Origin of the sequence: Pseudomonas sp. XWY-1, from assembly GCF_002953115.1 — a bacterium.
GTDB lineage: Bacteria > Pseudomonadota > Gammaproteobacteria > Pseudomonadales > Pseudomonadaceae > Aquipseudomonas > Aquipseudomonas alloputida.
Genome location: NZ_CP026332.1, coordinates 3,416,096 through 3,529,227, shown reverse-complemented (window position 1 = coordinate 3,529,227; position 113,132 = coordinate 3,416,096). Strand labels below are relative to the sequence as shown.

Annotated in this window: 112 protein-coding genes and 2 pseudogenes (2 of these 114 running past the window's edge); 67 read left to right on the top strand and 47 right to left on the bottom strand. The window is 62.3% G+C overall.

Annotated elements, in window-relative coordinates; translation table 11 throughout:
* From pstA to PRJ_RS16395, 7 genes are all read left to right on the top strand, one after another.
* Positions 1-572 carry the 3' portion of a phosphate ABC transporter permease PstA gene (gene pstA, locus PRJ_RS16425; protein WP_003254119.1) on the top strand. 322 nt of this gene lie to the left of the window's left edge, so 572 of the gene's 894 nt are visible here — the last part of the coding sequence; the start codon falls outside the window, past its left edge; its stop codon occupies positions 570-572.
* Positions 573-622: 50 nt separating this feature from the next.
* Entirely contained in the window at positions 623-1,408 is a 786-nt protein-coding gene (gene pstB, locus PRJ_RS16420; protein ID WP_003254117.1) for a phosphate ABC transporter ATP-binding protein PstB, read from the top strand.
* 94 nt (positions 1,409-1,502) lie between these two features.
* Positions 1,503-2,201, top strand: coding sequence for a hypothetical protein (locus PRJ_RS16415; protein WP_104961972.1), 699 nt, complete (start codon positions 1,503-1,505; stop codon positions 2,199-2,201).
* Positions 2,201-2,800 (top strand): hypothetical protein, encoded by a 600-nt coding sequence (locus tag PRJ_RS16410; RefSeq protein WP_104961971.1) that lies wholly within the window; start codon positions 2,201-2,203, stop codon positions 2,798-2,800. Before PRJ_RS16415 ends, PRJ_RS16410 begins: the two co-directional genes overlap by 1 nt.
* Positions 2,801-3,143: 343 nt before the next feature.
* A complete protein-coding gene (locus PRJ_RS16405; RefSeq protein ID WP_010953581.1) occupies positions 3,144-4,331 on the top strand; it encodes a porin in 1,188 nt (395 codons plus the stop codon).
* A gap of 140 nt (positions 4,332-4,471) precedes the next feature.
* Entirely contained in the window at positions 4,472-5,635 is a 1,164-nt protein-coding gene (nosP, locus tag PRJ_RS16400) for a nitric oxide-sensing protein NosP (RefSeq protein WP_014591394.1), read from the top strand.
* Complete coding sequence (locus PRJ_RS16395; RefSeq protein WP_104961970.1) at positions 5,604-7,502, top strand: NahK/ErcS family hybrid sensor histidine kinase/response regulator; 1,899 nt, start codon at positions 5,604-5,606, stop codon at positions 7,500-7,502. The genes nosP and PRJ_RS16395 overlap by 32 nt, the downstream gene beginning before the upstream one ends.
* 45 nt (positions 7,503-7,547) lie before the next feature.
* On the opposite strand, the gene PRJ_RS16390 is transcribed toward PRJ_RS16395, so the two are convergent.
* From PRJ_RS16390 to PRJ_RS16365, 6 genes are all read right to left on the bottom strand, one after another.
* On the bottom strand, positions 7,548-8,213 hold the full coding sequence (locus PRJ_RS16390; RefSeq protein WP_003254108.1) for a response regulator transcription factor: 666 nt from the start codon (positions 8,211-8,213) through the stop codon (positions 7,548-7,550).
* Between the two features lie 54 nt (positions 8,214-8,267).
* Entirely contained in the window at positions 8,268-8,828 is a 561-nt protein-coding gene (locus PRJ_RS16385; RefSeq protein WP_020193874.1) for a PQQ-dependent catabolism-associated CXXCW motif protein, read from the bottom strand.
* Positions 8,829-9,141: 313 nt separating this feature from the next.
* Complete coding sequence (locus tag PRJ_RS16380) at positions 9,142-9,933, bottom strand: ABC transporter permease (RefSeq protein ID WP_010953586.1); 792 nt, start codon at positions 9,931-9,933, stop codon at positions 9,142-9,144.
* A complete protein-coding gene (locus PRJ_RS16375) occupies positions 9,930-10,670 on the bottom strand; it encodes an ABC transporter ATP-binding protein (protein ID WP_003254104.1) in 741 nt (246 codons plus the stop codon). The genes PRJ_RS16380 and PRJ_RS16375 overlap by 4 nt, the downstream gene beginning before the upstream one ends.
* Complete coding sequence (locus PRJ_RS16370) at positions 10,667-11,656, bottom strand: YVTN family beta-propeller repeat protein (RefSeq protein ID WP_104961969.1); 990 nt, start codon at positions 11,654-11,656, stop codon at positions 10,667-10,669. The genes PRJ_RS16375 and PRJ_RS16370 overlap by 4 nt, the downstream gene beginning before the upstream one ends.
* Before the next feature lie 30 nt (positions 11,657-11,686).
* Positions 11,687-12,880 (bottom strand): ABC transporter substrate-binding protein, encoded by a 1,194-nt coding sequence (locus tag PRJ_RS16365; protein ID WP_104961968.1) that lies wholly within the window; start codon positions 12,878-12,880, stop codon positions 11,687-11,689.
* 150 nt (positions 12,881-13,030) lie between these two features.
* Between PRJ_RS16365 and PRJ_RS16360 the strand changes: the two genes are divergently transcribed.
* The gene (locus tag PRJ_RS16360; protein ID WP_104961967.1) at positions 13,031-14,305 is read left to right on the top strand and encodes a histidine kinase; all 1,275 of its coding nucleotides are present in this window, start codon (positions 13,031-13,033) and stop codon (positions 14,303-14,305) included.
* Positions 14,305-14,943, top strand: a complete 639-nt coding sequence (locus PRJ_RS16355; RefSeq protein ID WP_003254098.1) for a response regulator transcription factor — start codon at positions 14,305-14,307, stop codon at positions 14,941-14,943. Before PRJ_RS16360 ends, PRJ_RS16355 begins: the two co-directional genes overlap by 1 nt.
* 823 nt (positions 14,944-15,766) lie before the next feature.
* On the opposite strand, the gene PRJ_RS16345 is transcribed toward PRJ_RS16355, so the two are convergent.
* Both PRJ_RS16345 and exaA read right to left on the bottom strand, forming a co-directional pair.
* Positions 15,767-16,426 carry a pentapeptide repeat-containing protein gene (locus tag PRJ_RS16345; protein WP_104961966.1) on the bottom strand — a complete coding sequence of 220 codons (660 nt, stop codon included), beginning with the start codon at positions 16,424-16,426 and terminating at the stop codon, positions 15,767-15,769.
* Positions 16,427-16,492: 66 nt separating this feature from the next.
* Entirely contained in the window at positions 16,493-18,388 is a 1,896-nt protein-coding gene (exaA, locus tag PRJ_RS16340; RefSeq protein WP_104961965.1) for a quinoprotein ethanol dehydrogenase, read from the bottom strand.
* Positions 18,389-18,642: 254 nt separating this feature from the next.
* Here exaA and pedF point away from each other — a divergent pair, with 254 nt between their 5' ends.
* The 11 genes from pedF to PRJ_RS16285 all read left to right on the top strand — a co-directional run bounded on the left by pedF (position 18,643) and on the right by PRJ_RS16285 (position 30,142).
* Positions 18,643-19,104: a cytochrome c-550 PedF gene (gene pedF, locus PRJ_RS16335; RefSeq protein ID WP_010953594.1), complete on the top strand. Its 462-nt coding sequence runs from the start codon at positions 18,643-18,645 to the stop codon at positions 19,102-19,104.
* 5 nt (positions 19,105-19,109) lie between these two features.
* Positions 19,110-19,985 carry an ABC transporter substrate-binding protein gene (locus PRJ_RS16330; protein WP_012052781.1) on the top strand — a complete coding sequence of 292 codons (876 nt, stop codon included), beginning with the start codon at positions 19,110-19,112 and terminating at the stop codon, positions 19,983-19,985.
* Between the two features lie 8 nt (positions 19,986-19,993).
* Positions 19,994-20,755, top strand: coding sequence for a quinoprotein dehydrogenase-associated SoxYZ-like carrier (locus PRJ_RS16325; protein WP_019436701.1), 762 nt, complete (start codon positions 19,994-19,996; stop codon positions 20,753-20,755).
* A 38-nt stretch (positions 20,756-20,793) separates the two neighbouring features.
* Complete coding sequence (locus tag PRJ_RS16320; protein ID WP_104961964.1) at positions 20,794-21,717, top strand: quinoprotein relay system zinc metallohydrolase 1; 924 nt, start codon at positions 20,794-20,796, stop codon at positions 21,715-21,717.
* Between the two features lie 171 nt (positions 21,718-21,888).
* Positions 21,889-23,676, top strand: a complete 1,788-nt coding sequence (pedH, locus tag PRJ_RS16315) for a PQQ-dependent alcohol dehydrogenase PedH (protein ID WP_003254089.1) — start codon at positions 21,889-21,891, stop codon at positions 23,674-23,676.
* Between the two features lie 163 nt (positions 23,677-23,839).
* A complete protein-coding gene (locus tag PRJ_RS16310) occupies positions 23,840-25,360 on the top strand; it encodes an aldehyde dehydrogenase family protein (protein ID WP_003254088.1) in 1,521 nt (506 codons plus the stop codon).
* A gap of 230 nt (positions 25,361-25,590) precedes the next feature.
* Entirely contained in the window at positions 25,591-25,662 is a 72-nt protein-coding gene (gene pqqA, locus PRJ_RS16305; RefSeq protein ID WP_003243383.1) for a pyrroloquinoline quinone precursor peptide PqqA, read from the top strand.
* A 51-nt stretch (positions 25,663-25,713) separates the two neighbouring features.
* Positions 25,714-25,986 (top strand): pyrroloquinoline quinone biosynthesis peptide chaperone PqqD, encoded by a 273-nt coding sequence (gene pqqD / locus PRJ_RS16300; RefSeq protein WP_064490943.1) that lies wholly within the window; start codon positions 25,714-25,716, stop codon positions 25,984-25,986.
* Positions 25,987-26,075: 89 nt separating this feature from the next.
* Positions 26,076-27,239, top strand: a complete 1,164-nt coding sequence (gene ercA, locus PRJ_RS16295; protein WP_004576476.1) for an alcohol dehydrogenase-like regulatory protein ErcA — start codon at positions 26,076-26,078, stop codon at positions 27,237-27,239.
* Positions 27,223-28,893 (top strand): NahK/ErcS family hybrid sensor histidine kinase/response regulator, encoded by a 1,671-nt coding sequence (locus PRJ_RS16290; protein ID WP_104961963.1) that lies wholly within the window; start codon positions 27,223-27,225, stop codon positions 28,891-28,893. Before ercA ends, PRJ_RS16290 begins: the two co-directional genes overlap by 17 nt.
* A gap of 634 nt (positions 28,894-29,527) precedes the next feature.
* Complete coding sequence (locus tag PRJ_RS16285) at positions 29,528-30,142, top strand: hypothetical protein (protein WP_064490945.1); 615 nt, start codon at positions 29,528-29,530, stop codon at positions 30,140-30,142.
* A gap of 43 nt (positions 30,143-30,185) precedes the next feature.
* On the opposite strand, the gene PRJ_RS16280 is transcribed toward PRJ_RS16285, so the two are convergent.
* From PRJ_RS16280 to PRJ_RS16230, 11 genes are all read right to left on the bottom strand, one after another.
* Positions 30,186-31,535, bottom strand: a complete 1,350-nt coding sequence (locus tag PRJ_RS16280) for a D-serine ammonia-lyase (protein ID WP_020189940.1) — start codon at positions 31,533-31,535, stop codon at positions 30,186-30,188.
* A 248-nt stretch (positions 31,536-31,783) separates the two neighbouring features.
* Positions 31,784-32,506 carry a proteasome-type protease gene (locus PRJ_RS16275; protein WP_014756324.1) on the bottom strand — a complete coding sequence of 241 codons (723 nt, stop codon included), beginning with the start codon at positions 32,504-32,506 and terminating at the stop codon, positions 31,784-31,786.
* A gap of 73 nt (positions 32,507-32,579) precedes the next feature.
* The gene (locus PRJ_RS16270) at positions 32,580-33,359 is read right to left on the bottom strand and encodes a transglutaminase family protein (protein WP_020189941.1); all 780 of its coding nucleotides are present in this window, start codon (positions 33,357-33,359) and stop codon (positions 32,580-32,582) included.
* A complete protein-coding gene (locus PRJ_RS16265; protein WP_012052764.1) occupies positions 33,356-34,306 on the bottom strand; it encodes an alpha-E domain-containing protein in 951 nt (316 codons plus the stop codon). The genes PRJ_RS16270 and PRJ_RS16265 overlap by 4 nt, the downstream gene beginning before the upstream one ends.
* A 3-nt stretch (positions 34,307-34,309) precedes the next feature.
* Positions 34,310-35,719 carry a circularly permuted type 2 ATP-grasp protein gene (locus PRJ_RS16260; RefSeq protein ID WP_104961962.1) on the bottom strand — a complete coding sequence of 470 codons (1,410 nt, stop codon included), beginning with the start codon at positions 35,717-35,719 and terminating at the stop codon, positions 34,310-34,312.
* 432 nt (positions 35,720-36,151) lie between these two features.
* Positions 36,152-36,523 (bottom strand): RidA family protein, encoded by a 372-nt coding sequence (locus PRJ_RS16255; protein ID WP_003254071.1) that lies wholly within the window; start codon positions 36,521-36,523, stop codon positions 36,152-36,154.
* Between the two features lie 27 nt (positions 36,524-36,550).
* Positions 36,551-37,246, bottom strand: coding sequence for a DUF3726 domain-containing protein (locus tag PRJ_RS16250; protein WP_104961961.1), 696 nt, complete (start codon positions 37,244-37,246; stop codon positions 36,551-36,553).
* Between the two features lie 2 nt (positions 37,247-37,248).
* Positions 37,249-38,943, bottom strand: a complete 1,695-nt coding sequence (locus PRJ_RS16245) for a hypothetical protein (protein WP_104961960.1) — start codon at positions 38,941-38,943, stop codon at positions 37,249-37,251.
* A gap of 26 nt (positions 38,944-38,969) precedes the next feature.
* The gene (locus tag PRJ_RS16240) at positions 38,970-40,520 is read right to left on the bottom strand and encodes a BCCT family transporter (RefSeq protein WP_021782247.1); all 1,551 of its coding nucleotides are present in this window, start codon (positions 40,518-40,520) and stop codon (positions 38,970-38,972) included.
* 55 nt (positions 40,521-40,575) lie between these two features.
* On the bottom strand, positions 40,576-41,562 hold the full coding sequence (locus PRJ_RS16235) for a dipeptidase (RefSeq protein WP_019436691.1): 987 nt from the start codon (positions 41,560-41,562) through the stop codon (positions 40,576-40,578).
* A 13-nt stretch (positions 41,563-41,575) separates the two neighbouring features.
* Positions 41,576-43,018, bottom strand: a complete 1,443-nt coding sequence (locus PRJ_RS16230; protein ID WP_104961959.1) for an aldehyde dehydrogenase family protein — start codon at positions 43,016-43,018, stop codon at positions 41,576-41,578.
* A gap of 95 nt (positions 43,019-43,113) precedes the next feature.
* On the opposite strand from PRJ_RS16230, the gene PRJ_RS16225 reads away from it, so the two are divergent.
* Entirely contained in the window at positions 43,114-44,001 is an 888-nt protein-coding gene (locus PRJ_RS16225; protein ID WP_104961958.1) for a LysR family transcriptional regulator, read from the top strand.
* 66 nt (positions 44,002-44,067) lie between these two features.
* Here PRJ_RS16225 and PRJ_RS16220 read toward each other — a convergent pair whose 3' ends face one another.
* From PRJ_RS16220 to PRJ_RS16205, 4 genes are all read right to left on the bottom strand, one after another.
* Complete coding sequence (locus tag PRJ_RS16220; RefSeq protein WP_104961957.1) at positions 44,068-44,997, bottom strand: LysR family transcriptional regulator; 930 nt, start codon at positions 44,995-44,997, stop codon at positions 44,068-44,070.
* Positions 44,998-45,095: 98 nt separating this feature from the next.
* On the bottom strand, positions 45,096-45,605 hold the full coding sequence (locus tag PRJ_RS16215) for a flavin reductase family protein (RefSeq protein ID WP_104961956.1): 510 nt from the start codon (positions 45,603-45,605) through the stop codon (positions 45,096-45,098).
* Positions 45,606-45,630: 25 nt separating this feature from the next.
* Complete coding sequence (locus PRJ_RS16210) at positions 45,631-46,665, bottom strand: methionine synthase (protein WP_104961955.1); 1,035 nt, start codon at positions 46,663-46,665, stop codon at positions 45,631-45,633.
* 26 nt (positions 46,666-46,691) lie between these two features.
* A complete protein-coding gene (locus PRJ_RS16205) occupies positions 46,692-47,675 on the bottom strand; it encodes a DUF1852 domain-containing protein (protein ID WP_104961954.1) in 984 nt (327 codons plus the stop codon).
* Between the two features lie 231 nt (positions 47,676-47,906).
* Between PRJ_RS16205 and PRJ_RS16200 the strand changes: the two genes are divergently transcribed.
* Both PRJ_RS16200 and PRJ_RS16195 read left to right on the top strand, forming a co-directional pair.
* On the top strand, positions 47,907-48,407 hold the full coding sequence (locus PRJ_RS16200) for a peroxiredoxin (RefSeq protein WP_104961953.1): 501 nt from the start codon (positions 47,907-47,909) through the stop codon (positions 48,405-48,407).
* Positions 48,408-48,493: 86 nt separating this feature from the next.
* A complete protein-coding gene (locus PRJ_RS16195) occupies positions 48,494-49,432 on the top strand; it encodes a LysR family transcriptional regulator (RefSeq protein ID WP_010953617.1) in 939 nt (312 codons plus the stop codon).
* Here PRJ_RS16195 and PRJ_RS16190 read toward each other — a convergent pair.
* Positions 49,409-50,539 (bottom strand): porin, encoded by a 1,131-nt coding sequence (locus PRJ_RS16190; RefSeq protein ID WP_104961952.1) that lies wholly within the window; start codon positions 50,537-50,539, stop codon positions 49,409-49,411. The two genes, PRJ_RS16195 and PRJ_RS16190, sit on opposite strands and share 24 nt — an antisense overlap.
* Positions 50,540-50,912: 373 nt before the next feature.
* Between PRJ_RS16190 and PRJ_RS16185 the strand changes: the two genes are divergently transcribed.
* The 12 genes from PRJ_RS16185 (at position 50,913) to PRJ_RS16130 (ending at position 61,291) form a co-directional block, all read left to right on the top strand.
* Positions 50,913-52,214: an MFS transporter gene (locus tag PRJ_RS16185; protein ID WP_104961951.1), complete on the top strand. Its 1,302-nt coding sequence runs from the start codon at positions 50,913-50,915 to the stop codon at positions 52,212-52,214.
* Position 52,215: 1 nt separating this feature from the next.
* Entirely contained in the window at positions 52,216-53,400 is a 1,185-nt protein-coding gene (locus PRJ_RS16180) for a M20 aminoacylase family protein (protein ID WP_104961950.1), read from the top strand.
* Positions 53,401-53,528: 128 nt separating this feature from the next.
* Complete coding sequence (locus tag PRJ_RS16175) at positions 53,529-53,786, top strand: hypothetical protein (protein ID WP_003254043.1); 258 nt, start codon at positions 53,529-53,531, stop codon at positions 53,784-53,786.
* A 65-nt stretch (positions 53,787-53,851) separates the two neighbouring features.
* Positions 53,852-54,094: a hypothetical protein gene (locus PRJ_RS16170; protein WP_010953622.1), complete on the top strand. Its 243-nt coding sequence runs from the start codon at positions 53,852-53,854 to the stop codon at positions 54,092-54,094.
* Entirely contained in the window at positions 54,091-54,888 is a 798-nt protein-coding gene (gene xth / locus PRJ_RS16165) for an exodeoxyribonuclease III (protein ID WP_104961949.1), read from the top strand. The genes PRJ_RS16170 and xth overlap by 4 nt, the downstream gene beginning before the upstream one ends.
* Before the next feature lie 117 nt (positions 54,889-55,005).
* Positions 55,006-55,686 carry a thermostable hemolysin gene (locus PRJ_RS16160; RefSeq protein ID WP_104961948.1) on the top strand — a complete coding sequence of 227 codons (681 nt, stop codon included), beginning with the start codon at positions 55,006-55,008 and terminating at the stop codon, positions 55,684-55,686.
* Positions 55,676-57,145, top strand: coding sequence for an AMP-binding protein (locus PRJ_RS16155; RefSeq protein WP_104961947.1), 1,470 nt, complete (start codon positions 55,676-55,678; stop codon positions 57,143-57,145). The genes PRJ_RS16160 and PRJ_RS16155 overlap by 11 nt, the downstream gene beginning before the upstream one ends.
* A gap of 8 nt (positions 57,146-57,153) precedes the next feature.
* Positions 57,154-57,834 carry a TenA family transcriptional regulator gene (locus PRJ_RS16150; RefSeq protein ID WP_010953626.1) on the top strand — a complete coding sequence of 227 codons (681 nt, stop codon included), beginning with the start codon at positions 57,154-57,156 and terminating at the stop codon, positions 57,832-57,834.
* Positions 57,821-58,627: an SDR family oxidoreductase gene (locus PRJ_RS16145; RefSeq protein WP_104961946.1), complete on the top strand. Its 807-nt coding sequence runs from the start codon at positions 57,821-57,823 to the stop codon at positions 58,625-58,627. The genes PRJ_RS16150 and PRJ_RS16145 overlap by 14 nt, the downstream gene beginning before the upstream one ends.
* Entirely contained in the window at positions 58,624-59,265 is a 642-nt protein-coding gene (locus PRJ_RS16140) for a hypothetical protein (RefSeq protein ID WP_104961945.1), read from the top strand. Before PRJ_RS16145 ends, PRJ_RS16140 begins: the two co-directional genes overlap by 4 nt.
* Before the next feature lie 2 nt (positions 59,266-59,267).
* On the top strand, positions 59,268-59,930 hold the full coding sequence (locus PRJ_RS16135; RefSeq protein ID WP_010953629.1) for a response regulator: 663 nt from the start codon (positions 59,268-59,270) through the stop codon (positions 59,928-59,930).
* Positions 59,927-61,291 carry a HAMP domain-containing sensor histidine kinase gene (locus PRJ_RS16130; RefSeq protein WP_064493332.1) on the top strand — a complete coding sequence of 455 codons (1,365 nt, stop codon included), beginning with the start codon at positions 59,927-59,929 and terminating at the stop codon, positions 61,289-61,291. Before PRJ_RS16135 ends, PRJ_RS16130 begins: the two co-directional genes overlap by 4 nt.
* Before the next feature lie 12 nt (positions 61,292-61,303).
* Here PRJ_RS16130 and arsH read toward each other — a convergent pair whose 3' ends face one another.
* Genes arsH through PRJ_RS16110 form a run of 4 tightly spaced genes read right to left on the bottom strand, consistent with a single transcriptional unit; the run spans position 61,304 to position 64,170 of the window.
* Positions 61,304-62,005, bottom strand: coding sequence for an arsenical resistance protein ArsH (gene arsH / locus PRJ_RS16125; protein WP_010953631.1), 702 nt, complete (start codon positions 62,003-62,005; stop codon positions 61,304-61,306).
* A gap of 13 nt (positions 62,006-62,018) precedes the next feature.
* Positions 62,019-62,489, bottom strand: coding sequence for an arsenate reductase ArsC (locus PRJ_RS16120; RefSeq protein WP_070383850.1), 471 nt, complete (start codon positions 62,487-62,489; stop codon positions 62,019-62,021).
* Between the two features lie 28 nt (positions 62,490-62,517).
* Positions 62,518-63,801 (bottom strand): arsenic transporter, encoded by a 1,284-nt coding sequence (locus PRJ_RS16115; RefSeq protein ID WP_070383851.1) that lies wholly within the window; start codon positions 63,799-63,801, stop codon positions 62,518-62,520.
* A 21-nt stretch (positions 63,802-63,822) separates the two neighbouring features.
* Positions 63,823-64,170, bottom strand: coding sequence for a metalloregulator ArsR/SmtB family transcription factor (locus tag PRJ_RS16110; RefSeq protein ID WP_010953634.1), 348 nt, complete (start codon positions 64,168-64,170; stop codon positions 63,823-63,825).
* Between the two features lie 212 nt (positions 64,171-64,382).
* Here PRJ_RS16110 and PRJ_RS29860 point away from each other — a divergent pair, with 212 nt between their 5' ends.
* Positions 64,383-64,556: a hypothetical protein gene (locus tag PRJ_RS29860; RefSeq protein ID WP_017147688.1), complete on the top strand. Its 174-nt coding sequence runs from the start codon at positions 64,383-64,385 to the stop codon at positions 64,554-64,556.
* Between the two features lie 288 nt (positions 64,557-64,844).
* Here the strand turns inward: PRJ_RS29860 and PRJ_RS16100 are convergent.
* From PRJ_RS16100 to PRJ_RS16090, 3 genes and pseudogenes are all read right to left on the bottom strand, one after another.
* Positions 64,845-65,069, bottom strand: a pseudogene (locus PRJ_RS16100) (hypothetical protein); the annotation flags it as partial.
* Positions 65,070-65,144: 75 nt separating this feature from the next.
* Positions 65,145-65,609 (bottom strand): hemerythrin domain-containing protein, encoded by a 465-nt coding sequence (locus PRJ_RS16095; protein ID WP_010953638.1) that lies wholly within the window; start codon positions 65,607-65,609, stop codon positions 65,145-65,147.
* A gap of 169 nt (positions 65,610-65,778) precedes the next feature.
* Complete coding sequence (locus PRJ_RS16090; protein WP_104961943.1) at positions 65,779-66,636, bottom strand: glucose 1-dehydrogenase; 858 nt, start codon at positions 66,634-66,636, stop codon at positions 65,779-65,781.
* 194 nt (positions 66,637-66,830) lie between these two features.
* Here PRJ_RS16090 and PRJ_RS16085 point away from each other — a divergent pair, with 194 nt between their 5' ends.
* Positions 66,831-67,355 carry a hypothetical protein gene (locus tag PRJ_RS16085; protein WP_010953640.1) on the top strand — a complete coding sequence of 175 codons (525 nt, stop codon included), beginning with the start codon at positions 66,831-66,833 and terminating at the stop codon, positions 67,353-67,355.
* 71 nt (positions 67,356-67,426) lie between these two features.
* Here PRJ_RS16085 and PRJ_RS30430 read toward each other — a convergent pair.
* From PRJ_RS30430 to PRJ_RS16065, 4 genes and pseudogenes are all read right to left on the bottom strand, one after another.
* Positions 67,427-67,551: pseudogene (locus PRJ_RS30430) on the bottom strand (protease); the annotation flags it as partial.
* Positions 67,552-67,644: 93 nt separating this feature from the next.
* Positions 67,645-68,337, bottom strand: a complete 693-nt coding sequence (locus PRJ_RS16075; RefSeq protein ID WP_104961942.1) for a DUF421 domain-containing protein — start codon at positions 68,335-68,337, stop codon at positions 67,645-67,647.
* A gap of 95 nt (positions 68,338-68,432) precedes the next feature.
* Positions 68,433-69,203 (bottom strand): SDR family NAD(P)-dependent oxidoreductase, encoded by a 771-nt coding sequence (locus PRJ_RS16070; RefSeq protein WP_104961941.1) that lies wholly within the window; start codon positions 69,201-69,203, stop codon positions 68,433-68,435.
* A gap of 78 nt (positions 69,204-69,281) precedes the next feature.
* Complete coding sequence (locus PRJ_RS16065; RefSeq protein WP_104961940.1) at positions 69,282-69,773, bottom strand: DUF1543 domain-containing protein; 492 nt, start codon at positions 69,771-69,773, stop codon at positions 69,282-69,284.
* A gap of 159 nt (positions 69,774-69,932) precedes the next feature.
* Between PRJ_RS16065 and PRJ_RS16060 the strand changes: the two genes are divergently transcribed.
* From PRJ_RS16060 to PRJ_RS16040, 5 genes are read left to right on the top strand one after another with little or no spacing between them, the layout of a single operon-like run.
* Positions 69,933-70,469, top strand: coding sequence for a chalcone isomerase family protein (locus PRJ_RS16060; protein ID WP_104961939.1), 537 nt, complete (start codon positions 69,933-69,935; stop codon positions 70,467-70,469).
* Positions 70,470-70,471: 2 nt separating this feature from the next.
* A complete protein-coding gene (locus tag PRJ_RS16055; protein ID WP_003254010.1) occupies positions 70,472-71,008 on the top strand; it encodes a DUF3833 domain-containing protein in 537 nt (178 codons plus the stop codon).
* Positions 71,005-71,310 (top strand): DUF6482 family protein, encoded by a 306-nt coding sequence (locus PRJ_RS16050; protein WP_003254009.1) that lies wholly within the window; start codon positions 71,005-71,007, stop codon positions 71,308-71,310. Before PRJ_RS16055 ends, PRJ_RS16050 begins: the two co-directional genes overlap by 4 nt.
* A gap of 8 nt (positions 71,311-71,318) precedes the next feature.
* Positions 71,319-72,845: a cryptochrome/photolyase family protein gene (locus PRJ_RS16045; RefSeq protein ID WP_104961938.1), complete on the top strand. Its 1,527-nt coding sequence runs from the start codon at positions 71,319-71,321 to the stop codon at positions 72,843-72,845.
* A complete protein-coding gene (locus tag PRJ_RS16040) occupies positions 72,842-73,024 on the top strand; it encodes a DUF2256 domain-containing protein (RefSeq protein ID WP_080574912.1) in 183 nt (60 codons plus the stop codon). The genes PRJ_RS16045 and PRJ_RS16040 overlap by 4 nt, the downstream gene beginning before the upstream one ends.
* Here PRJ_RS16040 and PRJ_RS16035 read toward each other — a convergent pair.
* The 7 genes from PRJ_RS16035 to PRJ_RS16005 all read right to left on the bottom strand — a co-directional run bounded on the left by PRJ_RS16035 (position 72,962) and on the right by PRJ_RS16005 (position 78,468).
* Positions 72,962-73,450, bottom strand: coding sequence for a DUF2878 domain-containing protein (locus PRJ_RS16035; protein ID WP_104961937.1), 489 nt, complete (start codon positions 73,448-73,450; stop codon positions 72,962-72,964). The genes PRJ_RS16040 and PRJ_RS16035 overlap by 63 nt on opposite strands.
* Entirely contained in the window at positions 73,450-74,712 is a 1,263-nt protein-coding gene (locus tag PRJ_RS16030) for a cyclopropane-fatty-acyl-phospholipid synthase family protein (RefSeq protein WP_104961936.1), read from the bottom strand. Before PRJ_RS16030 ends, PRJ_RS16035 begins: the two co-directional genes overlap by 1 nt.
* Complete coding sequence (locus PRJ_RS16025) at positions 74,687-75,496, bottom strand: DUF1365 domain-containing protein (protein WP_104961935.1); 810 nt, start codon at positions 75,494-75,496, stop codon at positions 74,687-74,689. Before PRJ_RS16025 ends, PRJ_RS16030 begins: the two co-directional genes overlap by 26 nt.
* A complete protein-coding gene (locus tag PRJ_RS16020; protein WP_104961934.1) occupies positions 75,493-76,740 on the bottom strand; it encodes an NAD(P)/FAD-dependent oxidoreductase in 1,248 nt (415 codons plus the stop codon). The genes PRJ_RS16025 and PRJ_RS16020 overlap by 4 nt, the downstream gene beginning before the upstream one ends.
* A gap of 6 nt (positions 76,741-76,746) precedes the next feature.
* The gene (locus tag PRJ_RS16015) at positions 76,747-77,499 is read right to left on the bottom strand and encodes an SDR family oxidoreductase (RefSeq protein WP_104961933.1); all 753 of its coding nucleotides are present in this window, start codon (positions 77,497-77,499) and stop codon (positions 76,747-76,749) included.
* Positions 77,496-77,918, bottom strand: coding sequence for a nuclear transport factor 2 family protein (locus PRJ_RS16010; protein WP_104961932.1), 423 nt, complete (start codon positions 77,916-77,918; stop codon positions 77,496-77,498). The genes PRJ_RS16015 and PRJ_RS16010 overlap by 4 nt, the downstream gene beginning before the upstream one ends.
* A 103-nt stretch (positions 77,919-78,021) precedes the next feature.
* Entirely contained in the window at positions 78,022-78,468 is a 447-nt protein-coding gene (locus PRJ_RS16005) for a PAS domain S-box protein (RefSeq protein WP_029615462.1), read from the bottom strand.
* Between the two features lie 153 nt (positions 78,469-78,621).
* Between PRJ_RS16005 and PRJ_RS16000 the strand changes: the two genes are divergently transcribed.
* From PRJ_RS16000 to PRJ_RS15925, 16 genes are all read left to right on the top strand, one after another.
* Positions 78,622-79,509 (top strand): MerR family transcriptional regulator, encoded by an 888-nt coding sequence (locus PRJ_RS16000; protein WP_010953653.1) that lies wholly within the window; start codon positions 78,622-78,624, stop codon positions 79,507-79,509.
* Positions 79,510-79,630: 121 nt separating this feature from the next.
* A complete protein-coding gene (locus PRJ_RS15995) occupies positions 79,631-80,950 on the top strand; it encodes an OmpP1/FadL family transporter (protein WP_104961931.1) in 1,320 nt (439 codons plus the stop codon).
* A 47-nt stretch (positions 80,951-80,997) separates the two neighbouring features.
* Positions 80,998-81,666: a DUF3313 domain-containing protein gene (locus PRJ_RS15990; RefSeq protein WP_104961930.1), complete on the top strand. Its 669-nt coding sequence runs from the start codon at positions 80,998-81,000 to the stop codon at positions 81,664-81,666.
* Positions 81,667-81,717: 51 nt separating this feature from the next.
* Positions 81,718-82,278 carry a hypothetical protein gene (locus tag PRJ_RS15985; RefSeq protein WP_256597846.1) on the top strand — a complete coding sequence of 187 codons (561 nt, stop codon included), beginning with the start codon at positions 81,718-81,720 and terminating at the stop codon, positions 82,276-82,278.
* Between the two features lie 53 nt (positions 82,279-82,331).
* Positions 82,332-83,159: a hypothetical protein gene (locus PRJ_RS15980; RefSeq protein ID WP_104961929.1), complete on the top strand. Its 828-nt coding sequence runs from the start codon at positions 82,332-82,334 to the stop codon at positions 83,157-83,159.
* A 41-nt stretch (positions 83,160-83,200) separates the two neighbouring features.
* Positions 83,201-84,351, top strand: a protein-coding gene (locus PRJ_RS15975; protein ID WP_104960814.1) for an IS3 family transposase whose coding sequence is annotated in 2 segments (ribosomal slippage) — positions 83,201-83,435 and positions 83,435-84,351 — 1,152 coding nt in all. Because the reading frame shifts where the segments join, the coding sequence is not laid out codon by codon here.
* Between the two features lie 308 nt (positions 84,352-84,659).
* Positions 84,660-87,014, top strand: coding sequence for a tetratricopeptide repeat protein (locus PRJ_RS15970; protein ID WP_104961928.1), 2,355 nt, complete (start codon positions 84,660-84,662; stop codon positions 87,012-87,014).
* Positions 87,015-87,120: 106 nt separating this feature from the next.
* Positions 87,121-88,095: a MoxR family ATPase gene (locus tag PRJ_RS15965; protein WP_104961927.1), complete on the top strand. Its 975-nt coding sequence runs from the start codon at positions 87,121-87,123 to the stop codon at positions 88,093-88,095.
* A gap of 13 nt (positions 88,096-88,108) precedes the next feature.
* Positions 88,109-89,050: a DUF58 domain-containing protein gene (locus tag PRJ_RS15960; RefSeq protein ID WP_104961926.1), complete on the top strand. Its 942-nt coding sequence runs from the start codon at positions 88,109-88,111 to the stop codon at positions 89,048-89,050.
* Positions 89,047-89,556 (top strand): DUF4381 domain-containing protein, encoded by a 510-nt coding sequence (locus tag PRJ_RS15955; protein ID WP_104961925.1) that lies wholly within the window; start codon positions 89,047-89,049, stop codon positions 89,554-89,556. The genes PRJ_RS15960 and PRJ_RS15955 overlap by 4 nt, the downstream gene beginning before the upstream one ends.
* Entirely contained in the window at positions 89,543-90,535 is a 993-nt protein-coding gene (locus PRJ_RS15950) for a VWA domain-containing protein (protein WP_104961924.1), read from the top strand. The genes PRJ_RS15955 and PRJ_RS15950 overlap by 14 nt, the downstream gene beginning before the upstream one ends.
* Positions 90,536-92,131, top strand: a complete 1,596-nt coding sequence (locus PRJ_RS15945; protein WP_104961923.1) for a VWA domain-containing protein — start codon at positions 90,536-90,538, stop codon at positions 92,129-92,131.
* Positions 92,128-93,432: a BatD family protein gene (locus PRJ_RS15940; RefSeq protein ID WP_104961922.1), complete on the top strand. Its 1,305-nt coding sequence runs from the start codon at positions 92,128-92,130 to the stop codon at positions 93,430-93,432. The genes PRJ_RS15945 and PRJ_RS15940 overlap by 4 nt, the downstream gene beginning before the upstream one ends.
* Positions 93,433-93,476: 44 nt before the next feature.
* Positions 93,477-94,478, top strand: coding sequence for an HAD family phosphatase (locus tag PRJ_RS15935; protein WP_104961921.1), 1,002 nt, complete (start codon positions 93,477-93,479; stop codon positions 94,476-94,478).
* A 98-nt stretch (positions 94,479-94,576) separates the two neighbouring features.
* Complete coding sequence (locus tag PRJ_RS15930; RefSeq protein ID WP_104961920.1) at positions 94,577-96,142, top strand: arylsulfatase; 1,566 nt, start codon at positions 94,577-94,579, stop codon at positions 96,140-96,142.
* An 84-nt stretch (positions 96,143-96,226) separates the two neighbouring features.
* Positions 96,227-98,755, top strand: coding sequence for a fused MFS/spermidine synthase (locus PRJ_RS15925; protein ID WP_104961919.1), 2,529 nt, complete (start codon positions 96,227-96,229; stop codon positions 98,753-98,755).
* Between the two features lie 103 nt (positions 98,756-98,858).
* Here PRJ_RS15925 and PRJ_RS15920 read toward each other — a convergent pair whose 3' ends face one another.
* The 5 genes from PRJ_RS15920 to PRJ_RS15900 all read right to left on the bottom strand — a co-directional run bounded on the left by PRJ_RS15920 (position 98,859) and on the right by PRJ_RS15900 (position 103,752).
* On the bottom strand, positions 98,859-100,496 hold the full coding sequence (locus tag PRJ_RS15920) for a mechanosensitive ion channel family protein (protein WP_104961918.1): 1,638 nt from the start codon (positions 100,494-100,496) through the stop codon (positions 98,859-98,861).
* 67 nt (positions 100,497-100,563) lie between these two features.
* Positions 100,564-100,923, bottom strand: coding sequence for a cupin domain-containing protein (locus PRJ_RS15915; protein WP_003253997.1), 360 nt, complete (start codon positions 100,921-100,923; stop codon positions 100,564-100,566).
* The gene (locus PRJ_RS15910) at positions 100,920-101,528 is read right to left on the bottom strand and encodes a GNAT family N-acetyltransferase (RefSeq protein ID WP_104962888.1); all 609 of its coding nucleotides are present in this window, start codon (positions 101,526-101,528) and stop codon (positions 100,920-100,922) included. Before PRJ_RS15910 ends, PRJ_RS15915 begins: the two co-directional genes overlap by 4 nt.
* Before the next feature lie 179 nt (positions 101,529-101,707).
* Positions 101,708-102,667 carry a ribose-phosphate pyrophosphokinase gene (locus tag PRJ_RS15905; protein ID WP_104961917.1) on the bottom strand — a complete coding sequence of 320 codons (960 nt, stop codon included), beginning with the start codon at positions 102,665-102,667 and terminating at the stop codon, positions 101,708-101,710.
* Between the two features lie 95 nt (positions 102,668-102,762).
* Positions 102,763-103,752, bottom strand: coding sequence for a universal stress protein (locus PRJ_RS15900; protein WP_104961916.1), 990 nt, complete (start codon positions 103,750-103,752; stop codon positions 102,763-102,765).
* 243 nt (positions 103,753-103,995) lie between these two features.
* Between PRJ_RS15900 and PRJ_RS15895 the strand changes: the two genes are divergently transcribed.
* The 9 genes from PRJ_RS15895 to PRJ_RS15855 all read left to right on the top strand — a co-directional run.
* Complete coding sequence (locus PRJ_RS15895) at positions 103,996-105,405, top strand: LLM class flavin-dependent oxidoreductase (RefSeq protein ID WP_104961915.1); 1,410 nt, start codon at positions 103,996-103,998, stop codon at positions 105,403-105,405.
* A gap of 20 nt (positions 105,406-105,425) precedes the next feature.
* Complete coding sequence (locus tag PRJ_RS15890; protein ID WP_104961914.1) at positions 105,426-106,397, top strand: AMP-binding protein; 972 nt, start codon at positions 105,426-105,428, stop codon at positions 106,395-106,397.
* Positions 106,394-107,164: an ABC transporter ATP-binding protein gene (locus tag PRJ_RS15885; protein ID WP_104961913.1), complete on the top strand. Its 771-nt coding sequence runs from the start codon at positions 106,394-106,396 to the stop codon at positions 107,162-107,164. Before PRJ_RS15890 ends, PRJ_RS15885 begins: the two co-directional genes overlap by 4 nt.
* Entirely contained in the window at positions 107,161-108,042 is an 882-nt protein-coding gene (locus PRJ_RS15880; protein WP_003253990.1) for a branched-chain amino acid ABC transporter permease, read from the top strand. Before PRJ_RS15885 ends, PRJ_RS15880 begins: the two co-directional genes overlap by 4 nt.
* A gap of 4 nt (positions 108,043-108,046) precedes the next feature.
* The gene (locus PRJ_RS15875) at positions 108,047-109,111 is read left to right on the top strand and encodes a branched-chain amino acid ABC transporter permease (RefSeq protein ID WP_003253989.1); all 1,065 of its coding nucleotides are present in this window, start codon (positions 108,047-108,049) and stop codon (positions 109,109-109,111) included.
* A gap of 78 nt (positions 109,112-109,189) precedes the next feature.
* Positions 109,190-110,530: an ABC transporter substrate-binding protein gene (locus PRJ_RS15870; RefSeq protein ID WP_104961912.1), complete on the top strand. Its 1,341-nt coding sequence runs from the start codon at positions 109,190-109,192 to the stop codon at positions 110,528-110,530.
* A gap of 59 nt (positions 110,531-110,589) precedes the next feature.
* Positions 110,590-111,924 carry an ABC transporter substrate-binding protein gene (locus PRJ_RS15865; RefSeq protein WP_003253987.1) on the top strand — a complete coding sequence of 445 codons (1,335 nt, stop codon included), beginning with the start codon at positions 110,590-110,592 and terminating at the stop codon, positions 111,922-111,924.
* Between the two features lie 116 nt (positions 111,925-112,040).
* Positions 112,041-112,817 carry an ABC transporter ATP-binding protein gene (locus tag PRJ_RS15860; RefSeq protein ID WP_003253986.1) on the top strand — a complete coding sequence of 259 codons (777 nt, stop codon included), beginning with the start codon at positions 112,041-112,043 and terminating at the stop codon, positions 112,815-112,817.
* Positions 112,818-113,099: 282 nt separating this feature from the next.
* A protein-coding gene (locus PRJ_RS15855) for an OprD family porin (RefSeq protein WP_104961911.1) crosses the window boundary here: on the top strand, positions 113,100-113,132 show its start. Its footprint extends 1,317 nt past the window's final position; the window shows 33 of its 1,350 coding nt (coding positions 1-33); it begins with the start codon at positions 113,100-113,102; the stop codon falls past the right edge of the window.

Sequence of the window (113,132 nt, the reverse complement as noted above, 5' to 3'; positions counted from 1 at the left end):
AGCTCGGCCCGGACAGCAAGCTGGCCAATGCCGCGCGCTTTGCCGCCAAGATGCTCACTGGCCTGCCATCGATCCTGGCCGGGGTGTTTGCCTACGCCCTGGTGGTGATGACCACCGGTACCTACTCGGCACCGGCAGGCGGCGTGGCGCTGGCGGTGCTGATGCTGCCGATCGTGGTGCTGACTGCCGAAGAGTCGATGAAGATGGTGCCCAAGATCATGAAGGATGCTGCCTACGGCATGGGCTGCACCCGTGCCCAGGTGATCTGGAAGATCGTCCTGCCCACCGGCCTGCCGGCCATCCTTACCGGGGTGATGCTGGCCGTGGCCCGCGCGGCTGGCGAAACCGCGCCACTGCTGTTCACCGCATTGTTCAGCAACTACTGGATCTACCACGACGGCGACCTGGCGGTGATGAACCCCACAGCCTCGCTTGCGGTACTGATCTACAACTTCTCCGGCATGCCGTTCGACAACCAGCTGGAGCTCGCCTGGGCGGCCTCGCTGGTACTGGTAATGATCGTGCTGGTCATCAACATTTTGAGCCGAGTCTTCGGCAAGCCCAAGTATTGAGAAAGGGAGCATCCAACTTGAACGTATCCACTGCGCAAAGAGCCGCTCCCATGGTCAGCGAAGCCCCCATCGTCATGGACTGCAAGCTCGACAAGATTTTCTACGGTAACTTCATGGCCGTGCGTGACAGCCATGTGCCGATCAGGAAAAACGAGATCACCGGTTTCATCGGCCCTTCGGGCTGCGGCAAGAGTACCGTGCTGCGTAGCTTGAACCGTATGAATGACCTGGTGAAGGGCTTCCGTTTCGAAGGCCATGTGCACTTTCTTGGGCAGGATGTCTACGGCAAGGGCGTCGACCCTGTTGTAGTGCGCCGCTATATCGGCATGGTGTTCCAGCAGCCCAACCCGTTCTCGATGAGCATCTTCGACAATGTGGCCTTCGGCCTGCGCCTGAACCGCTACAAAGGCGACTTGGGCGATCGCGTGAAGCACGCCTTGCAAGGCGCCGCGCTGTGGGACGAAGTGAAGGACAAGCTCAAGGTCAGCGGGCTGTCGCTGTCCGGTGGCCAGCAGCAGCGCCTGTGCATCGCCCGTGCCATCGCCACCGAGCCGGAAGTGCTGTTGCTGGACGAGCCCTGCTCGGCACTCGACCCGATTGCCACCCGCCGCGTGGAGGAGCTGATGGTCGAGCTGAAAAAGGACTACACCATCGCCCTGGTGACCCATAACATGCAGCAGGCGATTCGTGTGGCCGACACCACCGCTTTCTTCTCGGTGGATATTTCCCAGGGCACCCGCACCGGCTACCTGGTCGAGATGGGCCCGACCGCGCAGATTTTCCAGAACCCGCGCGAGCAGCTGACCAGCGACTACATCAGCGGCAAGTTCAGCTAAACCCTGCAAGCTCAAGGTGGGCGGGTGTTGCAGCCAGGAAGGTTGCAACACCCGGCCGCGTTACCTTCCGTTAAAGTGTTACCCGGGATTACCAATGCGAGCGATGCGTCGTCTTGATCTGTCAGCGGTAGAGCGCGCACTGCGCGAGGTGCAGGGCCGTTTTGCCGAACTCAGCCAGCATTTCACCGAACCGCGGGACCCGTTTACCGACGAGGTGCTGCTGAATGTGGTTGAAGGCTATGCGCTGATTGACGACTATGTCGCTCGCGGTATCGACCTGTTCGACCTGCAACAGCTGAACCTGATGCTGGAAATCAATGCCACCGTGCTATGCGGCAGCGATCCGGCCCGTCGCCTGGAATTCGCCCCGCACCTTGCGGCAACCGAAGCGCACTTTTTCAACAACGTGGAAGGTGGCATCAAGGATTTGTACAACTGGTACTGCGCGTACCGCAGCGATTCCATCTGGAAGCGGGCAGCGGGTGTGTATGTACGGATCCTCAGCAAGCCGCAGCTGTTCATCGAAGGCAACAACCGCACGGGTTCGCTTATTGTCAGCTATTTGCTGATGCGTGCCGGGCTGCCGCCATTCGTGCTGTCGCTGGACAACGCCGAGGGTTACTTCAACCCGTCCTCGGTCATACGCAACTCCGCCAAACACGGTGTCAAGGCTTTGTACGAACTCCCCAAGATCAAGAAAAAGTACGCCGCTTTCCTGGAAGCGAAAGCACCTGAGCCCGGCAAGTTCTTCCTGAACGGCGCGCCCGTGCCTGCCTGCGAGGGGAGCCGCTGATGCAAGGTTCATCCCTGTTCGCACGAGGGCGGCAAGCCATCGAACGCAAGCTCAAGCGTGGCCAGGTACGCATTTCGTTCGATATCGACGACACGCTGGCCTGCCTGCCCGAACACGCCGCCGTCGAGGACAGCAAGCTGCCGGGTTTCGTCCATCGCTGGCTGGGTGAGCCCCTGCGCAGCGGCACCCGCGAACTGATCCGCGACCTGCGCCGCCAGGGCTGCAGCATCTGGATCTACACCTCCTCGGGGCGTACCCCGGCTTACATCCGCCGGTGGCTGATGCTTTACGGCATTCATGTCGATGGTGTGGTCAACAGCGGTCGGCACCAGCACATCCTGGCCCAGCGCGGGCTGGAAAACTCACCCTCCAAGCTGCCTTCGGCTTTTGATATCGACCTGCACGTGGATGATTCCGAAGGTGTGCGCCTGGAAGGTGTCGACCACGGTTTCCGCGTGGTGGTGGTGTGCCCGAAGGATGAGCACTGGGCGCAGAAGGTGAAGGATGCGGTGGTGGATGTGCAGGCACGGCTGGCCTGGCAGCAACCGCACCGCTATGAGATGCCCGCTTGCCAGCGTCCGCAGGCACTGGCTTCCTGAAGCCAGGAGATTCCGCTCAGACAATGTAATGGGGGCTGCTTTGCAGCCCTTCGCGGGCTCGCCCGCTCCCACAGGGGTCGTGGATATCCTGAAATTGGGAGCGGGCGAGCCCGCGAAGGGCCGCAAGGCGGCCCCGGTTCATTCAATCGTATTGATACCCGCCTACCACTCCTACCTGAGCCATAAGTCTCGAACCAGGACCCAAGCAGGTACCGGGACCAAATCACCGGGCCGCACCCTCCCGCCCCAAAGCACTCGCCACCCCACGCCAAAGCAGCGTTCCTGGCAATTTGCCGCCTTCTGATAATCGCCTCCGACATCCCGTCCCCGTTTGGAGCGCGCCATGCACAACAACAATAAGCACCTGCCGCCTCGTTTTCTCGCAGCCGCCATCGCCAGCTTTTCTGCGCTTGGCCTGAGCAGCGTCGCCGAAGCCGAGATCATGCTGTACGACAAGGACCAGACGACGTTTTCCACCGATGGCTATATCAACGCCTTCTACGTCAACAGCGAGGTCGACCGTGAGGGCGAGCAGTTTGACCGCCGCCAGTCGCGGGTGAAGATGGGCTTCTTGCCCAACTACCTCGGCTTCAACATGGGCAAGCAGGTGGATGACCTGAAGCTCGGCGCCCGTGCCTCGTTCTGGGTAACCATCAACGACAGTGAAACCAACGGCACTGACACCGCCATCGACGTGCGCCAGTTCTATGGCACGGTGGCCAACCCCGAGTGGGGCGAGGTGCTGATCGGCAAGGACTTCGGGCTGTTCGCCCGTTCCAACATCCTGCTCGACGAACTGCTGGCCGGCTATGGCCAGGTCAGCGACACCCTGGGGCTGGTGGACGGCGGCGGGGTGTCGTTCGGCAACATTGGCAGCGGTTACCCATACCCGTTCCCTACCTCGCAGATCACCTACCGTACGCCAGTGATGGAGGGCTTGCGGGTGGCGGTGGGCATCATGGACCCGGTCGACACCAACGACAGCAGCCCGACCGGAAAGGCCTACCAGGAAAACCCACGCACCGAGAGCGAGATCACCTACCAGTTCGACTTGGGTGGGGCGCAGATCTACAGCTGGGTCAACGGCAGTTACCAGACCTCGGACAATACTGACTCCACAGTAGAAACGATCACTTCCAAGGGGGTGGGTTACGGGGTGCAGGCAAAGATGGGCGGCTGGTCGCTGACCGGCTCGGGGTTCCAGGCCAAGGGCATCAACCCGTTCTTCACCAACAATGCCGGCGAACCGGTTTTGCGCAACGTCGACAGTGATGGCTACCTGCTGCAGGGCTCGTACAAGTTCGGCAAGAACCGCGTGGCGCTGTCCTATGGCAAGACCAAGGACGATGGCAACGGTGCGGTTGGCAGCGGCGCGGACTACGAGACACGGGGTGTGGCGCTGTTCCATGACATCAACGACAACCTGAAACTGGTGGCCGAGTACAACCAGTTTTCCATCGACGGGCATGACACCAGTGCGCAGAACGAAGACACCGATACCTTTGCGGTGGGCGCGGTGTTGACCTGGTAAGCGGCCGGGGCCGCAAGGCGGCCCCGAATGACACGGTCTTTTACGCCCATGGAACCGCCCACCCGCTACCCAAGTAGCATTCGTCACCCACCACCCGCTCCTTAAACTGATCACTCAGCCACCCCGTGCCGGAGACCACGATGCAGCAGGCTCATAACGACGGTGTGGTCAGTGCCATGTCTCAGGCTACCGACGCACGGCTGGCCGCTCAGGACCTGGCGCGGCAGTTGCTGCACCCGCACCTGGGTTTCGTGTTGTTCTTCTGCTCCGCCGAATACGACTTGCAGGCTTTGGGCGAAGCATTGGAACAGGACTTTGGCGGCATACGCCTGGTCGGCTGCACCAGCGCCGGTGAAATCACCCCGCTGGGCTACGGCCGCAATTGCGTGACGGCGGTGGGCTTCGATCACCGGCACTTTTCGATCGCCACCGCGTTGATCGATGAAATGGAGCGCTTCAGCCTGATCGACGCGCAGCAGATGGTCGAGCGGTTGGTCGGCACCTGCCGCAGCAATACCCTGGCGCCAATCAAGGGCCACAGCTTTGCACTCACGCTGCTCGATGGCTTGTCCAGCCGCGAGGAGATGGTGCTTGCCGCACTCAGCGCAGCCCTGGGGGATATCCCGCACTTCGGCGGCTCGGCCGGTGACGACAACTACCTGAACCGCACCCATGTGTATTACGGCGGTGCATTCCACAACGGCGCAGCCGTGGTGGTGCTGGTCAACACCTGGCTCGACTTCGAAGTGTTCACCACGCATCACATCCTGCCGCGCCAGGAAAAGCTGGTGGTAACCGGCGCCGACAGCGCCCAGCGCCGGGTTTTCGAACTGAATGCCGAGCCGGCGGCCGAGGAATATGCCCGCCACATCGGTGTGCCCGTGGCTGCGCTCGATCACCGGGTGTTCGCCGCCCACCCGCTGGCCGTGCGCATTCATGATCAGTACTACGTGCGGGCGATCCAGCAAATGCATCCTGACCTCAGCTTGAGCTTCTACTGCGCGGTGGAGAACGGCATCGTGCTCACGGCCATGACCCCGGGCCCGCTGTTGCCGAACCTGCACCAGCTGTTCGATGGCCTGCACCAGCGTCTCGGACCGTTGCTGCTGACCATCGGTTGTGATTGTTTCCTGCGGCGGCTGGAACTGGAGGCCCACCACGGCCTGGAGCCGGTCGGCGCGTTCCTGCGCGAGCAACGGGTGATTGGCTTCAACACCTACGGAGAACAGTTCAATGGCATGCACATCAACCAGACCTTCACCGGGGTCGCCATTGCCCGCAACCGGCCTCCTGTCGGTCGCTGAACTGCAGGCCGAGCTGACCCGGCTGCAGCATCAGAACCACAAGCTGCAGCGCATCAATGACGCACTGATCGAGCGCATCGAGTCGGGCGTGACCCGGGGCAACGACCCATACGCCGCGTTCCAGCATTCGGTGGTGCTGGCCGAGCAGGTGCGCGAACGCACCGATGCGTTGAACCAGGCCATGGCCGAGCTCAAGGCCGTCAACCGCCTGCTCAGCGAGGCCCGGCAGCGGGCCGAGACGGCCCACCAGCACCAGATTCGCCTGATTACCGACAACGTACCGGCACTGATCGCCTACCTGAACGCCGATCTGGTCTACGAATTCACCAACAAGGTTTACGAAGAGTGGTATTGCTGGCCGCATGGCGTGATGCTGGGCCAGAGCCTGCGCGAGGCCCACAGCGAGCAGCACTACCAGCGCCTGGAAGGCTATGTGGCGCGGGCGCTGGCGGGGGAGAGCGTGACGTTCGAGTTCGCCGAGACCAATATCAACGGGCAGGAACGCTACATGCTGCGTTCTTACGTACCGAACCGCCTGGCCAGTGGCGAAGTGGTGGGCATCTTCGTGCTGATCCGCGACATCACCGAGCGCCGCAATACCGCACAGGCGTTGCACCAGGCGTATCAGCACCTGGAGCAACGGGTGCGCGAGCGCACTGCCGAACTGACCAGCCTCAACGACCAGTTGCTGCGCGAAATCGAAGAGCGCAGCCAGGCCGAGTCGCGTCTGCGCGAGGCCAAGCGCGAGGCCGAGCAGGCCAACCTGTCGAAAACCAAGTTCCTTGCTGCGGTCAGCCATGACCTGCTGCAACCGCTGAACGCGGCGCGGCTGTTCACCAGCGCGTTGCTCGAGCGCGACGCGCCGCAAAACGCTGCCCAACTGGTGCGTAATGTCAGCAATTCGCTGGAGGATGTAGAAAACCTGTTAGGCACGCTGGTGGATATTTCCAAGCTCGATGCTGGCGTGATCAAGGCCGATGTCGCCCCGTTCGCCCTCCACGAACTGATGGAAAACCTGGCTGCCGAATACGCCCAGGTGGCGCGTAGCGAAGGGTTAGAGCTGCATTTTGTGGGGTGTTCTGCCGTCGTGCGCAGTGACATCCAGCTGCTGGCGCGCATCTTGCGCAACCTGCTCAGCAATGCCATCCGCTACACCCGCAGCGGGCGCGTGGTGCTGGGGTGTCGGCGCCTGCGCGGTGGCGTGCGGATTGAAGTTTGGGACAGCGGCATCGGCATTGCCGAAGAACACCTGGAAGACATGTTCCTGGAGTTCAAGCGGGGTGATGTGCAGCGCCCGGACCAGGACCGTGGCCTGGGCCTGGGCCTGGCAATCGTGGAGAAGATCGCCGGCATCCTCGGCCACCGGATCCGCGTGCGTTCATGGCTGGGCAAAGGCTCGGTGTTCGCTGTCGAGGTGCCGCTGAGCGCCACTGCACCCAAGGCCCAGCCGAGCCAGGCGATCTGCGAGCCAATGCTCGAACGCCTGCGCGGGGCGCGGGTGTGGGTGCTGGATAACGATGCGGCGATTTGCGCGGGCATGCGCACCTTGCTGGAAGGTTGGGGCTGCTGGGTGGTCACTGCGCTGTCGGAGGAAGACCTGGCGCGCCAGGTGGACAACTACCACGCCGAGGCCGACCTGCTGATTGCCGACTACCACCTGGACAATGACTGCAATGGTGTCGACGCCGTAGCGCGGATCAATGCCCGCCGTGCCCAGCCGCTACCGGCGCTGATGATCACTGCCAACTACAGCAACGATCTCAAGCAGCAGATCCGCGAGCTGGGTCACACGCTGATGCACAAGCCCGTACGGCCAATGAAGCTCAAGACGGCGATGAGCCATCTGCTGGCCAGTGGCGTGGCATAGCGGTTGGCCGCTTCGCGGGTTTACCCGCGAAGCGGCCGGAACAGGTCAACGGCGCAGATAATCAGCAAAATCGATATCGCCAGCACTGAGGATGGCTTGTACCCGGTTGTGCACATTGAGTTTGCGCAAGATCGCCGAAACGTGGGCCTTGACTGTGGTTTCGGCGATGTCCAGCGTGTAGGCGATCTGCTTGTTCGATTCGCCTTTGGTCATGCGCTCGAGCACCAGCAGTTGCTTGCGGGTCAGGGCCTGGAGCATTTCCGGCGGGAAGCTCGGGGCATCGTTATGGCGCCGGCTGGTACTGCTTTTTTGCGCGCGGATGATGTCTGGCGGCAGGTAGACGTTGCCATTGAGGATCTGCTCGATCGCTTCGATCATCTGTGAGCGTGGCGACGACTTGGTGATGAAGCCCACGGCACCGTAGGTAATGGCCTGCAGCACGATCTGCTTTTCCTGCTCGGCCGAAACGATGACCACCGGCGTGGTCGGCGCCTCGTTGCGCAGGGTGATCAGGCCGTTGAGGCCGTGCATGCCGGGCATGTTCAGGTCGAGCAGGATCAGGTCGAGGTCGTCATGCGCCTGGGTCAGGGCCAGGGCGCTTTCAAGGTCGGCGGTCTCCATGACCTCGCTGCCCTGGAAACCATCGCTGATGACATTGTGGATGGCTTCGCGAAACAGGGGGTGATCGTCGGCAATCAGAATTTTGTACATGGCCTTTTCACCTTGTTTTTATTGGATGGAGCGGGGCACGCATACGCAGGCATCTCAGGGGAACGGCACCGGTTGTGCCGGCTGCAATGGCAGGTTGGCTTGCTGCCAGGCATCCAGGCCGTCGCGGTACCAATACAGGTTGTTATAGCCCAAGGCTTTCGCGCGTTTTACCGCGTTCCAGCTTAACCAGCAATCGGAGCGGCAGTAAAAGACCAGTGGTTGGTCCGGGTGCCCGGCCGTGGCTTTTTGCAGGTTACGCACGAAGTAGTCCTGCCATGCCGGGCTCAGTGCGCCGTCGCCGGTGTTGGCCAGCCATAGGCTGCCGGGGAGGTTGCTGTGCGGTTCGTCTTCGATGAAGCGACCTTGCAGCCATTGACGGCGATAGACGTCGATCAGCACCGGCCGGGGCGTCTGGCCCAGCAGGCCTTGCAATGTGGCGGTGTCGACGACCTGGCCGCCTTCGACCTGTTGCGGGGTCGGGCTGCGATAGTGCGTGGTGCGATAGCCGTCGGCGGAGAACAGCGGCGCCGTGTCAGCCTGGGCTATACCTAGCGTCAGGCTCAGCGAAAGTACCGCCAGCAAAGGGCGTGGCAGCCGGGGCAGGGCACGTGGCATGGCGGTTTTTCCTTTTTGTTATGGACTCATTACATGCCAGTGGCGGTGCTTTGTGAATGCGACGATAGACAGTAAATGCAGTACTAAAGTAGTAGATGGCCGGGCGCCTGAAGGCATGGAGACGCCCAAGGTGCGGGGGCAACTGTCTTGCTCAATTTCTGAAAGCTGGCGCGATCCGTGTGGGAGCGGCCTTGTGTCGCGAAAGGGCCGCAAAGCGGCCCCCGATTTCAGCTGCACCGCACACATGGTCGGGGCCGCTTTGCGGCCCAATCGCGACACAAGGCCGCTCCCACACGCGTTGCACGCCAGGTTTTCAGCGCGGCTTGCGCAGCGCTGCATGCTGGGGGTTGAAGGTGAGGATCGCCAGCAGGGTGAACAATGCGGTCAAGCCCAGGCACACCGCCAGCGCCAGCAGGTTCAACCGCTCATACAGTGCAAACCGCACCAGCTCTACGGCATGGGTGAACGGGTTCACAGCACACAGCCAGTACAACCACTGGCTGGCCTCGCGCATTTTCCACAACGGGTACAGCGCCGACGACAGGAAGAACAGCGGGAAGATCACGAAGTTCATCACCCCGGCGAAGTTCTCCAGCTGGCGGATGGCGTTCGACAGCAATAGCCCCAGGGCACTGAGCATGAAGGCCACCAGCAGCAACGCTGGCAGCGCCATCAGCAAGCCCGCTGCCGGTGGTTGTACCCCGTATAACCAGGCGATGGCGAGGAATGCATAGACTTGCAGCAGGGAAATCAATGAAGTTGCCAGCAGTTTGCTGCCCAGCAGGAACGGGCGTGGCAGCGGGCTGGTCAGCAACACGCGCATGCTGCCCATCTCGCGGTCGTAGACCATCGACAGCGAGCCCTGCATGCCGTTGAACAGCAGAATCATGCAGGCCAGGCCGGGGATGATGTACACCTCGTAGGGGATGTAGGTGTCGTAGGGCTCGATGATGGCAATGCCCAGCGCTGCGCGAAACCCGGCAGCGAATACCAGCAACCACAGTAGCGGGCGCACCAGCGCGCTGAGCAGGCGTGTACGCTGCAGCACGAAGCGCAGCCATTCGCGCAGCATGATGCCGTTGAAACATTGCCAGTAAGCGTTCATCGGGCGTTGGCTCCTGAGGGGGCGTTGGTCAGGCGGGCAAAGGCGTGATCGAGGTCACCGCCGTGCTCAAGGCTCAGCGCATCGGCGGTGCCACTGGCCACCAGGCGCCCCTGATGCAGAATCAACAGGTCATCGCTGGGCTGCACTTCGTCCAGCAGGTGAGTGGCCCACAGCACACTGAGCTGCTGCTCGCGGCACAGCCGGCGCAGGTGCTGGTTAAGCGCCAGGCGGCTGGCCGGATCGAGGCCGACGCTGGCTTCGTCCAGCAGCAGCAGGCGCGGTTCATGCAGCAGCGCGCGGGCAATTTCCACCCGCCGCCGATGGCCGATGTTCAGCTCACGCACACGATCGCGCCGGCGTTCGCCAAGGCCTTGGCGGGCAAGTTCGGCCTCGACCCGCAGGTGGCTCTGACGCCGCGACAGGCCATGCAAGGCGGCGTGGTAGCGCAGGTTCTGCTCAACGCTCAGGTCCAGGTCCAGGGTGCTTTGCTGAAACACCACACCCAGCTGGCGCAAGGCCGGGCGTGCAGCGTTGCGCAGCGAGCAGCCGCACACGCGGATGTCGCCATGCTGCAGGTCGTACAAGCGTGTGAGCAGGGCGATCAAGGTCGACTTGCCGGCACCATTGGGGCCCAGCAATGCCGCGAAGCGCCCGGGTGCCAGGCTGAAACCGACCTGCCGGAGTGCCTCGCGCTGGCCATAGGCAAAGCTCACGTCACTGACGTCGAGGGCGTTCATGGTGTCACCACCACGCCCCAGGGGTAGCGCCCGACCTTCACCGACTTGAGCACTTTGAGCTGCTTCGCATCGATGACCGAAACGTCACCGCTGACACCGTTGGTGGCCAGCAACTGGCTCTGATCCGGGGTGAATGCCAGCTGCCAGACCCGCCGCCCGACCAGCAGGTAGTCGAGCACATCAAAGGTCTTGGCATCGATCACCGCCACGTGGTTGGCCGGGCCCAGGGCGACGAAGGCGTACTTGCCATCGGCGCTGAGCTTGATGCCCACTGGCTGGACTTTGTCCGGGTGCACGCCCTTGATCTGGAAGTTCAGGGTTTTCAGCACCTGGCGCGTGGCCACGTCGAGTATGGTCACCGTGCCGCCGATTTCTGCCGAGGCCCACAGGCGCGAACCGTCTTTGCTGAACTCGACGAAGCGCGGGCGCTGGTCGACCAGCGTGCTGTCGGCCAGGGTCTGGGTGCTGGTGTCGATCCAGTGCAGCATGTTGGTGGTTTCGCTGGTGTTGACCGCCCACTTGCCGTCGGGGCTGACCGCCATGCCTTCGGGTTCGATGCCGACTTCGATCTGCCCGAGCACCTTGTCGGTGACGGTGTCGATCACCGTCACCAGCGCATCGTCCTCGTTTGATACATACAGCCAGCGGTCGTTGGGGTGCAGGGCGAACTGCTCGGGGTCCTTGCCGGAAGGCAGCTCCTTGATGATCTTGCGGGTGGCCACGTCCATCACCTGCACCCGGTCCGAGTCGCTGGCGCAGATGTACAGCAGCTTGCTGTCGTGTGACAGCAGCAAGCCACGCGGGCGCTGGCCCACCGGCAGGGTTTCGGTGACTTCCAGCGTTTGCAGGTCGATCAGGCTGAGGCTGTTGTCCTTCTCGTTGGAGACCCAGGCGGTGGCAGCCATGGCGTGACTGCTGGCCAGCGCCAGGGCGCCCGACAGCAGGCTGGGGTAAAGCAGGGCCCGGTGGAAGAGGGGGCGGCGCATGGCGGATTCCTTATTGTTGTGGTTGTCGGGTCAGGGGTAGCTACACGTCACTTCGGGCTTGTCATAGCCCAGGCTGTCCATTTCGTTGAAGGGATGCAGGAAGCCCTCCTGCGGCGAGGTGCTGACCAGGGCGCGGGGCTGAACCAACGGGATCGGCTGGCGCAGTTCGCCGTTCCACGGGCGGTAACTGAGCTTGCGCCCCTTGAAGCCGTCCAGCGGCAACTGCTCGCTGAGCAGCAGTTGCTGAACCGCGCGAGGTTCGGCCAGGCGCAGCTTGCTGGCCGCACTGGCGACACTGCGTACAGCCATCCAGGCGGCGAAGTCACGGTCATTCATCCAGCGCCCGGCCTGGGCCTCGAAGCGTTTTTGCAACTGCGCCGCCCCGAAGGTTTCCACGGTCTTGTGCCAGCCCGTGGGGGTCAGGCCCTGGGTACCGGCCACCGGGCGTGGATACCACGTCTGGTAGGGCAGGTACTCGCCGAAGTCACCGCGCTCGTCTGCCACCAGTACCACGTCGTATTCGGCAGTCTGGGTGAACAGCGGCATGTCGGCCTGGGCGCTGCGGCGCTGGTCGTTGTCGAAGGTCCAGGTTTTTTCCGCGACCAGTTGCACGCCAAAACGCTTCACCGACCGCCGCAGGGCAGCGGCGTACGCCTGATCGTCCGGGGTCTGGCCGACCACCAGCAATGCCCGTTGCCATTTGCGCAGTACCAGGAACTGCGCCAAGGCATCGGCCAGCATGGCCCGGCTCGGCAGGCTGTGCAGGACATTGCCCAGGCACTGGCTGCTGCGCAGGCTGTCGTCGGGGCTGCCGGCGTTGAACAGCAGGCTGTCGGGCAGGGCGGTAGACAGCGCGCGCAGGCTGGCGGCCGGGGCATTTACCACGAACAGGCGCAGGCCTTGTTCATGTTGGGCCCTGGCGGCTCGCAGCAGGGCCTCGGGGCTGTCGACATTGGCGCTGGTCAGCTGAAATTGCTGCTTCAGGAAGCGCCCGGTGCTGTTGCTGTCGACAATGGCCAGTTCGGCACCTTGGAGCCCGGCATCGCCGGGTTCGGGGATGACGTTGGACAGCAGCGGGCCAGCGGCGGGGCGATAGCCCAGGTAGCCGATGCGTATGTGCAGCGGGGCTGCGGCCTGGCCCTGAGCAGCGGGCGCCAGGGGCGTAGCCAGCGTTGCGGCCAAGGCCAGCAGGCAGGTCAAGGCAAGGTGGGCAGGCTGGCGCATAACACACTCCACGGCAGATGGCGCCAGCATAGGAAGCCCGCCGGGAGGGGGGAATATGCAGAAAGTAGCGCTCGGCCGGTACCAAGGTAGTAATTCAGTGCGCAGGCTGCAGTTTTACGATGGTCCACAACAGCCTGAGGAGAACCGCTTGTGCGCCTTGTCAACTTGTCGGCCCTGTGGCGAGTCAACCTCTGGGTCACGTTGTGCTTCGCCTTGGTGACGCTGGCTTGTGCCGGGGTGCTGTTGCACCAGGCGGTGGCCGACGTCGAGCGTGAGTTGCAGTCAGCCGAAGCCGTGGTGGCATACCTGGGCGACACCGCCGAACGCGACCCGGCAAACCTGCAGCCCGGCTTGACCAAGAGCCTGCGTCATGTGCGGGTGCACTGGCTGGCAGCGGGTGAAGTGCCAAGGCTGCCGCAAGAGGCCGGTATGGATGCCTGGCTTGGCCGCCAGTTGTTCGGCGAGCGCTACCACAGCAGCCGGCTGCTGGACTTGAGTGATGGCCGCCGCGTGTTGATTGCCGTGGATGCGCGGGATGAAATCGATGAAGTCTGGGACTCCCTGCAACAACTGCTTGGCGTTTGTGGCCTGGCGTTGTTGCTTAGCCTGTTGACCATCCGCTGGGCGGTACGGCGGGCCATGGGCCTGCTGGATGAGCTGCTGGGCGCCTTGCACCAGGTCTCAGGCGGGCAATTGACGGCACGCCTGCGCGAAGCCGGCCTGCCGGAAGCGCGCCAGCTGGCCAAACATTTCAACCGCATGGCCGCAGCCCTGGAGCAGGCCCAGGCCGACAATACCCAGCTGACCCAGGCCCTGCTGGCAGTGCAGGAGCAGGAGCGTACCCAGCTTGCGCAGACCCTGCACGATGATCTGGGGCAATACCTGGCAGGCATGCGTGCCCAGCTATGCCTGCTGCGTATGGTGGCCGAACAGCCTGAAGTGGTGACGCAGACGGCGCAGGCCCTTGAATTCAATTGCGAGCGCCTGCAGCAAGGTTTTCGCGCGCTGGTGCACAACCTGTATCCGGTGGCGCTGCACTACATGCCGCTGGCCGAGGCCTTCGGGCTGTTGGTGAGCCAGTGGCAGGCCAGCCAGGGCATCGAATGCCGGCTGCGGGTTGGCGAGCACTTGCCGGCGCTGACTGGGCCGAGCAGAACGCATTTGTACCGCTTGCTGCAGGAGGCGTTGACCAACGTCGCCCGGCATGCCGGTGCCAGCCAGGTGCGGGTACGCCTGCAGCGCAGTCGCAAGGGCTTGCGCCTGTTCATTCGCGACAACGGCTGCGGCGCCCACCAGCCCCAGCGCCCAGGGGTAGGCCTGCACTCGATGGCCGAGCGCGCCCGCAGCCTTGGGGGGGAGTTACGCATTTTCAGCCGCCCGGGGGGTGGCTGGGCGCTGGCCCTTAACATTCCCCAGGAGGTGTGATGAATATCGTGTTGGTCGATGACCACGCCGTGGTCCGCCAGGGCTACGCCAGCTTGCTGCGGGCGGTGCTGCCATTGGTGCAGGTGCGTGAGGCCGCCAGTGGTGAAGAGGCGCTGGCCAGGGTACAGGAGCAGGTGCCCAACCTGGTGATCATGGATTTTGGCCTGCCCGGTATCAGTGGCCTGGAAACCACCCGCCGTCTGCGCCAGCGCCTGCCGCAGTTGCGGGTGCTGTTTTTCAGCATGCACGACGAGCTGCCGCTGGTGCGCCAGGCGTTGGATGCGGGGGCTTCGGGCTACCTGACCAAAAACTCGGCGCCCGAGGTGCTGATCGAGGCGGTGCAGCGGGTGTTGGCCGGGCATGCCTACATCGAGCAGCCCCTGGCCACCCAGCTGGCTTGCCTGTCACAGCAAAGCACCAGTGACCCGCGGTTGCAGCGCATGACCCAGCGCGAACTGGAGATATTCACGATGCTGGCCAAGGGTACCCCGGCGCGGGTGATTGCCGAGCAGTTGTGTATCAGTGCCAAGACCGTGTCCAACCACCTGACCTTGCTCAAGAGCAAGTTGCAGGTGAGCTCGCATGCCGAACTGGTGCATCTGGGGATTGATCTGGGGGTGGTGCGGGTGGCGGGGTGAGGTATTTCCTTGCACCTGTTGGGGCAGCGTCGCAGCCCACCGCGCACCACGGAATGTGTCCAGCCCCCGACATGTGTCTACCACCGATCTGTGTGTGTAGGAGCGGGTTTACCCGCGAATACGGTAGCGGCGGCAACAGTGAACGGCGGGTGGGGATTGGCCAGCAGGGCCGGCCCATTCGCGGGTAAACCCGCTCCTACACGACGGGCTGTGTCCAACCCTCGATGCGTGTCCACCACCGATCTGTGTGTGTAGGAGCGGGTTTACCCGCGAATACGGTAGCGGCGGCAACAGTGAACGGCAGGTGGAAATTGGCCAGCAGGGCCGGCCCTTTCGCGGGTAAACCCGCTCCTACGACGGCCTGCGCCCAACCACCGAGGTGTGTCCACCACCAATCTGTGTGTGTAGGAGCGGGTTTACCCGCGAATACGGTAGCGGCGGCAACAGTGAACGGCAGGTGGAAATTGGCCAGCAGGGCCGGCCCTTTCGCGGGTGAACCCGCTCCTACACGACGGGCTGTGTCCAACCCTCGATGCGTGTCCACCACCGATCTGTGTGTAGGAGCGGGTTTACCCGCGAATACGGTAGCGGCGGCAACGGTGAACGGCGGGTGGAGATTGGCCAGCAGGCCCGGCCCTTTCGCGGGTGAACCCGCTCCTACACGACGGGCTGTGTCCAACCCTCGAGGTGTGTCCACCACCGATCTGTGTGTGTAGGAGCGGGTTTACCCGCGAATACGGAGGCGGCGGCAACGGTGAACGGCTGGTGGGGATTGGCCAGCAGGGCCGGCCCTTTCGCGGGTAAACCCGCTCCTACAGGCCCCTCATTTGTCCCAGGTCTCAGGGCACCCCTTGCACCCCTCCATGTTGGCCTCCTGAAAATTCCCGTAATGCTGCCGCGCCCCGCGCAAATCGGCGCGTGCCAGGTTGCTTTGGCCAAACTTGGCTTCCTGCAGGTTGGCATCGCCCAGGTTGGCCTCTTGCAGGTCAGCCTTGCTCAACCAGGCCATCTCCAGGTCCGCCGCCTGCAAGTTGGCCTGCTGCAGCTTTGCCCCGGACAGCCTGGCGAATTGCAGGTAGGCTGCGCGCAGGTCCGCCTTTTCAAACTGTGCGCCCTGGGCGAACAAGCCCCAGCCCTGAATGGCCACCAGCTTGCTGTTGCTCAGGTCGGCCAGGCGCAGATTGCTCTGTTGCAGGCTGGCGCGGGTCAGGTTGGCACCTTGCAGGCGGGCTTTTTCCAGATTTGCCAGGTCCAGCTGGGCGTGACGCAGGTCGGCATCGCGCAGGTCGGCACCGGCCAGGTTCATCTTGCGCAGGTCCTGGTTGGCCAGGTTGGCGCCGCGCAGGTTGACGCCCGGGCACTGGCTGGCTTCGGCAATCACGCAGCCGTTGATGGTCAAGGGGGTATCGTTGCCGGCGTCGTCGGCGTTCACTGCCAGGGCAGGGGATAGCGCCAGCAGCAAGGTCAAGGGCAGGTAATTCATGGCAAAAGCCTCCGGTCAGGAGAAGGGCAGAAACGGGGAGGGGCGCAGGCCGCTCCCCGCTGCAGGTCAACGCTGTGCAGTCTTGTTGTCCCAGCTCGGGATCTTGAACACCCAGAACGAGCCACCCTGAGCCACCGGTTTGGTCAGCTCGGCCATGTCGCCACCCCACAGCGGTACCGCACCGCCGTAGCCCACGGTTACGCCGATGTACTGCTCGCCGTCCTGTTCCCAGGTGATGGGCGGCGAGACGATGCCGCTGCCGGTCTGGAACTTCCACAGCTCTTTGCCCGTCTTGGCGTCGAAGGCCTTGAAGAAGCCGTCGCCCGTGCCGGTGAACACCAGGTTGCCCTTGGTCGCCAACACCCCGGCCCACAGCGGCAGGTGTTCCTTGTGTTCCCACACCAGCTTGCCGGTGGTCGGGTCCATGGCGCGCAACGTGCCGACATGGTCGTCGTACATGCGCTTGATACGGAAGCCCATGCCCAGATAAGCCGAGCCCTTCTTGTAGTTCACTTCCTCGGTCCAGTATTCCTCTTTCCACTGGTTGCCGGGGATGTAGAACAGCCCGGTGTCCTGGCTGTAGGCCATGGGGTTCCAGTTCTTGCCGCCCAGGAACGGTGGCGAGACTTCCACCGGCTTGCCCTTGGTTTCACCCGGCAGCGGCTTGGCCGGGCGTTGGCCGGGGTTTTCCACCGGGCGCCCGGTCTTCAGGTCGATATGGCTGGCCCAGGTGATGTTGTCGACGAAGGGGAAGGCGTTCTGCAGCTTGCCGTTGTTGCGGTCTACCACATAGAAGAAACCGTTGCGGTCGGCGTGGGCGGTGGCCTTGACCACGTTGCCGTTCTTGTCCTTGTAGTCGAACAGCACCAGCTCGTTGTTGCCGGAGAAGTCCCAGGCATCGTTGGGGGTGTGCTGGTAGAACCACTTGACCTCGCCGGTGCTCGGGTCGACGCCGACCTGGCCGGAGGTGTACAGGCTGTCGAAGTCATGCGGGTTGCCGTCCTTCGACGTGCGCGCCCAGGTATTCCAAGGGCCGGGGTTGCCAGCGCCGACAATGATGGTGTTGGTTTCGGGGTCGAAGCTCGCGCTTTGCCAAGGGGCTCCGCCGCCGTGGCTCCAGGCTTCGACCTTGCCGGTTTCGGTGGTAGGGTCGTCTGGCCAGGACGGCGCCTTGACGTCACCGGTCGGGGTGCTGTCCTTGCCGTTCAGGCGGCCCATGTGGCCCTCGACGAAGGGCCGCATCCACACTTCTTCGCCGGTGTCCGGGTCGCGTGCGAACAGCTGGCCGACCACGCCGAATTCATCGCCGGAGCTGCCGTGGATCAGCAGCACCTTGCCGCTGGTCTTGTCCTTGATCAGCACTGGCGCACCGGTCATGGTGTAGCCGGCGCTGTGGTCGCCGAACTTCTTGTTCCACACCACTTTGCCGGTGCGCTTGTCGAGGGCGATGACACGCGCATCGAGGGTGCCAAAGTAGATCTTGTCGCCGTAGATCGCCGCCCCGCGGTTGACCACGTCACAGCAGGGACGAATGTTGTCGGGCAGGCGGTGGTTGTAGGTCCACAGGCGTTTGCCGGTCTTGGCATCGAGGGCGAATACCCGTGAGTACGAGCCGGTGACGTAGACCACGCCATCGCTGACGATGGCCTGGGATTCCTGGCCGCGCTGCTTCTCGTCGCCGAAGGAGTAGGACCAGGCCGGGGTCAGCTTGAACACGTTCTTGTCATTGACCTGGGCCAGCGGGCTCCAGCGCTGGGCATTGGTGCCCATGCCGTACTGCAGCACGTCCCGGGTGGTCAGGTGGTCATTGGCGATGTCTTCCCAGGTGACGTTCTTGCCGGCAGGTGCAGCGGGTGTGCTGGCCGCTGTTGCCACATTGCCCAGGGCCAGGCTACCGGCTATCAGCAGGACGCGCACGCTCAGGGCCAGCGGGGAAAGGGAGGGTAGCGATCTTATTGTCATGGTTGCAGTTCCCAGTGGAGGTTTTGGCCTGCACAGGGTGGGGCGCAGCAGCTGTCGCGGGATACGGAAAAAGTCCCGCCCTTGCCGGGAATAGTTCCCGCACGGCACCTCAATTGGCCCTTCGCCACAAGCCCTACTACCAAGGGATTAAGGCCCGGCCACCAAAGCAGCATTCGGCCGCCCGCGGGCTGTTTCTAAGATGGCGGCACGGCCTCTGTGGTTGAGGCTTTGTGTGCAATGGTGAGGGCATAACAATGACAACAAAATGCAATGTGTTGCTTGCTGCTGGGTTGCTGGCCGCAGCCGTGCTGACCGGTACAGCCTGGGCCCATGGCAACGTGGTGCCCCAAGCAGTGGAGACCAAGGGCCTGACTCCGATCAAGGACACTGGCGTGAGCCTGGACGGCGACGGCTGGGCCGCGGTCAACCCGTACCGCAGCTCGCCCGAGCACGACAAGGCCGTGGAAATCGGCGCCTCGGCCTACAACCAGAACTGCGCTGCCTGTCATGGCCTGGAGGCCAAGTCGGGTGGTATCGCGCCTGACTTGCGCATGCTCGACGCGGGTGATGCCGGCGATGAATGGTTCGTCGAGCGGGTACGCCACGGCGCGGTTCGCGACGGCCGCGTGTACATGCCGAAGATGGCCGATTACCTCAGCCAGGAAGCCCTGTGGGCGGTGCGCACCTACCTGGACAGCGTGCACGTCGAGGAGTGACGGCCATGCGTCTGTGGGCGGTGCTGTTGAGTGGCCTGCTGCTGTGTTGCGCGGCGGCCCAGGCGCAGGTGCGCAACTATGACGCGATCATCGCCGCCGGCGAGCTCAAGGTGGCGGTGTACAAGGATTTCGCCCCCTACAGTTTTCAGGACCACGGCCAGCCGCGTGGTGTCGATGTGGAGCTGGCGCAGGCCCTGGCCACGGCCTTGGGGGTACGCCTGCAACTGATCTGGGCGCCACCCGGAGAAAAGCTCGACGATGACCTGCGCGACTACATCTGGCGTGGCAGCCCGCTGCGTCATCAGCAATTGGCCGACCTGATGATGCGGGTGCCTTACGATCGCGCCTACGCGCAGCGGCGCAACGAGCTGGGGGAGCTGGAAAACGCCCAGGTGGTGATGTTCGGCCCCTATCAGCAGGAGCGTTGGCAGGTGGCCTACGATCGCCGTCGCCTGGCCTCAGTGGCCAGTGTCGCGGTATTCCAGCAGCATCCTATCGGGGTCGAGGTGGACAGCGTGCCGTCGTTTTACCTGACGTCGGTGTTCAACGGCATGCTCAGCGCCAGGACCCATCATTACCCCAGCGTGCAGCAGGCTTTTGCTGCGATGCAGGCCGGCCAGGTAGACGCAGTGATGGCGATGCGCGGCGAGGTTGACTGGCAGCTGCACCAGGCCGCCGACCCACAACTGGCCTTGGCAGAGAACGCCTACCCGAACCTCGGCAAACAGGCCTGGGAAATCGGCATGGCCGTGCATGAAAGCAACCGGCAGTTGGCCTACGCGGTGGAGGAGGCCATGGAAGCGATGATTCGCGATGGCCGGCTCAAGGCGATGTATGCCGCATACGGCCTGCGTTACGAGGTCCCGGAGATGTATCAATAGGAGTGGCCATGAACTGGCGAGCAACTTTCCTGCTGGCCTGCTGGATGCCCTGGGCCGCCCAGGCTGCGACACAAGGCACCCACACAGACCCGGTGCCTTCCGTGATGTGGGACTTCTACCACAAGCAGTTGCTGGGGCAGGCGGCGTTCGTGTTCGATGACCGTGTGAAGCTTCTGGCGCCGCCCTTTGCCGAGGATGCACGGCAGGTACCGCTGGAGATCGACGCCCGGGCGTTCACGGGCGATGTGGTGCGGATTATCGCCTGGGCAGAACTGAACCCTCTGCCGCGCATCGTCGACTTTCAGCCCGGCGAGCGCGTGTTGCCCTGGTTGTCGATCCGCATCCGCATCGAACAGGCCACACCGTTGCGCGCCGCCGTACTGACACGCGATGGCCTGTGGCACGTTGGTTCGACCCTGATCGATGCTGCCGGCGGCGGTTGTACTGCACCCAGCGTGGTGCGCACCCAGCCCGGCTGGGAGGAGCACCTCGGGGAGGTGCTGGGCGGGCGCTACCCGCGTGGCGACAGCAGCCGCCTGCGCCTGCAGGTGGCCCACCCCATGGATAACGGCCTGGTCAGCGGCATTCCTGAGTTCTTTCTCAACCATGCCGAGTTGCAAGGTGCAGATGGCCAGCGCCTGGCCAGCCTGGAGCTGTACCCGGCGGTCAGCGAAAACCCCAACCTGGGCTTTGACATTCAGGGCCCCGGGCCAACACGGCTGCTGTTGCGGGACAACAGCGGCAACCAGTTCGAGGCGGCGCTGCCCTGAGCGCGTTGTCTGATTTCACCCTGACCCGAGGCACCATCATGCGTTGGATCCTGTTGTTGCTGCTGTGCCTGGGGCTGCCGGCCCAGGCTGATCTGGCGTACCGGCTCACACCCCGGCAGATCGCCGAGGGCACCTGGTTGCTGGAAGGCAGCACCGACAATTTCGCCAAGGCCAATGGCGGCAATGTGGTCAACACTGCGTTCATCGTCACCGACAGCGGTGTGGTGGTGATCGACAGCGGGCTGTCGAAAGGCTATGGCGAGGCATTGCGCAAGGCAATTGCCACCCTCACCGACAAGCCGGTAGTGGAAGTGCTGTTGACCCATCATCATCCGGACCATGTGCTGGGCAACCAGGCCTTTGCCGATGTGCCGATCGGTGCCCTGGCCGGCACCCGCGACCTGCTGCGCCAGCAAGGCGATGCCATGGCCGAGAACATGTATCGCCTGGTCGGCGACTGGATGCGCGGTACCGAGGTGGTGCTGCCGACCCGGGTGCTGCAGCCGGGGGTGCATGAGGTGGGCGGGCACCGCCTGAGGTTGCTGGGGCTGGGCGGGCATACGGGGGCCGACCTGGCGATTTTCGATGAAAAGACCGGCGTGCTGTTTGCCGGCGACCTGGTGTTCTACGACCGCGCCCTGACCACGCCCAACAGCCCGGGGCTGGACGTGTGGCTCAAGGACCTGGATACCCTGCAGGCACTGCCCTGGAAACAGCTTGTACCCGGGCATGGCCCGTTGGCCAGTGATGCGCAGCCGTTCGTGCAGATGCGTGACTACCTGGGCTGGCTCGATGGCCTGATGCGTGATGGCGCGGCGCGCGGTGACGACATGGCCGAGATGATCCGCAGCCCCATTCCCGAACGGTTTGCCGGGATCAGCCTGACGCGTTATGAGCTGATCCGCAGTGTCAGCCACCTGTACCCGCGTTACGAGCGCCAGCAGTTGCAGCGCTTGCCATGACATTTTTTGTGCCTGTCAGCCCCCGTGCCGCCCACCCATCGCTCAGGCCCCTACCAAGGAACTAGAAAACTCCGCACTGCGAGCAATTGTTGGCAATCGGGTCGGGACCAAGAATTCCCGACACACCGGGAAATTTTCCCGGGCACAACAAAAAAACCAAAGGTAGCCGTCATGACCCGATCCCCACGTCGCCCCTTGTTCGCCGTGAGCCTGGTGCTCAGCGCCATGCTGCTTGCCGGCGCGGCTCACGCCGCTGTCAGCAATGAAGAAATCCTCCAGGATCCGAAGAACCCGCAGCAGATCGTGACCAATGGCCTGGGCGTGCAGGGCCAGCGCTACAGCCCGCTGGACCTGCTCAACGTCAATAATGTCAAGGAGCTGCGCCCGGTCTGGGCGTTCTCCTTCGGTGGGGAGAAGCAGCGCGGCCAGCAGGCCCAGCCGCTGATCAAGGACGGGGTGATGTACCTGACCGGCTCCTACTCGCGGGTGTTCGCCGTGGATGCCCGCACCGGCAAGAAACTGTGGCAATACGATGCACGTCTGCCGGATGACATCCGCCCCTGCTGCGACGTGATCAACCGCGGCGTCGCGCTGTACGGCAACCTGGTGTTCTTCGGCACGCTGGACGCCAAGCTGGTGGCCCTGAACAAGGACACCGGCAAGGTGGTCTGGAGCAAGAAGGTCGCCGACCACAAAGAAGGCTACTCCATCAGCGCCGCGCCGATGATCGTCAATGGCAAGCTGATCACAGGCGTTGCCGGCGGCGAGTTCGGCGTGGTGGGCAAGATCCAGGCCTACAACCCGGAAAACGGCGAGCTGCTGTGGATGCGCCCCACCGTGGAAGGGCACATGGGCTATGTGTACAAGGATGGCAAGGCGATCGAGAACGGTATTTCCGGCGGTGAGGCGGGCAAGACCTGGCCTGGCGACCTGTGGAAGACCGGCGGCGCCGCGCCGTGGCTGGGCGGTTACTACGACCCTGAAACCAACCTGATCCTGTTTGGTACCGGTAACCCGGCGCCGTGGAACTCGCACCTGCGCCCCGGTGACAACCTGTACTCCTCCTCACGCCTGGCACTGAACCCGGACGACGGCACCATCAAGTGGCACTTCCAGAGCACGCCGCATGACGGCTGGGACTTCGACGGCGTCAACGAGCTGATCTCGTTCAACTACAAGGACGGCGGCAAGGAGGTCAAGGCTGCCGCTACGGCCGACCGCAACGGTTTCTTCTACGTGCTCGACCGCACCAACGGCAAGTTCATCCGCGGCTTCCCCTTCGTGGACAAGATCACCTGGGCCACTGGCCTGGACAAGGACGGCCGGCCGATCTACAACGACGCCAGCCGCCCGGGCGCACCCGGCAGCGAGGCCAAGGGCAGCTCGGTGTTCGTCGCGCCGGCCTTCCTCGGCGCCAAGAACTGGATGCCGATGGCCTACAACAAGGACACAGGGCTGTTCTACGTGCCGTCCAACGAGTGGGGCATGGACATCTGGAACGAAGGCATCGCCTACAAGAAAGGTGCGGCGTTCCTCGGCGCCGGTTTCACCATCAAGCCGCTCAATGAAGACTACATCGGCGTGCTGCGCGCCATCGACCCGATCAGCGGCAAGGAAGTGTGGCGCCACAAGAACTACGCGCCGCTGTGGGGCGGTGTGCTGACCACCAAGGGCAACCTGGTGTTCACGGGCACGCCAGAGGGCTTCCTGCAGGCATTCAACGCCAAGACCGGCGACAAGGTCTGGGAATTCCAGACTGGCTCAGGCGTGCTTGGCTCGCCCGTCACCTGGGAAATGGACGGCGAGCAATACGTTTCGGTGGTCTCCGGCTGGGGCGGCGCGGTGCCGCTGTGGGGCGGCGAAGTGGCCAAACGGGTCAAGGACTTCAACCAGGGCGGCATGCTCTGGACCTTCAAGTTGCCCAAGCAGTTGCAGCAAACGGCAAGCGCCAAGCCATAACGCCTGCCTACTGCCGCTTGCTGCCGCTGATCTGCTGGCAAGCGGCCCTACTACCAAATGACGAGAGCCCCGCTGCCAACGATGCATTCGCCCGGCACGCGGGGCTTCTTACCATCGGTGCATCGCCTGTCGTGGGACAGGCACCGACCCGCAGAGGCTCAGCATGATCTACGCACAACCCGGAACTCCAGGCGCCGTCGTATCCTTCAAACCCCGTTATGGCAACTTCATCGGTGGCGAGTTCGTGCAGCCGTTGGCTGGCCAGTACTTCACCAACAGCTCGCCGGTCAATGGCCAGCCGATTGCCGAATTCCCGCGCTCCACGGCCCAGGACGTTGAGCGCGCCCTGGACGCCGCGCATGCCGCCGCCGAAGCCTGGGGCAAGACCTCGGTGCAAGACCGTGCGCGGGTACTGCTGAAAATTGCCGACCGCATCGAACAGAACCTGGAAGTGCTGGCGGTTACCGAAAGCTGGGACAACGGCAAGGCCATACGCGAAACCTTGAATGCCGACGTGCCGCTGGCAGCGGACCACTTCCGCTATTTTGCCGGTTGCATCCGCGCCCAGGAGGGTGGCGTAGGCGAGATCAACGAAGGCACCGTGGCTTATCACATCCACGAGCCGCTGGGTGTGGTGGGGCAGATCATCCCATGGAACTTCCCGCTGCTGATGGCCGCCTGGAAGCTCGCCCCGGCCTTGGCCGCTGGCAACTGCGTGGTGCTCAAGCCCGCAGAGCAGACGCCGCTGTCGATTACCGTCTTTGCCGAACTGATCGCCGACCTGTTGCCGGCAGGCGTACTGAACATCGTCCAGGGCTTTGGCCGTGAGGCCGGCGAGGCGCTGGCCACCAGCAAGCGCATTGCCAAGATCGCTTTCACCGGGTCCACCCCGGTGGGCTCGCACATCATGAAGTGCGCGGCCGAGAACATCATCCCGTCCACCGTCGAACTGGGTGGCAAGTCGCCGAACATTTTCTTCGAAGACATCATGCAGGCCGAGCCGGCGTTTATCGAGAAGGCTGCCGAAGGCCTGGTGCTGGCGTTCTTCAACCAGGGCGAGGTGTGCACCTGCCCGTCACGGGCGCTGATCCAGGAGTCGATCTACGAACCGTTCATGGCCGAGGTGATGAAGAAGATCGCCAAGATCACCCGCGGCAACCCGCTGGATACCGAAACCATGGTGGGGGCCCAGGCGTCCGAGCAACAGTACGACAAGATCCTTTCGTACCTGGAGATTGCCCGGGAGGAGGGCGCGCAGCTGCTCACCGGCGGTGGTGCCGAGCGGCTGCAGGGTGACCTGGCCAGCGGTTACTACATTCAGCCAACCCTGCTCAAGGGCAACAACAAGATGCGCGTGTTCCAGGAAGAAATCTTCGGGCCGGTGGTGGGCGTGACCACCTTCAAGGACGAAGCCGAAGCGCTGGCGATCGCCAACGACAGTGAATTCGGCCTGGGCGCCGGCCTGTGGACCCGCGACATCAACCGTGCCTACCGCATGGGCCGCGGGATCAAGGCCGGGCGAGTGTGGACCAACTGCTACCACCTGTACCCGGCGCATGCGGCGTTCGGGGGGTACAAGAAGTCCGGTGTTGGCCGTGAGACCCACAAGATGATGCTTGACCATTATCAGCAGACCAAGAACCTGCTGGTGAGCTACGACATCAATCCGCTGGGCTTCTTCTAGGCCGCGTCGCGGCCTTTGCGGGCTCGCCCGCTCCCACAGGTTCACCGTTGGTTCCAGAACCGGTGAAGAACCTGTGGGGGCGGGCGAGCCCGCAAAAGGGCCGGCACATGCATGGCCTACCCGTACCAACGCACCCCGCAAGCTCGTTCCAAAGTAGCATTCGGTCCAGTCCGCCCCCGTGCATTAATGCTTCTACCGGAATCCTCCGGCACAAGAAGAGGACTTGCCCTATGTGGACTAAACCCGCCTATACCGACCTGCGCATTGGCTTCGAAGTGACGATGTATTTCGCCAACCGTTGATGACGGCCCGGCCATCGCCACGGTGGCCGGACCCTCCTGGAGCATGTGCCTGTGAACCTGATTGATCGCCAGCAGGCCCTTGCCTTGGGGCGAGGCTTGCGCTTGGGCTGGGAGCCACAGAAGGCTTGCCACGTGCTGTTGTACGCCGGGGGCATCATCGAGCTCAATGCCAGTGCCGGCTGGGTCCTGGAGCTGCTGGACGGCCACAGTACCGTGGCAACGGTCATCGACCGCCTGGCACAACGCTTCCCCGATGTACCGGGGCTCGAAGAGGACGTACTGGCGTTTCTGGAGGTGGCCCGCGCCAAATCCTGGATAGAATGACCGGTAGCCCCGCTTTGGTCTGGTTGCTTTCGTGGTGGGATGCTTTACGCTGGCGGTTATCTTCCAGAACAATAAGAACAGGCTTACCGATGAGCCAGAGTTTCAGCCCCCTTCGCAAGTTCGTATCGCCTGAAATCATCTTTGGTGCCGGCTGCCGGCACAATGTGGCCAATTACGCCAAAACCTTCGGTGCGCGCAAGGTACTGGTGGTCAGCGACCCTGGCGTGATCGCCGCCGGCTGGGTGGCGGATGTGGAGGCCAGCCTGCAGGCCCAGGGTATCGACTACTGCCTGTACACAGCGGTGTCACCCAACCCGCGGGTCGAGGAGGTGATGCTCGGCGCCGAGATCTATCGGCAGAACCACTGTGACGTGATCGTCGCCGTCGGTGGCGGCAGCCCGATGGATTGCGGCAAGGCCATCGGTATCGTGGTGGCCCATGGGCGCAGCATCCTCGAATTCGAAGGCGTGGACATGATCCGCGTGCCCAGCCCGCCGCTGATCCTGATCCCGACCACCGCCGGCACCTCGGCGGACGTGTCGCAGTTCGTGATCATTTCCAACCAGCAGGAGCGCATGAAGTTCTCCATCGTCAGCAAGGCGGTGGTGCCGGACGTGTCGCTGATCGACCCGCAGACCACCCTGAGCATGGACCCGTTCCTGTCGGCCTGCACCGGCATCGATGCGTTGGTGCATGCCATCGAGGCCTTCGTGTCTACCGGCCACGGGCCGCTGACCGACCCCCATGCGCTGGAAGCCATGCGCCTGATCAATGGCAACCTGGTGGAGATGATCGCCAACCCTACTGATATTGCGCTGCGCGAGAAGATCATGCTCGGCAGCATGCAGGCGGGCCTGGCGTTCTCCAATGCGATCCTGGGCGCAGTGCACGCCATGTCGCACAGCCTGGGCGGCTTCCTCGACTTGCCCCATGGCTTGTGCAATGCGGTGCTGGTGGAGCACGTGGTGGCGTTCAACTACAGCTCGGCGCCGGAGCGTTTCAAGGTGATCGCCGAGGTGTTCGGTATCGACTGCCGCGGTCTCAATCACCGGCAGATCTGCGGGCGGCTGGTGGAGCACCTGATTGCCCTGAAGCGTGCCATCGGCTTCCATGAAACCCTGGGCCTGCACGGGGTGCGCACGTCCGATATCCCGTTCCTGTCGCAACACGCGATGGACGACCCGTGCATCCTCACCAACCCCCGTGCGTCCAGCCAGCGTGATGTCGAGGTGGTCTATGGCGAGGCCCTCTGACGAGCAGCAGCGGGCGTTGGCCGGGCTGCTGGGGCTGGGTGACCACTCGGCGCGCAAAAGCCATTACCCGGAGCTGTCCGCCCGCCTGGACGAACTGGAAGCCGAACGCAACCGTTACAAATGGCTGTTCGAAAACGCCGTGCACGGTATTTTCCAGGCCAGCCTTCAGGACGGCATGCGTGCCGCCAACCCGGCGCTGGCCCGCATGCTTGGCTACGACGACCCGCAAGCGGTGCTTTTTTCCCTGACTGACCTGGCCGCCAACCTGTTTGATGGCGGTGCCGAGGAGTTGCAGGCCATTACCGCGGTGCTCGCCCGTGAGCACAGCCTGCACGGCTACGAAACCCGTCTGCGGCGCAAGGACGGCAGCCATCTCGATGTACTGATGAACCTGCTGCTCAAACCCGGCCATGAAGGGCTGGTGGAGGGATTCGTTGCCGACATTACCGAACGCAAGCTGGCCCAGCAGCGCCTGCAACAACTCAATGACGAACTGGAGCAACGGGTCGCAGCGCGTACCGATGAGTTGCTGGAGGCGCGCGATGCCGCCGAAGCCGCCAACCGCAGCAAGGACAAATACCTCGCCGCCGCCAGCCATGACCTGCTGCAACCGTTGAACGCTGCCCGCTTGCTGATTTCGACCTTGCGCGAGCGGCCATTGCCAGAAGCCGAGCATGTGCTGGTGGAGCGTACCCACCAGGCCCTGGAGGGCGCGGAAGACCTGCTGACCGACCTGCTGGACATTTCCCGGCTCGACCAGGCAGCGGTGAAGCCGGACGTGGCCGTGTACCGCCTCGACGAGTTGTTCGCACCACTGGTCTCGGAGTTCCGCTCGGTGGCCGATGCGGAAGGCCTCAAGCTGCATGCGCGCATCCCGGACTGTGCCATCAGCACTGACCTGCGGCTGATGACACGTATCCTGCGCAACTTCCTCAGCAACGCCTGCCGCTACACCGACGAAGGCCGGATCTTGCTGGGGGCAAGGCGCCGGGGTGGCCATTTGCGGCTGGAAGTGTGGGATACCGGGCGGGGTATTGCCGAAGACCGGTTACAGGCGATCTTCCTTGAGTTCAACCAACTGGACGTCGGCCGCGCAGCGGATCGCAAGGGCGTGGGGCTGGGGTTGGCCATCGTCGAGCGGATTGCCAAGATTCTCGGCTACCGGATTGAAGTACGTTCGTGGCCGGGGCGTGGTTCGGTGTTCAGCATCGAGGTCCCGCTGGGTAAAGAGGTGCCGCTGGCCGCTCACCAGGCTGTGCCGCTGCCAAGCGTCGGCAACCCGCTACCGGGCCGCCGCCTGTTGGTACTGGACAACGAAGTGAGCATCCTCGAGAGCATGGGCGCGCTGCTTGGGCAGTGGGGCTGCGAAGTGGTGACCGCGACCGACCAGGCAGGTGCCTTGCTGGCCTTGCAGGGGCAGGCCCCGGAACTGATCCTGGCCGACTACCACCTGGACCATGGCGTGGTGGGTTGCGAGGTGGTCAGGTATTTGCGTGAGCATTTTGCGGTTGCCATACCGGCGGTGATCATCACCGCCGACCGCAGCGATCAATGCCGGCGGGGCTTGCAGAAATTGGGGGCGCCGCTACTGAACAAACCTGTGAAACCCGGGAAACTGCGGGCGGTGTTGAGCCAGTTGCTCTTGGTGCATTGATTGGGTAGCGGTTCACCGCTGAGCAGACAATGCCAGCTAGTCGATGAGCATCGACTGTGCGATGGTCCTGTTTTCACCACCCTCTTTAGCTGCCGAATGGCCTCGGGGGTGGCAGCCAACAAACTGCGAACATTGAAATAGAGCACTTAAATGGCCTGTCGCGAAGTTTGGATCCACGGGCCTTTAAAACTTACCATTCGGTCAGAATGCAAGCAGTTAGTAAACTAACTAATACGGCTTTAAATACCGCTGGTCGGTGCTTTTGCTCAAGAAATGAACGATTTGCCAGCGAGTCGTTCCTATTTGCCAGCAAGTGTGTTCTTCCAGCACCGCACTTCGCACCTCTCCCCAGAACGTATGGACGTTCAACTTGATCTGCATGGCAGGGATGCTCACGGGGCTTCTTACCTCTGACAATGGAGTAACGCCATGCCCAACCGAGGCTCAACGGTTGAGCCACTGTGTGCAATTGAGTAACCATTCGCTGTTTCAATTAACGATATGAATTTGGTCTTCCCGGTGCGATCAAGTCGTACGCATGCTTGTTGCAAGGCCATCTAGCGCTAATGCATTACGTGGAGAATTCGACGTGGAGTTTAATACAATTATTAGCCTGTTCGGGCAGAAAGAATCCATGGAGCTGGTGCGGTTGTCGGTCATTTATGTTCATTTACTGGCCTGTTGTATCGCCATCGGCCTGGTATTTACCAGTGATGCCGAGATGGTCAGGGACTTGTTGAAGGGGCATCAACAGGCCAGCCATGACGGTAAGCACATGGCGCGATTGCAGGCGTCCGTTGCCAATGCCTTGATATTCCTGTGGCTTACCGGTGCCGCGGTCATTGGTATCGATTACCTTGAAAAAGGCATGAGTTATTTTGCCAATCCCAAACTTCACGCCAAGGTCATTATTGTCTTGCTCCTGACCTTCAATGGCATGTTGTTGCATCGTTATGTATTACCTGCCTTGCTCAAGGCCGGTTCTTTGCTTGACCTGAATATAGGCGTGCGGATGTTTGCGTTGTTTTCTGGTGCACTGTCAGGTGTTTCCTGGTTATATGCAGCGATGCTGGGCGTCGGTCGGCCACTGGCCTGGAAGTATTCGCTGACCGAGTTGCTGTTGGCCTATCCGGTGATGATCCTGCTTGGCTTTGCCCTGATGGCCGCACTGACCCAGTGGGCGCGAAAACGCAATATGGCCAAAGCGACGCCAGCACCTGTGTGGCCGCGGGTGGGCATTCCTTGCTGATGGCCTGAGGCACTGCAACGGCGCCGCGAAGCGGCGCTCGCGGTTACGCGTTTGCCTGCACGCTGCGCCCTTTTGCCAGATAGGCATTGAACTCATCTTCCGGCACCATGCTGCCCCCCGTTCCCCAGACAAGATGGGTGGCCTGCTGCAGCCGGGCTGGGGTGAAGCCTTGGCGAGCCAGGTACTCGCCGGCTTGCAGCACCCGTAGCATACCGGGTACGCCGGCCAGGGCAGAAGGTTCCAGTTTGACCTTGTCCTGCTCATGGGCGATGACCATCAAACGGTACAGTTCTTCGTCGGTCACGGTGTAGTAACCATCGATCAGCCGCTGCATGGCTTTGCCGACAAACCCTGATGGGCGCCCGACCGCCAGGCCGTCTGCGGCGGTGACGTTGTCGATGCCGAAGTCCTGCACGCAGGTTTCATCATGCAGGCCGGTGTAGACACCCAGCAGCATGCAGGGGGAGTGGGTGGGCTCGGCAAAGATGCAGTGCACCGCATCGCCGAACACCAGCTTCAGCCCGAATGCGACACCGCCCGGGCCGCCCCCTACGCCGCACGGCAGGTACACGAACAACGGGTGATCTGCGTTCACCTGGATGCCAGCCTGGTCGAATTGCCGTGCCAACCGTTCGGCGGCGACGGCATAGCCGAGAAACAGCTGTGGGGAGTTTTCGTCGTCGACAAAATAACAATTGGGGTCTGAGGCTGCCTGCTGGCGACCCTGCTCGACCGCTACGCTGTAGTCGCACGCGTGTTCTACCACGGTCACGCCGTTGGCCCGCAGCTTGTCCTTCTTCCATTGCCGGGCGTCTGACGACATGTGCACGCTCACCTTAAAACCCAGCTTGGCGCTCATGATGCCAATCGACAGCCCCAGGTTGCCGGTTGAACCCACGGCGATCGTGTACTGGCTGAAGAATGCGCGGGCCTGGTCGCTCGCCAGTTTGGTGTAGTCATCCGTTGGCGTGATCAAGCCGGCCGCCAAGGCCAGGTCTTCGGCGTGCTTGAGCACTTCATGGATACCGCCCCGGGCCTTGATCGAACCGGAGATGGGCAGGTCACTGTCCGCCTTGAGCCACAGGCTGCCTGCGTTCTGCAGTGATCCTTCTTCGACAAGCACCCGGCGCAGCTGTGGCAGCGGGATGACAGGCGACTCGATGACCCCGCCGGCAGCGGCTGTTTCGGGGAACACGGTGGCCAGGTAAGGCGCGAACCGCTGCAGCCGCGCGCTGGCCGCTTGCACGTCGGCAGCCGTCAGGCCCACATCGTGCAGGGCTTCTGCAGCCTTGGCGATACCAGGGTTGAACCAGCTGGTCTGCTTCAGGGCAACCAGCTCGGCGATGATCGGGTGGCTTTGTTGCCAGGCTTCCAGGGTTTTTCCGTGAATCATGATTTCACCTGCAGTGCAGTCTGTGGGCCGCCAGCAGCAGTCTCGTGACAGGGGGAAGGGGCAGAATAACCCACGGAGTCTCGAACATTACACATTGGCTTTACTGAGGTGTTGCCTGTACCGGCCCCTTCGCGGGCTCGCTCGTTCCCACAGGACATCACAGCCTTCAAGGCTTGCACAGTACCTGTGGGAGCGGGCAAGCCCGCGAAGGGGCCGGTACAGGCAAAGGATCTGATCCGTTTGCTTGTTCAGCCATAAGGCGGCGCTGGCAGTTCGGCCAGCAGGGTTTTCAAGCCGTCGCTCCACTGCCTGCGAATCTGCTGGTAATAGGCATCGTCGCTGGTAATGCGCTTGCGCGTCATGCTTTCCAGGCTGTTATTGCGGTACACCAGCAAGTCCAGCGGCATGCCCACCGACAGGTTGCTGCGGATGGTGGAGTCGAACGAAATCAGGCCGCAGCGCAGCGCTTCATCGAGCGGCGTGCGGTAATCCAGGTTGCGGTCGAGTATTGGCCTGCCGTACTTGCTTTCACCCAGTTGCAGAAACGGGGTGTCCGGTGTGGCCTGGAAGAAATTGCCTTGTGCATACACGTTGTAGATGGCCATGGGGCCGCCGGCTATCTGGCCGCCGACGATGAATGAACTGCTAAGGTCGATATCGGCCGTGAGCTTGCTGCGGTCTCTTTTGACCACCTCGCGCAGGGTGTCGGCGACCAGCACCGTTGCATCGTAGAGCGTGGCAACGTTCAGCAGGTGGGGGCCGTTGCCCTGGGTGCGTTGCTGCAGCAGGTTTACCACCGACTGCGAGGTCGCCAGATTGCCGGCGGTCTGCAGCACGATCAGCCGCTCGCCTGGGACGCTGAAGACGAACAACTTGGTGAACGTGGAGATCTGGTCGATGCCGGCATTGGTGCGTGAGTCGCTGATGAAGACAAGCCCGTCCTCCAGGTGCATGGCGACACAGTAAGTCATGCGGTTTCCCTTGTGTTGCGTGTGGAAGGGTCTTGCCGCACTCGCGCGGCAAGACCGGTCTGAAGCCAGCCTGTCACTGGCGATGCACGTGAACGCTGGCCTGCATCGATTCGGCGCCGCCGCCGCGGCGTACGCCCCTGACCGGGCAGGCATCAAGGTAGTCCAGGCCCACCGCCAGCTTCAGGTGACGCTCTGGCCGGGTCAGGCGGTTGGTAATGTCGAAGCTGTACCAGGCATCGTCGACCCAGGCTTCGGCCCAGGCGTGGCTGGCCAGGTGTTGTTCATCCTCGGTGCACAGGTAGCCGGACACATAGCGTGCCGGTACCCCCAGGCTGCGTGCGCAGGCCAGGAACGCGTGCGTGTGGTCCTGACACACGCCTGCGCCACCGTTGAAGGCTTCGATGGCCGTGGTGCCCACCGATGTGGCCCCAGGGCTGTAGGGCATGTGCTCGGCCAGGCCTTGCATCAGCCCGATCAGTGCTGCCCGGTCGCGGTGACTGCCACATTGCCGGACGGCGAAAGCAGTCAGGGTGTTGTCGGCCAGCGTCAGGTGGCTGCCGCGCAGGAACGGCAGGGGCGACTGGCTCTCGGTTTCGTGTTCGCAATCCGGGTCGATCTCGACCTGGCCGTGTGCGGTAAGCGCCAGGTGGCCATGGGGTTTGTCCAGTGTCAGCACATGCAGGATGTTGCCGTAAGGGTCGATCTGGCCCTTGACCTTGCAGGGCAGGTCCAGTTGCCATTGATTGATACGCTGGCGTTCGCTGCTGCGCGGCGTCAGGCGCAGGAACTGGATACTGTTGCACACGTCGCTGGCATAGCTATAGGTCGTGTCGTGGCGAATGGACAGTTTCATACAACCTCCAGGTAGGAGTGATGGACGGCCTGGCCCAGTTGGTTGATGCGGCCGATGAAGTCGCTCAGCCAGGGGTGCAACCCTGCATCGAGGATTTCGTCGATTGCGGTGTAGCGCAGGCGCGCGTTCAGTTCGGCGGCCATGCGCTGGGCGGCACGCCCGGTACTGCCCGGCAGGCCCGCCAGGATCAGGTCCAGTTCCTCGATGCAGGCATGCAGCGAGCGCGGCACGTCCACCCGCAACAGCAGCAGCTCGGACACCGGCCGGGCGCTGGGCGCGGCGCGATAGAGCTCGTTGAAGGCCTCGTACGAGGTCAGCGCGCGCAGCAGGGCGCTCCATTGGTAATAGCCGCGGGCAGAGTCGTCGCTGACCTCTTCGGAGGCCTCGCCGAACATTTCATAGCGCGAATCGAGCAGGCGCAGGGTATTGTCCGCCCGCTCCAGGAAGGTCCCCAGGCGAATGAAGCTGTAGGCATCGTTGCGCATGATGGTGCCGGAGGTCGCACCGCGGAACAGGTGCGATCGTTCCTTGACCCAGTCGCAGAACTGGCTGATGCCATAGCGACCCAGGCCATTGCTGGCAATGTTGCGCATTTCGATCCAGGTGGCGTTGATGTTCTCCCACATGTCGGCGGTGATACGGCCGCGCACTGCATGGGCATTGGTCCTGGCGGCCTGCAGGCAGCAATAGATGCTGCTGGGGTTGGTGGCGTCGAGGGCGAAGAAGTGCAGCATGCGCTCGGTGTCGAGTTCATTGTGCCGACGCAGGTAGTCGTCCAGCATGCCCGAGGCCATCAGCGACATTGCCAGTTCGGCATGGCCGTCGCTGCGCCCGGCCTGGGGCATCAGCGACAGCGAGTAGCTGACCTCGAGCATGCGCGCGAGGTTTTCTGCACGCTCCAGGTAGCGGGACATCCAGTAAAGGTCGGAAGCGGTTCGCGAAAGCATGGCTCAGTCCTCCACCACCCAGGTGTCCTTGGTACCGCCGCCTTGCGACGAGTTGACCACCAGCGAGCCTTCCTTGAGCGCCACGCGCGTCAGGCCACCGGGCACCAGGCGGGTTTCACTGCCCGACAACACGAACGGGCGCAGGTCGATGTGACGCGGTGCGATGCCGCTGTCGACGAAGGTCGGGCAGGTTGACAGGCACAGCGTCGGTTGAGCGATATAGGCGTGCGGGCGGGCTTTGATGCGCGCGCGGAAGTCCTCGATCTGGGCTTTGGTCGAGGCGGGCCCGACCAACATGCCATAGCCGCCGGAACCTTGGGTTTCCTTGACCACCAGTTCGGGCAGGTGGGCCAGTACATGGGACAGGTCCGCCGGCTTGCGGCATTGCCAGGTCGGCACGTTGTTCAGGATCGGTTCTTCGCTCAGGTAAAAGCGGATCATGTCGTCGACAAAGGGGTAGATGGATTTGTCATCGGCCACGCCAGTGCCGACGGCGTTGGCCAGTACCACATTGCCGGCGCGGTAAACCGAGATCAGCCCCGGCACGCCCAGCATCGAGTCAGGGTTGAAGGACAGCGGGTCGAGGTAGTCGTCGTCCAGGCGACGATAGATCACGTCCACCTGGTGGGGGCCGGCCGTGGTGCGCATGTAGACATGCTCATCGCGTACGAACAGGTCGGCGCCTTCGACCAACTCGATGCCCATTTCCCGGGCCAGGAAAGCATGCTCGAAATAGGCGCTGTTGAAACGGCCGGGCGTAAGCAGCACCGCGGTAGGGTTGTCCAGTGGGCTGGCGCTCTTGAGCGTGTCCAGCAGCAGGTTGGGGTAGTGATCGATGGGCGCGATGCGCTGGGCGGCAAACAGTTCGGGGAACAGGCGCATCATCATCTTGCGGTCTTCGAGCATGTAGCTGACGCCGCTGGGGGTGCGCAGGTTGTCTTCCAGCACGAAATAGCTGCCATCGCCGTCACGTACCAGGTCGACACCGGCAATATGCGCATACAGCCCACGGTGAAGGTCCAGGCCCTGCATGGCGATCTGGTAGCCCTCGTTGGCCAGCACTTGCTCTGGCGGGATGATGCCGGCCTTGAGAATGCGCTGGTCTTGGTAGATGTCCTGCAGGAACAGGTTCAGTGCCTGTACCCGTTGAATGCAGCCACGCTCGACCGTGCGCCATTCGCTGGCGCGGATGCTGCGCGGGATGATATCGAAGGGGATCAGGCGCTCGGTATCCTGCTTGTCGCCATACAAGGTGAAGGTGATGCCTGCGCGGTGAAACAACAGGTCGGCCTCGCGCCGGCGCTGTTCCAGCAACTCCAGCGGGGTGTTGGCCAGCCAGCGGGCGAACTCCTGGTAATGCGGGCGGCAGTTGCCGTTCGCTTCGTACATTTCATTGAAAAAAGCCCGGGACATACCCACTCCTTGCCGCCGTTGCCGGCAGCTTCATTGCGGTTCATCTGCGTCTTTCAGGGTGCTGCCTTGCTGGGGTAAGTGGGAGCTGTGTCTCGCGTTAACCTCGGTCTCGGTAGATTGCCTGTGCGTTGAGCACAATCAGTCTGTGCAATAAAAGTGCCGAACACGCCTGGCGGCTCTGGGGGGCGGGAAATGTGAGGGGCACAACCGATGTGAGCTGCCTGGCCGCAAGGGCCGGCGCATCAAAAAAGGGCGCTATTGATCCGGGCGCGGCTTTTGAACCGAAATGGGGCGCAGGCCGGTACCTGGCGGGCGAAAAAGGGAGTATTCCGGGTGCATGACGTGGGGCGGAGGGGGCATGCATCGAGCGCCGCGCGGGCGGCACTCGATTGCGCGAACGCTGAATATCGTGAGACGGGCGCCTTCAGGGCGTCAGAGGCAGGCGTAGACCACCAGCTCCACCAGCATTTCTTCCCGGGCGAGGCCCGCCACCACTACGGCCGCGCGGTTGGGGTAGGGTGCCTGGAAATACTCGGCGTACACGGCATTCACAGTCGCCAGATAACGGCGGTCGGTCACGTAGATCAGCACCTGGGTCACGGCATCCAGCGAGCTGCCAGCGGCTTCCAGGGTGTGGCGCAGGTTGTCCAGTGTCTGGCGGGCCTGGGCCTCGATGCCGCCGGCAACCACCTGGCCCTGCGTATCGATTGGGATCTGAGCCGTGTACAACGTACCGTTGCCGACGACCGCCCATTCCAGTGGCGCCCTGGAGGCGAACAGCTCGGTCTTTATCGCATGCTTCATGGGTTGTTTCCTCAGTGGCAAGGGTTTTCAGTCGGCGTCGCTGCCGCCGCCTGCACCGTGGCGGCGTGAGGCATCGGTGCTCTCGACAAGGATGTGTTCGGCCAACTGCCTGAGCCTTTGCCAGGTATGTTCGTTGACTGTAAAACCTTGCTGCAGTGTGCGCTGCGGGTCGCTTATTGCCTGGGCGGTCTGGCCTGCTCGGGTGAACAGCACCGTTACGTCCTGCGCGGCCGCTTCAATGCCCCGGGGCCGGGCTTCACTGCTCAGTTCCGGGCGCGGCATGCCTGCGGTAAAGTCGGCCCAGTGGTATTGGCGGGCGTCCTCCCAGCGGGCTTGCACGTGCAGCCCCTGCACAGCTGCCCGGCTCAGGTAGCCCAGCAACAGCAAACGGTTGTGGCAGTGGCGTATGCGCAGTTCAGCCTGACCACAGCGCATGGCCTTGGCTGCCGCCAGTTCCACCACCGTGGCGGCGCAGCGCAACACGCTCTGGCCCTTGGCGTCGATCACCAGCAGGGCGTTATCCTCATGGCACAAGGCGTATGGCCGTGCAGCTTCGGCTTGCAGATAACGCAACGCCTTTTCCAGTGCACCGACGCCATCGAGCCCCTGCAGTTGCAACCAGCCCACGAGTTCGGCGGCATCCTCGCAGTCGCCCGGGGCGAAGCCCATGCCTTCGAATGCCTTGCGGCACATCACCTGTATTTCGTTAAGCGATACGCGCATGGTCAAAACTCCCTTTGCGGCATGACTGCGAAATTCCAGTCGTCTGCGAACGGCTGACCGATGTCGCTGACCAGCGGCGCGCCTTGGAACAGCGTGATACGCACCCAGCGGCTTGACTTGGGGTCGAATTTCCCCGCGCCGAAAAATGCCAGTTTGCAGCGCAGCAGGTGAATCGGCAGCATGTCCCGGGCCAGCAGATTGGCACGGATTTCACCGTAGTTCGTTTTTGCCATGCCTTGCAGGCGGCGTACCGCGCCCTTGAACATCGGTTGGGCGATCAGGAAGTGAGCGGTCAGCGCCTGAGGCTGCAGTTGCAGGTGCTCCAGCAGCGCGCCATGGCACTGCTGGATATTGCGGGCGATACCCAGCTGCATTTCTTTTTCGGCCCCTGGCTCCTCTGCGCGAATGCCCAGGCGCGGCTCTTCTTTTTCAGCTGAGCGGTACCAGAAGAAGTGCTCCGCATCGGCAGCACTGAAGTCGTAGCGCAACGCCCAGCCATACTGCTGCTCGATGAGCTGGCGCAGTTGCCCAAGGGGCATCTGGGCGTCCAGCTGCCAGCTTTCGTTGACCCCCATGTGCTCGGCCAGGGGCGTGACCTGCTCGGGGTACAGCTCCAGCAGCAGGCTGACCAGAAGCTCCTGGCAGCCCACCCCCGTGTGTAATTGCGCCCAGGCCAGCAGGCGCGGCCAAAGGCCCGCGCCGTCGGCTTGCGTGCCAAGCCAGGTAGCCAGTAAAGCAAGCTCGGCCAAGGTTTGCAGGTTCTGCTCATGCTGGCGCTGGTCTTCGGTCCGGGACTGGCTCAGGTGCAACTGGGCGCGCGCCAGCAATTGCTGCAGGCGCGCCAACGGGGCGGGCTCCGCCGACTGCGCCAGCACCAGGGCCAGGGCCGCTTCCCGCGTACTGATCCAGTGCTCCACCAGTTGAGGGTGGTTGATCAGAAAAGGGGCCATTCCCAGCCCGGTCGCGTTGCCGACCCCCAGGTAGCGTTGAAGGGCCGGGGCCAGTTGCACTGCCCGCTGCGGGGCGAGTGCCTGGGCCATGTGGTTGATCTGCTCGATGCTGAAGTGACGCAGCAGGTAGACGGTGAACATCTGCGCGCTGAACGGCTGGTTGAAGTCCGGGTTATCTTGCAGGCAACCAAAATCGGCGATGCCGAACTTGCCGTTACCGTAAACAGCTGTAGTGCGATACAGGTAGCCGACTTCAGCCAGTTGCTGTGGATCGGGCTGGCGACCTTCTGCCAGCGCCGCCAGAAACCGGTCGAAATTGCGCAAGCTACGGTTGGCCCGCGACAACACCAGCACGCGTGAATCGAAGCGGCCGGCTTCCTGCAGCGGCACGTTGCGTTGCAGGTCGGCCAGCTGTGCCGAATCGACATCGCCGGCCACCAGCACGAAGCTGACGTCCCACTGGTCGGCGATGACCCGATCGCTGCGCTTTTCCGGCGGCAGGTAGGCCGAGAAGATCACGCAGTGGTAATGGCCGTTCGGCGTTTCGATGCGGTAGATCGCAGTGCCGAAGCCTTGGCCATCGAGGTCGAAACAGCTGCGCCGGATTTGCCAGCGCTGTTGCATCATCCGCCGCATGCTGCTGCGCACGAAGCTTAGCGGGCTCTGGAAGTGGCTACCCAGCCGGGCCAGGTCCATGACTTGGCTGGCAGGGCGCAACGCGGGTATTGCAGGCACGCTGTTGGGCATTGTTGTTGTACCTGGATGGATCATGTTCAGACGCCTTGTTCACGGGCCATGTGTCGAGCGATGCGCACGGCATCCCACAGGGCTGGCAGGATCACCAGCGACACCGGCACCGCGGTGATGACAATGAAGGATTGCAGGGCCGTCACACCGCCTGCGCCAATGGTGATCAGCACCACCGCCGCCAGGCCCATGCCGATTGCCCAGAAACCGCGCAACCACTTCTTCGGTTTATCGTCGCTGGACATCGCCAGCGCCACGGTGAAGGCCATGGCGTCGCCATTGGTGGCCACCGAGATGAAACTCAGGAACAGGAACAGCGCGCTGACAAGGCCACCCAGTGGCAGGTTCTGCGTCACTCCCAGCAACAGGTCTTCAGGCTTGGCGCCATGGGCGGTGACGCTGCCTGGCGTTTGCAGCTCCAGGCCGATCCCGGTGCCGCCCACCACGGTGAACCAGAACATGGTCACCAGCGGTGCGATGATCGACAGCGTCATGATGATCTCGCGGATGGTGCGGCCCCGCGAGATCCGCGCGACGTACAGGGCCACCATGGGCGCATAGCCGATGAACCAGCCCCAGTAGAACACCGTCCACCAGTCCAGCCATTTGGGGTCGGCGCGGAACATCGTCAGGGGGATGAAGTGCTCCACGTGCAGGGCAAAGGCCGCCGGGAAACCGCTGAGGATGAACAGCGTCGGTCCGAATACCACCATGAACAGTGCCAGGCCGATCATCAACCAGACGTTGATTTCGCTGACAAAGCGGATGCCTTTGAGGCCCACCAGGCACGAGACAGTGTACATCGCGGTGACCAGGACGATGGTCAGCGACTGGGTGACGATAGTGTTGGGCAACCCCCAGGCGGCGTGCATGGCGCTGCTGATCTGCAGGCCAAGGAAACCGATCGGACCGATGGTGCCGGCCACTACCGCGATGATCGAGGCAGCGTCGGCCAAGGTGCCGATCGGGCCCTTGAGCGCTCGCTTGCCGAACAGGGGGTAGAGCAGGGTACGCGGCGCCAGCGGAAGGCCTTTATCGTAATGCAGGTGCATCAGCACGATCGCCAGCAGGCTACCCAGCACGGCCCAGGCCAGGAAACCCCAGTGCACGAACGATTGCGCCAGTGCCGCGGTGGCCGCTGCTTCGCTGTGCGGTTGCAGGCCGGCGAAGAAGGGCGGTGGGCTGGCAAAGTGCATCAAGGGTTCGGCAGCGGCCCAGAAGGCGCCACCACCTGCCAGCAAGGCGCACATGATCACTGCGATCCAGTTGAAGGTGCTGACGTCCGGGCGCTGGGTGACCCCGCCCAGGCGTACACGCCCGCATCTGGAAAAACCGATGAACAGGCTGACGGCGAAGGTTGCCAGCATCAGCACTTGCCAATAGAGGCCAAAGGCCTTTGTCGACCAGGCGAACAGGGTATTGACCAGCGCCGACACGGTGTCGATGTCGATCAGCGCCGCCAGCAGGAAGGCGCCGAGGAATCCGCCGCTGATCAGGAACAACGGCCAGTCGATATCGCGTGCCATAGGCAGGCCCATGGCCTGGCCGTCGGCCTGCAAGGTGGTTGGGTTTTTCATGAAACCTCCGGAACCTGCGATTGTTTTTATTGTTGATGCTGTCCGTGCAAAGGGTTCAGGCCTGTGCCGTGGTGGCGGTCTCCAGCAGGCGCAACCAGTTCAGCCCCATGATGTTGCCCACGTCTTGCTCGGCAAAGCCGCGGGCGCGCAGGCCCTGGGCGATGTTGCGGAAGTCGCGGCTGTCGCGGAACCACTGCAAGGGCGCCGGCCAGTTGGCGTTGTCCCTGGAGCCTTCGCCGTAGTCCTTGTCCTTGCTCCAGCGGCCGTTGCGCATCCATTCCAGCACCGACAAGGGTTGCGCCTGGCACAGGTCGGTGCCGATGCCGATATGCTCCACACCCATCAGGTCGGCGGTGCGCGCGACCATGTCGCAGAAACTTTCCAGGCTACAGTCCGAGGCACCCTTGAGATGGAACGGGTAGGTGCTGAACCCCAGCAGCCCGCCGGACTCTGCGATCCCGCGTAGCACCGCATCGGACTTGTTGCGCTTGGCGGCGTGGAAGCTGGCAGGGTTGGCGTGGGAGATGATCACCGGTCGGCTCGACAGTTCGATGGCCTCAAGCGTGCTTCGCTCGGCGCTGTGAGACATGTCGATGAGCATGCCGACGCGGTTCATTTCGGCGATCACCTGGCGGCCGAAGCGGCTGATGCCGTTGTCCTCGCGCTCATAGCAGCCGCTGGCCAGCAGGCTTTGGTTGTTGTAGGTCAGCTGCATGACGAACACCCCGAGCTGGCGGAAAACCTCTACCAGGGCAATGTCGTCCTCGATCGGCGAGCAGTTCTGGAAGCCGAAGAAGATACCCACCCGGCCCTCCTCGTGGGCCAGGCGGATGTCGCTGGCCGTACGCACCGGGCGGATCAGCTCGGGCCATGTTTCGAAGCGGCGGTTCCACTCGCCCAGGCGCGACAGGGTTTCGCGGGCGTTTTCGTGGTAGGCGATGGTGGCGTGCACCGCGCTCAGGCCACCGGCCTGCATCTGCTGGAATATTTCCTGGCTCCAGTTGGAGTACTGCAGGCCGTCGATCATCAAGAGGTCGTGCATGGCATGTATTCCTTCAGGGCCGCAGGTAGGTGGTCTTGACCACGGTGTAGAAGTCGCGAGCGTATTGCCCCTGTTCCCGCGGGCCGAAGCTCGAGGCTTTGCGGCCCCCGAATGGCACGTGGTAGTCGGTGCCGGCAGTGGGCAGGTTGACCATCACGCAGCCGGTCTGGGCGCGGCGCTTGAAGTGGCTGGCGTGGCGCAGCGACTGGGTGATGATCCCGGCTGTGAGGCCGTACTCGGTATCGTTGAGCGTGGCCAGCGCCTCTTCAAAATCGCGCACGCGGATCACGCAGGCGATGGGGCCGAACACTTCCTCGCGGTTGATGCGCATGTCGTTGCGGCTGTTGATGAACAAGGCAGGGCGCATGTAGTAGCCATCGGAGGCCAGTTGCAGGCGCTCGCCACCTTCGATCAGGGTGGCGCCTTCGGCCTGGGCCAGTTGCAGGTAGGCCAGGTTCTGTTCCAGCTGGCGCGCGTCAGCTACCGGGCCGATCTGTACGCCAGCCTCCAGTGCATGGCCGACCTTGAGCTGGCGCATACGCAGGCGCAGCGCCTCGACGAAGCGGTCGTGGATGCCGTCGCAGACGATCAGCCGTGACGACGCGGTGCATTTCTGCCCGGTGCCGAAGAAGGCCCCGTTGAGCGCGCATTCCACGGCCAGTTCGAGGTCGGCGTCGTCCATGACCACCAGGGCATTCTTGCTACCCATTTCCAGCTGGCAGCGCACCAGGTTACCGGCGGTGGCCACCGCTACGCGTCGGCCCGTCTGCAGAGAACCGGTGAACGTCAGGGCATCGATCTCGGCGGACTGGATCAGGGCCTCGCCGACGTCGGCACCGCTGCCCATCACCAGGTTGAAGGTGCCGCTGGGCAGGCCCTGACGGCTGATGATCTCGGTGAGCGCCCAGGCACTGGCCGGCACCAGGTTGGCCGGCTTGAACACCACGGCGTTGCCGAAGGCCAGGGCCGGGGCGATTTTCCAGGCGGCGGTGGCCATGGGGAAGTTCCAGGGGGTAATGATGCCTACCACACCTACCGGCTCGCGATGCACTTCGATGTCGACCCCAGGGCGCACCGAGGCGGCAGTCTCGCCCATCTGGCGCAGCACTTCGGCGGCGTAGTAATGGAAGAACTGGCCGCTGCGATTGACCTCGCCGATGCCTTCGGCCAAGGGTTTGCCTTCTTCTCGCGACAGCAGTTCGCCGAGCTCTTCCTTGCGGGCGATCAGCTCGTCGCCGATGGCCATCAGCACTTGCTGGCGGTTTTCCAGGCCACTGGCGGCCCACAGGGGTTGAGCGGCGCGGGCGGCCTGGATGGCCTGGCGGGCCTGTTCGGCGCTGGCCTGATGGTACTGGCCGATCAGGTCGCCAGTGTCCGAGGGGCTGTAGTTGGCCAAAGTGGCGTGGCCTTCACACCACTGGCCATCGATGTAGTTGTTGTAGGTCTTGTGTGACATGGATGAACGCCTCCGTTTGCATGGCATTCATCATGCGAGCAATATGCAGCAAATAAAAATTAATAAAAAAAATGCTTTGATAAGGAATGCTAACCATGTTGCCCGAGCTGAAAATCGCCCAGTTGCGTTACTTCGTACTGGTCGCCGAACTCAAGAGTTTCCACGCGGCCGCCCGCCAGGCCTTTCGCACCCAGCCTGCGATATCCCTGGCCCTGCGTGAACTGGAGCAGAAGCTGGGGCAGGCACTGGTCGAAAAGGGCGGTGGCCGGGTAGAGCTGACGCCATATGGCGAGCATTGCCTCCCGTTGTTTCGTGGCTTGATCGAGCACCATGACCGTATTGCGCGTGAAGCCATGCTGTTTGCCCGGCATGAAATCGGCCAGGTCAGCATCGCCACCGTGCCTTCTGTGGCCAGCCGAATGCTGCCAGGGCCGCTGGCCCGCTTTGTGGCCGCGCACCCCAATGTGCAGGTCAGCATTCAGGACGGCACGGCCGAACGTGTGCAGCAGTTGCTCGCTCAAGGGCAGGTGGATTTCGGCATCAGCAGCCTGTGGGTGGACGATGACCAGCTCGAATTCGCCCCCATCGTGAATGATCAGGTTGGCGTGGTGTGCCGCAGCGACCACCCGCTGGCGCAGGCGGGCGGGCGGCTGCATTGGGCGCAGTTGCTGGGCGTGCCGATGATCCGCAACGGTACCTCGCAATTGCTGGCGGGTACCGAGGCCGAGGGTTTGCTGGCCGATAGCCGGCTGTTCATTTCCAACATGATTTCGTTGATCGCCATGCTGGAGGAGGGGGTAGGGATCAGTACCTTGCCGTACCTCGCTTTTCCGCAGGAGAACGACAAACTGGCGTTCGTACCCCTTGAGGAGCCCAGGGTAGAGCGGCATATCGGCATGCTCACCCGCAAAGGGCGCAGCTTGTCACCTGTGGCGGGGGCACTGATGGCGTTTCTGCAAGTGCAGTTGACGAAGGCTGGCTGATTCGTTGGCCGTAGGGGCATGGCGCGCCATGGCCGGCACTGAGGTTCGCAAACGCACGCCCGGCTTTCAGAGAACCGGGCCTGAAGGCACGCTGACACCTGCCAGCGTGGTGAACGAGATGTCCTTGGCCGTGAGCAGAAAATCACGCACGTACGGCACCTCCAGCATGTCACTGCGCAGCGCAGCATAGAGGTTTGCCTGCAGGCCGTGTTCGCCAAGGCGCTTGGCGGTTACATAGCCGCGCGAACTGTATTCGTGCACGGCCCAGTTGGGCAGGCAGCAGACGCCGCGCCCGGACGCAACCAGTTGCATCATCATCACGGTCAGTTCCGAAGTACGTACCTGTGCGGGCTCGACGTCGGCGGGGTCGAGGAAGCGGGTGAAGATGTCCAGGCGGGTGCGTTCGATCGGGTAGGTGATCAGGGTCTGGCTGGCGATATCGGCGGGCTCCAGGTACGGCTTGTGGCGCATGGCGTGGTGGTTGTCGATGGCCAGCAGTGCCTCGTAGCTGAACAACGGCACGTAGCTGATACCCGGCAGTGTCACCGGGTCGGAGGTCACCACCAGGTCCAGGTCGCCGCGCTCCAGGGCTGGCAGTGGCGCGAAGGAAAAACCCGAGGCGAGGTCCAGTTCCACCTCAGGCCAGGCGCCGCGGAACTCATCCACTGAAGGCATCAGCCACTGGTAGCAGCTGTGGCACTCGATGGCGATGTGCAACCGTCCGGCGCAGCCGCCGGCCAGTTTGCCCAGGTCCCGTTCGGTATTGCGGATCTGAGGCAGCACCTGATCGGCCAGCTGCAGCAGCTTCAGCCCCGCGCTGGTGAAGCGCACCGGCCTGGATTTGCGCACGAACAGTGGCATGCCGATGCGCTCTTCCATGTCGCGGAACTGGTGCGACAGGGCTGATTGTGTCAGGTGCAGGCGCTCGGCGGCCTCGTGCAGGCTGTCGGTTTCACGCAGCGCGTGGAGGGTTCGCAGGTGGCGTAAATCGATCATGAGTAAAATGGCGGATCAACGCAGTAATGGCGGGTTTTCTTCACTGCTGCGTGATCCTGACAATTCCTTTGATGGGTTTTCCGTGAGTGGGGTGAGGCTCAAGCCGCGTGAGGCGCGGCGAGGTTGCAGTACTGCCCCTTGAAATACAGCAGTGGCTGCGTGGCAGCAGTTGCCTGCAGGTTCAATGCTTTGACTTCGCCAATCACGATCAGGTGGTCCCCGGCGGCATGTTCGGCGTGAATTTCGCAATCAAGCCAGTGCAGGCTGCCGGCAATGATCGGGTTGCCCAACGGCGATGCTTGCCATTCGACGCCCTGCCACTTGTTGGCGCCGCGCCGGGCAAACTGGTTGGAAATGCCGACCTGCTCACCTGACAGGATGTTGACCGTGAAGCGCCCAGCCTGGCGGATTTTCGGGTAGCTGGCCGAGCTGGACATCACACTGAATGACACCAGCGGCGGGCTCATCGACACGCTGTAGAACGACTGGCAGGTGAAGCCGATCGGCTCACCTTCATGGTGCGATGTAATCACCGTGATGCCGGATGCGTAGTGCCCGAGTGCCTGGCGAAAAGTCGACGGCTCGATCGCCGTACCGGAAAGCAACATGATAGGTCCTGTGGCTGCATTCATTTCAGCGTGCGTTAGCGAGTTCCTGACGGACGATGGCTGCGCCTGCACTCAAGGCCTTGAGCTTGCCGCTGGCTACCTGGCGGGGCAGGGGCGCCATGCCGCAGTTGGTGCAAGGGTAGAGCTTGTCGGCATCGACGAATTGCAGTGCCTTGCGCAGGGTGGCGGCGACCTGTTCGGGTGTTTCAATGACATGGGTGGCCACATCGATGGCGCCGACCATGACTTTCTTTCCGCGAATCAGCTCAAGCAGGTCCATCGGAACATGGGAGTTATGGCATTCCAGCGAAATGATATCGATGCTGGACTGCTGCAGTTTGGGGAAGGCCTGTTCATATTGCCGCCATTCTGAACCGAGGGTCTTTTTCCAGTCGGTGTTGGCCTTGATGCCATAGCCATAGCAAATATGGACGGCCGTTTCGCACTTGAGGCCTTCGATGGCCCTTTCCAGGGTAGCCACGCCCCAGTCATTCACGTCGTCAAAGAAAACATTGAATGCCGGTTCGTCGAACTGAATGATGTCCACGCCCGCGGCTTCCAGTTCTCTGGCTTCCTGGTTGAGAATCTTGGCGAATTCCCAGGCCAGTTTCTCGCGGCTTTTGTAGTGGTTGTCATACAGTGTGTCGATCATGGTCATGGGGCCGGGCAGCGCCCACTTTATCGGCTGTGTGGTGTGCTGGCGCAAGAATTTGGCATCTTCGACAAACACCGGTTTTTGTCGAGCGACAGCACCCACCACCGTCGGTACGCTCGCATCGTAGCGATCACGGATTCTGACGGTTTTCCGTTGTTCGAAATCAACGCCGCTGAGGTGCTCGATAAACGTGGTGACAAAGTGCTGGCGGGTTTGTTCGCCGTCACTGACGATGTCGATACCGGCGTGTTGTTGTTCTTGCAAGGCCAGGCGCAAGGCATCCTGTTTGCCTTCGATCAGTTGCTCGTCTTGCAACTTCCACGGTGACCAAAGTGTTTCGGGTTGAGCAAGCCAGGCGGGTTTAGGCAGGCTGCCGGCCGTGGAGGTGGGTAGCAATGTGTTCATGAACAGTGACCTTGTGCTTTGAATGTTCAACGTGCGTATTGAGCGGACCATTGCGCCAGCGTGGCCTGGTAGGGTTTGACAAATTGCTCCTCGGCAAATTTGCCCTGCTCGATTGCCAGGCGGCTGCGCTCTTCCCGGTCGTAGACAATGCGCGTGAGCGAGTAGTCCTGGTTCTTGAGGCTGGGCTGGTAGGCCTTGCCTGCAGGAGAATTGGCGTTGTAGATCTCGGGGCGGTAGATCTTCTGGAAGGTGTCCATGGTGCTGATGGTGCTGATCAGCTCAAGGTCGGTGTAGTCAGCGAGCAAGTCACCGGCAAAATAAAACGCCAGCGGGGCGACGCTGTTCGGCGGCATGAAATAGCGCACCTTCAAGCCCATTTTCTTGAAGTATTCATCTGTCAGCGAGTATTCATCCTGCTGGTATTCAACACCTAGCACAGGGTGCTGATTTTCGGTGCGCAGGTAAGTCCTGCTGCTCGATACGCTCAGGCAGATAACCGGTGGTTTGCTGAAATGCTCCTGGTAGGTTTGCGAGTTGACGAAGCACTTGAACAGGTTGCCATGCAGCTCGCCGAAATGATCGGGTGTGCTGAAGGTGGACCGATGCTTGTTATGCTCCAGTAACAGTACGCTGAAGTCGTAATCGCGCACGTACGAGGAGAAGTTGTTGCCTGCCATGCCTTCGAGGCGAGTATTGTTCTTGCGGTCGACAATATAGGTTTTTAATATTTCGATCAGCGGCAGGGCGTTGCCGTGCTGCGCGTTTTCAAGGTTCATTTCCACCGATATGATGTCCAGCTCTACGCGGTAGCGATCATGTTCGGGGTTGTCCCAGTGCGCCAGCGCATTGAAACGGTTATTGATCATCGTCAAGGTATTGCGCAGGTTTTGCTGGCGGTTTGCACCCCGTGCCAAATTGGCGAAGTTGGTCGTGATGCGGGTATTTTCGGCAGGGAGATAATGTTCGTCGAACGCAATGCGCTTGACGGTGAATGTTGGCGCTTTATCCATGGTAACGGCTTCCAGGTGCCTGAGTGTGAGCGATCCAGTGCTGGTCAGTTGCGTAGGCTGAGTCGTTCACAGCGTAATCTTGATGTGTTTGATTGAGGCGTATCCTAGGTGGGGCGCTGCATGAATGATATTGAAGTTATTTCACAGGTTTTTTAGCCCTGCTCATGATGCGTTGCCTGGTCGACTGCGGCATCATGGCTGCCTGGCCTTCACCTCACCCAGGAGACAGCGATGATCAAAACCGGCGATCAATTGCCCGACGTTACCCTTTATCAATACAACAACGATGCAGGCGCCTGCGCGATCGGCCCAATGGCCTTTTCCATTCGCGAGCGTTGCAAGCACAAGAAGGTGCTGATCTTCGCGTTGCCGGGCGCGTTCACGCCGACTTGTTCTGAACGTCACGTTCCCGGTTATGTCGCGGCGGCCCCTGCGTTGTTCGCGGCTGGCATTGACGAAATCCTGTGCGTCTCGGTGAACGATGCCTTTGTCATGAACGCCTGGGGCAACAGCTTGCAGGTCGGGGATGCGGTCAAGATGATCGGCGATGGCAATGGCGAATTCAGCGAGGCGCTGGGCCTGACCCAGGACCTTTCGGCACGCGGTTTGGGGCGGCGCTCGCAGCGGTATGCGATGTTGGTCGACGACCAGGTAGTCCAGTACATTGCGGTTGAAAGCCCCGGCAAGTTCGAGGTCAGCGATGCGGCCAGCCTGCTGGCTGTGTTGCGCTAGCCATACCTTTCAGGCCTTGCCGACAACGGCGGTCAGGGCTGCCAGAACACCTTTCGAACCGGCCGCTAACAACAAGGTACAGACGGTTGAAACTTCACCAACTCAGGGCGCTGGTCGCCATTCATAACGCAGGCAGCATCCTCGAAGCCTCCAAGCTCATGCACATTACTCAGCCCGCGCTGAGCCGTTCGATCAAGGAGCTGGAGCGGGAGGTGGGGTTTACCCTGTTGCAGCGGTCGCACAAAGGCATGGCCCTTACCGAGGAAGGCAAGCGTGTCATCCGCCATGCCAACCTCGTGGTAGAGAGCATACGCCGCCTGCAGATCGAAGCGGCGAGCATTCAGGATGCGGCGCTGGGCGCCGTGTCGATCGGGGTGACGTCGTTGACGGCGATGCTCGATGGCGTCGATGAAAGTATCCTGGCCTTTCGGCGCAAGTACCCGCGGGTGAAGATCACCATCACCGACCTGCGTCCCAGCCAGATCCTGCAGCGCTTGCGCGATGGCAGCCTGGACTTTGCCATTACTTCGCAGCAACCGCTGAGTCGGCTGAGCCTGGACTGGGAGGCACTGGGCAGTATCAAGGGCAGGGTGATTTGCCACGCCTCGAATCGGCAGAAGTTCAGCCAGTCACTGCGCACCTTGCAATACGCCCCCTGGATCAGCCTGGACGAGTTGTCCGACCAGGCTTCGCAGTTTCACCAACTGTTCGAGGCCAACGGCCTTCGGGTGCCACAGAACACCGTTGAATGCACTTCAGTGATGATGGCGCTGAAGCTGTTGAAGAACACGGAATCGTTGATGACCATCAGCGAACTGGCGGTGGACCAAGGGTTTACCTACGGAATCGATTGCGAGTTCGTCGCCATGGCGGTGCAGGAGTTGATTCCGGATTACCCCATCAACCTGGTCTGCATTGACCGCCACAGCCTCACGGCGCCTGCCCAGGAGCTGTTCCACAGCTTGCGCGGGCAGGTGCTCAAGCAGACCCGCCCCGTGGGGTCAGAAGTGGTAGTACATGCCTAGCGAGACGTTGCTTGGGTTATCGCCCGCCTGATCCACCGGGGTGCCGGCGTAGGTGACCGACGAGGCGCGCTGGTTGGCGATCATGCCAAGGCGTCCATAAAGGGCCCAGCGGGGGTTGATGAAGTGGTCATAGCCGATCATCACTCCCCACGCGTCCTTGTCGCGGGCGCTGACCTGGCGTTGCATCACTGCCAGGCGCAGCACGTCCAGCTCGCCCACCGGCGCCATCATGCCGAAGGTGTAGAGCGTGGTGCTGGGCGTGCCGGCCTGGTCCACGTCCTGACGTTGCCAGGTGAGGCTGGTGGCCAGCGGGCCGAAATCGTAGAACGCCGACAGGCTCTTGAAGTCGTTGGCGGTCTGGCGTGAGACACCACCGTCGTCCCATGGGTCGCTGTAGTACCGGTTGTAGGAGGCCAGCAACATCACCCGGCTGTTGCGGTATTGCAGCCGGGCGCCACCGCCACGCACGGTGCGCCCAGCGCTGGCGGCATCGTCGAAGCCAAAGCTCAGCGCGGTACCGAGGCTGAAGTCGCTGAAGGTCGGGCTGGTGTAGGCCAGGGTGTGCTTGGGGCGCAGGTCAAGGTAAAAGGCGCCCTTGCCGGCGGCAGGCAGGGCCAGGTAAGTGTAGGGCGAGCCATAGGTGGCCAGGAACGGGTCGGCGTAGGTGGGCGTGGCCATGCCGTAGGTCTTGCCGAACTCGAGCTTGCCCAGGGTGCGCGAGCGCAGGGCGACTGTCGCCAGGCGCAGGGTACCGACAGTGTCCCAGGTGCCCTCCAGGGCCTCGCCATTGAGGTTGAAACCCTCCTCGACGTCAAGCTCCACGACGGTATCGGGGTCAAGCGCCTTGCGTGCGTACAGCCCGAGCTTGTTGGTCCAGGCGCCGCCACCGGCCAGCCTGAAACCCGAGTGGTGCTGTGAGTCGTGATAGCTGGCGAATGCATCCACGGTGCCGTACACCTTGAGCGTGTCATCGAAGCCGTAATCCAGCCCGTAATAACCAAAACCCGGCGCAATCCGCGCGAGCGTCGGAAAACCCTCTGCCTGTGCCTGCGCAGCAAGGCAAGCCCCTTGGATCATCAACAGCAACGACGTAATGCGAGTGTTCATTCACGACTCCAGGCCAGCACGGTGATGTGGTGGCTTTAGCGTCGGTGAACAGAACGTTGCAGCGTGATTGCTTATTCGGTCAGGTCATGCCGTTTGGTTAATCAGGGGCTGGCGCGGCGTGTGGATTGGCGAGCGCATCCGCGTTAGACAGGCTTCGTACCCGCGCCAACGCTGCGCTACGGATGCTGATCTGTGGGCGTTATTGGGGCCGCGCGCGAAGCGAGGGCGGACTGTGCGCCAGCTCAGGGCAATTTGGCCAACGATCGCGCCGGCAAATTGCTCATTGGTTATCCCTATACCGAAACTGCAAGTGTATTGGGTGCCCGATTGGCTGATATTCGCTGCACGCCGCGATTTGCCAACGGAGACAACAATGATCAGACCGCTACCCACATCGCCGAGCCTGCAAAAAGGTGGGCATTCAGCCGCGCAGGTATCGTCCTCCCGTAAAACCTTGGTCGCCTGCTCGTTGGGCAATGCGCTGGAAATGTACGACTTCACGATCTACAGCTTCTTCGCTGTACTGATCGGCAAGCACTTCTTCCCCTCCGACTCGGCCATGGCGTCGTTGTTGATGTCGCTGGCCACCTTTGGCGTCGGTTTCCTGATGCGCCCGGTCGGGGCGATGGTCATCGGCCGCTATGCTGACCGGCATGGACGCAAGGCCGCTTTGAGCCTGACCATCGGGCTGATGACCCTGGGCACCGCAATGATTGCCTTTGCGCCCACGTATTCACAGATCGGGATTTTCGCCACCTTGCTGCTGGTGACCGGCCGGCTCATCCAGGGCATGTCGGCAGGCGGGGAGGTCGGTACCGCGTCGGTGTTCCTGATGGAATCCAGTGCGGTCGGCAATCGCTGCCAGAGCGTCAGCTGGCAGGCCGCCAGCCAGGGCTATGCCGCCTTGGTGGGGGCCGGCTTTGGCCTGGCCCTCAGCCAGTTGCTCGACCCTTCCGCGCTGGAAAGCTGGGGATGGCGCATACCGTTCATCTTCGGCCTGCTGATCGGGCCGGTCGGTTGGTACATACGCACGCGGTTGCCGGAAACCCATGAGGCCGCACCGGCGCAGAAGGCAGAGCGGGGGCTGGATGCCGAACTGCTCAAACGCATCGCCCAAGGCATCGGCCTGATGGCCAGCTCGACCATTGGCATGTACCTGTTCGTGTTCTACATGCCGACCTACCTGACCACCGCCTTGCATTATCCACCCGGCAGCGCGATGGCGATTGCCTGCATCAGTAGCGGTTGCATGGCCGTCATCTGCCCGTTGGCCGGCAAATTCGCCGACAAGTATCAGCTCAGAAAACGCCTGCTGGTGTGGACCGTCGCCGCGCCGGTGGTGTTGACCCTGCCCGTGTTCTATCTGCTCGGGCAAGTGCAGCACATGGGCCTGGCCATGATGGGCGTGGCGATCCTGATCTTGCCGACCTGTATCGGTGCCGGTGCGTTCTTCGCGCTGATCATGGAGGGCTTCCCGAAGGCCAGGCGCTCGTTCGGCACCTCGGTCAGCTACAGCCTGGGGGTGACCCTGTTCGGTGGTTTCTCGCCATTGGTGGCCACCTGGCTGATTGCAGCGCTGGGCACGCCGTTGGCGCCAGCCTACTTCCTGCTGGCCGGCGGCGTCGTCAGCCTGGCCTGCCTCAGATACTTCCCTGAAAACAAAGGATGCGAGTGATATGGGTATTTTGCAGAGCAATCAAACACCGGGCTCAGCCGCCGAGCTGGATGAGTTCGTCATGCTGCGCCGGCAGATCCACGCTGCGCCGGAAATTGGCGGCGACACCCCGGATACGGCGGCCCTGGTAGCCGACAAGCTGCAAGCTTTGGGCTATGAAGTGCATCGCAACGTGGGTGGGCATGGTGTGGTCGGCGTGCTGAAAGTGGGGGACAGCCCGCGCAGCATCGGGTTGCGTGCAGACATGGACGCACTGCCCATGGGCGAAAAGAATGCGTTTGCGCATGCCAGCAAGATCCCCGGCCGCATGCATGCCTGTGGCCATGACGGGCATACCGCGATCCTGCTGGCAGCCGCTGCGCAACTGGCGGCTACGCGCCAGTTCAACGGGACGTTGAACGTGATATTCCAGCCCGACGAGGAAGGCCTGGCGGGGGCCAAGGCGATGATCGACGACGGCCTGTTCGAGCGCTTCCCGTGCGACTCGGTGTATGCGCTGCATAACATGCCCGGCCTGCCGGTGGGCACGTGCGTGGTGCAGGCGGGGCCCACCATGGCGTCTTCCGAACGCGTCAGCATTCGGATTACCGGTAAAGGCGGGCATGGTGCGATGCCGGAACTGTCGGTAGACCCGGTGATGGCGTTGAACAGCCTGATCAGTGGCATCCAGACCATCAAGTCGCGCAACCTGAGCGTCGAGGACTACGCCGTGATCAGCATTGGCATGATCCAGGCCGGCACCGTCTACAACATCATCCCTGACGAGGCCTGCATGTTGCTGAGCGTGCGCACTGACACGGCCCAGACCCAGCAGAAGATCAACAGCCGCATTGACGCCCTGGCCAAGGGGCACGCAGAAAGCTATGGCGTGGAGATCGATGTGCAATTCACCCAACTGGCGCCCGCCTTGTGCAACAGCGATCACGAAAGCACGTTGCTGCGTGACAGCCTGAGGCCGTTGTTCGCCGACGGCGCGCTGCTGGACAAGATGCCGAAGAAGGTCATGGGCACCGAAGACTTTGCCTACATGTTGCAGGCGCGGCCTGGCTGTTACTTCATGCTGGGCAATGGCACGGGCGAGTTCCATGGGTGCTCGGTGCATAACCCCCACTACGATTTCAATGATGCGTTGGTGAAAATTGGCGCTGATTGTTGGGTGAAGTGGGTTCAGGACTATCTGCGTTGACCCTGCGTCATCTGCGCTGGAATGGTCTACGCTCTCAGCCGAAGCGCGTCGTGACAGGCTTCATCCCGTTATCGTCGCTCTGGCGATTCACACCGACGGACCAGGCTCGGTCCAAAGAGGGTGCTGCAATGGCGACTATCGACACCGAGAACCTTGCAAAGGGGCTGCAGCAGGTTGAAGCCTGCTGGCAGGCGTATACCTCGTCACAGCGGCTTGTCGAAGGCCTCGCGGGCAGCGACCGGAGCAGTGCCATTGAAACCGCCAACCGCGATTTCACCAGGTTTCAGAACCAGTGCCAGCTGTTTTATGCCGAAGTGCGCAAGAGGGCAGCGGATGCGGACAAGCTGGAGAGCGACATGGCACGGTATCCCCATTACTTTCAGTGACGCCTGATTGAACGTCGCGCTGTGCCCGGGTTCTGACAAGCAAAGGGGACAGCGAGGACGCTTTCATGAGCATCGAACGCACCATTGCCGAGCTTGAAGCCTGGTACGCCCAGTACGACGACATCAGTTACCGGCGCGCGTCACCGGATGCCTACCACCATGAACTGCTTCGCACAGCCGAGGCCCTGCGCGACGACGGTGCCATCGACTGGGACGACTGGTTGGCGCTCAAGGCGCTGGCCGATGAGGCGCATATCCGCGCGCTGGAAGATGCCGTGCAGGCCCATGTGAGCGACCCGGACGCATGAAAGCGCTGAAGATTGCCACCTTCAACATCAATGGCATCCGCAGCCGTTTGCCGGCGCTGCTGGCCTGGCTGGAGCGGGAGCAGCCCGACATTGCCTGCCTGCAGGAGCTGAAGGCGGCCGATCAGCAATTCCCTCGCGCGGAGCTGGAGGCAGCAGGCTATGGCAGCCTTCATCATGGGCAACCGTCATGGAACGGCGTGGCCATTCTGGTGCGGGGCAGCGATCCGCTCGAAGTTCGCCGCGGCTTGCCCGGCCTGGAAGAGGACAGCCAGAGCCGCTATCTGGAAGCTGCGGCACACGGGGTGTTGGTCGCTTGTCTCTACCTGCCGAACGGCAACCCGCAGCCCGGGCCAAAGTTCGATTACAAGCTGCACTGGTTCGAATGCCTGATCCAGCATGCGCGCAGCCTCTATGAAAGTGGCCACCCCACGCTGCTGGCAGGGGATTTCAATGTCGTGCCCACCGACATGGACATCTATAACCCGCGTTCCTGGCTGAAGGACGCACTGCTGCAGCCTGAGTCGCGAGCGTGTTACCAACGACTGCTTGACCAGGGCTGGCTCGATGCCATACGCCATCTGTACCCGGACGAGCGTGTCTACACCTTCTGGGACTATTTCCGTAACCACTGGGCCCGCAATGCCGGGTTGCGAATCGATCACCTGTTGCTCAATCGCGAGCTTGCGCCTTATCTGAAACGGGCGGGTGTCGATGCATGGGTGCGCAACGAGGCCAAGGCCAGCGACCATGCGCCCGTCTGGATCGAGCTGGGTGCGCGTCGTGCTCGGTCATAGTCAGTTCAGCACATGAATGAGCGCCGGGCTGAGGCGCTCCGACAGTAGCCGACTTCAGATTGCATTCAGATTCGGCCCCGATAATTCCCTCCGTCGCACCTAGGCGGGGGAAACTTCATGATTCAGTCTCATCAATGGCACAGTTTGCTTCCGTTACCCATCGGTAGCCATGCCGATCATCAGGCGCATCTTTCTCTTCACCTTAGCGGCGATCAAGGGCGCGGCGAGCTGGAGCACTTCATACACCAGCGCTTTGCCAGTGTGCACCAGGCGGATGTGCAGCATTACCTGCCGGAGCTGCTTGCCTTGCAGGGTAGCCACGGTCGCCTGATCGCGGCGGCAGGCATGCGGCCGGCCAGCGAAGGGCCGCTGTTTCTTGAGCGGTATCTGGACGAGCCTCTGGAATTGGCCGTTTCACGGGTAACCGGTGCCTCACCGGATCGCAACTGCATGGTAGAAGTAGGCAACCTGGCCTCGCTCAGCGCCGGCAGCGCTCGAATAATGATCATCGCCGTGACGTGGTTGCTGGCCATGCGGGGTCTGGAGTGGGTCGCATTCACGGGCGCCGCGACACTGTTCAACAGTTTCCGGCGACTGGGGCTGGTGCCCACTGTGCTGGCCTCAGCGGATCCTGCGCGCTTGCAGGGCCAAGTGGACCAATGGGGGACCTACTACGACCAGCGACCCCAGGTATTTGCTGGCAACATAGGCGTTGGCTTCGATGCCCTGAAGCAGGCGGGCATGTTCGAGCGGCTTGGGTTTCCCATGTTAGTCCTGGAGACCGGCCATGCGGCATGAACTGACTGCCTTTCAGGCACTGTTGCGCCAGCACGCCGTGGAGCATCCTGACGCCGTGGCCGTTCAGGGCGATGCGCAGCGTTACACCTACCGGCAACTGCTCGACGAAGTCGAATCCCGTGCGGGTTGCCTGCGTAGCCAACCACCGGGAACCTTCGCTGTGGTGCTGGATAACGGGCCCGAAGCGCTATTCTGGGATTTGGCGGCGCTGTTCGCCGAACGCGCCAGTGTGACAGTGCCGCCGTTTTTCAGCGCGACCCAGTTCCAGCACTGCTTGCAGCAAAGCGGAGTGACGGCGGTCGTGTGCGAGGCGCAGTGGGCTGATCAGCTTGTTGCGCTTGGCTTTTCCCGGCAGGCGCCAGCTGGCGTCTGGCTGCGTGACAGTGTTGTCGCCCCGGCGCTGCCTGAGGGCACTGCCAAGATCACTTACACCTCCGGTAGCACCGGCACGCCCAAAGGCGTGTGCCTGAGCGCTGAAACCCTGCTGCGTGTGGCGCATGAGCTGGAGGCCGCCAGCCGCCCAACCGCGCCGCAGCGATACCTGGCGGTACTGCCACTGGGCGTTTTGCTGGAAAACCTGGGCGTCTACGCCGCGCTCATGGCTGGCGCTTGTGTGCAGCTCTATCCGCAGCAGCAGTTGGGGATGGGAGGGGCAAGCCAGGTCGATTTCAAGCGCCTGCTGGGCGCAATCGCCCTCAGTGGGGCGCAGAGCCTGATCCTTGTGCCGCAACTGCTGATGGGGCTGGTGACAGCGATCGAACGCGGGCTGATGCGGGTCGGCCCTCTGCGTTTGGTGGCGGTAGGCGGGGCTCGGGTATCGCCAAGCCTGCTTGCGCGGGCCGAGGCGGTCGGTTTGCCGGTGTTCGAGGGTTACGGCTTGTCCGAGTGCGCCTCGGTAGTGGCGCTCAACCGCACAGGGGCTGTGCGCCCTGGGAGCGTCGGCAAGCCATTGCCGCATGTGCAGGTGCGCATCGCCGAGGATGGCGAAGTCCTGGTGGCCGGCTCGACATTGCTGGGCTATCTGGGAGAGCCGCCTGTAACCGGGCAGTGGTGGGCAACAGGCGATGTAGGCCACCTCGATGAGGACGGCTACCTCTACCTGGATGGCCGCAAGAAGCATCAGTTCATCACCAGTTTCGGGCGCAACGTCAACCCGGAGTGGGTGGAAGCCGAGCTGAGCCAAAGTGGTGTGATCGCCCAGGCTTTCGTGCATGGCGAAGCCTTGCCACGCAACCTTGCCTTGCTCTGGCCGCTGGATCCCGGCATCAGCGACGAGGCCATCGAACAGGCCGTACAGCAATGCAACGCGCGATTGCCCGATTACGCCAGGGTGCACGCCTGGCGCCGCTTGCCAATGCCTCTGAGCACGCTTGACGAAACCCTGACTGCCAATGGCCGCCCGCGACGTGAGGCGATCTTGCAGCGTTACCACACCCTGTTGTCCAACATCTCGTTGTGAGGTTCACAATGTCCTTTTTCGACACCCTGCAAGTACAAACCGCCCAAGAGCGTCAGGCGCTGTTCGCCGTACCGGTGATCCGCGAAGCGCTGGCCGGCCAGGTCAGCCTGGACAGCTACGTCGCCTTTCTGACCCAGGCCTATTACCACGTGCGCCATACCGTGCCGCTGATGATGGCCTGTGGGGCTCGATTGCCGCTGCGGCTGGAGTGGCTGCGCGGCGCGGTCTGCGAATACATTGAAGAGGAATATGGCCACGAGCAGTGGATCCTCAACGACATCAGAGCGTGCGGCGGTGACTGGGAGGCCGTGCGCGATGGCCAGCCGGTGCAATCCATCGAGCTGATGGTCGCCTACCTGTACGACCTGATCGCCCGTGGCAACCCCGTCGGGTTGTTCGGCATGGTCAACGTGCTCGAAGGCACCAGCATCGCCCTGGCCACCCAGGCGGCGGGCGTTATCCAGAACACATTGGCCCTGCCTGACCAGGCGTTCAGCTACCTCAGCTCGCACGGTGCGCTCGACCAGGAGCACATGGTGACCTACAAACGGTTGATGGACCGCCTCGACGATGCCGGTGACCAGCAGGCCGTCCTCCACGCGGCCAAGGTCGTCTACCGCTTGTACACCGAGATGTTCCAGGGCTTGCCGCGTGCCGGGCAGCAAGAGGTGCACCATGCGTTTGGCTGAGTCCGTGGTGATCCTCACCGGCGCCAGTGGGGGCATAGGCCTGGAATTGGCTGAACAGCTCTGCGCTGCCGGTGCCCAGGTGTTGGCCGTCAGTCGGCATATGGGCAAGCTGGCTGGCCTGATGAACCGGTACCCTGATCGTCTGCGCTGGCAGGAAGCCGACCTGCGCAGCCCGTCAGGGCGCGAACATGTCATCGAGCGGGCACGCGAGATGGGGGCTGTGAATGTGCTGATCAACGCTGCTGGCGTGAATCGCTTCGCTCTGCTCGACCAGCTGGATGAGTATGCGCTGGACGAGCTATTGGACATCAACCTGAAGGCTCCCCTGCAACTGACCCGGGCCTGCCTGCCGTTGCTGCGCGCTCAGCCCAAGGCGTTGGTGGTCAATGTCGGGTCGACCTATGGCTCGATCGGCTACCCCGGCTACGCCACCTACTGCGCCAGCAAGTTTGCGCTGCGTGGTTTTTCGCAAGCGCTGCGCCGCGAGTTGGCCGACACCACGGTGAACGTGCTGTATGCCGCCCCCCGGGCGACCCGCACAACGATGAACAGCAGTGCTGCGACTGCACTCAATCAAGCGCTGAAAGTTGGCATGGACGACCCTGCGGACGTCGCCCGTGCTGTGCTCCAGGCGGTGCAATCCGAGCGCACCGAGCTTTATCTGGGGTGGCCGGAAAAGCTCTTCGTGCGTATCAACGGCATGTTGCCGGGCATAGTCGACCGCGCACTGCGCAAGCAACTGCCAGTCATTCGCCGCTATATCGGCAGCCACTCCAAGGAGTCGAACAAATGAAGCGTCTGTTCATTGCCAGCTTGCTGGCATTTGCACCCTTCACCTGGGCATTGGACCAGGCAGGCAGCCAGCGCCTGAGTGATCTGCAGCAGCGCTGGGCGCAGATTCAGTACCAAATGCCCAAGGATAAGCGTGCCGACGCCTTCGAGAAGCTGGCAGGCGATGCAGCAACGTTTGTTCATCAGTATCCCGGCACACCTGAACCCTTGATCTGGGAGGGCATCATCAACAGCAGTTGGGCGGGGGCGACGGGTGGCCTCGGTGCATTGGGCAAGGTCAAGGCGGCGAAAGCCAGCCTGGAGCAGGCCATGACGCTGGACCCAAACGCCCTGCAAGGTTCGGCCTACACCAGCCTGGGCACGCTGTATGACCAGGTGCCCGGCTGGCCTATCGGTTTCGGTGATGCCGAGATGGCCGACAAGATGCTGCGCAAAGCCTTGCAGATCAACCCCAACGGTATCGACAGCAACTATTTCTGGGCTGATCATCTGTATCGGCAAAAGCGCTACCCTGAAGCTACCGCCGCCCTGCAGAAAGCCTTGCAGGCACCGCCCCGGCCGGGGCGTGAGTTGGCTGACCAGGGCCGGCGTGCCGATATCGATGCTTTACTCAAGGCCATCAAGGACAAACAGGACTGAACATGCGGCTGTTGCTGGTTGAGGATGACATCGCACTGGGGGAAGGGATCTGCGACGGCTTGCGCCAGGAGGGTTACACCCTCGACTGGTTGCGCGACGGTGTCAGTGGCTTGCATGCGTTGCAGCACGAGACCTTCGACCTGGTGATCCTGGATCTTGGATTGCCCCGCATGGATGGCCTCGAGCTACTCAGGCGATTACGCGCCGGCGGCGACAGCTTGCCGGTGCTGATCCTCACCGCGCGGGATGCCCTCGATGATCGCATTGCCGGCCTGGATGCCGGCGCCGATGATTACCTGGTCAAGCCTTTCGACCTCAATGAGCTCAAGGCACGCCTGCGCGCCTTGCTGCGGCGCAGCGTCGGGCGCGCCAAGGTGCTGATCGAGCATGCCGGGGTCAGCCTGGACCCGACCACCCAGCAAGTGCAATACAACGGCGTCGAGGTTGTGCTCACCCCCAAAGAGTATGTGCTGTTGCATGAGTTGCTGGCACAGCCCGGCAAGGTATTCACACGTGAGCGCCTGACTCAACTGCTGTATGGCTGGGATGAAGAGCCGGAGAGCAACACGCTGGAGGTGAACATCTACCATTTGCGCAAGAAGCTGTTCAACGGCCTGATTCGCACGGTGCGCGGCATTGGCTATCTGGTCGAGGTCAAGGCATGACCTCGCTTCGCCAGCGCACGCTGTGGCGCGTGATGCTCTTGCTGCTACTCGGTACCGGCTTGCTCGCGCTCTATAACTACCACGACAGCAGCCACGAAATTAACGAGGTGTATGACGCGCACCTGGCCCAGAACGCGCGTTTGCTGCAAGGCGTCATGAGCATGCCGGTACAAGAGGGCTCGCGTGAGGCGCTGTATCAGGCCTTCAACGATGCCTTGGGCAAAGCGGGGCGGCACCAGGTGGGGCACCCTTACGAAAGCAAGCTGGCGTTCCAGGTCTGGGGTGAAGGCATGGCGTTGCTGGTGCATACACCCAGTGCGCCACCCATCGACCCACCACCCACTGCTCCAGGGTTCTACGACTTTTCCAGTGGCGGTGAACAATGGCGCGGTTTCGTTTTGCCGGTGCCGGAAAAACACTGGCTTATCTGGGTGGGTGAGCGTGATGATGTGCGCTACGACCTGATCGACCGCATCGTTCGCCACACGCTGTTCCCGTTCCTGCTTGGCAGCCTGGCGTTGGCACTGCTGGTCTGGGCTGCGATCGGCTGGGGGCTGCGGCCACTGCAGAACATGGCCAATGTCATCCGAAGACGCCATGCCGATTCGCTGGAGCCGCTGCAACTGGTACCGCTTCCCACTGAACTGGAGCCCATGCAGGCCGCGATCAATCGCTTGCTGGCGCAGATCGACGATCTGCTGCGGCGTGAACATCGCTTCATTGCCGATGCTGCCCACGAAATGCGTACGCCTCTGGCCGTATTGCGCCTGCACGCGCAGAACGCGCTGGCCGCCAGCAATGATGCCGAGCGCCAGAAAGCCCTGGGCTTTCTTGTGGGCGGGGTCGATCGGCTGACACGGGTGGTCAACCAGTTGCTGACCTTGGCCCGCGTCGAGCCAAGACTGGGGCAGCGAGCCAGCACCCGGATCGACCTGGCCGAGGTCGTCACCGAAACCCTGGCTGAACTGACCCCATGGATACTGGACCGAGGCCTGGAACCCTCGCTGGACATCGACGAAGGGGACCACCACCTGCAGATCGACGCCGGCGCGCTGGGCATTGCGCTACAGAACCTGGTGTCCAACGCGGTAGAACACTCACCGCCTGGTGGGCGCATCGCCGTGTTACTGCGGCGCCTGGACAGCAGCGTCGAACTGGTCGTCGAGGATGAAGGGACGGGTATCGATGAGGAGAGCCTGTCCCGTGTATTCGAGCGCTTTTACAGCCGAAATAGCCCAAATGGTGCTGGCCTCGGGCTGTCCATCGTCGCGACCATCATCGACCGTATGGGGGGGCAGGTACGCCTTGAAAACAGAGCGGGTAGCGGGCTGGCCGCTACCTTGTCGTTTCCACTGTCTTGAATCACCTTTGCTTCAGATGGATCGCTGATTGACCCGCTCAGATAGCTGCTCGGCGCTTTCCTTGCGCTCCGAATAGCGATCGACCAGAAATGCCTGGCGGTCGCGCAGCAGGACGGTGAACTTCACCAGCTCCTCCATGACATCAACCACGCGATCGTAGTACGGCGATGGCTTCATCCGCCCGGCGTCGTCGAACTCCAGATAAGCCTTGGGTACCGAAGACTGGTTCGGGATGGTGAACATCCGCATCCAGCGGCCCAGCACGCGCAACTGGTTGACCACGTTGAACGACTGCGAGCCGCCGCACACCTGCATCACGGCCAGGGTCTTGCCTTGGGTGGGGCGCAATGCCCCCAGCGCCAAGGGAATCCAGTCGATCTGTGCCTTGAACACCGCCGACATCGCTCCATGGCGCTCTGGCGAGCACCACACCTGGCCTTCTGACCACTGCACCAGTTCACGCAGCTCCTGCACCTTGGGATGCTCTACGGGTACATCGTCAGGCAGCGGCAGGCCCGACGGGTCGAAGGTGCGGGTTTCGGCACCGAAGTGCTCCAGCAGACGCGCGGCTTCTTCTACCAGCAAGCGACTGAAGGAGCGTTCTCGGGTAGACCCGTACAGCAGCAGGATGCGAGGTTTGTGTTCGCAGGTCGGGGTTGCCGAAGGCGGCAGGTCGAACAGCGTGAGGTCGAGGTTAGGCAGTTGCTCGGACATGTTTTCTTCCTGTTCAAAGCGAGCCGATGCGATCCAGCGCGTGCTTGAGCTGCTCGCGGTCGAGGTGATCGAACGGCAGCGCGAAGAAGGCCTGGCAGCGAGATTCGATGCGGGCCAGTGTGGCCCGGAACGCCGCATCGACCGAAGCTTCGTCACCCACGACATCGGACGGGTCTTCCAGCCCCCAATGCGACTTCAGCGCAGGGCCGAAATACACCGGGCAGGCCTCGCCCGCGGCCTTGTCGCAGACGGTGATGACGATGTCAGGCGGGTTGCCCTCGAACGCATCGTTACCTTTGCTGCTCAGGCCCTTGGTCGAGATATTGGCTTGCTGCAACGTGCTCAGGCTGCGTGGCAACACCTGGCCCTTGGGGAAGCTGCCAGAGCTGACTGCCTCGAAACCGGGCGGTGCCAGGTGGTTGAACATTGCTTCGGAAAGGATGCTGCGGCAACTGTTGGCCGTGCACATGAACAGGACTCGCATGGAGGGCTCCTCCGCTGGGGGGCGAACGTCAGAGGCTCAGGCGCAGTGCCAGAGCAGAAAGGGTGATCAGCAAAACCGGTACCGTGAGCAGCAGGCCGACCTTGAAGTAGTAACCCCAGGTGATGCGCACGCCTTTACGCGCCAGCACATGCAGCCAAAGCAGCGTGGCGAGGCTGCCGATCGGGGTGATCTTCGGGCCGAGGTCGCAACCGATGACGTTGGCGTAGATCATCGCCTCACGTACCAGGCCCTCTGCACCGCTGGCCTGGATCGACAATGCGCCGATCAGCACGCTGGGCATGTTGTTCATGACTGAGGACAGCAGGGCGGAAATCAACCCGGTGCCAATGGCCGCGCTCCACAGGCCCTGCTCGGCAAGCGTGTCCAGCAGGTGGGTGAGCATGTCGGTAAGGCCGGCGTTCTTCAGGCCGTACACCACCAGATACATGCCCAGCGAAAATATCACCACCTGCCACGGCGCTTCCCGCAGCACGCGACGGGTTGAGATGCGGTGACCGCGAGCGGCCACGGCAAAGAGGATTGCGGCACAGACGGCGGCCACCGCGCTGATCGGGATGCCCAGAGGTTCCAGTGCGAACAGGCCTGCAAGCAGCACCAGCAGCACCCACCCACCGACTTTGAAGGTGGCGTGGTCATGAATTGCCTCGCTCGGCGCCTTCAGCGCATCGAGCGCGTACTGCTTGGGGATATCACGACGGAAGTACAGGAATAGCACCAGCAGGGTGGCCGCCACGCTGGCGATGTTCACCGGCACCATCACCGATGCGTATTCGGCGAAGCCCAGGCCGAAGTAGTCGGCCGAGACGATGTTGACCAGGTTGGAGACCACCAGCGGCAGGCTTGCCGTGTCGGCAATGAAGCCCGCGGCCATGACAAAGGCCAGTGTCGCAGCGGGCGAGAAGCGCAGCGCGAGCAGCATCGACATGACGATGGGGGTGAGGATCAGCGCCGCACCGTCGTTGGCGAACAGCGCCGATACAGCGGCGCCGAGCAGTACGCAGAAGGCGAACAGGCGGTAGCCGCCGCCGTTAGCCCAGCGCGCCACATGCAAAGCGGCCCATTCGAAGAAACCCGCCTCATCCAGCAGCAAGCTGATGATGATGACCGCGATGAACGTGGCGGTGGCGTTCCAGACAATGGCCCATACGGCAGGGATGTCATGCAGGGAAACTACGCCTGTAGCCAGGGCGATGATGGCGCCTAGCGCGGCGCTCCAGCCAACACCGAGCCCCTTGGGCTGCCAGATGACCAGTATGAGGGTGAACACGAAGACAGCAATGGCGGGCAGCATGAAAATCTCGCTTGGTGATGATCAGCAGCAGACGGAATCACGCACGGGGCGACCGTCCATGTTCTTCAGCCGAAGGGCATTGTCAGCCAGCCATTGCGAATTGGCTTGCAAGGTGACCTGAAGCATTTCGTGAACCCAGGAAGGCAGCTCCGGATTCAGGCGGTAATACACCCACTGGCCCTGACGGCGGTCCAGCAGCATGCCATTGCTGCGCAGTTGTGCCAGATGGCGACTGATCTTGGGCTGGCTGTCGTTGAGCGCGCACATCAGCTCGCAGACGCACAGTTCGCCCAGGCTGGCGATAAGCAGAGTGGCGCGAGCACGGGTTTCGTCAGAGAGGCTCTTGAAGACATCGGGTGGTGTGATCATGGGGGTGCCTGTACATACGGAAAGGCGAATATACGTATTTCCATATGTGCTAGCAAGCCTTCCTGGGCTTGTGCGCTTACAGCTCACCATCGCCACGCCCTTCGGTCGACAAAAGCAGGGTTTTGGCAGGCTTCAGACGCTGATGGCAATGCAGGGTGTATAGTGCTTGCTCGGGTGACTGTCGTTCAGTGGCTCATAACCGAGATGCCAACATGTCCCAGACGTACCCCAGCGCGGCCCAAAAAGCCCATGTGCGCATCTGCGAGCAGGTCGAGGCTTTCCTTCAGCATGGCGGCCGCATTCAGCAGGTAGCGATCGGTGTCACCGGCTACGCTGAAGGTGTCTCCAGGGCGCAGTGGAAAAAAGGGCGCACTGCAAAGCCTTGAGGAGGCCAGCCGCCGCCGGGAAACGTTCCTTTCAGGTGGTGGTTCATGGCTTGTGCATTCGCGAAGCGGAGGCCGGGGTGGTCTTGAGCACCCCATCATCGAAGAGCTGGCCAAGGTGGCGCACCTGAGCCCGCGGCAGTTCACCCGTGTATTCGGTGGTTCCATCATGGATAATGCTCAGGAGGGGTTCTCGGGTTGACCTCGGGAAGTGCTCGTCAGCAGGTGATAAGGCGTAGCATCAGCGCCACCCTGAACCTTCTCTGAAGGCGCTTTCCTTGAAGCGCGTTTATTCTTGCGCCACCCCCTCAGGTTCATCAGGCACAACACAAGCTGCAGCACAATCAAAGCCCAGGCCTGGGCATGCCACCCCCAGACTGACCACAGTATGTTGCTGGCGATGAAACAGCAGAAGCCGACCATGCGCCGTCCTGGGCGGTGCGAACCGATGCACCATGCTGCCACCACTGTGACCACCATGGCCGGCCACTCCAGCAATTCGATCCAGCTCTCCATCGAAGCGTGTCCCAAACATTAATCCCTGGCGTCAGGCCGGGCCGGTCGTGCCCGACCCGGCCTGGCGCCTTTGATTCAAGCGGCCCGTTGCTCACCCTTGAGCAGTTTTTTCTGGGCTTGCATGGCGAGCCCCAGCTCGTCCAGTTGGTCTTTGCCGAGGAGCTTTTTCGCGGTGGGGAAGAGTTCTTCCTCCTCTTCTTCGATGTGATGCTCAAGCAGCTCCTTCATCACCTTGACCCGACCGGCGAACTCAAGCGTGCCTGGCTGCGTATGAAGCAGATCAGGCAGCACCAGGGCGTCGACCGTCCGGTGTTCTTCCTTGGCTTCGTAATACATCTTGGCTTCCTCTTTACCACCGGCTTGCTTGATCGCCGGGTAGAGGATGTCCTCCTCCAGAGCGGTGTGGATTTGCAGTTCCTGCTCAATGCGTTGCAGCAGTTCGGCGCGTTTCTTCACGGCACGCTCTGTGGTCGCACAGAGCTCTTCCAGCAGCTTCTTGACTAATTTATGGTCTTGAACCAGCAGGTCGATAGCATTCATGGTGTCACCTCGTCGCGGGCGAATGAAAAATGGCTTGCATGAAGTTGAGTGGCAGTGGGCGGCAGGGTTCAATGCTGATGACGTCTGGTAAGGCACGCGGCAAGGTCCAGGCTCGCTACCGCTCTGCCAGAGGCGCCGAGGCCCGCGTCAGCAGGCGCCGGCAGCACGATCACAGAATAGGTTTGCCCCCCGTCACGGCGTAACGCGAACCCGAGATGTAGCTGGCTTCATCGGACCCCAGCAAGACATAGATTGGCGCCACCTCCACAGGTTGACCCGGCCGTCCCATCGGGTAACCGGAACCGAAGTTTCTCACCGCCTCATCAGGCATGGTGGCCGGGATCAGCGGGGTCCAGATCGGGCCGGGTGCGACGCTGTTGACGCGAATGCCCTGCTTGCCCAGCAGTTGCGCAAGGCCTGCAGTGAAATTGGCGATGGCCCCTTTGGTCGCGGCATAGGCCAACAGGCTGGGTGACGGGTCGTCAGAGTTGACCGAACTGGTGTTGATGATCGAACCGCCCTTTGCCATCGAGGGCAAAGCGCGCTGGCAAATGCGGAAAATGGCGGTGATGTTGGTATCGAAGGTCTTTACCCATTCATCGTCGTCAATGTCGTCCAGGCTTTCATGGGCCATCTGGAACGCGGCGTTGTTGACCAGGATATCGATGCGACCAAACTGCGCCACGGTCTTGTCGACGATGTCATGGCAGTTCTGTTTCTGTGCCAGGTCGCCGGGCAGCAGCAGGCACTGGCGGCCAGCCGCTTTGACCCAGCGCGCGGTTTCCTGCGCATCGTCGTGTTCATTCAGATACGCAATGGCAACGTCAGCGCCTTCTCGGGCATAGGCAATCGCCACCGCACGCCCGATGCCGCTGTCAGCACCGGTTATCAAGGCGATCTTGCCTGCGAGGCGATTGTTGCCGGTGTAGCTCTGCTCACCGCAGTCCGGATACGGATCCATCTTGCGCTGGGAACCGGGAACGCTTTGCGGTTGGGAAGGGAATGGAGGGGTAGGGTAGTCGCTCATGCTGGAAGCTCCTGCAGGGTTGGAACGCTCATTCCCGTTCGAAAGGCGCGCCAGGCCAGTGTTGAAGTGGATCTTCGTGCTGAGCGACGAGCGGTTGATGCACCCATTCCCAGTGAATTTTTACCTACCGCCTAGCTCTACCGCTGACGGGGCTTGCTGCCATGGGTGAGGCCCACGTCATCAAGGAGTCTGCAGTGCCTCGAATCATCACGCCTTCCACGCCGGAACATGAGATCGATCAGACGAACGAGAGGATGTTCGGTACGCCCAAGGAGCGGCTGGATTTCTATCGACGCGAAATTCAGTATGAGACCACCATCCTGGCCAACCGTACCGACGCTTATCTTGCGGCCCAGTCGTTCCTGGTGATCGCCTACGTGTCATCGATGGGTAACCTGAACCAAAGCTGGGGCGAAATGTTCACCCTGATGGTCCCGGCTTTTCTCGCACTGCTCGGCGTGCTCAGTACACTGAATGCCTGGCCTGGCATCCGCGCGGCCTTCCGGATTATCGAGCACTGGCAGATGAAGCAGAGCCACTTGCTGCGCAGCGAGCCGCTGATGGGGCTGGCCTATGACGAGTCGCCGCTGTTCTGCGAGGCCGAAACCTCTCAGGCGGGGCACCGCAAATCGCTGCTTTTTTCCTTGCGCACGCCCTGGATTTTCCTGTGCTTCTGGGTGTTGCTGGGCAGCTATTCGGTTTTCATCCAGCTGGCGTGATCAGCGCGTGCCGGTCGGCACCAAGGGCGACCAGCACGCGTTGAAAAGAAGCAGGCTCAGCCTGCCAGTGCCTCGCTCAGGATATCGACCACCGCGCCGCTGTTTTCCAAGGCATCACGCGGGCCGGTCAGTTCCACCTGTTCAAAGCCATTGGTGACCAGAAAGGCACGCGATTGCCGTTCAATTGTGCACTCATCATTGTGCTCCTCGTACTGACAGGCCTCTCATAAGGGCCTGCAAACAGCAAGCAGAGTTCCTGCTCGATGCTTGGCGGTAGAGGGAGAACAGGCTAACGGTTGCGTACAGTCTCCAATGCAGGCGACCACACCGTATGACCGCAACGTGAACACGCCAGGGTGTCATGAGGCTCATGGTAGGCCGGGAAACCACAGCTCACGCAGCAATGCAACCCGGCGCCGGGCGGCGATGTGTACTCCGGGCGATGCTCGACCGGCAGCACTGACAGGCCTGGGCGTGTGTCTTGCTGATCGTAGAAGTACAAACTGAGATCGCCATCGGTTTCCAGAAGGCCCAGTCGAACCTGACCCAGGTGCTCGACACCTTGCTGGCGTAGCTCCATGAACAGCTCATTCGGTGAAATGTTCATGTGCCGCAGCGAATGGATTTCGTACATGCCATCTTTCACTACCGTGACCGGCAGCCCGTCGATCCAGGCCTCGCAGGTTCTGTTTCGCCTCATAAGGTAGACCGTTCCTCGGTAAAGCATGAACAGCGTGAGGAAAACCAAGGCCACCGGAAGCAGCGGTACGTCCTCGTAAAAGGTCACATCGCCGGCAGCTGAGCCCAGGGTGAGAATGACCACGAGCTCGAACCGGGACAGCTGTCTGATCCCGCGCCGGCCACTGAATTTCAGAAAGAAGAACACGGCCAGGAAGGCCGCTGAAACACGCACAGCAACTTCCAGCAGAAAGGTAAAAGGGAAGTCGCCTATCAGCATCCGTTGCAGATCAAACGAAACCATTCGTTCCACCCTTCCTTCTGCCGTTGTCAGATAAAGGGTTGACCGTTCTCGCTCAAGGCTGGTTCATCGACTTGGCCTGCAACTCTCCGCGCGCGTCACCAGGGAATCGGCGTGCCATCCCACGCCCAGAACGTTCCGCTCTGCGCCGGGCCGTGACGGCTCACAAGTGCCAGGATGCAGGTGGCGGCAAACGCGGGCGAGAACAGTTTGCCCGGCGGCACATTGCCCTGAAAGGGTCGGGAAAGCTGGGTGTCGGTGGTGCCGGGATGCAATGCAAGTACCGTTGACGCGGGGTTCAGTCGCTTCAGCTCGATGCTTGCAGTGCGCAGAAGCTGGTTGAGCGCGGCTTTGCTGGCACGGTAGCTGTACCAGCCCCCCAGGTGATTGTCGCCGATCGACCCGACCCGCGCCGACAAGGCGACGAAGGCCATCGGGTGCCGACGCAGCAGCGGCAGCAAATGCTTGAGCAGCAGAACAGGGGCGAAACAGTTGGTTGTGAAACTGCTCAGCAACCCCGCCATATCAAGCTGGGTCAGCGCTTTTTCAGCCTGTGCCGGGCCTTCTTGCAGGACGCCAAGCGTGCTGAAGACCAGGTTCAGCTGGTCGCAGCAGGCGCCCACCTGTGCTGCCAGAGTGTGCAGTGCCTGCTCGGACCGGGCGTCGCAGTCGAGGCGAACCAACCGTCGCCCGTGCTCTGTGAACAAGGTATCCAGCGCAGGGCTGGTGGTGGCTCGTCGCGAAACGGCGAACACCAGCCCGATGTCATCGCGCGCCAGCAACTGCGTGCACAATGCCAGGCCAATCCCTTGGCTGGCCCCGCAGACCAGCACGTTGGCGGGTGTCTGAAGGTCGTTGATCAGGCTCATCGGAGTGTCCTCTTGGCTGGGCGCTGGCGCCTCGTCCTGTGATGCCTGCCAACGTTCGTGCAGCTGGCAGGGGTGAGCTCACAGCAGGATATAGTCGCTGTACTGCCGTAAGCCGTCATGTGGCCCTTCGATCAAGTGCACGTAACGGTCGTTCACCCAGTCGATCGGCAGGCAATCGTCGACGTCCAGTACCGCGTCGGTATGCGGCTTGAGCCAGTCTGCCTGCAGGCGCTGTTTGCCCAGTTGCCTGGCCTCGGCCTTGTCCTTCGCCACCACCAGCAGGTAGCGGTGTGCCTCGCCAAACACCCCGGACTCGTAGCCGCCAAGGTTGATGAAGAACAACCTGGGATCGTGTGGGCCAGGCGCTACCTGACTGAACGCCACGCGGTAGCGGTCAATACCGTCGACTTCCATCCATGCGTCGATGTGCAGGCCCGTTCGGCTCCCGAACCAGGCTTGGCGCAGATGGGGGTAGGCCTGTTCAAGTGAGTCCGCCTGCGCGAACAACACGTCGTGGACCTCGATATTGGCCCGTGGGTGGCGTCCACCGAGCATGACGACGTACAGCATGAGCAATTCCTTCTATCTCGACTTTCATGGGTGTTCGATAACGGGGCGCGAGGCTTGCAGAAATGTGCATGCTTGGCATTGAAATCTGTACATATCCCAGCGAATATGTGTACAAGCGTCTACTATTGTATAATATTTTCCGAAGTGCTCGAGGTCAGAATGGCGCACCCTGCACGTTGGACCTGTCTGTGCCTGCTGCTAGCCGCCATGTCGTCGGCGGCAGACTGGCGAGCGGAGCTGCCTGCGGCGCAACGGCTGGGCGCCGGTGATTTCACCTGGTTTGGCCTGCGGCTGTATACCGCCCGGTTATGGGCAGTTGGCCCGGTTCAGGACTGGAACCAGCCATTTGCCCTTGAGCTGCTCTATCACCGTTCATTGTCCAGGGACACGCTGGTCAAGGCCAGCCTCGAGGAAATGCAACGCCTGGGTGGCGGCAGCATGACGGCACAGCAGCGCGCGGCATGGACCAGGGCGATTGAGCAGGCATTCGTGGACGTGAGCCCTGGCATGCGCATCACGGGCTTGTACCTGCCGGGGCAGGGTTGCCGCTTTTACGTCGACGGCAAACTGAGCCACGCGATCGCCGATCCGGTGTTCGCCCGGGCCTTCTTCGCCATCTGGCTTGACCCGCGGGCCAGAGACCCCCAATTGCGTCAGCGGCTGCTTGGGCTGGCTGGCGATGACCGAGGAGCCTGAACATGTACAAAGCGCTGTTGCTGGCTGCCTGCCTGCTTCTGGGCAGTTGTGGCAATGTCGGTATCGAGCACTATGCCCAGGAGCAGCCGAAGCTGGACCTGGCGGCGTTCTTCTCGCGCCCGGTTCAGGCGTGGGGGATGTTCCAGAAGCGTTCCGGTGAGGTGGTCAAGCGCTTCCATGTGCGCATCGACAGCCGCCGCGAAGGTGAACGGCTGATCCTCGACGAGCATTTTCTCTATAGCGATGGCACACGCCAGCAGCGGACCTGGACGCTGGTGCCGGACGGCCCCGGGCGCTGGCGGGGAACAGCGGGGGACGTGATCGGCGAGGCGCGTGGCGAAGTGGCGGGCAACGCGCTGCGATGGCGTTACCAACTGGATCTGCCGGTCGACGGGCGGCACTGGCAGGTAGACCTGGACGACTGGATGTACCTCATGGATGACGACACCCTGATCAACCGCTCGAGCATGAGCAAACTGGGCGTTGAGATTGGCCAGATCACCTTGTTCTTCCGCCGCCTGCCAGAGGGCACACCATGAACCTGATCGCGCTGACCCAGCTGGTTTCGACCGGCGAAGCCAAGGAACTTGAACTGCTGTCGCTGGAGGGGGGCTTCTACCTCCTGCGCGCCCTGACCGACGCCGGCCCTGTGACATTGAGCGATGCCCAGGGGCAGCCCGTGCGCGTGCGCTCCACGACCGAACTGCGGCAGTTGCTGGCCGACCTGCCGCCGGTGCCGTGCATGCTGGTGCAGCAGGTGGTGCATGATGAGATGTGCGGGCAACGTGACGGCCCCATCGCGCCGCTGCGCGTACCGGTAACGCTCACCAGCCAGTGGTAGCCCGGACGATGCGCCTGGGCCTGGTGCTGGGTGACCAACTGTCGTTCGACCTGGCAAGTCTGGCGTCCCTTGACCCTGCTTGCGATGCGGTCCTGATGGCGGAAGTGGAGGGGGAGGCCCGATACGTACCGCATCATCCGCTGAAGATCGTTCTCATCTTCAGCGCCATGCGGCATTTTGCCCAGGCCCTGCGTGAACGGGGTTGGCAGGTGCACTATGTCGAGCTGGACGCCGAGGGTAACAGCGGCAGCATCGTGGGTGAGTTGCATCGATGGCAACAAGCCTTGGGCGCCACCCACATTCACTTGACCGAGTGCGGTGAGTGGCGCCTGGAGCAGGCCTTGCGTGATGCCGCACTGCCGCTTGTGTGGTTTCGCGACACGCGTTTTCTGTGCTCCCGTGAAGCCTTCGGGCGCTGGGCCACAGAACGTCGCCAGCTGCGTATGGAGCACTTCTACCGTGGCATGCGCAAGCGAACCGGCCTGCTCATGGAGCCCGACGGCAGCCCGGCAGGTGGGGCCTGGAATTTCGATGGCGACAATCGCAAGCCATTGCCACGGCAGCTGCGTGGCCCATTCGCTGCGCATTTTGCGCAAGACGACATCACGGCAGCGGTGGTGGCCTTGGTGCGTCAGCGCTTCAGCGACCACTACGGGGGCGTCGACGGTTTCGACTACCCCGTGACCCATGCCGAGGCACAACAGCTGTGGCAGCATTTCCTGGATTTCGGCCTGGCGGCTTTCGGTGACTACCAGGATGCGATGGCCGAAGGCGAGCCGTACCTGTTTCATGCGCGCATCAGTGCGGCGCTCAACATCGGCCTTCTGGATGTGCGTCGTCTGTGCGACGACGTCGACAAAGCCTGGCGTGAGGGGCGGGTGCCGCTCAATGCAGCCGAAGGTTTCATTCGCCAGCTGATCGGCTGGCGTGAGTATGTGCGTGGCATCTATTGGCAGCGCATGCCGGCGTATGCCGGGCTCAATCACCTGAACAACCACCGGGCGCTGCCAGAATTCTACTGGACCGGGCGCACCCGCATGCGCTGCATGGCGCAAGCCATCGGGCAGACCCTGCGGTTGGGCTACGCTCACCATATTCAGCGGTTGATGGTTACCGGCAACTTCGCCTTGTTGGCCGGTATCGTGCCAACCGAGATTTGTGAGTGGTACCTGGCGGTCTACATGGATGCCTTCGAGTGGGTCGAACTGCCCAACACGCTTGGCATGGTGATGCACGCCGACGGCGGCTACCTGGGGTCCAAGCCGTACTGCGCCAGTGGTCGTTATATCCAGCGCATGTCCGACCATTGCAAGGCTTGCAGTTACAGGGTCGACCAGGTGACCGAAGACGATGCCTGCCCGTTCAATGCCTTGTATTGGCATTTTCTTATTCGCCATCGCCCCCAGCTCTCGGCTAACCCGCGCCTGGCCCTGGTCTATCGCAGCCTTGATGGCATGCCCGCTGGCCGTCGCGATGCGGTGTGGCAACGTGGCCAGTCATTGCTGGCGCGGCTCGATGCGGGGCAGGCGTTATGAAAAAGAGCCTTCTGCCCAGCAAGGTTTGCGTGGTGTGTGGCCGGCCGTTCACCTGGCGCAAGCGCTGGGCACGCTGTTGGGAGCAGGTGCGCTACTGCTCCGAGCGATGTCGCCGGTCAGCGCCGCGCCGCGATGCGCGCCAGCAGGGGCAGGGCCAAAGCCCATATCGGCATCAGTAGCAGGCCGGTTTCCAGCGCGCCCAATGGCAAGGCGACACCTGCCAGCCTGGCGCCGCCTACATAGGCCAGAGGACCGCCAATCGCCCCCAGCAGTGCGCCGATTCGCCAGTGCCTGCCGGCCCATGCCAGGCTGTGACGCATCCCGCTGGCCAGCACCAACCACAGCAGCGCTAGCCACAGCGGCAGGGGCCAGGCGTCGAAACCGAACACCCCCAGTGCTCCCAGCACGCTGTCGAGCACGCAGCCGACAAAGGTGACGCGCAACAGCGCCTTGAGCTCGGCATTGATGTCCGGGCACAGGCGCAGGTGCACTGCCACGCCCGGAATCACCAGCAGCAACAGCAAGGGCCGCTCGGCCCCCAGCACGCAGACCCACCAGCCGGCTTGCAGCCAGAGGGCATTGCCGATCAGCCAGCGGTTGGGCATCAGGCACCGCCAGGCAAGGGCGCGCGGCGTGCCTGGGGGGCTGCCCAGAGCAGGTGCGCAACACCGATCGCGCGTTCCTCGAAACCGCCCTGGCAGTAGCAGAGGTAAAACTCCCACAGGCGCTGGAACATGTCGTCGTAGCCAAGGTCCGTCAGCGCAGTGCGTGCCTGACGCAGGTTTTCACGCCAGTGTCGCAGGGTGTGGGCGTAGTCCAGGCCAAAATCTTCCATGTGCACAAGGTTCAGGCCAGTGTGCCGGCTGGCGGTGTCGAGCAACACGCTCAGCGAAGGCAGGGCGCCACCAGGGAAGATGTAGCGCTGGATAAAGTCGACCGAGCGCTGCGCCTGGGCATAGCGCTGGTCGCGGATGGTGATCGCCTGCAATAGCATCAGGCCTTCAGGCTTGAGCAGCGAAGCACATTGGCGGAAATACACCGGCAGGTAGCGATGGCCGACCGCTTCGATCATCTCGATCGAAACCAGTTTATCGAACGTGCCTTGCAGGTCGCGGTAGTCTTCGCGCAGCACTTGCACGCGCTGCCCCAGCCCCAAGGCCTTGACGCGCTCCAGGGTATGGCTGTACTGGGCCTCGGAGAGCGTTGTGGTGGTGACCCTGCAGCCATAGCGGGTGGCTGCGTGGATAGCGAGGCTGCCCCAGCCGCTGCCAATTTCCAGCAGGTGATCGTCAGGGCTCAGCTCGAGCTTCTGGCAGATGCGCTCCAGCTTGTGCAGCTGGGCCTGCTCCAATGTTTGCCCAGGGTGTTCGAATTGCGCAGCCGAATACATCATGGTGGGGTCCAGCAGCCGCTCGAACAGGGCATTGCCCAGGTCGTAGTGGGCCAGAATGTTGCGCCGGGCACCGCGCTTGTCGTTGCGGTTGAGCCGGTGCAGCAGGCGCAGGGCAGGGCGGCCCAAGCGGGCCAGGCCGCCCTCGAGCGCGTCGAGCACTTCAAGGTTGGCGACGAACAGGCGGGTCACCAGCGCCAGGTCGGGGCTGCGCCAATAGCCGTGAATGTAGGCTTCGCCAGCTCCGATCGAGCCATTGCCGGCGATCAGGCTCCAGGTGGCGTCATCGAGGATCTCCACCTCGGCCTGCAACGGGCTGTCGGCATCACCGAAACTCCACTGCTGCCCGTGGCTGAGCAGGCGCAGGTGGCCGTGACGCAGCTTGCCCAACTGGGCGAGCACGGCGCTGCGTGCCAGCCCGCCGAGCAGGGGCGCAAGGCCTGCGAACTTGCTAACGCTCAGGGTGGGATTTGACATCATCAAGGTCCTCGCAAGGTTGGCCGAGTGCCAGGTCACCCTGGCAGGTGGTGTGGTCATGCACGGGGGTGCGTTTGAGTAACAGGCGCAGCGCTTGCCAGTAGATGGCCGAGACGGTGCGCAGGCTCATCCATGGGAAGTTCAGGACATACCGACGCAGCGCTGCTCCATCCAGTGGCTTGCGGCGCAGGGCGAGGTCGGCCTCGAACACCTTTGTGCCGCCTTGCCAGTTCTGCATCTGAATGCGTACATGGTCCGTGTCCAGGAAAAAGCGCAGGCGATAGTCCATGTCCAACGGCATGAACGGCGACACATGGAAGGCCTTGCCGACGCTGAAGGGCCTGGCAAGGTTGCCTTGCACCGGGAGCACGTAATGAAAGCGTTCACGCCAGGGCGTGTTGCGCACTTCCATCAGGATCGCGCTCAGGCACCCGTCGCGGTCATGGCAGAAATAGAAGCTCACCGGGTTGAACGACAGCCCCCAGCACCGCAGTTGCGTGAGCAGCTGTACCCGGCCTTCGGGCAGGTGCCCCGTCGCCTGCCCGACCAGCAAGCGTGCAGCCTGGGCCAGCGATTCGCCTTGGCGGGTCAGGGCGGGCAGGTAGTCGGTCTCGCGCCAGCACAACGGCGCCAGGCGCCAGCGTCCCAGCCAGCGTGACAGGCCCATCAGCCAGGATTGTTCGTCCAGGTCCAGGTAGAACATGCCGATCCGGTAGCGGAACGCGTGGACCCGCGGCGTCAGCCGACGGTGGCTGATCCAGCCCACGCAGAGGCTGCTGTTCACAGTTGCTCTCCGAAGTGCGCGGCCACCTTCAGTGCGCTGACCACCCCGTCTTCATGAAAGCCATTGCCCCAGTAGGCGCCGCAGAAGTAACTGTGCTGTTGCCCTTGCAGTTGCTCCTGGCACGCTTGCGCGGCGGACGCTGCAACGCTGTACTGGGGATGGGCGTACTGGAAGCGGGCGATCACCTGCGCCGGGTCTATCAGTGCGGTCTGGTTGAGGCTTACGCAGAAGGTTGTCGGTGCCTGGATACCTTGCAGAATGTTCATGTTGTAGGTCAGCGCGGCGGGAGCCTGCTCGGGGCCGCCCAGGCGGTAGTTCCAGCTGGCCCAGGCGCGCTGGTGGCGTGGCAGCAGACGGGTATCGGTGTGCAGCACCACGTCGTTGCTGGCGTAATCGATGGCGCTGAGTACGGCGCGCTCTTGGTTGCTGGGGCTTTCCAGCAGCGCCAGGGCCTGATCGCTGTGGCAAGCGAACACCACATTGTCGAAGCGTTCGGTGCCGGCCGCGCTCACGAGGGTCACGCCACCTTCGTCGCGGCTGACCCGGTAAACCTTGCAGTTGAGGCGGATGCGCTCAGCAAACGGTCGGCACAGCGGTGCGACATAGCTGCGCGAGCCGCCTTTGATCACCCGCCACTGTGGACGTTGGTTGACCGACAGCAAGCCGTGGTTGCGGCAGAAGCGCACGAAGAACTCAAGCGGGAAGTGGAGCATGTCTGCGCGAGACATCGACCAGATCGCCGACCCCATCGGTACGATGTAATGATCGATGAAGCGTTGCCCATAGCGGTTCGCTTGAAGGTAGTCGCCCAGCGTGGTGCTGGCATCGATACGCTGGTTGTCCAGGTCGGCCAGTGCCTGACGGTTGAAACGCAGAATGTCCCGGATCATCCCCCAGAACCCTGGGGACACCAGGTTGCTGCGTTGGGCGAACAGGGTGTTCAGGTCGTGGCCGTTATATTCCAGGCCCGTCATCGGGTCATGCACGGAAAAGCTCATCTCGGTCGGCTGCGATGGCACCTGAAGCTGGTCGAGCAAGCGGATGAAGTTCGGGTACGTCCAGTCGTTGAAGACGATGAAACCGGTATCTATTGCAAGGCGCTGGCCTTTCCAGACCACATCAAGGGTGTGCGTGTGGCCCCCGACCCATTGCTCGGCCTCGAAAACCGTGACTTCGTGTTTGCGTGACAGCAAATGGGCGCAGGTCAGCCCCGCGATGCCACTGCCGATGATTGCTATACGCATGGATCATCATTCCTGTTCATGACGGGCGAGGCGTTGGCCCAGCGCCAGGCGCAGGCGCGCGGGCAGCGCCCCGAGCAGGCGCAACACCAGGGTGAAAAGACCGGGGAAGTTGATTTCCAGGGGGCGGCGGGGCAGGCGCCTGGCGATATGCCGGGCGGCACGCTGCGCGGACCACAGCTGTGGCATGGGGAAATCGTTGCGACGGGTCAGTGGCGTGTCCACGAAGCCTGGGCTTACCAAGGTGACCGCAATGCCTTCGCGAGCCAGGTCGATTCGCTGTGACTCCACCAGATAGCGCACCGCGGCCTTGGACGCGCCATAGGCGCCGGCGCGGGGCAAGGCCAGCCAGGTTACCGAACTGCCCATCACCACCAGGTGGGGGCGTTGGCCGGCGCGAAGCAAGGGCAGTGCCGCCGCCAGGCAGTAGCTGACGCCCAGCAGGTTGGTGCGCATGACGCGCTCGACCAACGCCGGATCGAAATGCCCCGGCTCCAGGTATTCGCAGGTGCCGGCATTGAAAATGGCCATGTCCAGGCCTCCCCAGGCCTGCTCGATATGCGCAGCGATGCCGGCGACCTGCTCCGGGTTGTCAAGATCGCCAATGGCCAGCAATGCCTGCCCGGGAAACCGTTCGGCCAGCGGGGCAAGGCGGTCGGCGTTGCGCCCGCCCAAGGCAACCTGGTGGCCTTGCTCCAGGAGGACTTGCGCGAGCGCGGCACCGATACCGCTGCTGGCGCCGGTCAGCCAACAGCGGCTCATGCCAGCCTGCCTTTGAGCCAGCGGATTGCTGTGCCCATGACGGGAAGGTGCTCATAAAGCAGGGCGCCGGCGTCGAAATAGTCCTGGTGAAAATGCACACGGTCGCGCCAATGCAGGCAGCTGCAGCCTTGCAACGTGATCGGCTGTCCGCCGGCCAGGCGCGGGTGGCAAAACTGCAGTGTCCAACGCAGGTAGCCCTGCCCGGGCTTTACCTCGTCGGCGCTGGTGAAGGCGTAGCGGATATCGCTGGCGTTGGCGTACAACTGCTCGAAGTAGGCACGCAGGGCCTGCAGCCCCTGTATCTGGTGCAGGGGGTCACGAAAGGTGACATCGTCGCTGTACAGTTTATCCAGCGTGTCGAGGCTAGCCCCATCAAGGCGGGCGAAGCGCTCGGCGAATTGCTGTAGGTACGCTGACATACTGGGCTCCAGGCAATCCTGTACAAAATTGAATTGTTGTACAGGTATAACTGAAGCCTAAGCCTTTATCTATACAAGTCAACGGTCTTGTATAGGTTTTTTGTCAGTGCTTGGCCTGGCCCTGCTGCCGGCGCAGTTCCGCCACTTCAGCCTCCAGCTCGCGAACCCTTTCCTCGGCGAATACTTGCGCTGTGACATCGCGCTGGATGCCGATGTAGTAGGTCAGCTGGTCCGCCTCGTTGTGCACCGGTGTGATGGACAACTCATTCCAGAACAGGCTGCCGTCTTTGCGGTAGTTGCGCAGCACCTGGCAGCAGGGGCGGCCTTCGCGGATCGCCTCGCGGATAATTGCGATGCCCGGCTGGTCGTGATCCTCGCCCTGAAGAAAACGGCAGTCCTGATAGAGAATATCGTCGGCGCAGTAGCCGGTCAGGCGCTCGAAGGCCGGGTTGACGTAGATAAGGATGCTCTCATTGCCTTCCTGCTCGGCGACAACGATGCCATCGTTGGAATGTTCGACCATCAGTTGCAGGAGTTTTGCGTTGATCATGGGGCTCACCTACAGGCATTTCGTATGCGATGTGCGCCAAAGGCTTCCGTGCAGAAGCTTTTGGCGCCGTTTGTTGCATGATGAACCAAGGAGGCTCGCCGCAGAAGGTGCATCTGGGTTTAGAATGTATCACCCCCTGGATGACACCTCGTTATGACCGACGCCACCCCACCCGAATTGCTACCCATGCGCGATGTGGTCAGCCTGACCGGCATAAATCCGGTGACCTTGCGTGCCTGGGAGCGGCGTCATGGGTTGATTCGCCCGCAGCGCACCGAGGGCGGCCATCGCTTGTACACAGCCCAGGATGTGCAGCGCATACGCGACATCTTGCGCTGGACCGCCAACGGCCTGCCCATCAGCAAGGTTGGCGACAGGCTCGCCGGCCAGCCTGAGGCGCCTGTTCAGCAGCCTTCGGCCTTTGATGATTGGCGCGCCGCCGTTGCGCGTGCCTCCAGGGCATTCGATGCGCAGGCGTTGGAAGCTATCCATGGACAGCTGTTCACACTTTTGCCAAAGGCCACGGTGCTGCGGGACGTGCTGATGCCGGTTTGGCATGACCTGGCTTCAGGCACTGCGCCAGGCCAGCGTAGCCAATGGCTGTTTCTCGATACGTTCTTGCGCGCCCGGCTGCTGCTGCGCTTGCAGATGAACCAGGTCGATGCGCCGCGGGTGCTGCTGGCGGGTACCGAGGGTCAAGCCGAGTGCCAGGTGTTGTGCGCCGGGCTGCTGTTGAGCAGCGAGCGACAACGCATCGACGTGCTCGGCTGCGGGCAGCCGCTGGAAGAGCTCCCGCTGCTGTGTGCAGCGGTGCAGCCTGCGGCACTGGTGATCGCGCTGCAGCCACCGGTTAGCCCTGCCTTGGCCAAGCGCCTGCGCTCGCTGCAGATGGAAATTGATTGTCCGCTGGCCTTGACGGGCGAGGGGCTGGCCGGTGTGCAAGCGGCCTTGCACGGGCTGCCGGTATGCCTGCTGGACGAGCAGGGTGCTGACGTCGCGCGCGTGCTTGACGCCTTGCTCAGGGGGGCGCTAGACCTCTGAACCTGGCCCTTCCCCCCTGTCCAGATAGTGAGGTGCACAGTTCCGTTACGGCGTCTACGCTCTCTAAGCGTCATTAAACCTATGCTGAACCGATACGGCGCATTGTTCAAAGGAGCTGGCAATGACTGTGTTCGTAAAGCGTTTCAGTACGCATCGGGCGGAACATGCGAAACGGTGGCTACTTGCACCGGTTATCCTGTTGGCTCTCCACAGTAGCGACCTGTTAGCCGGAGGCATCTTCATCTATGAGGCCGGCCAGGAAAGCAACGGCTTGGCCAATGCTGGCTCGGCGGCGCTGGCCACCGACCCCAGCGTGCTGATGAGCAATCCCGCAGGTATCGCCCTGCTGCCCGGCACGCAGATCAGCGCCAACACGCAGGTAATCCTCGGCGACCTGCGTTACTCACGCGACAGCAACAACCAGTTCGACGGCAACGAGGGCGGCAATGCCCTGCAATACCTGCCGGGCGCCAGCCTGTTCATCAGCCACCAGCTCGATGACCGCTCGGCCATCGGATTTGGCATGTACGGTAACTTTGGCTTGGCACTGAACTACGACGATGACTGGGCAGGGCGCTACTTTACCCAGGAAGCAGCGGTGATTGGCGTGTCTTTCCAACCCACCTTTGCGTACAAGTTCTCCGATGACCTCACCGTCGGTATCGGCCCGCGCATGATGCTCGGCTATTACCGCACCGAGGTGGCCGTCAATAACAGCCTGCTGGGTTTGGTCGAGCGCCCCGACGGCCAGCTTGAATACAAGGACACGGATTTTGGCATTGGTGTGAACCTGGGCCTGCTCTACCAGCTCGCCCCTCGCACGCGAATTGGCCTGGCCTACACCAGCAAGGTGAAACTGGAGTTTGAAGACAATCCGCATGTCAGCAACATCAACAATCCCCTCATCAATGCCGCCCTGAACCGCCTGGCTGTAGACACGCTGGAACTGGAGATGAACGTGCCGCAGACCGCGACGTTCAGCGTGGCCCATCAGCTGGACGATCAATGGACACTGCTGGGTAGTCTGGGTTGGCAGGACTGGAGTGAATTCGGTGATATCGGCGTGGAGGTAGATGCCAACGCCGCCGGGGTTAGCCGCACGGTCGATCGCCAGTACAAGGACACCTGGCACGCCTCGGTCGGCGCGCAGTACCAGGCGACCCGCCAGCTGCGCTGGAGCGTTGGGGTGGGGTATGACAGCTCGGCTGTCGATGACAAGGACCGTACTGTGGACAACCCGATGGGCGAGACGTGGCGCTTCGCGACCGGGGTGAACTATCAGGTTGAAGAAGGGTTGGACCTGCACCTGGCCTACACGCTGGTCTGGCTCGGCGATATGGACGTGGAGCAGACCAAGGCACGCTCCGGCGATACGTTATCAGGCAGTTTCGATAACGCCGCCTTGCACATCATCGGCGGCGGCGCAACGTGGCGATTCTGAAGACGCTCATCCTTGGATAACCGCTCCAACGCGGAAGGAGAAGTTGCATGAAAAGTAAGTCGCTTATTGCAACCGTTTGCCTCGCATCGCTGTTACTGCATGGTTGTGCGAGCAAATACGTGGAGCCTGATGAATATTCCGGATTTCTGAAGGACTACAGCAAGCTCAAGGAAGACAAATCACCTTCGGGTGCCGAGGTTATGCGCTGGATCAAGCCTGGCATCAATGCCAATCAATTTTCCAGCGTCTATGTCGAACCCAGCCAGTTTTACCCTAAGCCGCAACCCACTGCGAAAATTCCGCAGCAAACCTTGCAAGGCATAACCCAATATTACGATCAGGCGTTGAAAAACCAGTTTTCCTCAGTCCTGCCGCTGGCGACGAGCCCCGGGCCAGGTGTACTGGTGGTGCGCCCGGCGATCACCGGGGTCAGCGCAAAAACCAAAGGGCTGCGCCCCTATGAGGTTATTCCGATCGCGTTGGTGGCCGCCGGCATCAGTACGGCTACAGGTATTCGCGACCAGGACACCAGCGTGGCCACGGAGGCCGCATTCATTGACGGAAGTACCAATGAAGTGGTGGCCGAAGTGGTACGCAAAGGTGCAGGCGCTGAACTGGACAACTCGTCGCAGATCATGCAAGCCAAGGACGCTCGTGCCGTGCTCGATGGCTGGGCAAAGGACATGGTCAGTTCATTCCAGGCGCTGAAGAAATAGCCCGCATGTTCCCCTGTCGCGGAGGTGCGCCAAGGGAGCGGAATGTGATGCATGAATGCAATGCTTCAAGGGGGGGCGATGAAAACGGTCATGCTCAAAATCAAACATGAATGCCTGAAAGTGCTTCCGCCCACCGTGTTTTTTTTCGTGATTCTGCACATCGTTGCGCTGATTCGCGCACTTATGATCAAGGGCTCAGGGGTGGAGCTGCCTGTCTCTGCCTCGGTGCTGATCGCCGCTCTGATATTGGGCAAGTCTGTGCTGGTTGCCGATATGCTGCCTTTCATCAACCGGTTTCCCGACAAGCCGCTAATCTGGAACGTTGTCTGGAAAACACTCATGTATGCAATGGTCGCGCTGATCGTTCATTACCTGGAACGTCTGTATGAGTACTGGAAAGAGGCTGAGGGCTTGCTCGATGCAAACGCGATGTTGTGGGGATCCATAAACTGGCCTCGCTTCTGGGCTGTTCAGATTTTGCTGATGACATTGATATTCATGTATTGCGTCATCGCAGAGTTGGCGCGCGTCATTGGCCGCGAGCGCCTTAAATGCATGTTCATCGGCCCGCTACCGTCAAAGCAATCCGAGATGTCGAATCACACGGGATAGCCGAATAGCCAGGCCGATCGCAACGAAGTGGCTTTCAGTTTAGGGGTAATACTATGTCGAAAAGAAATGGCTACCCGCTCTATCTACTTGCCTTGCTGGCACATACCGGACAAGGGCAAGCTGAAGACTCCGCAGAGCTTGCCAAGAAAGCGCTTAACCCGGTTGCGGCCATGTACAGCTTGCCGGTGCAATATAACTGGGACCAGAAAATGGGCCCGGGCGGCAATGGCAAGCGCAGCCTGACAAACATCCAGCCCGTTCTGCCTTTCAGCCTGAATGAAGAGTGGAACCTGATTTCCCGCACAATCCTCCCGGTCATCGACCAACACGGCCTGGGTGGTGCAGCGGACACCTCCGGTGTGGGCGATGTGACCCAGAGCTTTTTCTTCTCACCGAAACAACCCACTGCCAGTGGCTGGATACTTGGCGCAGGGCCGGCGCTGCTGATACCAACAGGCAGCAACGACGTACTGAGCAGTGAACAATGGGGGCTCGGGCCGACCGCGGTAGCTTTGAAGCAATCCAACGGTTGGACGCACGGCATATTGGCCAATCATATCTGGGGGCTGGAGGGCAGCCCTGCGGATGGAAAGGAGAAGGTCAACCAGACCTTCTTGCAACCGTTTCTTTCTTACACCAACAGTACGTTGACCACCTTTGGTATCAACAGTGAGTCCACATACGACTGGCAATCCCGAGAGTGGACGATTCCGCTCAACCTGACCATTACCCAATTATTGAAGGTTGGCGGCCACCCCATTACCGTCCAGGCCGGCCCGCGTTACTGGCTCGACTCACCGGATAATGGCCCGGACGGCTGGGGCTTTCGCTTTGCTGTGACGCTGTTGTTCCCACGCTGTGAATCGCCCCTGGTTTCGTAGACACCTCCAAGCCTCATAATGAGGCCCAAATAGGAGGTGCCATGAGTCGTCAGCGTTACCCTGAAGAATTCAAGATCGAAGCGGTCAAGCAAGTCACCGAGAAAGGCAAGCCCGTCGCCGATGTTGCCCAGCGCCTGGGCATGTCCGTGCACAGCCTTTATGCCTGGATCAAGGTCTACAGCAAGCCCCAAGAGCAGCGTCAGCAAGACGACGATCAGCAGGCCGAACTGCGCAAGCTGCGCGCTGAACTCAAGCGCGTGACGGAAGAGCGAGACATCTTAAAAAAGGCCGCCGCGTACTTTGCCAAGGAGTGCGGTTAAAGTACGCCTTCATCAAGAAGCACTCGACTGATTACCCGGTGCGGCGCCTTTGCCAAACCCTCAAGGTGCACCCCAGCGGCTACTACGCCTGGCTGGCCGAGCCTCAATCTGCCCGAGCAAAAGAAGATCAACGTCTGCTTGGCTTGATCAAACACGCTTGGCTAGAAAGCGGAGGCGTATACGGCTACCGCAAAATTCACGATGACCTACGTGAGCTAGGAGAGGAATGCGGACGAAATCGAGTCGGGCGCTTGATGCAGGCGGAGGGGCTGCGTTCGCAAACGGGCTATCGGCGGCGTCCAGGGTTTTACGGTGGTAAACCAACAGTGGCCTCGCCCAACCACCTCGCGCGGCAGTTCAATGTCAGTGAACCGAACAAGGTCTGGGTGACAGATATCACTTACATCCGCACCTATGAAGGATGGCTCTACCTGGCGGTAGTGCTGGATCTGTTCTCACGCCAAGTAATTGGTTGGTCAATGAAGCCAAGGATGTGCAGCGACCTCGCTATCGACGCAATGTTGATGGCTGTGTGGCGACGCAAGCCACAGCAGCAAGTGATGATTCACTCAGATCAGGGTAGTCAGTTCAGTAGCTCAGATTGGCAAAGCTTCTTGAAGGCTAACAATGTAATCAGCAGCATGAGCCGGCGGGGAAACTGCCACGACAATGCCGTAGCCGAGAGCTTTTTCCAGCTTTTGAAGCGGGAGCGAATCCGACGAAAGATCTACACAACCCGTGAAGAAGCCCGAAGTGATATTTTCGATTACATCGAGATGTTCTATAACCCTAAACGCCGACACAGCAGTGCTATGCAGCTGTCTCCAGTAGAGTATGAGAAACGCTATTTCCTGAGCTTGGAGAGTGTCTAGGAAACCAGGGGCGATTCACTGAGCCGGGAAGTTAAGCCAATAATAACAAAGCGGATTTTCAGTTTGCGGCTATGATCAGTAACCAGTGGCCTGCAGGTCTGTCCGAGCGGTCATTTGCGAGCAGTGGGTTTAGGTTCTGTATGAAGAGCCTTGATACTCGGTGATGCTGCGGTGAAAACAGCCTGACCCTCTTCTCAAGGCTTTTCATCCAGACCTTATGCAACAGCCTAATTACGCAGGCGTCGCTACTCGGCATGCCAGAAGCCTCTTCCAAGGGGCGCTGATTCGTTTGACCACGGAGCTAAAGGATGGCGCGTCGCAACGAAGGCAATATGCTGGGTTTGTCGTTGAAGGCCTTGTGCTGTTTGGCTGTTTTGATCATTTGGCTGTTTGGTCCAATGGACATCGCGTTCTCCGCTGAGGAGGCGGGAGCTGTACCCACCCCCTCGATCGCGTCCGAGGGCTATGTGGCAACCGCTACTTGCCTTGGCTGTCACGTTACCCAGGCCAAAGCCTGGAAGGACTCGGATCACGGCTGGGCCATGCGTGATGCTACCGAGGCCAACGTGCTCGGCAACTTCAAGAATGCTCGCTTCGATGAGGCCGGGGTAACGGCGCGTTTCTTCCGCAGGCAGGGTGGCTTCTTCGTCAATACCGAAGGTGAGGATGGCCAACCGGCAGACTTTCAAATTCTCTACACCTTCGGCCACTATCCGCTGCAGCAGTACCTGGTTGCCTTGCCCAGAGGCCGCCTGCAGGCTTTGACCATCGCCTGGGACAGCAGAGCCAAGGGTGAGGGCGGGCAACGCTGGTTCTCGCTCTACCCAGGCCAACGCTTCGCGCCCGATGACCCCTTGCACTGGACCGGTCGCTACCAGAACTGGAACGGCATGTGCGCCGATTGCCATTCCACTCGCTTGATGAAGCATTACGACGATCGTCAGGACAGCTTCGCCTCCACCTGGAAAGAGCAGAACGTTGGCTGCCAGAGCTGTCATGGGCCTGGCAAGGCGCATGTCGATTGGGCGAATAAAACCAAACCAGCCGAGCAAGCCTATGCATCGGCCAAGGACATAGGCCTGGCCGTCGATTACAAGGCGCTGGGCAGTCAGGGCATGGTCGAGCAATGTGCGTTCTGCCACAGCCGGCGGCAGACCCTTGGCGTGGGTCAGTTACCTGGTCATCCGCAGCTTGACCAGAGCCTCCCGGCAACATTGCGCCGTGGCCTTTACCACGCCGATGGTCAGATCGACGGTGAGGTGTACGAGTACGGCTCGTTCACGCAAAGCAAAATGTACAATGCAGGGGTAGGCTGCACCGACTGCCACAATCCCCACACCACCAAGGTCAAGATCGAAGGCAACGGGCTGTGCCTGCAATGCCACAACGGTAATCCACCGGTTGCCCGCTTCGCCACCCTGCAGGCCAAGGACTACAATACACCCGCCCACCATCACCATGTCGCTGGCAGCCCTGGCGCCCAGTGTGTCAGTTGCCACATGCCGACCAAGACCTACATGGTCGTCGACCCCCGTCGCGACCACAGCTTGCGGATCCCACGTCCGGACCTCGCCAGCAAGGTCGACAGCCCCGATGCCTGCACCGCCTGTCACAAGGATCAGCAACCGGCCTGGGCGGCCAAGGCAATCGAGCAGTGGTTTGGCAAACCGCAGCGGCCGGTGTTGTTTGGCGAGGCGTTCCAGGCGGTGCGCGATGGCCAAGGTATCCCGTTGAGCCTTTTGAATACGGTGCTGGCAGACAAGACCAAGCCGACCATCGTCCGTGCCACGGCTGCCGAACAGATGGCCGACCTGGGCCCCCAGGCCCTCATCAGTCTGGGCTGGGCGTTGAAAGATCCGAGCCCCTTGGTGCGAGCCTACGCCACCTCTGGTTTCTCGAGCGTGCCACCAGAGCAGCGTCTCAAGCCGCTGTTGCCCCTGCTCGAAGACCCGTCCCTGGCGGTGCGCGATGAGGCAGTGCGGGCGCTCGCGGATGTGCCCACGGCGCAATTGCCAGCCCAGTCGATGGAGGCGTTCAGCACCGCGCTGGCGGACTATGAGGCGCGGCTGCGTGGCAATGCCGACCTGCCTGGCGGGCGTTTGAACCTGGCCGTCCTGTTGAGCCGCCAGGGGCGTCAGCAAGAAGCCATGGAACAGTACCGTCAGGCATTGCACCTTGACCCTTACTTTGTGCCGGCGCGGGTCAACCTGGCCAATCTTGCAACGGCCGAACACCAGCTCGATGAAGCGGAAAAGGTACTGCGCGCAGGCCTGGCGCTGGACAAGATGTCGGCCCCCGACCACGGCAACCTGGCGTACATGCTGGCCCTGCTGCTGGTGGAACGACGCCAGCCCGAAGAGGCCGTGGGCTTGATGGAAACGGCAGCGGTCGCGCTGCCAGGCAATGCGCGCATTCGTTACAACCAAGGTTTGCTGCTGTCGCGCATGAACCGTCGGGATGAGGCCTTGGTGGCACTGGAGCAGGGCCTCAAGCAGGCGCCTGACAACGCCGACCTGCTTTACTCGTTGATCTACCTGCATGCCTTGGCCGGTGAACGCAGTGAAGCCTACGCCTATGTGCAAAGGATGCGCAAAGCGGCCCCTGACGATATACGCCTGCAAGGCATCGAGCCTTATTGGCAAAAGTACGAAAGCACAAACTGAAGCTGGCGAGGGCGCGGTGAGCGGCTAGATTTACCTCGTCGCCTTCAAGCAGTTGCGAACATCCGTGGGGCCTCTTGTCGATGCCCCGACTGACTAGGACCGGACAGTGGATATACGCGAGCAGATTGCTGAACTCGAAGCCCATGTGGCGCAGAGCGTGCTGGGCCAGGCCGACACCATTCGTCATGTGATTCTTGGCTTGCTGGCCAATGGTCACGTCTTGCTGGAAAGCCTGCCTGGGCTGGCCAAAACGCGTACGGTCAAGGCGTTGGCCACGCATCTGGAAGCCAGCATGCGGCGCATCCAGTTCACCCCCGACCTATTACCGTCGGACATCACCGGTGGCGAAATCCTCCAGCAGACCGCACAGGGCAACGAGATCAAGTTTCAGCCTGGGCCGCTGTTCGGCAACGTGATTCTCGCCGATGAGATCAACCGCGCCCCGGCCAAGGTTCAGGCGGCGCTGCTTGAAGCCATGGAAGAACGCCAGATTACCGTGGCCGGTCAGAGCTACCCGATGTCGGGCCTGTTCATGGTGCTGGCGACCCAGAACCCGATCGAGCAAGAAGGTACCTACCCATTGCCCGAGGCGCAGATGGACCGGTTCCTGATGAAGCTGCAACTGGACTATCCCAAGGTGGAGGATGAAACCCTGGTGCTGCGCCTGGTGCGCAACGAGGAACAGCAGGCAGGCCACCCGCACCAGGCGCCTGGGCGTCTACCCCAGGAGGTGGTGTTCGCCGCCCGCAGCGCGATCGCCGGCATCGAAGTATCGCCTGCGATCGACCGCTACCTGATTGATCTGATCAACGCTACCCGCCACCCGGCAGAGCATGACCCGGACCTTGGGCGCTGGGTCAAGATCGGCGCCAGCCCGCGTGGCGGTATCAGCCTGGATAGGGTGGCGCGCGCCCACGCGTGGCTGGCCGGGCAGGAGTACGTCACCCCGGACGATGTGCGTGCGGTCATCCATCCGGTGTTGCGCCACCGCTTGCAGCTCTCTTACGACGCCGTCGCCGATGGCATTGGGGCCGACCAGGTGATCGACCGGCTGCTGGACAAGGTCGCCATCCCGGCCTGAACGGAGCGAGCCCATGCAACCGACCCAGGATGGTTTCGTCTACGCTTCGCTGAGCCAGCTGATGGCGTTCGAATACCGCGTGCGCGGTTTGAGCTTTCTGGCGCGTCAGCCCTTGGCTAGCATTCTGGCGGGCAACCATGCCTCACGCCTGCGTGGGCGTGGCTTGAGCTTTGACGAGCTGCGCCGTTACATACCTGGCGATGACCTGCGACACCTCGACTGGCGCGCCTCGTTACGCTATGGCAAGCCGTTCGTGCGCACCTTCACCGAAGAGCGCGACCGGCCGACGCTGCTGCTGGTCGATCAGCGCATGAACATGTACTTCGGCTCCAGGCGCAGCTTCAAGTCGGTCACCGCTGCCGAGCTTGCCGCGTTGTCGGCATGGATCGCCCTGCAAGCCGGCGATCGAGTGGGCGGGCTGGTGTTCGACGATCAGCAGGTGGTGCACATCAGGCCGCTGCGCAGCCGCGCACGGGTGCAGGCACTTTGCGCGGCAGTGGTGCGCAGCAACAACCGCCTCAGTGCGTCAGGGCCGGACAGCGAACAAGCGGGGCAACTCGACAGTGCGCTGCGTACTGTCATCGGCCTGGCCGGGCATGATGCGCTGGTTTGCATCATCAGTGACTTTGCCGGTGTGTCGGAGCAGACCTTGAAGCTGTTGCGCCAACTGAGTGCGCACAATGATGTGATCGCCATGCAGGTGTATGACCCTATCGCGCTGGAGGTGCCTGACAAGGGGCGTTTGAGCGTGACGCAGGGTGAGGTGCAGGTCGACCTTGAGGTCGGGCGGCGCCAGGTGCACCGGCCGTTGGGCGATTTTCTCTCCGGGCGCCTGCAGGAAGTGGCCCAGCTGCTGCGCCGCAGCCAGATACCCCTGATGATGATCAGTACCGGCGACGAGGTGCTGGGCCAGGTACAGCGTGAACTGGGGCGGCTTGGGGGGAGTGCCCGATGAGTGCCCGGCCGTCGCCTGCCGCCATCGACCAGCTCAAGGAGCTGCCGTTGCCGGTACCGCCGTTCAGTTACGCCCCGCACACCTGGGGCTGGGCGGTATTGCTGGCCCTTGTGGTGCTGGCAGGGCTCGCTTATGCCGTGTATGCCTGGCGGCGCTGGCAGCGTAATCGCTATCGGCGTGAGGCGCTGTTGCGGCTCGACGCGCTGGCGGGGGCGCTGGCCAAGCCCGAGCAGCGTCTGGCGGCCCTGCGTGAAGTGCCGGAACTGCTCAAGCGGGTAGCGCTTTCCATGCCCGATGCACCCGCGGTGCATAGCTTGTCGGGCGCGCAATGGCAGGTGTTTCTGCAGCAGCGGGCACGCTTTGCCTTGCCTGGGCAGTTCGCCGCGCAACTGCACACGCTGGCGTATGCGCCAGACCTGCAGGTGCAGGCGATCGGCGAACCTGAGCTGCGGAGCCTGGTGAACACCTGCAGGCGCTGGATCGAGGCTCATCATGTGGCAGTTTGATTACCTGTGGGTGTTCTTGTTGCTGCCCTTGCCCTGGGTCGTCTACCGTTTCATGCGCCCTTATCACGAGGCGCGCAGCGCATTGCGGGTGCCGTTTTTCTTTGCCATGAGCCGTGCAGTGAACCAGTTGCCGGGCACCTCGCCACCCTCGGGCGGGCGCTGGCAAGTGCTCGTGAACCTGCTGGTATGGGGCCTTCTGGTGGCGGCCTGCGCGCGGCCCGTACTGGTGGAAAAGGCCATCGAGCGTGAGCAACCGATCCGCGACATGCTGCTGGCGATCGATATTTCGCAGTCCATGCAGGCCAGGGACTTTACGGACGTCAATGGCCGGCAAGTGGATCGGTTGAGCGCGGTGAAAGGGGTGGTCCGCGACTTCATCGCCCAGCGCAAGCAAGACCGCATCGGCTTGATCGTCTTCGGCACGGGTGCCTACCCACAGGCGCCCCTGACCCTCGATCATGCCAGCCTCTCGCTGCTGCTCGATGAAGTCGGTGTGGGGATGGCAGGGCCGAATACCGCCATAGGCGATGCCATTGGCCTTGCCATCAAGCTGCTGGACCAGGCCAATGAGCAGGAAAAGGTGATGGTGCTGCTGAGCGACGGCAACGACACCGGCAGCGCCATAACGCCTGAACACGCGGCAGCCTTGGCCAGCGATCGGAATATCGTGGTACATACCATTGGTATCGGCGACCCCCAGGCCAGCGGTGAAGACAAGGTGGACTTGCAGGCGCTGGAGGGCATCGCGCGTACCACCGGTGGCCGGTTCTTCCGCGCCGATGACCGGGGCGCGCTGGCGCAGGTGTATGCCACGCTCGACCGGATTACCCCGCACCGCGTCAAGACCTTCAGCCACCAGCCCAAGCGTGACCTGTTCTGGTGGCCACTGGGGGCGGCCCTGCTGTTGCTGGCCTTGGGGCATAGCCTGGCAGCCATAGCCGGCCCGTTGCGGGCACGGCCTGCGCAGGGGAGGCCGTGAATGGACATCGACTTCAGCGCCTTGCACCTGCTACGCCCTTACTGGTTGTGGCTGTGGCTACCGGCTGCGCTGCTGCCGTGGGCCTGGCAGCGGCGCCATGATCTGAAGCGGCAGCTGCAAGGCGTGATCGCTCCACACTTGGTCGAGCATTTGCTCATCACCCCTGAGGAGCAACAGCGGGTACGGCCCGTTTACATGCTGGCAGTACTGCTCGGCCTGGGTGCCCTGGCCGCTGCCGGGCCGACCTGGCAGCGAGATATCCCGGCGTTCGTCGACAACCGTGCGCCGTTGATCCTGGCACTGGACCTGTCGCCCTCGATGGATGCCGACGACGTCCCCCCGTCCCGCCTGCAAGCCGCCAAACATACCCTGCACGACTTGGTGATGCGCCGCGCGGGCGCGCGCACGGCGCTCATCGTGTATGCCGGCAGCGCGCACCTGGTGCTGCCCGCCACGGAAGACCCGCAGTTGCTTGATACGTTTTTGCAAGCGCTAACCACCGATTTGATCGCCAAACCCGGCAAGGACGTGGTGGGCGTGATCGAAGTGGCGAAACGCTTGCTTGCTGCCGAACAGGTGCCCGGCACGCTGGTGCTGCTGACCGATGGCGCCGATGCCGGGCAACTGTCGGCACTCGCGGGCGCGCTGAAAGGCAGCGACCTGCAGGTGATGGTACTGGCCGTTGGCAGCCACGACAGCGGTGTTTTGCATGACGCCCAGGGCCGTACCCGCATCGATGCCGAAGGGCGCCCGCTGCAGGCGGACTTCGATCAGCAGGGCTTGAGGCAGTTGGCCAAAGCCGTCAACGGCCCGCTGGGCAGCCTGACCCTGAGTGACGACGACCTGGACTGGATCGAACTGCATGCGCAACAGCATTTTCAGGCAGCCCAAGGCGACCCGCAGCAGGTGCACTGGAAGGACGCCGGCTACTGGCTGTGCTGGCCGCTGGCGCTGATTGCGCTGTTGTGCCTGCGCCGTGGCTGGAAGGTGCACTGGATGGCCACCGTGCTGATGGCGGTATTGTTGGGCACGCAGCCGCAAACGGCGCGGGCCGGGCCCGTCGCAGATGCCTTCTTCACGCCTGACCAACAGGGCCGCTGGGCCTTTGAGCATGGCCATTACCCGCAGGCCGCAGCGCATTTCAACGACCCTTACTGGAAAGGCCTGGCTGCCTATACCGCCGCCGACTATGACGTTGCCTTGGCCAGCCTGGGCAAGCTCGATACCGCCGAGGCTTTTTTCTACCGGGGCAATATCTACGTGCGCCAGTTCAAGTTTCCCCAGGCGGTCCAGGCCTTTCAACAGGCGTTGAAGCGGCAGCCGGTGTTTCCCGAGGCCAGCGCCAATCTGGCACTGGCACAGGCGCTGCTCAAAGACTACGAAGACCAGCAACAGGCAGGCACACCAGACGAGAAGGCCGACAAGGTGGTGGAGGACCAGACACCCTCCAAAGGCGCCCGGCAGAAGCAGCAAACTCCGCAGGCCGCTTCGGACCAGGTCTGGCTGAACAACCTGACGACGTCGCCGGCACAGTTCCTCAGGCGCAAGTTCCTGCTTCAGGACGCCTCACGGAAAACCCCGGAGGGCACCCGATGAAACGCTTGCTGTTGCTGCTAGGGCTCTACCTGCCATTGCTCGCGGTCGCGGCACCCGAGGCACGCGTGCAGGCGCGCCTGCTGCCGGCCGGTGACACGGTGGTAGGCGCGACGCTCGAGCTGCAGGTCGACTTGCTGGTGGACACCTGGTTCACCCAGCCGGCCGTGCTGCCGGTGATCGAACTTCCGGGTGCTACGGTGAGCGCGCCGAGCGGTGAAGCGCAGCATCTGAACGAACGACTCGACGGCAAACCCTTCTTCGGCCTGCGTTACACCTATCAGATCACCCCGCAGACGGCCCAGGCTTTCACGCTCCCTGCGCAAACCTTTCAGGTGTTCCCCGGCCAGGCGGATGCGCCGGTCACGCTCACCAGCGAACCGCTGTCGTTCACAGCCAAGGCCCTGGCCGGCGACGCGACTGTGCACCGCCTGGTGGCGCGAAACGTCAGCCTTGAGCAACAAACACAACTGTCGCATTCGCCGTTGCGTGCAGGGGACAGCATTACCCGCCGTGTGATGACGCAAGCCGAAGGTGCGCAGGCGATGCTGATACCGCCGCCACCGCTGGTCGACATCAAAGGCCTTAAACGCTATGTACAAACCCCTCGTATTGCGCCGCTTAGTGATGGCCGCGGTGGCTCGATCGGCGGCCAGCGCGAGGACAGTGTGAGCTATGTGGTATCGGCTGCCGGACGTTACCAATTACCCGCGATTGAACTGCAGTGGTGGGACGCGGCTACCGGTGAGGCCAGGCAAGCAACGTTGCCCCCCATCGACGTCAACGCCATCGAGGGTGGTTACAAGGCACCCTTTGCCATCGACCAGGACCTGCGCGCGCTCGGCCGTCAGGCACAGTTGCGCCTGCCCGGTCATTGGTTGTGGGCAGCGGGCTTGCTGGTGCTTGGCGGAGGGCTGATTTACTTTGCACGGCCGTGGATGCACGCGGTGTGGCGGCATTTGAAAGGCTGGCATGCAGCGCGGCGTAGGGTGCGCTTGCAGTCTGCCGAGCATGCCTGGCGGCAGGCGCGTGCACAACTTGCGCAAGACCCACCTCAGCTCGACGGGCTATACCTGTGGATCCGGCGGGTTACCGGGCAGCGCACGGTGTCAGAATTTTCCTTATCTTTGCCATCCTCATTGCGAATACGTCTACTAGACTGGCTCCAGAACCGTTACGGCAATGGCAGTGAAGTGCGCCAGGTTGCGCCGTCACTGAGCCCGATTCTGCCAGCGCTGCGGCGAGCGGCGGTGAACGGGCGGCAGGTCAGTCACCCTGAAGGCTTGAAACCACTCAACCCATGAGTTTTTGCCTGAAGTGGATAGGCAGCACAGAGGAGGGATACTTCATGCTCGACCTGCACCGTACGCGCTGGTGGTTGACCTGGTTGCTCGTGTTGCCTTTGGCTGTGCAGGCCGCGAACCCGCTGCCTTCCTGGCGGGAGGGTCCTTCACGGCAAGCCATCGAAGCTTTCGTGGGCGCCGTGACCACCGAGGGCGGCAAAGATTACGTGCCCGAGGCCGAGCGCATCGCCGTCTTCGACAATGATGGCACGCTGTGGAGCGAGCAGCCGCTGTATTTCGAAGTGCTGTTTGCCCTCGACGAGGTCAAAAGGCTCGCACCGCAGCACCCGGAGTGGGCCACCCAACAGCCGTTCAAGGCCGTCCTTGAGGGCGACCAGCAAGCACTCAGTGACAGCGGCATGGACGGTATGCTGAAGATCGTGGCCGCCACCCATGCCGGGGTCAGCACCGAGGCTTTTATCACCAATACCCAGCGCTGGCTGGCGAAGGCCGTGCACCCTCGCACCCACAAGCCGTACACCGAGATGGTCTTCCAGCCCATGCTCGAGCTCTTGCAGTACCTGCGGGCCAATGGTTTCAGGACTTACATCGTTTCAGGCGGCGAGGTGGCCTTCATGCGTGCATTCGCTGAGGAAGTCTATGGGGTGCCGCCAGAGCAAGTGATCGGCACCATACTGGAAGCGCGTTTTATCGAGGACAACGGTAAATTGTCTATCGAACGGCTGCCCAAGTTGCTGCACAACGATGATGGCCCAGGCAAGCCGGTGAGCATCGATGCCCATATCGGCCGTCGCCCTATCTTCGCCTTCGGCAACTCCGACGGCGACCTGCAAATGCTGCAGTGGACCATGGCTGGCGACGGCAAGCGCTTTGCCGGGCTGGTCCACCACACCGATGCGACACGCGAATGGGCCTATGACCGCGACAGCAAGGTCGGGCACCTGGACAAGGCGCTGGATACCGCCATGGGTGCGAACTGGACCGTAGTCGATATGGCGCGCGAGTGGCAGCGCATCTACCCATTCGAAAGCAACCAGGTTCAATGAAAGAGAACCGCAGGGCACAGGGAACCAGCCAAGCAGTAGGTCGATCGTGCACGTAGTCGTGGCAAATGCCAGTAAACGTGATACGGAGAAACCGCCTTATGAAACCCAGTAGAAGATGGATAACCACATTCGCGCTCGCCGCTACTGCGGCGGTGGGCGTGTGCACGGCGAGTGCCGCGGAAAAACCCAATATTCTGGTGATATTCGGCGATGACATTGGCCAGACCAATATCAGTGCCTACGGCAAGGGCGTGGTCGGCTATCAGACGCCGAACATCGACCGCATCGGCCAGGAAGGGATGCTGTTCACCGATTATTACGCCGAGAACAGCTGTACCGCCGGTCGTTCCTCCTTCATCACCGGGCAGACACCGCTGCGAACCGGCTTGTCCAAGGTCGGCATGCCTGGCGTGCCCGTGGGCTTGCAGGCGCGCGATGTCACCATTGCCCAGGCCCTCAAGGCGCAGGGCTATGCCACTGGCCAGTTCGGCAAGAACCATTTGGGAGACCGGGATGAATACCTGCCCACCAACCACGGTTTTGATGAGTTCTTTGGCAACCTCTACCATCTCAATGCCGAGGAGGAGCCCGAGCGCCCATTCTGGCCCAAGGATGACCCGGACTTCGTGAAGGCCGCTTCACCGCGTGGCGTGATCAAGTCCAGTGCGGACGGCAAGATCGAGGACACCGGCGCCTTGACTCGCAAACGCATGGAAACCGTCGACGATGAAACTACCCAGGCGGCGATTAATTTCATCGACAAACAGGTCAAGGCCGACAAACCGTTCTTTGTCTGGATGAACACCACACGCATGCATGCCTTTACCCATGTGCGTGAGTCGATGAAAGGTCAGAGCGGCATGGTCGGCAACGATTACGCCGACGGCATGCTCGAGCATGACGGAGACGTGGGCAAACTGCTCAAGACCCTGGACGATCTGAAGATCACCGATAACACCATTGTGGTCTACACCACGGACAACGGACCGAACCAATGGTCGTGGCCGGATGCCGCCACCACGCCGTTCCGCAACGAGAAGAACTCCAACTGGGAAGGCGCTTACCGCGTGCCGGCGATGATTCGTTGGCCGGGCAAGGTCAAGCCGGGCACGGTGTCCACCCAGATGTTCTCGGGACTGGACTGGTTCCCGACACTATTAGCCGCAGCGGGTGACACAGACATCAAGGACCGCTTGCTCAAAGGTGCCGATGTGGGTGGCAAGAACTTCAAGGTGCATCTGGACGGTTACAACCAACTGGACTACCTGACCGGCAAAACGGACAAGAGCGCACGTAACGAGTTCTATTACTTCAACGATGACGGTGAACTGGTGTCGATGCGCTTCGGCGACTGGAAGCTGGTTTTCTGCGAACAGCGCGCTGCGGGAGGCTTTGCGGTTTGGAGCGAGCCGTTCACCTGTCTGCGTGTGCCCAAGATGTTCAACCTGCGTATGGACCCTTACGAGCGTGCTGATATCGTCTCGGACCAATACTACGATTGGATGACCAAGAACGACTACCTGATCTTCCAGGGAACCCGCAAGGCTGCCGCGTTCCTGCAGACGTTCGTGGAATATCCGCCGAGCCAGCGTCCGGCAAGTTTCAGCATCGACCAGATCCGTGCTGACGTGGACAAGAAAATCGAAGAGAAGATGAAGCAATAACGGCAATGCCCCGCGCCCGCCCTCGGCGGGCGCATTCTTTCATACCCAGTGCGGACAGACGTGTGGGTCCGCTAAGGCTTGATGATGCCAGCAGTCGTGAACCTTCCCCGCGCCGACAGTTCCGCCTCCACCGAAACGCAAGCACCGTTGCAATGGCTGATGCCTGCGGCGCTGCTGTTCATCTCCGGCGGTGCAGCGCTGATCTATCAGGTGCTTTGGGTCAAGCAGCTGTCTCTGGTGGTCGGGGTGGAGGTGTATGCCATTACCGCTGGCATCAGCGCGTTTTTTGCAGGGCTGGCCATGGGGGGCCTGCTGTTCGGTCGCTGGGCTGACCGGTTGCGCCACCCGGTCAGGCTCTATGCGGGGCTGGAGTTGGCGGTCGCTTTACTGGCGGTGGCGGCGACCTTGGGGCTGGCGCAGAGTGCGGCACTGTTTGCCCGCCTGGAGGCGAGTGTCGGCTTGCTGGCCTGGCTGCTGCCATTGAGCCTGGTGGGGCTGCCCGCCTTTTTGATGGGCGGAACCTTGCCTGTGCTGGTTCGAGCGCTAACCCCCAATGGCGCGCAGACGGGGGAGGCGGGCGGTCGGTTATACGCCGCCAATACCGCTGGCGCAATTTGCGGCACCTTGCTGGCGGCATTCGTCTTGCTGCCCCTGCTTGGCGTCACCGGGGCCGCCTGCGTAGCGGGGGTGTTGAATCTGCTGGCCGCGCTGGGCGCCTGGTGCGGGCGCGGCAGGGATGAGCGGGCCTTGCCTACCTCTGCCACTGCCTCGCTGCCGCGCACGCCGCAGGCTCGCTTGGCCATCGCCCTGTATTGCCTGGCAGGTGGCGTGGCGCTCGGTTATGAAGTGGTGTGGACGCAATCGATCGTGCAGTTCATGAGTACGCGCGCGTTTGCCTTTTCCGTGGTGTTGGCCACCTATCTGATGGGGCTGGTCCTGGGCAGTGCACTGTATGCGAGGCGCGCAGACCGCATCCGCGACCCTTGGGGGCTGTTCGGCCTGTTGATCGCGTCGGCCGGGCTGCTGGCGTTGTTGCAGATTGCCGGGCTCGGGCGGTGGCTGGTGACCTGGCAGACCCTGCTGGAAAGCCATGTACTGCAACTGACTGGCAGCCAGTTGGCTGGGATGTGCGCGCGCTTTGCGGCTGCCGCAGTGTGTGTGGTATTCATCCCGACCACGTTGCTCGGGGCGGCATTTCCCCTGGCCCTGCGCCTTGCCGTGGACAGTGGCCAAGTGGGGCGGGACGTGGGGGTGGTGATTGCCCTCAATACCCTGGGTGGCATCGTCGGTGTCATGCTCACGGGGTTTGTCCTGGTGCCTGGAATAGGGCTGGTGCGAACCTTGGTGGTGCTCGCTTGCCTGGCGGCGGCCATCGGGGCAGTAGCGACATGGCGCGGCAAGGCCGTGCACAAGGGCATGCGGGCAGCGGTCCTGCTGGTTGGCGGCGCGACCCTGGTTACCGGCGCACTTACCCCACCAGAACGCTTGGCACAGTTGTTACCAGGTGCGCGTAGCGGCGAACTGGTGTTCTACCAGGAAGGCCGCGGCGGCACGGTAGCGGTGGTCAACCAGCAGCGTCAGGGACAAGCGTTCAACCGCCTGTACATCCAGGGTGTGTCCAACACTGGGGATGCCATGCCGTCACTGCGCTACATGCGCCTGCAGGCGTTGCTGCCATTGCTGATACATCGCGGCGAGCCGCGCTCGGCGCTGGTGATCGGCTTCGGCACCGGGATCACCGCCGGTGCAATGCTGCGCTATTCAGGCCTGGAGCATCCGGTGGTTGCCGAACTGCTGCCGCAGGTACTGGCAGCGGCGCCGCTGTTCTCCGGTAATTACGACGCTGTGAACGATCCGCGCCTTGACATCCGCCTGCGTGATGGGCGGCGGGAGCTTTTGCGTAATGAGCAACGATACGACGTGATCACCCTGGAGCCACCACCGCCCTCGGCAGCAGGGGTGGTCAACCTTTACTCGCGCGACTTCTATCAGTTGGCAGCGTCTCGCCTGCAGGAGCATGGACTGGTGGCTCAATGGCTACCGCTTCCCACGCAGAACGACGAGGACAGCCGCTCGCTGGTACGCAGCTTTCTTGACGTGTTCCCGCATGCCTCGTTGTGGACCACCGAGTTTCACGAGATGCTCTTGATCGGCTCGGCAACGCCGATGGTGCTGGATGTACCGCGCATCCGCCAACGCTTCGAGCAACCCCAGGTTTCGGCTGCCCTGGCCCAGGTCGGCGTGAGTTCGGTCGAGGCATTGCTGGCCACCTGGGTGACCGACCGGCAAGGGCTTGAGCGTTATGCCGGCGATGCACAGCCGGTTACCGACGATCGGCCCCGTATAGAGTACGCGCCGTGGGTACGGCCGCGCGAAATCACCCGCGTACTACCGGCCTTGCTGGCGCTGCGGGTAGCGCCGCCATTGGAAAATGCCAACCCCTCGGTGCTCGCCGCGGTGAATGATGAGTGGGCGTTGCTGCGTCGTTTTTATGGGCTGTCGCTGCTGGCCTACAACGGCAATCGCCAGGCCTGGATGCGCGAGGCGCGGGCCTTGGCGCCGATCAGCGCAGAGAATCCTTACATGCGCTGGTTTACCGGCGGTAGGCGCTGAACTGAACCCACGGTTAGAAACTGCGTCAGGCCTGGCTATTACTGCATGTTGCGCCTGCACGGGGCCATGGCTGGGGCCTGATCAGCACCGGAGGGTTCATCGCTCACGCGGAGTTTTCAGGTTTGGACGGGGCCGCGTGCCACTGCTCCTTGGGCACCCATTTGGGTTGCTCGGGGTCGCCCAGGTAGTGAGGCGACATGATTTGCACCCCATACTCATTGAACACGTCCTGGATATTGGCGTGCAACAGGCTCAGGAGCTGCGCGCGTGGCCTGGGCTCTGACGGAATGGCCTGGGCCACTAATCGATACTCGGGGTAGAAATCCGACAGCGCCGTCTGGAATACCTGGGGCGCGGGCGTTTGCAGCACGCCGTCGGTGCGACGAGCCGCTTCCAGCAACATCGCCTCGACCTGACGCCAGGGGGTGTCGTAGCCGATGGTCACCACGGTATCGACCACATAGCCTGGCCCTTCCACGATACGCGAGTAGTTCTTGGTCACCGAGCCGGTAATCATTGAATTGGGAAGTGTCAGCACTTCGCCAAGCCCGGTGCGTATGGATGTGGTGAAGATGCCCACTTCGGTCACCGTGCCCTCGTAATCGCCCACGCGTACAAACTCGCCGACGCGCATCGTGCGTGTGTAGGTAAGGATCAATCCGGCGGCCCCTTGGCCGATGACACTGGTCGCCCCCAGTGAAATCATCAGACCGAGCAACACCGAGAGCCCCTTGAAGGCATCGGTACCCGAGCCGGGTAGATAGGGGTAGGCCATCACCAGGGCGAATAGCCATATTGCCAGCGACGTCAGGCGCATGGTCGGTTGCAAGGTTTCGGCGGTCAGCCATTTCAACGTGCCCGGGCGTGCCATGCGCCTTAGCACACGTTTGGAGAAGGCGCTGATACCGCGGGCGATGAAGAAGATCGACAGCGCAACTACCAGGCCGGGCATGGCACGTAAAATGCCGCTGACCAGGTAGTTGAGCAGCTCCATCAGGTGGATATTGAGGCTTTCACCCCAAGACCTTGTGTAGGGGAACTGAGACAGCACGAAGCCCAGCCACTGGTAGCAGAACAACAACACGACCAACCAGTACAGCAGCCAGAGTGAGCGGTCGATCAGGTAGTACAGGTTCTGCAGGTCGAACACTTGCGTATGGCCGACCTTGAGGCGCTCGGAGTGTTTGCCCATCAGTTTGGGCAGCAGTCCCAAGAGCTTGCGTCGACAGTAGCCTGCGGCCTTTACCAGCATGAAGAACACCAAGGTTGCCGCAGCGCTGTAGCCTATCGCAGTGAGCAAAAAGCGCAGGCTACGCGCCTGACGGGTTTCCTCGACGACAAGGCGCAGGTTCTCGGCGGCCTGCTCGGCGGCTTCGCCTGCTGTAATGCTATCGGCCGCAGCATCCAGCGGCGTCACGATGAATGCACGGCGCCCGCCCAGCAGCACCAGGTAGCTGCGCAGAATAGGGTCGACGCGAACCTCCAGATCGTTTGTTTCCTGGAGTGTTTCCTCGATGACCTTCTTGGCGCGCTGGGCGCGCACCTTGGGTGTTTCGCCCAGCAGCGTCGCACGAAAGACCAGCACCGTGCGGTTGATGACGGTCAGCGGGGCGGGCTCGGCAATCACACCCTCTATCTCCGGCCCGGCCTGAGGGGGGGCTGCGTGGAGCAGGGGCGAGAACAGCACGTGGATCAGTAGCATCAGCCAAGCAGCCCGTCCCAACCTGCGCTTCATGCCCATTTGACAGCCCCTGTGCCGACGAGTGGATTGCTACCAGCATAGTCGGCTTCAGCCAGCATTCAGTGGCTTAGTTCGCGGGCACGAGGATCACGAAATTCTTCTTCATGTCTTCCACTACGGTCCATTTGCCCTTGGCGCCCGGTTCGATAATGAACGTGTCGCCAGCGGCCAGTGTGACCGGGGCGCAACCCTCAAGCTCGATGACGCAGCACCCACTCAGGACATGGCAGAACTCCCAGACTTTATAGTCAATGCGCCACGCCCCTGTACTGGCTTCCCATTCTCCGGAAATGCGACCTTGCTGTTCATCGTGATAGTACTTGGACGTCAGCGTGTGAGGGGTGCCTTCCAATACTTCTTCAAAGAAGGGCAGGTCGCGCAGCGGTTGGATATCCAGTTCGCGGAACACGGTCAGTTTCTGGTTCATGGCTGTTTCTCGAGCACGTTGTGAGTAGGGCGATACATTAAATAGGCTTCACCGGTGACGCCCAGCATCGGGTGCGGAACGATCTGGCAGGTTTTAACAATTTGAAAACCATGACGTTCGTAGAAGCGGCGTGCACCGTGGTTTTCTTCGTAATCGATCAGGCACAGTCCATCGAGGCCTGCGTCGTCAGCGCGCTGCTGGGCGTGGCGAAGAAACTCGGCACCCAGCCCCTGGCTCCGCCAGGCCTCATCTAGTGCCAGGCTGGATATGTACAAGGTATCGGGTATTTCCATGTCGGAATAAGGCGCAAGGACGGGGTCGGTCTCGACTGGCCTGTCAGGGGTCGCGCGCAAGGCATAGCTATGCATCATGCCGATGACGCGCCCTTCGAAAGTGGCCATCAGGCAGTTCTTGTATGAAAAGTCGCCCTGTTCTCTGGCATAGCGAGACGCACCGACACTCAGCAATGCTTCTCCAGGTGCGGCGAGCTTGCTCCATATGTAATCGGCCATGCCCTCCGATGTCAGTTGAAAGAAGCGCGCAATATCATGCGCGTCCGAGACTCGAGCGGGTCTGAAGTCGATAGGCATGTACAGTGCTCCCATGGTGCCGGGGTCAGTTTTCAAGGGTTACGCCTTTGGCTGGGGGCAGGGTAGACGGTTATAGCGGTTCCCATGATGCTCTGCGCGAACACCATCGGCATGGCGTGCGACACTCCTCATGGCCACATGGCCCGACCGATTTCAGGAGCAGGGATACTCCGTCGGCGCCGCCTGCGCCGGAGTCATGCGCCAGGGCCCGGGCGGTTGGCAAGCAACTCGGCGACCAGGGCGCTGGTATCGACGATATCCAGTTGCTCCAGGCATCGCACAGGCAGGCGAAAGGGGGCAATGCTGTCGGCCACCAATACCCGTTCGAACGCGCCGCTGTCGAACAGCTCGCCACCGGTGGTGAACAGGCCGTGGGTGGCCGCGGCCAGCATGCGGCTGGCTCCGGCCTGCCGGCAGGCCTGGGCAGCGCGTAGCAGCGTCTGCCCCGTGCTGATCAGGTCGTCGAATACGATGACGGTGCTGCCTGCCACGTTACCGACCAGGTGTTCGCCGCTCAGGCCTGCCTGCTGGCGGTGTTTTTCCATCATGGCCACCGAGACCGGGCGCGCCAGCAGGTGCGCCAGGACCTGGCGAAACTGCTCGGCGCGTTTGACGCCACCGATATCCGGTGACACGACCGTGACCGCCTGCTCACCGAGTAGTGGGGCCAGGCGTTGGGCGAATAGCTGGGTGCATTGCAGGTTCCAGCTCGGGATTCGGTAGGCGTTGTCGAAGGCGCTGGGGTTGTGCACGTCCAGCGCCACAATGCGGTCCACGCCGCAGCTTTCCATCAGCCGAGCCACATGGCGGGTGATGATAGCGTCCTGAAACTCCACCTTGCGGTCCTTGCGACCATAACAGAGGTAAGGCGTGACTGCCGTCACCTGGCGGGCAGCAGCGTCCTTGAGCGCACCACAGAAGAACAACAACCGGCATAGCTTGTCATGCGCGCTGTGGTGCGCGTCACCATACAGCGAGTGGAAGACGATGACCGATCGACCGTCCACCGATTCGCCAGGCCAGCACTTGTGCTCACCGTCCTCGTAGTCGCGCTCTTCGTGTGCAGACAGTTTCCTGCCCAAGCGTTGCGCCACGGCATTCCCATAGTCCTGGCTGCCTTGCAAGGCGAACAGTAACGGCGGTGTGTCATTCATGCCCTGCGCTCCAGAGGTCGTTCACAGCAACATGAGCTGCATGGCACTGTGCGGTTTGATGAGTATCTAGTCGAGCATAGCCAGCGGGCGATCGTTCAACCGTGAATCGCCAGAATACTGGAGTGAATCTTGTACAGGGTTTGCTCGGTAGTACTGCCGACGACCTTGCTCACCCCCTCGTGGTAGAGCGTGCCCATCACCACCACATCGAAGCCTTGCTGGTTCGCGTATTCGCTGACCACGTTACGGGCAGCACCCCGCACCAGGTGCAGGTGATCTGGCTTGATGCCATAACGGCCGCCGAACGTCGCCATGCGCTCGCGCGCACGACCGGACATTTCCTCGGCCAGTTTGTCTGTCCAGGCCACGGGTGCGGCGGCATAGGCAACGAAGCTGGCGCTGGGTTCGTAGGCCTGCAGCAGATGCAGTTGCGCCTTGCAGCGTTGTGCCAGTGCCTGTGCCGATTGCAGGATGTGGTCGTTGAGCTTCTCGATCAGCGGGTCGTGCTCGACCAGGTCCACGGCGACGAGTACGCGCGCTGGCAGCGTCGTTTCAGCCTGGGCTACCAGGTGCAGCGGGATCGGGCAGCGGCGTAGCAATTGCCAGTCCAATGGCGTGAGCAGGGCACGGCTCAAGGCGGTTTCGTGCTGGATGTCCTTGATCACCATCCCTATCCGGTGCAGCTGGGCCAGCCGGATCAAGTCCTTGAGCGGGTCTTGATCGTCCAGTGTCTCGGCGTAGGCGGTAATGCCCAGCTCGCCCATCGCCTTCACCTGGTCAGCGAGCCAAGCCTTTCGATGCTCGGCGTCCTGCTTGCGGGCGTTTTTGCGTAGCACCTGGTCCAGGGTTGCCAGGCGCGAGGGCAATTGACTGAGCGCCACCAGGTGCAAGGTGGCACCTGTCGCACTGCTCAGCGCTTGAGCACGTGTCAGGGCAGGCGAAGGGTGCAGGTCTGGATGGCAGATCAGCAGGAGTCTTGAGTAAGTGTTCATGATGGCCTCCACCGCGGTGGCAGCCTCGATGAAGGCCCACCGGTTCAGGCCAAGCGTGACGCAGTGGGGCTTGATGACCTTGATATTTATCAAGATTGGCTGAATGCGGTGTACTCATGACCGGGTCGCAGAGCTCGGCATGTTTCTCGCTGCGCATCAACACTGTTCGCTGTTGTACAGCTGATCAGCAGTGATGTCGTCCTGCAGGCATTAAAGCTGCTTCGAGTAATCTCTATGTCATTGTAAATAAAGAAAATATTTATTGGCATGGATTGTGTTGATAGAGCATTGAGAGGCGCCGAAACAGGGTGCCGAGCCTATCGATCAGGAGCCCCCATGCCACGTGAAATTCGTTTGAACGCCTTCGAGATGAACTGTGTCGGCCATCAGTCGCCCGGACTCTGGAGGCACCCCAAGGATCGCGCCTGGCAATACAAGGATCTGAAATACTGGACGGATCTGGCCAAGTTGCTTGAGCGCGGTAAGTTTGACGGCATCTTCATCGCCGACGTGATCGGCATCTACGACGTGCTGGGCGGCAATGGCGATGCGGCGATCCGCCAGGCGACCCAGGTTCCGGTCAATGATCCGCTGGCGCTGATCACCCCGATGGCGCTGGTTACCGAACACCTCGGTTTTGGCCTCACCGCCTCGCTGACGTTCGAGCACCCGTACCCTTTCGCCCGGCGCCTGTCGACCCTGGATCACCTGACCAAGGGGCGCATCGGCTGGAACATCGTTACCTCGTACCTCGACAGCGGCGCGCGCAACCTCGGGCAGAAGGCGCTGAGCGACCACGATGCGCGCTACGACTACGCCGACGAATATCTTGAAGTGCTCTACAAGCTGTTCGAGGGGAGCTGGGAAGAGGGCGCTGTGCTGCGTGATCGCGAGCGCGGCATTTTCAGCGATCCGAGCAAGGTTCATGCGATCCGCCATCAGGGTAAGCACTTCCAGGTGCCCGGCATCCACCTCTGCGAGCCTTCGCCGCAGCGCACGCCGGTGCTCTATCAGGCGGGGGCGTCGAGCCGTGGCAAGGACTTCGCAGCCGGACACGCCGAGTGCGTGTTCGTCGCCGCACCGTCCAAGGTGATCCTGAAGAAAACCGTGGCCGACATCCGCCGTCGCGCTGCCGAGGCCGGGCGTGATCCACGCAAGGTGCTGATCTTCAACCTGCAGACAGTGATCGTCGACGAGACCGACGCCAAGGCTCAGGCCAAGTGGCAGGAGCTCACGTCATATACCAGCTACGAAGGTGCGCTGGCGCTGATCTCGGGATGGACGGGTATCGACTTCGGCCAGTACCGGCCCGACCAGGTGCTCAAGCATATCCATACCAATGCCATTCAGTCGGCAGTGGAAACCTTTTCCACCGCCGACCCCAATAAGCAATGGACGGTGCAGGAACTGGCCGATTGGGTTGGTATTGGCGGCTTCGGCCCGCTGATCGTCGGCAGTGCGCAGACCGTCGCCGACGAGCTGCAGGCCTGGGTCGAGGAAACCGACGTGGACGGCTTCAACCTGGCTTACGTCCTGGCCCACGAAACCTTCCGCGATGTGGTCGAGCTGTTGGTGCCCGAGTTGCAGAAACGCGGTGTGTACAAGACCGAATATCGTTCCGGAACCCTGCGCGAGAAGCTGTTCGGCGATGGCCCGCGACTGCCCGCCAACCATCCTGGCGCTGGCTATCGCGACCTCAGCCAGCAGCGCGAAAACGTCGATGTCAACCTGGCCGAGCCGGCCTGAATCGGCAGAGGAGTCATCGCATGAGCATTCATGAACGCTATCTGCCGTTGCCCGACGTAGTGGCCGACAGCGCCCTGACGGCGCTGCAGCGTTGGGCCAGAGAACGGCCGACACAAATCGCCCTGCGTCATCGCCGTCTTGGTGTGTGGAAGGCCTGGCGCTGGATCGATGTGCAGCACGAGGTCGAGCGGGTTGCCAACGGCTTGCGCCAGCAGGGGTTCGGCCCCGGGCAGCGCCTGGCATTGAGTGGCGCCTTCGAGCCGAGCCTGCTGATTCTGGCGTTGGCTGCCCACCCGCTTGGCGGCCAGAGTCTGGTGATTGGCCGCGACAGCCGTGGCGATGAGCTGCAACGGCAACTGCGCCAGGCGCGTCCGACGTTCGCCTTCGTCCAACGCCGTGAAGACGTGTCGCACTGGTTGGGTAGCGGCCTTGCCGAGCTGTGGCCACTGCGTTTGTTTTCCGCCCAGGCCAATGTCGTGAGCAACGGCTTGTGGCAGGTGCAGCCGCTGTCGACGCTGTTTGTCGGCGAGGCGCCGGTGGCGCAGCGCCAGGATTGGGCGCAGGTCGCAGAAGATGACGTGCTGTGGGTCGATGAGGGCACCGAATGGCATGAGGGATTGGGGCATTTGCTGAGCCGTTGGTTGCACCATGGCGAAAGTCTAGCCTTCCCGGAAACGAGCGAGTCTGCTGGTCGCGACCGTCGCGAAATCGCCCCGACCGGGTTGTTGTTGTCCGCTGCGGGGGTCGAGGCGCTGGCGGGCGAAATCGATGCCCGCCTGGCGCCACCAGACAGTTGGCGACGGCGTCTGTGTGACTGGACGCTGGAAAATCCACACCAGGGCTTGCGTCGCTGGCTGAAGCAGCGGGTGCGGCGTCTGCTCGGCTTCCATCGCTTGCGCCGGATCGAGGTGCCAAGTGCGTCTGCCAGCGTGGCGCTACAAGGCCCGGCACGCTTGTCATGGCTGCACGAATATCTGGAGCGCGCGGCATGAGTGCTTTGCTGGAGGTGCGCAACGTGTCGCTGTCGTTCAAGGGCGTGAAGGCGATTTCCGACTTGTCCTTCAGCGTCAGGCGCGGCGAGATCTGCGCCCTGATCGGGCCGAATGGCGCCGGCAAGAGCTCGCTGCTGAACATCCTCAATGGCGTCTACCGGGCCGATGCCGGCCAGCTGTTCTTCGCCACCGAGCCGTTGCGCCGGCCGCACCCGCTGCAGGCGGCGCGGCTGGGGATCGGCCGTACCTTCCAGAACAATGCGCTGTTCAAGAAGATGAGTGTGCTGGACAACCTGCTTACCGGTCTGTCGCGTTTCCAGCGCAGTTTCTTTCTCGAACAGGCACTGGGCCTGCCACGTGCCCGGCGCGAGGCCCGGGCTTTCGGCGAGCGCGCCGAGCAGGTGCTGGAGTTCCTCGAGCTGCAGCCCTGGCGCGACGTTGCCGTGGGCAGCCTGGCCTATGGCCTGCAGAAACGCGTGGAGCTGGGGCGTGCGCTGATCGCGCAGCCGACCCTGCTGCTACTCGACGAGCCGATGGCGGGGATGAACGCCGAAGAGAAACAGGACATGAGCCGCTTCATCGCCGATATCAACCGTGATCTCGGCACCACGGTGATTCTCATCGAACACGACATTCAGGTGGTCATGGGGCTGTCCAGCCACGTGGTGGTGCTGGACTACGGGCGCAAGGTCGGCGATGGCACACCGGCCGAAGTGCAGGCCAATCCCGATGTGATCGCCGCCTACCTGGGAGCGCCGCACGGATGAACTTCTTCCTGGAAACCTTGATCGGCGGCTTGCTCGCCGGCACCCTGTATTCGCTGGTGGCCATCGGCTTCGTGCTGATCTACAAGGCCAGCGGCGTGTTCAACTTCGCCCAGGGCGCGATGCTGCTGTTTGCTGCGCTGACCTTCGTTAGCCTGCACGAGCAGGGCCTGCCGTTCGCCCTGGCGTTGGCCCTGACCGTACTGGTGATGATCGTCGGCGCGCTGCTGATCGAGCGCCTGGTGCTGCGGCCCCTGGTCAATCGCTCGCAGATCACCCTGTTCATGGCCACCCTTGGCCTGTCGTTCATCATCGAGGGCCTGGCCCAGGGCTTGATGGGCGCCCAGGTACGCGCGCTGGATCTGGGCATCGAGGACGTCCCGCTGTTCGTCGGCGAACTGATGATCAGCCAGTTCGACCTGGTTGCCTCCGGCGTTTCCGCCTTGTTGGTGGCGGTGCTGGCGCTGCTGTTCAACAAGACCCGCATCGGTGTGGCCTTGCGGGCGGTGGCCGACGATACCCGCGCGGCGCTGTCGCTGGGCATCAACCTCAACCGCATCTGGCAGATCGTCTGGGCCGTGGCCGGAATGGTCGGGCTGGTGGCCGGGCTGCTCTGGGGGGCGCGTCAGGGCGTGCAGTTCTCACTCTCGCTGGTCGTGCTCAAGGCGCTGCCGGTGCTGATCATCGGCGGCTTCACCTCGATTGGCGGAGCCATCGTCGGCGGGCTGATCGTCGGTGCCGCCGAGAACCTCGCCGAAGCCTACATAGGCCCGCTGATCGGCGGCGGCATCACGCCCTGGTTCGCTTATTTCCTTGCCCTGATCTTCCTCTACATCCGTCCGGCCGGCCTGTTCGGCGACCGGGCCACCGAACGGGTATGACGCAATGACCGCTACCGTTTCACGCCTGGGCGCCGGCTTCGACGAGGCGCCGCTGACCCTGGTGCGCCGTCGCTGGCCAGTGGGCCTGCCGTTGTTGCTGCTGGTGGCCTTCGTCGGCTTGCCCTGGCTGGGCAACGACTACTGGCTCAACGCGATCCTGATTCCCTTCCTGGTGCTGTCGCTGGCCGGGCTGGGGCTGAACTTGCTCACCGGCTACACCGGGCAGACCTCGGTCGGTGCCGCCGGCTTTATGGCGGTGGGCGCCTTCGCCACCTACGGCCTGCTGCTGCGTGTGCCTGGGCTCCCGTTGCCGCTGGCGCTGATCGGCGGCGGGCTGATTGCCGGCCTGGTCGGCTTGCTGTTCGGCATACCCAGTTCGCGGATCAAGGGTTTCTACCTGATGGTCACCACGCTGGCTGCGCAGTTCTTCCTCGAATGGGTGTTCGCCAAGTTTCCCTGGTTCTACAACCATGCCTCGTCCGGCACCATCAGCGCACCGCGCCTGGAGTTGTTCGGCCACAGCCTGGCCTCGCCGGTAGGTCGCTACCTGCTGACCCTGAGCTGCGTGGTGCTGCTGACCTGGGTCGCGGTCAACCTGGTGCGCAGCCAGGTCGGGCGCAACTGGATGGCGATCCGCGACATGGACACCGCCGCCTCGGTGATCGGCATTCCGGTGGAGCGCTACAAACGCCTGGCCTTTGCCGTCAGCTCTTTCTACCTGGGCATCGCCGGTGCGCTCTGGGCCTTCGCCTACCTGGGCACGTCCAGTGCCGGCAGCTTCGATATCAACCGCTCGTTCCAGATCCTCTTCATCATCATCATCGGTGGCATGGGCAGTATCGCCGGCAATTTCATCGGCGCGGCTTTCATCAGCCTCACACCGATTCTGCTCAGCCATGCCGGGCAGTGGCTGTTCGGCGGCAACGTCGATGCCGGGCAATTGCAGAACCTGCAGAAGATCCTCTTCGGCAGCCTGATCATCTGGTTCCTGATCAAGGAGCCGGAAGGCCTGGTGCGCCTGCTCGGCGACCTGCGCGAACGCATCAGGGTCTGGCCGCTGCGATTCTGAGCACGACCGCCTCTTTCCATGAACCTTGACCCGACCGCGGGAAAGGAGGTTTTCACCCCAGCACAAGAAGTTCACACCATGCGCAAACCCTTGCATCGTCACCTGCTCGTCAGCCTCTTTGTGCTCGGCGCCCAGGCCCTGTCTCCGGTCGTCACCCAGGCCGCCGACAACCAGCAGTTCATTCCCATGGCCACCTACCGGGTCGGCGCCTATGCCTCCAGCGGGATTCACTGGTGGGCCGGAGAGATCGACTACTTCCGTTACATCAACGAGGTGGAAGGCGGCATCAACGGCGTCAAGCTGGTCTGGCAGGAGTGCGAGACCGAGTGGAACGTCGACCGTATCGTCGAGTGCTACGAGCGCTACAAAGATGGCAAGGATGGCGCGCCGACGGCGTTCTTCTTCACCCACAGCACTCCGGGCTCCTATGCGCTGATGGAGAAGGGCGCGGCCGACCGCATCCCGCTGATCGATGGTGCCGGCGGGCGCACCGAGTCTACCGACGGCAGCGTGTTCCCCTATGCCTTCCCACTGCTGCTGAACTACTACGGGCAGGCCTCGGTGGGCATCAACTACATCGCCGAGCGCGAGGGCGGCTTCGACAAGCTCAAGGGCAAGAAGATCGTCACCGTCTACCACGACTCGGCGTATGGCCGGGAAACCCAAGCGCCGATGAAGCTGCTGGCGGAAACATACGGCTTCGAGAACATCCAGATCCCGGTGGCCGATCCGGGCAATGAGCAGTCGGCGCAGTGGCGCCAGGTGTGGCAGATCAAGCCAGATTGGGTGTTCCTGCGTACCTGGGGCGTGTCCACTCCGGTTGGCATAAAGACGGCCGCACGCTTCGGCATCCCGGTGGAGCGCATCATCGGCGACGTCTGGGCCGGCTCCGAGGCCGACGTGCTCCCTGCCGGCACGGCGGCCAAGGGCTACCAGGCCCTGGCGCCGTTCCCCGGTGGCGACGGTTTCGAGATTCACCAGCGCCTGCGCCAGCACATCCTCGATGCCGGCAAGAGCGACCTGAAGGATAAGCGCTACTTCGGCAAGGTGTACTACAACATCGGCCTGATCAATGCCGCGATTGCCGTCGAGGCGCTGCGCACCGCCCAGGGTAAGTTTGGCAACCGCCCGCTCAACGGTGAGGAAGCGCGCTGGGGCTTCGAGCACCTGAATATCGACGCCGCACGCCTCAAGGCCAGTGGCTTCGAAGGGCTGCTGCCACCGCTGCAGCTGTCCTGCTCTGATCACGAGGGCGGTGGTGCGGCCCGCGTTCAGCAGTGGGACGGCGAGAAATGGGTGCTGGTGACCGACTGGATCCAGGCCGACCGCACCACCTTGCGTCCGCTGATCGAGGCCAAGTCCGCCGCCTATGCCCAGGAGAAGGGCATCACCCCGCGTAATTGCGCCAACGAGCAATAAACCCCCATGACCTGCGCCTGGCCACCGTCGCGTGGGCCGGGCGCCTGAGGAGAAAGACCATGCATGCAACGCTTAAACGCGGTGTCGCCGCCTTTGGCCTGGCGCTCGCGAGCTACGCCGCGATGCCGTCGGCGGCCCAGGCGGCCAATGAACAATTCTTCCCGCTAGCCACCTACCGAGTCGGTGCCTATGCCTCCAGCGGCATTCCGGTGTGGGCCGGGATGATCGACTACCTGCGCTACATCAACGACGTCGAAGGCGGCATCAATGGCGTCAAGCTGGTCTGGCAGGAGTGTGAGACCGAGTGGACGGCGGAGAAGGGCATCGAGTGCTACGAGCGCTTCAAGAACGGCCTCAATGGCGCTCCGGTAGCGGTCTACCAGCCCAATGGTGCGCCGGCTGCCTATGCCCTGGCGGACAAGGCCGAGGCCGACCGGATCCCGCTGATCACCCTCGGCTATGGTCGTACCGAGGCCACCGATGGCCGCGTCTTTCCCTACAACTTCCCGGTGATGCTGACCTTCTACAGCGAGGCTTCGGCATTCATCAACTACGTGGCCGAGCGCGAGGGTGGGCTGGACAAGCTCAAGGGCAAGAAGATCGCCACCGTCTACCACGACTCCGCCTATGGCCGGGAAACCCAGGGGCCACTGAAGCTACTGGCGGAGAAGTACGGCTTCGAGAACATCCAGATTCCCGTCGCCGACCCGGGTAACGAGCAGGCCTCGCAGTGGCGCCAGGTGCGCCAGCTCAAGCCGGACTGGGTATTCCTGCGCACCTGGGGCGTGTCCACCCCGGTGGCGATCAAGACTGCGGCGCGCTTCGGCTTTCCGGTCGATCGCATCGTTGGCGACATCTGGGCCAGCTCCAATGAAGACGTGCTGCCGGCCGGCGAGGCGGGCAAGGGTTATCTGGCCCTGACGCCCTATCCGGGCGGTGCCGACTTCGACATCCACCAGCGCATCAAGGCACACATCCTCGACAAGGGCAAGAGCGACCTCAAGGATCCTAAGAGCTTCGGCAGCGTCTACTACAACTCCGGCCTGGTGAATGCCGCCATCGCCGTCGAGGCGATCCGCGCCGCGCAGAAGCACTTCGGAGCGCGGCCGCTCAATGGCGAGGAAGGTCGCTGGGGCTTGGAACACCTCGATCTCGACGATGCGCGGCTCAAGGCGATCGGTTTCCTGGGGCTGATGCAGCCGCTGAAGCTGTCGTGCAGCGACCACGAGGGGGGCGGTGCCGTCAAGGTGCAGCAGTGGGATGGCCAGCAGTGGAAGCTGATCACCGATTGGGTGCAGGCCGATCATGTCACCCTGCGCCCCCTGATTGACGCCAAGGCTGCCGAGTACGCGAAAGAGAAAGGCGTGACCCCCCGTGCGTGTGACGCGCCGTGAACGCTCGCTTTTCACCTGTGGCAGGGGCTTTAGCCGCGACCGGCACGGGCAACGCATTTCAAGGCTGTGGGGCGGCAGGCGCCGCCCGCTGAACGACGACCAGAGGGCAACAATCCATGACCAGTGCGACTCTTCCAGCCGCCGTCAGCAGCGAGCTGCTGGCAGTGGAGGACATCGAAGTGATCTACGACGGCGCAATCCTCGCCGTGGCCGGTGTATCCCTGCGGGTCGGGCAGGGCGATATCGTCGCCTTGCTAGGCGCCAACGGTGCTGGCAAGAGCACCACACTCAAGGCTATTTCCGGCCTGGTGCAGGCCGACCGGGCGCAGGTCAGCCGTGGCCATATCCGCTTCCAGGGGCAGGACACCGCCGGTGTCGCGGCCAACCTGCTGGCACGCCAGGGTATCGTCCATGTGCTGGAAGGACGGCATGTGTTCGCCCACCTGACCATCGAGGAAAACCTGCGCAGTGGCGGCTTCCTGCGTAACCCGACGCGGCGCCAACTGGAGCAGGATCTGGAGCGCATCTATGCCTGGTTCCCGCGCTTGAAGACCAAGCGCAAGACTCAGGCTGGGCTGACTTCCGGCGGTGAGCAGCAGATGCTCGCCATCGGCCGCGCGCTGATGACCAAACCGCGCCTGGTGCTGCTCGACGAGCCCTCGATGGGCTTGGCGCCGATCCTCGTCGAGGAGATCTTCGCCATCGTCGCCCAGCTCAATGCGCAGGAGGGCGTGAGCTTTCTGGTGGCCGAGCAGAACATCAACGTTGCCCTGCGCCATGCTAGCCATGCCTACATCCTGGAGAACGGCCGGGTGGTGGGTGAGGGCAGTGCTGCCGAGCTGGCCGCGCGGGAAGATATTCAGCATTTCTACCTGGGCGGCAAGGCTGACTGAGCGGTGGCGACGGCTGTGGAACGCTGTGGTCATACCGCCTTTTACTGAGTAGGTGATGTTCCATTCAACGCGGCCCAGGCCGCGTTTTTTTTCCTGACGAAAGCGCTGTGGCGCCGGCAACAGCAGTTGTGCAGATTGCTCCGCAGACGGTGCATCATATTGTTGACTAGATTGTTCAAGTGATTGAATAAAAATGATTTTTTCTGTTGGCATGGTTGTTGGAATAACTGGATTTGCAGCGCCTGGAAAGGCGCCTACCTCGTCATTCCAAGGATCACTGCCATGCGCTCTACCGCTTGCTACAGAACAGCTCTT

Coding starts and splice junctions, on each gene's coding strand:
- PRJ_RS16040 (WP_080574912.1), top strand. CDS start 72,842: ATGAAAAAGAGCCTTCTGCCCAGCAAGGTTTGCGTGGTGTGTGGCCGG.
- PRJ_RS15905 (WP_104961917.1), bottom strand. CDS start 102,667: ATGAATGACACACCGCCGTTACTGTTCGCCTTGCAAGGCAGCCAGGAC.
- PRJ_RS16000 (WP_010953653.1), top strand. CDS start 78,622: ATGACCGACGCCACCCCACCCGAATTGCTACCCATGCGCGATGTGGTC.
- PRJ_RS16410 (WP_104961971.1), top strand. CDS start 2,201: ATGCAAGGTTCATCCCTGTTCGCACGAGGGCGGCAAGCCATCGAACGC.
- PRJ_RS16280 (WP_020189940.1), bottom strand. CDS start 31,535: ATGATTCACGGAAAAACCCTGGAAGCCTGGCAACAAAGCCACCCGATC.
- PRJ_RS15885 (WP_104961913.1), top strand. CDS start 106,394: ATGAGTGCTTTGCTGGAGGTGCGCAACGTGTCGCTGTCGTTCAAGGGC.
- PRJ_RS16390 (WP_003254108.1), bottom strand. CDS start 8,213: ATGTACAAAATTCTGATTGCCGACGATCACCCCCTGTTTCGCGAAGCC.
- PRJ_RS15925 (WP_104961919.1), top strand. CDS start 96,227: ATGCCAGCAGTCGTGAACCTTCCCCGCGCCGACAGTTCCGCCTCCACC.
- PRJ_RS16135 (WP_010953629.1), top strand. CDS start 59,268: ATGCGGCTGTTGCTGGTTGAGGATGACATCGCACTGGGGGAAGGGATC.
- pedF (WP_010953594.1), top strand. CDS start 18,643: ATGACAACAAAATGCAATGTGTTGCTTGCTGCTGGGTTGCTGGCCGCA.
- PRJ_RS16120 (WP_070383850.1), bottom strand. CDS start 62,489: ATGCGAGTCCTGTTCATGTGCACGGCCAACAGTTGCCGCAGCATCCTT.
- PRJ_RS16310 (WP_003254088.1), top strand. CDS start 23,840: ATGATCTACGCACAACCCGGAACTCCAGGCGCCGTCGTATCCTTCAAA.
- PRJ_RS15915 (WP_003253997.1), bottom strand. CDS start 100,923: ATGAACCAGAAACTGACCGTGTTCCGCGAACTGGATATCCAACCGCTG.
- PRJ_RS29860 (WP_017147688.1), top strand. CDS start 64,383: ATGTCCCAGACGTACCCCAGCGCGGCCCAAAAAGCCCATGTGCGCATC.
- PRJ_RS15860 (WP_003253986.1), top strand. CDS start 112,041: ATGACCAGTGCGACTCTTCCAGCCGCCGTCAGCAGCGAGCTGCTGGCA.
- PRJ_RS16375 (WP_003254104.1), bottom strand. CDS start 10,670: ATGAACGCCCTCGACGTCAGTGACGTGAGCTTTGCCTATGGCCAGCGC.
- PRJ_RS16290 (WP_104961963.1), top strand. CDS start 27,223: ATGGCGAGGCCCTCTGACGAGCAGCAGCGGGCGTTGGCCGGGCTGCTG.
- PRJ_RS16380 (WP_010953586.1), bottom strand. CDS start 9,933: ATGAACGCTTACTGGCAATGTTTCAACGGCATCATGCTGCGCGAATGG.
- PRJ_RS16065 (WP_104961940.1), bottom strand. CDS start 69,773: ATGCTGTACGTCGTCATGCTCGGTGGACGCCACCCACGGGCCAATATC.
- pedH (WP_003254089.1), top strand. CDS start 21,889: ATGACCCGATCCCCACGTCGCCCCTTGTTCGCCGTGAGCCTGGTGCTC.
- PRJ_RS16190 (WP_104961952.1), bottom strand. CDS start 50,539: ATGAACACTCGCATTACGTCGTTGCTGTTGATGATCCAAGGGGCTTGC.
- PRJ_RS15945 (WP_104961923.1), top strand. CDS start 90,536: ATGGACATCGACTTCAGCGCCTTGCACCTGCTACGCCCTTACTGGTTG.
- PRJ_RS16240 (WP_021782247.1), bottom strand. CDS start 40,520: ATGAAAAACCCAACCACCTTGCAGGCCGACGGCCAGGCCATGGGCCTG.
- PRJ_RS16230 (WP_104961959.1), bottom strand. CDS start 43,018: ATGTCACACAAGACCTACAACAACTACATCGATGGCCAGTGGTGTGAA.
- PRJ_RS16265 (WP_012052764.1), bottom strand. CDS start 34,306: ATGCTTTCGCGAACCGCTTCCGACCTTTACTGGATGTCCCGCTACCTG.
- PRJ_RS16245 (WP_104961960.1), bottom strand. CDS start 38,943: ATGCCCAACAGCGTGCCTGCAATACCCGCGTTGCGCCCTGCCAGCCAA.
- PRJ_RS16325 (WP_019436701.1), top strand. CDS start 19,994: ATGAACTGGCGAGCAACTTTCCTGCTGGCCTGCTGGATGCCCTGGGCC.
- PRJ_RS15895 (WP_104961915.1), top strand. CDS start 103,996: ATGCCACGTGAAATTCGTTTGAACGCCTTCGAGATGAACTGTGTCGGC.
- PRJ_RS15880 (WP_003253990.1), top strand. CDS start 107,161: ATGAACTTCTTCCTGGAAACCTTGATCGGCGGCTTGCTCGCCGGCACC.
- PRJ_RS16145 (WP_104961946.1), top strand. CDS start 57,821: ATGCGTTTGGCTGAGTCCGTGGTGATCCTCACCGGCGCCAGTGGGGGC.
- PRJ_RS16160 (WP_104961948.1), top strand. CDS start 55,006: ATGATTCAGTCTCATCAATGGCACAGTTTGCTTCCGTTACCCATCGGT.
- PRJ_RS15920 (WP_104961918.1), bottom strand. CDS start 100,496: ATGGGCATGAAGCGCAGGTTGGGACGGGCTGCTTGGCTGATGCTACTG.
- PRJ_RS16370 (WP_104961969.1), bottom strand. CDS start 11,656: ATGCGCCGCCCCCTCTTCCACCGGGCCCTGCTTTACCCCAGCCTGCTG.
- ercA (WP_004576476.1), top strand. CDS start 26,076: ATGAGCCAGAGTTTCAGCCCCCTTCGCAAGTTCGTATCGCCTGAAATC.
- PRJ_RS16385 (WP_020193874.1), bottom strand. CDS start 8,828: ATGCCACGTGCCCTGCCCCGGCTGCCACGCCCTTTGCTGGCGGTACTT.
- PRJ_RS16075 (WP_104961942.1), bottom strand. CDS start 68,337: ATGGTTTCGTTTGATCTGCAACGGATGCTGATAGGCGACTTCCCTTTT.
- PRJ_RS16090 (WP_104961943.1), bottom strand. CDS start 66,636: ATGAGCGACTACCCTACCCCTCCATTCCCTTCCCAACCGCAAAGCGTT.
- exaA (WP_104961965.1), bottom strand. CDS start 18,388: ATGACAATAAGATCGCTACCCTCCCTTTCCCCGCTGGCCCTGAGCGTG.
- xth (WP_104961949.1), top strand. CDS start 54,091: ATGAAAGCGCTGAAGATTGCCACCTTCAACATCAATGGCATCCGCAGC.
- PRJ_RS16010 (WP_104961932.1), bottom strand. CDS start 77,918: ATGTCAGCGTACCTACAGCAATTCGCCGAGCGCTTCGCCCGCCTTGAT.
- PRJ_RS16205 (WP_104961954.1), bottom strand. CDS start 47,675: ATGGATAAAGCGCCAACATTCACCGTCAAGCGCATTGCGTTCGACGAA.
- PRJ_RS15985 (WP_256597846.1), top strand. CDS start 81,718: ATGAATGCAATGCTTCAAGGGGGGGCGATGAAAACGGTCATGCTCAAA.
- PRJ_RS16225 (WP_104961958.1), top strand. CDS start 43,114: ATGTTGCCCGAGCTGAAAATCGCCCAGTTGCGTTACTTCGTACTGGTC.
- PRJ_RS16050 (WP_003254009.1), top strand. CDS start 71,005: ATGAACCTGATCGCGCTGACCCAGCTGGTTTCGACCGGCGAAGCCAAG.
- PRJ_RS15995 (WP_104961931.1), top strand. CDS start 79,631: ATGACTGTGTTCGTAAAGCGTTTCAGTACGCATCGGGCGGAACATGCG.
- PRJ_RS16235 (WP_019436691.1), bottom strand. CDS start 41,562: ATGCACGACCTCTTGATGATCGACGGCCTGCAGTACTCCAACTGGAGC.
- PRJ_RS16175 (WP_003254043.1), top strand. CDS start 53,529: ATGGCGACTATCGACACCGAGAACCTTGCAAAGGGGCTGCAGCAGGTT.
- PRJ_RS15960 (WP_104961926.1), top strand. CDS start 88,109: ATGCAACCGACCCAGGATGGTTTCGTCTACGCTTCGCTGAGCCAGCTG.
- PRJ_RS16275 (WP_014756324.1), bottom strand. CDS start 32,506: ATGACTTACTGTGTCGCCATGCACCTGGAGGACGGGCTTGTCTTCATC.
- PRJ_RS16110 (WP_010953634.1), bottom strand. CDS start 64,170: ATGATCACACCACCCGATGTCTTCAAGAGCCTCTCTGACGAAACCCGT.
- PRJ_RS16260 (WP_104961962.1), bottom strand. CDS start 35,719: ATGTCCCGGGCTTTTTTCAATGAAATGTACGAAGCGAACGGCAACTGC.
- PRJ_RS15955 (WP_104961925.1), top strand. CDS start 89,047: ATGAGTGCCCGGCCGTCGCCTGCCGCCATCGACCAGCTCAAGGAGCTG.
- pstB (WP_003254117.1), top strand. CDS start 623: ATGGTCAGCGAAGCCCCCATCGTCATGGACTGCAAGCTCGACAAGATT.
- PRJ_RS16115 (WP_070383851.1), bottom strand. CDS start 63,801: ATGCTGCCCGCCATTGCTGTCTTCGTGTTCACCCTCATACTGGTCATC.
- PRJ_RS16180 (WP_104961950.1), top strand. CDS start 52,216: ATGGGTATTTTGCAGAGCAATCAAACACCGGGCTCAGCCGCCGAGCTG.
- PRJ_RS16185 (WP_104961951.1), top strand. CDS start 50,913: ATGATCAGACCGCTACCCACATCGCCGAGCCTGCAAAAAGGTGGGCAT.
- PRJ_RS15935 (WP_104961921.1), top strand. CDS start 93,477: ATGCTCGACCTGCACCGTACGCGCTGGTGGTTGACCTGGTTGCTCGTG.
- PRJ_RS16220 (WP_104961957.1), bottom strand. CDS start 44,997: ATGATCGATTTACGCCACCTGCGAACCCTCCACGCGCTGCGTGAAACC.
- PRJ_RS16255 (WP_003254071.1), bottom strand. CDS start 36,523: ATGAAGCATGCGATAAAGACCGAGCTGTTCGCCTCCAGGGCGCCACTG.
- PRJ_RS16020 (WP_104961934.1), bottom strand. CDS start 76,740: ATGCGTATAGCAATCATCGGCAGTGGCATCGCGGGGCTGACCTGCGCC.
- PRJ_RS16055 (WP_003254010.1), top strand. CDS start 70,472: ATGTACAAAGCGCTGTTGCTGGCTGCCTGCCTGCTTCTGGGCAGTTGT.
- PRJ_RS16210 (WP_104961955.1), bottom strand. CDS start 46,665: ATGAACACATTGCTACCCACCTCCACGGCCGGCAGCCTGCCTAAACCC.
- PRJ_RS15910 (WP_104962888.1), bottom strand. CDS start 101,528: ATGGGAGCACTGTACATGCCTATCGACTTCAGACCCGCTCGAGTCTCG.
- PRJ_RS16355 (WP_003254098.1), top strand. CDS start 14,305: ATGAATATCGTGTTGGTCGATGACCACGCCGTGGTCCGCCAGGGCTAC.
- PRJ_RS16030 (WP_104961936.1), bottom strand. CDS start 74,712: ATGTCAAATCCCACCCTGAGCGTTAGCAAGTTCGCAGGCCTTGCGCCC.
- PRJ_RS16035 (WP_104961937.1), bottom strand. CDS start 73,450: ATGCCCAACCGCTGGCTGATCGGCAATGCCCTCTGGCTGCAAGCCGGC.
- PRJ_RS16250 (WP_104961961.1), bottom strand. CDS start 37,246: ATGCGCGTATCGCTTAACGAAATACAGGTGATGTGCCGCAAGGCATTC.
- PRJ_RS15940 (WP_104961922.1), top strand. CDS start 92,128: ATGAAACGCTTGCTGTTGCTGCTAGGGCTCTACCTGCCATTGCTCGCG.
- PRJ_RS16215 (WP_104961956.1), bottom strand. CDS start 45,605: ATGTTGCTTTCCGGTACGGCGATCGAGCCGTCGACTTTTCGCCAGGCA.
- PRJ_RS16015 (WP_104961933.1), bottom strand. CDS start 77,499: ATGAGCCGCTGTTGGCTGACCGGCGCCAGCAGCGGTATCGGTGCCGCG.
- PRJ_RS16320 (WP_104961964.1), top strand. CDS start 20,794: ATGCGTTGGATCCTGTTGTTGCTGCTGTGCCTGGGGCTGCCGGCCCAG.
- PRJ_RS16285 (WP_064490945.1), top strand. CDS start 29,528: ATGGAGCTGGTGCGGTTGTCGGTCATTTATGTTCATTTACTGGCCTGT.
- PRJ_RS15990 (WP_104961930.1), top strand. CDS start 80,998: ATGAAAAGTAAGTCGCTTATTGCAACCGTTTGCCTCGCATCGCTGTTA.
- PRJ_RS16045 (WP_104961938.1), top strand. CDS start 71,319: ATGCGCCTGGGCCTGGTGCTGGGTGACCAACTGTCGTTCGACCTGGCA.
- PRJ_RS15890 (WP_104961914.1), top strand. CDS start 105,426: ATGAGCATTCATGAACGCTATCTGCCGTTGCCCGACGTAGTGGCCGAC.
- PRJ_RS16140 (WP_104961945.1), top strand. CDS start 58,624: ATGAAGCGTCTGTTCATTGCCAGCTTGCTGGCATTTGCACCCTTCACC.
- PRJ_RS16405 (WP_010953581.1), top strand. CDS start 3,144: ATGCACAACAACAATAAGCACCTGCCGCCTCGTTTTCTCGCAGCCGCC.
- nosP (WP_014591394.1), top strand. CDS start 4,472: ATGCAGCAGGCTCATAACGACGGTGTGGTCAGTGCCATGTCTCAGGCT.
- PRJ_RS16270 (WP_020189941.1), bottom strand. CDS start 33,359: ATGAAACTGTCCATTCGCCACGACACGACCTATAGCTATGCCAGCGAC.
- PRJ_RS16155 (WP_104961947.1), top strand. CDS start 55,676: ATGCGGCATGAACTGACTGCCTTTCAGGCACTGTTGCGCCAGCACGCC.
- PRJ_RS15930 (WP_104961920.1), top strand. CDS start 94,577: ATGAAACCCAGTAGAAGATGGATAACCACATTCGCGCTCGCCGCTACT.
- PRJ_RS15875 (WP_003253989.1), top strand. CDS start 108,047: ATGACCGCTACCGTTTCACGCCTGGGCGCCGGCTTCGACGAGGCGCCG.
- PRJ_RS15870 (WP_104961912.1), top strand. CDS start 109,190: ATGCGCAAACCCTTGCATCGTCACCTGCTCGTCAGCCTCTTTGTGCTC.
- PRJ_RS16150 (WP_010953626.1), top strand. CDS start 57,154: ATGTCCTTTTTCGACACCCTGCAAGTACAAACCGCCCAAGAGCGTCAG.
- PRJ_RS16005 (WP_029615462.1), bottom strand. CDS start 78,468: ATGATCAACGCAAAACTCCTGCAACTGATGGTCGAACATTCCAACGAT.
- PRJ_RS16130 (WP_064493332.1), top strand. CDS start 59,927: ATGACCTCGCTTCGCCAGCGCACGCTGTGGCGCGTGATGCTCTTGCTG.
- PRJ_RS15980 (WP_104961929.1), top strand. CDS start 82,332: ATGTCGAAAAGAAATGGCTACCCGCTCTATCTACTTGCCTTGCTGGCA.
- PRJ_RS15865 (WP_003253987.1), top strand. CDS start 110,590: ATGCATGCAACGCTTAAACGCGGTGTCGCCGCCTTTGGCCTGGCGCTC.
- PRJ_RS16415 (WP_104961972.1), top strand. CDS start 1,503: ATGCGAGCGATGCGTCGTCTTGATCTGTCAGCGGTAGAGCGCGCACTG.
- PRJ_RS16345 (WP_104961966.1), bottom strand. CDS start 16,426: ATGAATTACCTGCCCTTGACCTTGCTGCTGGCGCTATCCCCTGCCCTG.
- PRJ_RS15970 (WP_104961928.1), top strand. CDS start 84,660: ATGGCGCGTCGCAACGAAGGCAATATGCTGGGTTTGTCGTTGAAGGCC.
- PRJ_RS16200 (WP_104961953.1), top strand. CDS start 47,907: ATGATCAAAACCGGCGATCAATTGCCCGACGTTACCCTTTATCAATAC.
- PRJ_RS16170 (WP_010953622.1), top strand. CDS start 53,852: ATGAGCATCGAACGCACCATTGCCGAGCTTGAAGCCTGGTACGCCCAG.
- PRJ_RS15950 (WP_104961924.1), top strand. CDS start 89,543: ATGTGGCAGTTTGATTACCTGTGGGTGTTCTTGTTGCTGCCCTTGCCC.
- arsH (WP_010953631.1), bottom strand. CDS start 62,005: ATGTCCGAGCAACTGCCTAACCTCGACCTCACGCTGTTCGACCTGCCG.
- PRJ_RS16095 (WP_010953638.1), bottom strand. CDS start 65,609: ATGAATGCTATCGACCTGCTGGTTCAAGACCATAAATTAGTCAAGAAG.
- PRJ_RS16365 (WP_104961968.1), bottom strand. CDS start 12,880: ATGCGCCAGCCTGCCCACCTTGCCTTGACCTGCCTGCTGGCCTTGGCC.
- PRJ_RS16070 (WP_104961941.1), bottom strand. CDS start 69,203: ATGAGCCTGATCAACGACCTTCAGACACCCGCCAACGTGCTGGTCTGC.
- PRJ_RS16060 (WP_104961939.1), top strand. CDS start 69,933: ATGGCGCACCCTGCACGTTGGACCTGTCTGTGCCTGCTGCTAGCCGCC.
- PRJ_RS16330 (WP_012052781.1), top strand. CDS start 19,110: ATGCGTCTGTGGGCGGTGCTGTTGAGTGGCCTGCTGCTGTGTTGCGCG.